Genomic DNA, 111,664 nt, shown 5'->3' on the forward strand with positions numbered 1-111,664 from the left:
TCGAGTGGAGCCGGGTCCTCGGCTCGGTCTTCATCTCCTGCACGCCCTTTCGAAGAGGTCGGCGAGTTCGCGCGCGTGCGCGTCGAGGTCGTGGTCGGGATATGTGGCCCAGTAGCCGAACATGCTGTCCAGCGCGGCCGACACCGAGATGGACATGACGCGCAGGTCGAAGTCCCTGAACTCGCCGGTGCGCTGCCCGAGACGGAAGATCATCTCCAGTGCCCGGTAGATCTCCTCGCTGGTGTGCACGCCGTAGCGGGGCTTGCCGTCGGCGGTGCGCAGGTTGTTGAAGATCTCGCCGAGAGCCAGGATCTTCGAGCGGTGCTTGCGCATGTGCGCGGCGTTGGCGACGAAGTACGTCCGCAGCAGCGCGCCGGCCCCCTCCACGCCCTCCATCGCGGCCATCACGTGATCGGCGGCCTCCGTGTAGGCGCGGGTGACCACCTCCTCCATCAGTTCGTCCTTGCCGGCGAAGTGGTAGGAGATGACGCCCTTGCTGATGCCCGCGTGCTTGGCGATGCGCGCAAGGGACGCCTGGGCGAACCCGACGTCGGCGATCACCTCCACGGCCGACGCCACGATCTGCGCGCGCCTGGCCTCCTCGATGAACGACCGCCGCTTCTGGCCGTCCGGCTCAATTTCTGACCGCATGGCCAAAATCTAACACAGACGGCCAGAAGCGGCGATGCCCCGGGCTTCGCGCCTCAGCTCAACCGGGACCGGTAGACCGCCCTGGCCTGCTCCAGCAGGGACACGTGGTCGCCGAACTGATAGGCGCCGGCCAGGCGGCCGTGCTGCCTGATCAGGTCCTCCAGCAGGTCGAGCCACTCCAGGCACCACTCGACGTCCTCCCGCCGGGCGACCCGCCGCCCGTCCACCTCCACGTAGACGGGGCTGGTCAGTGCGTACCCGGTGGAGGTCAGGGTGCGGGGGTGCTGGTCGCACAGGACCTCGGCCACCACGTACGTGGAGGCGTCCACCGTGAGGTCGGCCGTCGCGGTCAGCGGCTCGTCGAGGGCCCGCCCGGGTTCGTTCGTCAGCCGCGCGGCCCCTGCCCGCACGCCCTCCGCCGTGCGGATGCGCACCGCCGCGGCCTCCGGGCCGACAGCGGTGGCCGTGACGCGGATGCGCTGCCCCTTGCGGGCCTGGATCACGTGGCCCGGGCCGTGGCCGGCCACCGACAGCTCCAGCCAGGGGCCGGTGGTGGCGAACGTCCGGCCCGCGCGTACGGCCGCCGCGAACGACCTCGCGGTCAGCTGGCCCTCGACCTGGGCGTAGACGCGAGCCCAGCCGGGCGGGTTCGACTGGATGTCGGAGCGGGTGAAGGAGATCATCGCGTCCGTGCCCGCGGTCACGGCGAGCCGGTTGCCCGCGCCGATCAGCCGCCGGTACACCGCCGCCGTGGACGGGATCGAGGCGTGCGTGAGCACGTCGAGGCTGTCCACGAGCCCGAGCGCGACGTCGGCGACCAGCTCGCGGGCGGCGCAGTTGCGCCACACGGGCGACACGATGCCCTTGGGCGGGTCGCCGTCGGCGATCGGCGTGCGGAAGGGGTGGCTGTAGCCGACCAGCGCGCCGAGCCCGCGCAGCTCCCGCAGCCCGTCGGCGTTGGGCGGCCAGTCGGCGTCGCCCGCGAACCCGGTGTGGTAGCGGCCGGGCGCGGCCCGCGGCGCGAACGCGTAGATGTGGCCGAGCAGGTCGTTGCGGTATTCGACGCCCATCCTGGCCACGTGCGTGGCGTCGGACCACGGCAGGTCCACGTCCGTCCAGTGCTCCAGCGCCTCGCGGTCGTAGACGCGCCTGCCGGAGACGTTGCCGGCCAGGAGGTTGAGCACGTGCAGGTCCTCGCCGTGCTGCGCGGCGGCGGCGTCGGCGGGCGCGCCGACGAGGTCTCCCGCCCAGTTGAGGTGTACGTGCATGTCGGCGCCGTACCAGCCGCGCGCGGCCGCGTCGTAGATGCGCCGCGGGGCGAGCTCGACCAGGCGCTCCTCGCCCGGCTGCGGTACGAGCTCCAGCCTGGCCTCGCCGTACTCCATGCCCCTGGCGGCCTTGATCGTCAGGGGCATGGAGGGCACCTCCAGGACGATGTCGTCGCCGTGGAAGTAGGGGCGGCCGTGGTAGTCGTACCGGTTGGGGGTGTCGGACGGGAACCAGCCGCTGCCGTCCTCGCTCGTCACGCTCCACCGGCACGGCATGCCCGCCACCAGCCGCAGCCTGGCCGCCCGGGTGGGGCGCAGGAGGGTGTCCAGCTCGATCCGCACTCCGTCCACCATGACCGAGCTGTCGTGGTTCACCTCCACCAGCCATGCGCCGCCGGGGTCGAGCCGCCGCTGCGTCTCGTCCACGCTGACCAGGCAGGCCTCGTCCCGCCTCGAGTCGATGAGCAGTGACATCCGCTCCTCGCCGCGGCCGGGTGGCGGCGGCTCGGCGGACGGGACGAACGGCAGCTTGCGCGTCCACCGCCGGCCGTTCCGCGCGCGCCGGTTCGGGCGCGACGGGAGCAGCACCATCCGTGGCGTCCCTTCGAGCCGCACCCCCTCGGGCCCGACCCGCACGGCGGCGAGGTGCCGGGGCAGCTCGCCGCCGAGGGTGTCGCGCAGCACCCTGTCGTAGTCGGGCTCGGCCAGGTGGGCCCCGAGCCGGTCGTGCGGCTCGCCCGGACGGCTCTCGGCGACCGCCTCGACGACCAGCCGCCAGAACCGGTCGAACAGCCCGGATGGCAGCACCCTGCGCCTGGCGAAGAACTTCACGTAATGGATCTCCGGCTCACCCCAGGTGATGCCGTGCTCGGCCAGCAGCCGTCCGTACTCCTCCAACGCGCCCGCCACGCTTCCGGGCAGCATCGGCTCAGCACTCATACCCGCCCTCCCCATGTCGCTTGCGCGTCATCGTGACATGGATCACGAAAAGCAAGCCGCTGAGGCGAGCGGCAGGGGTCGGAAACCTTGTCCTGAGGAGGAGATCTGTACTCCTGAGTGTGCCCCTAGGTGTGCCATCTCAGGACGTTGGCGCCCAGGGCGCGGCATGCGGCCGATCGTGGTGCGCGGGCGGCGTCTGTGGCGACGCCGTGCATGCGCCGGCCGCCGCCCTGCGGGATGCGTCCGAGCTTCTTGACGTCGACGTGGATCAGGTCGCCGACCCGGTCGTGCTCGTAGCGGATGACCTGGCGCAGCTGCTCGCCGGTCGGCGGGTCGAGGTCACGGAGCCGGTTGAGTCCTCGCCTCACCGGGATGCGGTGGGCGGTCGCCGGCGCGACGGCGATGCCGTGCAGCCGCTGGAGGTCGGTGGCGAGCCGCGCGGGCCCATGCTTGGTCTGCCGCCGCAATGCCTCCGCCAGGTCAGCGATGTCCTCGGGGGTGCGGGCGGGGCTCGTGGCGGGGCGGGAGGAGTGGTCGAGCAGGCCGTTCTCGCCGTGTGCGCGCCAGCGGCGTACCACTTGGCCAGGCAGCGGTGCGTTCCGATGCCCCCTGCTGGTGGCGCTCCTGGACTTGGCGGACGCGTTCATCGGGAGCCCTGGGATCTCAGGGCTCCCGCGTGAGCGGCTGTGCTTGGCGTCAACGTGCGAACTTTTCGATGGCCGCCGGGGTGACGGGGGTGAAGAAGTTGACGAGGTTGCCGTCGGGGTCGCGCAGCAGCAGCGACCGGTTGCCCCAGGGCATCGTGGTGGGCTCGGTGACGAAGTCGGTGACGAAGCCGGTCAGATCCTGGTGAACGCGGTCCACGTCGTCGACGAGGAACTCGGTGATCACGCTGTGGTTGTCCGCCGGGCGGGCAGAGCCCGGGGCGAACAGCGGGACGGTGCGGGTGCCGGCGATCGCGAGGGTGGCGCCCGCGGTCTTGAGTTCGGCGAAGTCCTCGGTGGCCCACGTCGCCCGCGCCCCTGTGGCTTGCTCGTAGAACTCGACCAGGCGCGCTACGTCGCTGGTGATGATGCGGATCGAGACGAAGTCCATGGAAATCTCCTTGGCTGTGCTTGAGGCGTGCACGTCGCAGACTAGGAGAAATAGTGGACAGAATCGGTCCTGTATTCGCGTTAGGCTGCGAACATGCCTCGACCCACCGGCCGCGTGCTGACACTCCTGGAGCTGCTGCAGTCGGGCGGCACCCGGACGGTGGCCGAACTCGCCGACCGGCTCGGCGTCGAAGGGCGCACCGTGCGGCGATATGTGGACCAGCTGATCGACCTGGACGTGCCCGTGGAATCGGTGCGCGGCCGCTACGGCGGGTACCGGCTCGCCCCCGGGTACCGCCTGCCTCCGCTCATGCTCAGCGACGACGAGGCGCTGGCCGTGCTGCTCGGCCTGGTCGCCGGCCGCCGAGCAGGGTTGACGACGACGGAGCACACGGCAAGCGAGACGGCATCGGCGAAGATCCGGCGGGTGCTGCCCAAGCACATCGCCCGTCGGCTCGACACGCTCCTGGAAGCTCTCGCCTTCACGGATCAGCCCGGCGAGTTCGACACCCCGGACGCCGAGGTCCTGCTCACCATCGCCGATGCGGTGCGCCACCGCCGACCGGTCTCGATCCGCTACACCGACCGCGACGGACGGCGCAGCGAACGCACGCTGCACGCGTACGGGATCGTCGCCCATTCGGGCCGATGGTACGTCACGGGCGAGGACGCCCAGATCGGCGAGGACCGAACCTTCCGGCTCGATCGCATCGCAGACGCGAGGACCCTGTCCGGCTCATTCGAAGCGCCCGTGGGTTCCGGTCCGGCACAGCGGGTGTTGTCAGCGTTCGCCACGGCCGAGTACCGGCATGAGGTGACCTTGCGGATCCACGGGACAGTTGAGCAGATTCGCGCCCGCCTTCCCGCCGGCGTCGCGAGCCTGGAGGAGCACGAGTCCGTGGCAGGCGAGGACCGGGCGACCGAGCGCTGGCTGCGCGTCGAGCTGCGGGTGGAGCGGCTCGACTGGTTGCCTCCGGTACTCGCCTCACTCGACCGGCCGTTCGTCATCGAGCGCCCCGATGAACTGCGCGACCTCGTCATCGCGCTCGCCGATCGCCTCGCGTCCCACGCCCGCCAAGCCTGACAGCGAGGAACCAATGTCATGAGATGGCAAACCCAGGCGTACTGAACCGCCCTCTATGACGTCCGGTGACGTTTTGTGATCGCCTATCCAGATCTGAGGGTCGACGAAGATGCCCCGTCAGCCGCCGGCGCGATGGCCGCGGGGCGGGACGGTGGCGACCATGGCCGAGGTGCGCACCTCCCACACGCCGCAGGCACACCGCAGGTAGGAGACCGTGCCCTCGGAGGTGCGGTGGGAGGAGACGACGGCCAGGGCCAGGGGGTCGTGCAGGTGTCCGGAGTGCATGTTTCCAATCTGCTGTAATGGCCTTATGCATTTCAACGCTTACGGCGGCAACGGGGCGGCCCTCGCGGCGGCGCTGGTGAACGCGACCGACTTCAGCCCCGAGTCGGTCCAGGCGATGCTGGCCGAGCACCGCCTGCTTCGCACCGTCGTCACGGCCGAGCAGGCCGAGGAGTTGCGGGTGTGGGCGGGGCGGCTGTCACCGGTGTTCGGGGAGCGGGACCAGGACACGCAGATCAAGCTGATCAACGATCTGCTCGACGTCACCGCGTCCAAGCCGTACGTCAGCGCGCACGACGGGCGCGAGCCGCACCTGCACTTCTTCGATCCCAGCGCGGACGTCGTGTCCAGGGCGAAGGACACGACGGCCGGCGGGCTGGCCATGGCCATGTCGTTCGCGGGCAGGCACCGGCTGGGGCGGTGCGACCGCGACGGGTGCGAGATCGTCTTCGTCGACACCTCCCGCAACGGGCGGCGCCGGTTCTGCTCTCCCGCCTGCGCGAACAGGGTCAACGTCGCGGCGCATCGGGCGCGTGGCCTTGCGCGATGATCGACGCTTCGCATACTCTTTGGACGTCTTATCGCCGAGCCCTGGGGGCAGTTGACGTGAGGATCTGAGGTCGCGGGCACCGCGCCGTTCCGCCCTGTCTTGGGCATGCGCGCACACCTGGACCTCCTGGCGATCCTCTTTCGCCCCGGATCCTTTGCTTGTGCTGCGCGCGTTAGCGGTGATTCCCGCCAAGTCACGAAATTTCGATCTTTGTGACGGGAGCCGCCTTATGTCTTTTTCCATTGTTGTAGACCACGTGTCCTTCGGCTGGCCGGACGGCACCAAGGTGCTCGACGGGCTCGACGCCGCGTTCCCGGCGGGGCGCACCGGGCTCATCGGGACCAACGGGTCGGGCAAGTCCACCCTGCTGAAGATCATCGCGGGGGAGCTGGCCCCTCGGCCCGGATCCGTGTCCGTCTCCGGGGAGATCGGGTACCTGCCGCAGAACGTCCCGCTCGGCGCCCGCCGTACCGTGTCGGACCTGCTGGAGATCAGCGCGACGCGGGCCGCGCTGCACGCCATCGAGAGCGGGGACGTGGCCGAGGAGCACTTCGCGGCCGTCGGCGACGACTGGGACGTCGAGGAACGCGCCCGCGCGGAGCTCGACCGGCTCGGGCTGGACCACGTCGGGTTGGACCGCACGGTCGGCACGCTGTCCGGCGGCGAGACCATCATGGTCGCGCTCGCCGCCCAGCTGCTGAAACGGCCCGAGGTGCTGCTGCTCGACGAGCCCACCAACAACCTCGACCTCGACGCGCGGGAGCGGCTCTACGCCGCGGTCGCCGCCTGGTCGGGGGTGCTGGTGGTGGTCAGCCACGACCGCGCGCTGCTGGAGCTGGTGGACCAGATCGCCGAGCTTCGCGACGGCGCCGTGCGCATGTACGGGGGCAACCTGAGCGCCTATGAGGAGCAGGTCGCCGCCGAGCAGGAGGCCGTCCAGCGGATGGTACGGACCGCCGAAGGCGAGGTCCGCCGGCAGCAGCGCGAGCTCATCGAGGCCCGCACCCGGATCGACCGGAGCGCGCGGGCCGGCAGGAAGGCGTTCGAGAACAACAAAGCGCCGAAGATCGTCGCCAACGCGCTCAAGCGGAAGGCCCAGGTGACGGCGGGCAAGCAGCGCAACCTGGCCATCGAGAAGCTGGAGGAGGCGCGGGGGCGGCTGACGGAGGCGGAACAGGCGGTGCGGGACGACGCGGAGATCCGCATCGAGCTGCCGGGCACCGAGGTGCCGGCGGGCCGCACGGTCCTGACCCTCTCCGTCGCCTCGCCCCCAGGCCACGCCCCGCAGGCCGGCGGTGCGTCGGAGGCGAGCACCGCGCAGGAAGCGGACAGGGATGATGTGCCCCGCGTTGTGCTGGAGACGCTGGTGGTGCGGGGTCCGGAGCGGATCGCGTTGCTGGGGCCCAACGGCTCGGGCAAGACCACGCTGCTCAAGCGGATCGTCGAGCACGGCGCCCACGTCCCGGTGCGGTACCTGCCGCAGCGCCTCGACCTCCTGGACGACGCGCTGAGCGTGGTGGACAACGTGCGGGCCGTGGCCCCGTCCGCCTCCGTGAACGAGGTCCGGGCCCGCCTGGCGCGCTTCCTGTTCAGAGGGGAGCGGGTCAACCAGGCCGTCGGCACGCTGTCGGGAGGCGAGCGCTTCCGGGCGACGCTGGCCGCGCTCCTGTCGGCCGAGCCGCCGCCCCAGCTGCTCCTGCTCGACGAGCCGACGAACAACCTGGACCTGGCCAGCGTCCGCCAGCTCTCCCAGGCGCTGAACGCGTACCGGGGGGCGCTCGTCGTGGCCAGCCACGACGTGCCGTTCCTGGAGACGATCGGGATCACCCGGTGGCTGCGACAAGATCGCAATGCCGGTCTGTCCGAATCCTGATTGACGGGCAGGGATCAACCGGACGATAGTGTGACAGGTGGCTGGACCCCGGTTGATCTCCTGCGTTCTCGCCCTGGCAACCCTCACGCTCGGCGCGTGCTCCTCGGCGTTACCGTCACCGACCGGAGGCGAGCCGAAGGTCAGCGGTGTGGCCGGCGGCAACGGCGGCGGCGTGCCCGCCGGCGGCGGCACGGCGGCGGGCACCCCCAGCCCGACCGCGCTCACGGCCGAGGCCTACAAGGGCGAGCTCCAGAGCAGGCACAAGTCGATGGCCGACGCCATCAGCGCCCTGGTCGGCGCGCGCGGGGTCAAGGCCCTGGACCAGCGCGTCGGCCGCGCTGAGGAGGCGCTGAGCGGGGCGGCGGACGCGCTGGCCGCCATCACCCCACCCGACGCCGTACGGGCCCAGCACGACGCGTACGTGGCCAGCCTGCGTGACTTCTCCGGCGAGCTGGGCTCCACGGCGGGCAAGGTCGGCGCGCGGAACCTGTGCACGTCCTCGGCCGTCCTCATCGACCTCGACGACAAGCTGGCCGCGCTCGACAAGGCGGGCGCGGCCCTGCAGAGCGCCGGTGACTACCCGGCCGACGTCGTGAGCGTGAAGGCGGGCAAGAAGCAGACCAGGCGGCTGAAGAACGGCTCGTTCATCAAGAGGGCCACCTTCAACGGCCGCAGCTCGCTGGAGATCGACAACGGCGGCACCCGCGACGCCGTGGTGACCATCATGAAGGGCGGGAGCAAGTCGTTCAGCGTGTACGTGCGCAAGAACGCCAAGTTCAAGGTCAAGGGCGTGCGCGACGGCAGCTACAAGGTCTACTTCACGCACGGCGTGGACTGGGACGGCAAGAGCAAGTCGTTCACGCGCAACTGCAGCTTCGAGAGGTTCCAGAAGTCGGTGAAGTTCAAGACGACGTTCACCGCCACGCAGATCCGCTGGCACGACTGGCGGATCACGCTGCACGCGATCGCGGGCGGCAACGCCCGCACCTCTCCCGTGGACCCCGACGACTTCCCGGGCTGACCGAAACCCCGCCGAACGGCGCGAAGGCCGCGCACCCCACCGGTGCGCGGCCTTCGTCGCGGTCAGGTCGAGAACAGCATGCCCACCCAGCTGCGCTGCCTGTGGTGGTGGCCGCCGTAGTGGCCGCCGCCGTGCGGGGCGCCCCAGGCCGGGCCGGGGGCGGGGGGCGGCGGGGGAGACGTGTGGTACTGAGACTCCATCCGCGTCAGCGTCTCGAGCTCGCCGTAGTCGAGGAAGATCCCGCGGCAGTTGTCACACTGCTCGATGTGAACGCCGTTGCGCTCATAGGTCCGCATGTTGCCGCGGCACTTTGGGCACTGCATCTAGGTCGCTCTCCTTGGCTTCGAGGTCTCAGGGTTGAAACCTACCGCGCGCAACCCCGTCACGCTCGGACGATTCTGTTGCACGATTCGACCAACGAATGTTCGACCTCGTCCAGTTCCCGGCCGTCGCGCTCGGCGTTGACCACGGCCACCGCGGCGAGCTGGACGGTCAGCGCCCTGGCGGGCACGTCGAGCCGCCGCCACGGGTCGTCGCCCCGGCCGAGCGCGGGCCCGCCGGAGGCGAGGTAGGCCCCCAGGAACCGCTCCCAGACGGCCGGGTCGAGCAGCCCGGCGGCGTACCAGGCGGCCGGCCTGGCCAGGTCCCACGCCGGGTCGCCGACGCCCAGGTCGTCGACGTCGATGAGCAGCCAGTGGTCGCGGCGGACGAGCTGGCCCAGATGCCAGTCGCCGTGCGTGAGCAGGCCGGGCAGCGGGTCGGGCTCGGGCAGCTCCTTGAAGGCCCGCCTGATGAGCTGCTCCACCGGGCCGTCGCCGCTCATCCGGCCCACCGCCCTGGCGGCCCGTGCGGGCCCGCCGGCGGCGGGAAGGCCGGGCAGCAGGGTCAGGGGGACGGCGTGCAGCCTGGCCAGCAACCTGGCGCCCTCCTCCCAGGGCGCGGAGTCCGGATCCTCCTGCGCGACCGGCCGGCCGGCGGGCCAGACCGTCACCGCGCGGCCCGCGACCGACAGCACCTGGGGGTCGAGCGGGGCCAGCATCACGCCGGTCACCGCGGCCGACGCCGCGCCCCGCAACCTGATCCGCAACGACTCCACGTCATCGCGCCGCGAGTGGGCCTTGACCACGACCTCGCCCCTGCGTAACACCACGACGTCCGTACGCGTCGGATGCAGCACGGGCTCGCCCGTCCCTCCGTACGCCCCGGCGATCCCCGCCAGCTCCTCCTCCAGACCCACTCATACAGACTAGGGGGCATGAGGATCGGTTTCGCAGTGCCCCAGTCAGGCCCATGGGCGACCCCGGAGAACATGCGCCGCGTCGCCAGAAGGGCGGAGGAGCTCGGCTACCACGAGCTGTGGACGTTCCAGCGGCTGCTGTACCCGGTCGGGCACCCGATGGGGCCGACGTACCGCAGCGTGCACGACCCGCTGATCACGCTGGCCCACCTCGCGGGCGTGACGGAGCGGATCCGGCTCGGCGTGGCCGTCGTCAACGCGTACGTGCAGCCGGTCGTGCTGGCCAAGCAGCTGGCCACGCTCCAGACGGTGTCCGGCGGGCGGCTCACGGCGGGGCTCGGGCTGGGCTGGCTGCCGGAGGAGTTCGAGGCGGCGGGGGCCGGCATGGACCGGCGGGGGCGCAGGGGCGAGGAGTTCGTCGAGGTGCTGCGCAAGGCCTGGGCCGACGACGTGGTCGAGCACCACGGCGAGTTCTACCGGGTGCCGCCGTCCCACATCGACCCCAAGCCCGTGCCGGGGCCGCCGCCGATCCTGCTGGGCGGCACCGCGGAGGTCGCGCTGCGCCGCGCCGCCCGGCTGGCCGACGGGTGGGTGAGCTCCAGCAGGGAGGATCTGGCCGCCATCGCCGGCCGGGTGGAGCTGATCAAGGAGACGCTGGCGGAGTCGGGGCGCGACGCCGCCGCGTTCCGCTTCGTCTGCCGCGGCGTCACGCAGGTCCGGGCGGCCGGCGACCGCCCCTTGACGGGCCCGTACGACAAGATCAGGGGCGACGTGGACGCGCTGGCCGCCGGCGGCGTGACGGACGTCTTCCACGACCTCAACTTCGACCGCGAGTTCGTCACGCTCGACGCCAAGGAGGCGATGCGCCGGGCCGAGGAGGCGCTGGAGGCGCTGGCCCCCTAGCCCCAGCCGCCGTAGGGGACCGTGATGATCTCCAGGTTGTGGCCGTTGGGGTCGGACCAGTAGAGGCCGCGGCCGCCGTCGTGGGTGTTGATCCGCTCCGGCTGCGTGTGGTGCGGATCGGCCCAGTACGTCAGGCCGCGGCTCTTGATCCGGTCCCAGATCTGGTCGAACTCCTCCTCGCCGACCAGGAACGCGTAATGCTGCGGCACCACGTCCCCACCCGCCTGGACGACGTCGAGCGAGACGTCGTTGCCGAGCGAGACGACGCGGAACGGCCCGTACACGGGCGCGGGCTCCAGGCCGAGGACGTCCACGAGGAACGCGGCGGTCTCGTCCCTGTCCTTCGCCTGCACGATGGTGTGGTTCAGCTGGACGGACATACCTGCAGGCTATGTCAGGGGCTGGAGCTCGCGCAGTCGCAGCGCCTCCCCGGCCACCGCGTGGCGCAGCTCGCGGATGCCGTCCCGCCCGCGTACGGGGTGGACGGCGTTCGTCAGCAGCACCACGGTCAGCCCGCGGGCCGGATCGACCACCAGCGAGGTGCCGGTGAAGCCGGAATGCCCGAAGGCCCCGCTCAGGGGCCCCACGATGGCCGGGTCGCCGATCCGCACACCCAGCCCGTGCCGGAAGGCGGCCCCCTCTGCGCCCTGGTCGCGCAGCATCTCGGCCACGCTCTCCCGGCGCAGCACGCCGCCGCCGCCCTGCCGCAGCGCCTCGCCGAAGGCCAGCAGGTCCCCGGCCGTGGCGAACAGCCCCGCGTGCCCCGCCACGCCGCCCAGCGCGTACGCCGTCTCGTCGTGGACTTCCCCGCGCACGCAGCCGGGCCCGGGCCGCTCCGGTTTCCACTCGGTGGCGGCGACCCGCGCGAGCAAGGCGGCCCGCGCGAGCGCGGCGGGCCGGTAGCCGGTGTCGGGCAGGCCGAGCACGTCCGTGACCCGGGCGCGGACCAGCGCGTCCAGCGGCGCGCCGCCGGCCAGCTCGGCGACCCGGCCGGCGATGACCAGGCCGACGTCGCTGTAGAGGTACGGGCCGCCGACCGGATGGGCGATCGGCGTGCGCAGCATGGCCTCCATGCGTTCGGAGGCGTCCGCGCCCGGCAGTTCCAGGTCGATGCGGCGGGTCGGGGGCAGGCCCGCCGTGTGCGTGAGCAGGCGGCGCGGCGTGACCCTCGGGTCGTGCCCCGGTATCCAGGCGGCCACCGGCTCGTCCAGGCCGATCGCGCCCTCCTCGGCCAGCGAGAGCAGCACGGCCGTGGTGAAGAGCTTGCTGATCGAGGCCAGATCGAAGATCGAGTCGTGGCCGGCGGGCGGGCGCTCCGCGGCCAGGGTCCCCTCGGCGCCGGCGTAGCGTACGAGCTCGCCGGTGGCGGCCGTGGCGGCCACGGAGCCGTCCACGGCGATCAGCGCGACCGCGGCCGGGCACACGCGCGGCACCGCGCCCGCCAGGACCGCCCCCAGCCGGTCGGTCATCCCCGTTCCCCTCAGCCGCTCAGCGCGTCGCTGAGGCGCTCCCCGTGCGACTCCAGCAGCGCTCGTGCCCCCTCCGCGTCGAGCCCGTGCTGGATCATCAGCACGGCGATCTTCGCCTGCCCGCCGGCCGCGTCCAGCGCGGTCTCGGCCGTCTCCAGATCGGCGCCGGTGATGTCGCTGACCATGCGCAGCGCGCGCCCGGCCAGCTTGTTGTTCATCGCCGACATCTCGATCATCTTGTTGCCGTAGGTACGGCCGAGCTTGACCATCGAGATCGTGGAGATCATGTTGAGCACGAGCTTCTGGGCCGTGCCCGCCTTGAGCCGGGTCGAGCCGGTCACCACCTCGGGTCCCACGACCACCTCGATCGCGTGCTCGGCGGCGGCCGACAGCGGCGCGCCGTCGTTGCACGACAGGCCGACGGTGAGCGCGCCCCGGGAGGCCGCCTCAGCCAGCGCGCCCAGGACGAAAGGAGCCCGGCCGCTGGCGGACACGCCCACCACCGAGTCGAGCGGTCCCACCTCCAGGTCCTTCAACGCGGCGGCGCCCGCCTCGGCATCGTCCTCCGCTCCCTCGACCGACCGGGTGAGCGCGTCCGGCCCGCCGGCGATGACGCCCTGCACCAGCGACGGATCGGTGCCGAACGTGGGCGGGCACTCGCTGGCGTCGAGCACGGCCAGCCGGCCCGATGTGCCGGCCCCGACGTACAGCAGCCGGCCGCCCTCTGCCATCCTGGCGGAGATCGCGTCGATGGCGGCCGAGATCGCCGGGATGGCCACCGCGACGGCGGCGGGCACGGCGGCGTCGGCCTGGTTCATGAGCCGGGCGATCTGGTCGGTCGGCAGCCGGTCGATCTGGCTGTAGCGGGGATCGCTCTGCTCGGTGGACAGCTCGGGTAGCGGATCAATCATGACGCTAATTTCCACCCTCTCCTTCACACTTGTAAATATCTTTCAGACAATGGCTTTCATGCCACACGTACGCACCGGAGCCGAACGGCTGGCCGTGGATACCGCACTCGCGGGCGGAACCCGCCTCGGCCTGATCACGAACCCCACCGGAGTCCTGCCCGATCTCACTCCCACCGCGGACGCGCTGCTGGCCGCAGGCGTGAACCTGACGGCCCTGTTCGGCCCCGAGCACGGCATGCGCGGCACCGCCCAGGCGGCCGGCAGCGAGGCCGACACGGTGGACGAGAAGACCGGGCTGCCGGTCTTCGACACGCACAAGCTCGAGGGCGAGGCGCTCGACCGGACGATCGCGGGGTCGGGCGTGGACACGCTGGTGTTCGACATCGCCGACGTGGGCACGCGCTTCTACACCTACGTCTGGACGATGTACGACCTGATGGCGTCGGCCGCCCGGCTCGGGCTGAGGTTCGTGGTCCTGGACCGGCCCAACCCGCTGGGCGGGACCGTCCAGGAGGGGCCGGAGCTCGACCCGGCGTTCGCGAGCTTCGTGGGCCGCTTCCCGCTGCCGGTCCGGCACGGCAGGACGGCGGGGGAGCTGGCCACGCTGTTCGGCTTCGACGTGGACCTGCGCGTGATCGAGATGGAGGGCTGGCGGCGCGACATGACGTTCGCCGAGACGGGGCTGCCCTGGGTGATGCCCTCGGTCAACATGCCGACCCCCGACACCGCCCTGGTCTACCCGGGCACGGGCCTCTTCGAGGGGACCGACTTCTCCGAGGGGCGCGGCACGACCAGGCCGTTCGAGCTGATCGGCGCCCCCTACGCGGACGCGCGGTTCGCCCCGGCGCTGGCCGCGCTGGACCTGCCGGGCGTGCGGTTCAGGGAGACGTGGTTCATGCCCACCTTCCACAAGCACGCGGGCGTCGCCGTGCGCGGCGTCCAGCTCCACGTGCACGACCGCGAGGCGTTCAGGCCCGTCCTGACGGGTCTGTCCATGCTGTACGTGGCCCGCACCCTCTACGCGGACGACCTGCGCTGGTGGGGCCCCGACCTGTTCATGGACCACCTGTGGGGCTCCGACACCCTGACCCGCTGCCTGGACGCCGGCGAGGACCCCCGGGGCCTCTGCCCGCCGCCGGGAAAGCCTGAAGGACGACTCATCTACGACTGACATCACACCAGATCGCGCCGGTAGAGCCAGAAGACGCGTTCCGCTCGCGCGCCCACGGCGTGCGAGTAGAACCGCAACGGCCCCACCCACCCGATCTGGGCGCTGGACTGTCCAGCGGCCCGCTGGTCGGCCAGGCACCTGCGCAGCAGCACCCGCCCGACGCCGAGCCCGCGGGCGTCCGGGGAGGTCCCCATGGGCCCGAACCAGCCCGGCCGGGCGCCCCAGGCGGCGAAGCCCAGGACGCGACCGTCGCGCTCGGCGTAGTGCAGGCCGGCCGCGTGGGCGGCCTCCCAGGCCCAGCGCTCGTTCCACTGCTCCCGGACGAACGCGGCGACGTGCGCGCGGGCCGGGTGGTCCGCGGTGTCGCCGGCCGCGTGCACGCGCACGCCGGACCGCTCCAGCCGCGGCAGGTCGTCCTCCACCGACAGGTCGGTGCTCAGGTCTGCCGTCATGTTCCAGGCCACGTCGTAGCGCTCGTAGCCGAGGCTCTCGGCCAGGCAGGCGGCCGCGGTGTAGCGTACGTCGATGCCCGGCCAGACGTAGCACGGCGGGTTGCCGGCGAAGCGCGCCTGCCGCGCGCCCTGGCTCCTCAGCCATTCCTCGGCGGCCCCCACCAGCGCGCGCCCGCGCCCCTGCCCCTGGGCTGAGGGGTGCACGGCCAGCAGGTCGATGTGCCCGACCTCCGGATCCGTGGCCGACAGGGACGCCATCACCACGCCGCCGTCGGTGGCCAGCGCGCTCCAGCGCCGCTCCGCGGGCGGGCGTGACAGGTAGCCGACCAGGTCGGCGGCCTCCGCGGCGTCCAGCGTCAGCGCGGCGGCGGCGACCTCGGCCGCCTCGGCGATCCCGGACCCGCTGACGGATCCGGCGACGGAACCTGAGGAAGACCCTGAGGAGGACCCTGCGGCGGACATGAAGGCCCGCACGGCGTGGGACATCACACCTCGCTCATCGGGCGGGCGATCACGCTGCGGCGCTCGGGGTAGAAGCACGCGTGCTCCTGCGGCACCCCTTCGGTCAGCTGCAGCAGCGGCCGCTCGCTCGTGCACCGCTCGCCCCTGAACGGGCAGCGGCGGGCGAACAGGCAGCCCTCGTCCGCCTGGCTCTCGTCCAGCGACTCCAGCGGCGTCACCGGCTGCTCGCCGGGCTGCTCCAGCCCATGGAGCACCGGGATCGCCGACAGCAGCGACTGCGTGTACGGGTGCACGGGGTCGGCGATGACCGTGTCCACCGCGCCGCGTTCGACGACCTGGCCGCGGTAGATGACGTACAGCTCGCCGTCGTCGCCGATGTAGCGGGCCGTGGCCACGTCGTGCGTGATGAACAGCACGCTCACGCCGAGCCGCTCGCGCAGGTCCTTCAGCAGGGCCAGGATGCCGAGCCGCAGCGACACGTCGATCATCGAGACGGCCTCGTCGGCGACGAGCATCTCCGGGTCGACGGTCAGCGCGCGGGCGATGACCACGCGCTGCCGCATGCCGCCGGACAGCTGGTGCGGGTAGCGCGACAGCACCGTGCCCGGGTCGAGGCCCACCAGCGACAGCACCTCGGCCGACCGCTCCTCGATCCACGACCGCGACCGCCCGGTCTGCCCGGCCCGCAGCGACAGCGGGGCGAACAGGGTCTGGTGGATGGTCCTGGTCGGGTTCAGGGCCGAGTACGGGTCCTGGTGGATCATCTGGATCTTGCGGAAGTGCGGCTGGCGCTGCTTCGGCTTGAGCGGCGACATGGAGACGCCGTCGATCAGGATCTCGCCCTCGTCGTACGCCTCGAGCCCGGCGATGATCCGGCCCAGCGTGGTCTTGCCGCACCCGGACTCGCCGATGAACGAGGCCGCGCCGCCCTTCGGGATCGCGAAGTCCACGCCGCGCAGCGCGCGCACCTCGCGGGCGCCGAGCACCTTGCCCCGCTGCTTGAACGTCTTGACGACGCCGGTCCCAGTGATCATGCGTGCTCCTTCACGTTCGCGGTCACGGCGTGGCAGGCCACGACCCTCGACCCGTCGGCGGCCGCCAGAGGATCGACGGTGTCGCACACGTCCATGCGCAGCGAGCAGCGCTCCCTGAACACGCACCCCTCCTTCGGCACGGTCGCCAGCGTCGGCGGCCGGCCGGGCAGCGCCCTGGCCTCGTCGATGTCGCCGACGAGCCGGGGGATGGCCTGGATCAGGCCCCTGGTGTACGGGTGCCGCGGCGAGCCGAGCACCTCCCTGGTGGGGCCCTGCTCGACCAGCCGCCCGCCGTACATGACGGCCAGCCGGTCGGCGACCTCGGCCACCACGCCGATGTCGTGCGTGATGACGAGCGTGGTGAGGCCGCGTTCGGCGTGCACCTCGCGGACGATCTTCAGGATGTTCGCCTGAGTGATCATGTCGAGGGCGGTCGTCGGCTCGTCCAGCACCACCAGGTGGGCGTTGAGGACCAGCGCCAGCATGATGCCGACCCGCTGGCGCATGCCGCCGGACAGCTCGTGCTGGTGCGAGTCGAGCACCCGAGCCCCGTCGAGGCCCATCCGGCCCAGCAGCTCCTTGGCCTCGCGCACCAGGCCGCGCAGGTCGTCGACGCCGTGCGAGCGGCCCAGGTCGAGCAGCTGCTTGCCGACCGTCTTGAGCGGGTTCAGGGAGTTCTGGGCGGCCTGGAACACGTACCCGATGTGCTTGCCCCTGGCCTTGCGCAGGTGCTCGCCCTTCATCCCGACCACGTCGCCGAGCCCGTCGATCTCGACGCTGCCCGCCGCGATCCTGCCCGGCGGCTGGACGGCGTTGAGCAGCGACAGGGCCATCGTCGACTTGCCCGAACCGGACTCGCCGACGATGCCGGTGATCGAGCCCGGCTCCAGGGTCAGGTTGACGTCCCTGACGGCGGGCAACTCGCCCGCGGGGGTCTTGTAGACGACCGTGAGGCCGTCGATGCGCACTCCCGGCGCTGTCTGAGCCATTGACTACTCCTCACGCAGCCGGGGGTTGAAGATCTCGTCCATGGCGTCCACCACGAGCACGATGGCCAGCGTCAGCAACAGGATCGCCAGCAGCGGCCCGATGAGGAAGCCCAGCGCGCTCGGCACCTGGAGCGCGCCGGAACGGAACACGGCCGTGTTGAGCATCTGCCCCCAGTTGTTCGACTCGTACGGCAGCACGCCCAGGAAGAACAGGCCGACCTGCGCGTAGACACCGCCGGTGACCGCGATGAGCATGTTCATCGCGATGTACGGCGCCATGCTCGGCAGCAGCTCCTTGCCCACGATGTGCGTGGTGGGCAGGCCGAGCCCGCGCGCCGCCTCGATGAAGCCCCGCTCGCGCAGCGACAGCGTCTGCGAGCGCACCGCCCGCGCCACGCCGCCCCAGCCGAGCAGCCCCAGCACCAGGCCCATCTGGATCGCGCTGCTGAACTTCCACACCGTGGACAGCACCAGCAGCAGCGGCAGGCCGGGGATGGTCAGCTTCATGTCGGTGAGCCGCATGAGGACGTTGTCCCAGCGGCCCCGCTTGAAGCCGGAGAACAGCCCGATGCCGGTGCCCACGACCACGGTGATGACCGCGGTCACCAGGGCGGCCAGCAGCACGTACCGCGACCCGGTGACCACCAGGGCGACCACGTCCCTGCCCTGGTCGTCGGTGCCGAGCCAGTGCTGCCAGCTCGGCGGCCTGGTGATCTGGGTCGGGTCGAGGGGCAGCTGCGCGGGATAGAACATCGGCCCGAACACGCCCATGAACACGAACCCGAGCACGAGCGCCACACCCACCATGCGGCTGGGCTTGCGCTTCATCACCCGCCAGACGCCCGCCCAGAAGTTGCGGCGCATGGCGGCGCTGGTCGAAGAGGTCTCGAGCAGGACACTCATGACGACACCTCCTCCCCGCTGCGGACCCGCGGGTCGATCGCGGAGTAGAACAGGTCGGCGAGGATGTTCGCCACGATGATGGACACCGTGATGAGCAGGAACGCCCCGCCCATCAGCGCGTAGTCACGCATGGTGATGCTGTCGAGCAGCAGCAGCCCGAGTCCCGGGTAGTTGAAGATCCGCTCGATGAACACCGCGCCGCCGAGCAGCAGCCCGAGCGACAGCGCGAGGATCGTGAACAGCGGCAGGATCGCGTTGCGCGCGATGTAGCGGAAGATGATCGACCGCTTCATCCCGCGCAGCTCCGCCGCCAGGATGAAGTCGTCGCCGAGCACCGTCACCACGCTCGACTTCATCGCCAGGATCCATCCGCCGTAGGCCGCCAGCGCGTACGTCAGCACCGGCAGCACCGCGTGCTGGGCCAGCGAGCCGATGTAGCCGGCGTTGAACCCGGGCTCGAACAGGATGTCCACGGGCCCGTCGGCCGGCAGGATCGGGATCAGCGTCGCGAAGACGGCGCTGAGCAGCAGCCCCAGCACGTACTGCGGGACGCCGTGCAGCAGCGACCCCGAGACGGCCAGGATGTCGCCGAGCTTGCCGGAGCGCTTGATGGCCGCGTAGACGCCCATCACGATGCCGACCAGGAAGCTGAGCAGCGTTCCCGCCAGCACCGGTAGAACGGTCCACTTGGCCGCCTCGCCCAGCACCTGGGTGACCGGCGCGCCCGCGTGGGTGACCGACTGGCCCAGGTCGAAGCGGAGCAGGCCCGACATGTACTGGGTGTACTGCTCCCACAGCGAACCCCTGGGCTGGAACCCGTACAGCACGCGCGTCGCCTGCTCGGCTGTCTGCGGATCCATGCCCTGCTGGATCAGCTTCTGGACGTTCGCGGCCACCGGGTCGCCGGGGATGCTCCTGACGATGAAGAAGCTGATCGTGGCTACGACGAGGATCATGACGACCCCGCGGGCCAGGTGGCCCGCGAGTCGCCGTGCGATTACTACCATAGGCTCTTTCTCTACTGCTTCGCCTTGATGAGACCCAGCTGGATCCAGACGCCGGCGTTCAGGCGGAGCAGGTCACTGTCCTGCTCCGGCCAGCCGGTGAAGCGGCTGGTGTTGGTGAACTGCGTGTTCACGTAGTCCCAGAGCTGGATGGCCGGCAGGTCCTGGTTGGCCGTCTTGGCGAGCTGCGCCATGATCGGCTTGGCCTGCTCGGGAGTGGCCGCGTTCAGCTTGGCCGTGAGCTCACCCGGATTGACCTTGCCCACGCCCTCGACGTCGATCTCCTCCGCGCTGCCCATCCAGTTGCCGCCCTTGCCGGGCGCGCTGTGCGCGACCTTGCCGGCGACGTTGGTCCAGCCGTTGGAGACGCCGTAGAGGCGCTGGAAGATGTCGTACGGCGCCGGGCCGAGCGCCATCAGCCACAGGCCGATGTCGTACTTGCCCGCCGAGAGCTCCTCCAGGTAGACGGGGTAGTCGGCGACGGTCACGACCTCGGCGTCCACGCCGCCCGCGATGAGCTGGCTCTTGATGTTCTCCTCGGCGGAGATCCAGTCGGAGAACGGCGCGGGCGCGTGCATGGTGAGCTTCCACGGCTTGCCGTCGGCCAGCGTCCACTTGCCGCCCGTCTTCTTCAGACCGGCCGCCTTGAACTCCTCCTCCGCCTTGGCCACGTCGTGCTTGTACGGGTTCAGGCTGGCCAGCTCGGAGCCGATCCACTCCTGGGCCGGCTTCTGGTGGATGCCGGAGGTGGTCACGGCGGGCGTGCCGCCCTCGGGCGAGGCCACCTTGGTCACCTGGTCACGGTCGATCAGGTAGGCCAGGCCGCGCCGCACGTGCACGTTGTCGTACGGCTTCTTCGACTGGTTGAAGCCCATGCCGACGGCCACCGGGGAGAAGCCCCTGATGACGCTGGAGCCCGGAGCGTTCTTGATCCGGGTCATGACGTCGGTGGGCATGGCCGTGAAGCCGGCCTGGTCGAGCTTGCCGGCGCTCAGGTAGTTCCAGATCTGCTCGTTGCCGTTGTAGTTGAGGAGCTTCACCTGGGCCGGCGCGACGTTCGCGGCGTTGTAGAAGTTCTTGTTCTTGACCAGCAGGGCCTCGCCCGGGTTCACCCGCTCCAGCGTGAACGGGCCGGCGGAGACGTCCTTCGGCGGCGCGAAGGCGAGCACCTTCTGGCCGATGGCGAGGACCTCCTCGCGGGCCTTGTCGGCGTCGGCGCCGGTTTCCCTGGCGGCCTTCAGCTTGTCCCAGAAGTCGGCCGGCAGCAGGCTGCTCCAGACGTGCGCGGGCACGACCCAGTTGTCCATGATGCCGCGGGCGAACTTCATGCTCGGGTTCTTCATGTCCTGGGAGACCTTGACGGTCTTGTCGTCGACCACCTGGACGTCGGACGCCACGCCCGCCGCGCCCGGCGTGACCGCGAACGCGGTGCTGCCGGTGGTGGAGGCCAGCCCGAGAGAGAGCTTGACGTCCTCGGCCGTCACCGGCTTGCCGTCGGACCACTTGGCGTTCGGCTGGATGTGGACGGTGATCGAGGAGTTGTCGGGAGCGATCTCCCAACTGGCGGCGATACCTGGGTAGAACTGGTTGGGATCGGTCAGGTGGTTCTTGACCCAGCCCAGCTTCATCGCGTTGTAGCCCAGGAAAGAGTTGCCCTTGGGCGCCCATGGGTTGGCCGGGCCGCTCGCGTCGAGGCCGGGCTTGAGCACGTCGACCGTGGTGAAGAGCCCGCCCCCGCCGCCCGAGCCGCCGGAACTGTTCGTGGATCCACCGCTGCACGCCGCTGTCGCGGTGGCAAGGCCCAGCAACGCCACTACCGCTGCCAGTCGTTTCATTTGCCGCTCCGGGGAGATGTCGGACCTGTCGAAGATCTCTGTAGGGATTGACCGGACACTACGATCGCGCCTCACCCGCGTCAATAATCTCCAGAGGTTGTGAGGCTAATGTAACTTTCCTTCATCAGTGTGCGGAGTGGAGCTAAGCGCCGTCAAGTAAAACGTCATTCCATTACCAAGACGGCAGCCCCTCTGACCTGGTCGTTCGCCAGATCGGTGAGCGCCTGTGCAGCCTCTCCGAACGGGTAGAGGCTCGTCGCCACGCGTGGCGGGTGTGCCAGCGCCAGCTCCAGATAGGCGCGCCCATCGGCCCTGGTGTTGGCCGTGACGCTGCGGAGTGTGCGCTCCTGGAAGAGGTGCCTGTCGTAGTTCAGGACGGGCACGTCAGTCAGGTGGATGCCGGCGATGGCCAGCGTGCCGCCACGGTCGAGCGCTTCGAGCGCTGCTGGGACCAGGGTACCTACCGGCGCAAATAGGATGGCCGCGTCCAGTGGCTCGGGCGGTTCGTCCCCGGCGGAGGCGGCTCCCAGCTCCAGCGCGAGCGCCCTGGAGGCCGCGGATCTGGTCACCGCGTGCACGACGGCGCCCTGGGCGATGGCGGCCTGCACGGTCAGGTGCGCCGAGGCGCCGAACCCGTAGATCCCCAGCCGCCCTCCCGGCGGGAGATCGCAGCGCAGCAGCGCCCGGTAGCCGATGATCCCGGCGCACAGCAGCGGCGCCAGTCGCTCGGCGGGCACGTCGGCGGGCAGCGGATAGACGTAGTCACGGGGCGCGGTGAGGTATTCGGCGTACCCGCCGTCGGCGTCCCACCCCGTATAGGCCGAGGAGGGGCAGAGGTTCTCCATTCCCCTCAGGCAGTATTTGCACGTGCCGCAGGTGGAGCGCAGCCAGGCCACGCCCACCCGCTCGCCCGTGCCCTCGACGCGCCCGACGACCTGATGACCGGGCGTGGTTCGCGGCCGGCGCGGCAGGAGGTCGCCCTCCGCCAGGTGCAGGTCGGTACGGCACACGCCGCACGCCTCGACCCGCACCAGCACCTCGCCCGGGTCCGGCTCGGGCACGTCCCGCTCGACGGGCTCCAGCGGCCGCGTCGCCATCGGCCCCGGCTCGGCCACGACCCACGCCCGCATGGTCACGACAGCCTGGCGTGGGCGAGCGTGGCGTAGAGCGCGGCGCCGTCGGCCAGCACGGCGTCGTCGAAGACCGCCTCGGGGGAGTGGTTGTAGGGCGCCGTGGCCGGGTCGCGGTCGGCCGGGCAGGCCCCCAGGAACACGAACGCGCCCGGCACCTCCTCCAGCACGTACGAGAAGTCCTCGGAACCCATCACGGGCTGCGGCGACACGAAATACCGCCCAGGGCCGAACAGCTCGTCGGCCGTCTTGCCCACGAACGCCGCCTCGCTGTCGTCGTTCACCGTCACCGGGTAGCCCATCCCGAACGACGCCTCGACCTCCAGCCCGTGCGCCGCCGCGATGCCCTGCACGACCTCCACCAGCCTGCGCTTGATCTTCGTCCGGTTGTCCTTGCTGAACGTGCGCACCGTGGCCTCGAACCTGGCCTCGTCGGGGATCACGTTGTCCGCCGACCCGCCGTGGAAGCTGCCCACCGTCACCACGACCGGGTCGAACACGTCGAACCCCCTGGTCACCATGGTCTGCAGCGCCGTCACCATCTCGCAGCCCGCCGCGATCGGGTCCAGCGACCGGTGCGGGCTGGAGCCGTGCCCGCCGCGCCCCTTGACCGTCACGAGGAACGTGTCCGCCGCCGCCATGATCGGCCCCGGCCGCGACGCGAACAGCCCCGGCGGCAACATCGCCGACACCACGTGCATCCCGTACGCCGCCACGGGCCGCGCGCCGGCCGCGTCGAGCACCCCCTCGGCGATCATGTGCTTGGCGCCCTCGTAACCCTCCTCGCCCGGCTGGAACATGAAGATGACGTCACCCGCCAGCTCCTCCCGCCGAGCGCTCAGCAGCCGCGCCGCCCCCGCCAGCATCGCGGTGTGCAGGTCGTGGCCGCACGCGTGCATCTGACCGGGGAGCTGGGAGACGTACGGCAGGTCGTTCTTCTCGGCCACGGGAAGCGCGTCCATGTCCCCGCGCAGCAGCACGGCCGGGCCCGGCCTGCCGCCCCTCAGCACGGCGGTGACGGAGCTGAGCGAGGTGCCCGTCTTCACCTCCAGCGGCAGCCCGTCCAACGCGGCCAAAACCTTCTCCTGCGTGCGCGGCAGGTGCAGGCCGAGCTCGGGGGTGGTGTGCAACGAGTGCCTGAGCTGGATGAGTTCGTCCCGCATGTCACGGGCGGATTCAGTGAAGGACATGAGGAACATTGTTCATCCGCCGGGCGGGAAGTCGATAAGGCGCGCTCGGTACGATGTGCGTGTGACTCAGCGTAAACGGATCGACTCCTGGTTGTCCGACATGGACGGCGTTCTCGTCCACGAGGGTCGTCCGATCCCCGGTGCGGACGAATTCATCAAGCGGCTCAGAGAATCGGACAAGAAGTTCAGGGTGCTGACGAACAACTCGATCTACACCCAGCGCGACCTGTCGGCGCGCCTGGCCGGTGCGGGCCTCGAGGTGCCCCCCGAGTCCATCTGGACCTCGGCGCTGGCCACCGCCCAGTTCCTCGACGACCAGCGCGCGGGCGGCTCGGCGTACGTCATCGGCGAGGCGGGCCTGACGACGGCGCTGCACGAGGTCGGCTACGTGCTCACCGACCTCGACCCCGACTACGTCGTGCTCGGCGAGACGCGCACCTACAGCTTCACGCAGATCACCCGGGCCATCCGGCTCATCGAGGGCGGCGCCCGCTTCATCGCCACCAACCCCGACCCCATCGGCCCCTCCACCGAGGGCTCCCTGCCGGCCTGCGGCGCCGTGGCCGCCCTCATCACCAAGGCCACCGGCGTCGCCCCCTACTTCGTCGGCAAGCCCAACCCCCGCATGATGCGCAGCGCGCTCAACGAGATCGAGGGCCACAGCGAGACCACCGCCATGATCGGCGACCGCATGGACACCGACATCGTGTCGGGCATGGAGGCGGGCCTGTTCACGATCCTGGTCCTCACGGGCGTGACCCAGCGCGACGAGATCGACCGCTTCCCCTACCGTCCCTCGCTGGTGGTCGACTCGGTCGCCGACCTCATCGACCTCATCTGAACCTGACCCCTTCTGACAGGTACGGGTGGCACCCTTGGGTGCCATGACCCGCGTTTACCTGGAGATCGGCCCGAAGAAGGTGTTCGCCTGCTCGCTCGACTGGCCCGGCTGGTGCCGGGTCGCCAAGGGCGAGGAGGCGGCCCTCGACCTGCTCATGGACTACGTCCCCCGCTACGGCGCGGTGGCCGCGCGGGCCGGGCTGGAGTTCTCGCCGGGTGACCCGGTGGTCGTGGCCCGGATCCCGGGCAGCGACATCACGGACTTCGGCGCCCCGTACGCGGTTCCCGACCTGGACCAGGAGCCCCTGCCGGCGTCCGAGGCGGCCCGCGGCGTCGCCCTCCTCCGGGCGGCCTGGGCCATGTTCGACGAGACCGCCGCCACCTCGCCCGAGGACCTGCGCAAGGGCCCGCGCGGAGGCGGCCGCGACCTGTCGGGCGTCGTCCGGCACGTGGAGGAGGCCGAGCGCGCCTTCGCCAGGAAGGTGGACGTGCGGTACAAGCCGTACAAGGAGCCCGGGGACCGGGACGCCATGCGGGCGGAACTGGCCGACGTGCTGTCGCGCGCCTGGGAGCCGCCCCAGACGACCGGCTGGCCGCCCCGCTACGCGCTGCGCCGCGTCGCCTGGCACGTCATCGACCACCTCTGGGAGATCGAGGACCGCCGCTAGCCTCTTGACTCCGCCCGGCAAAGAATCGGCCCCGATTTCGTCGAGGTCTGGCCAAAATCACTCACCGGCTGCAACCATGTGGTGACCAAACGCGGTCGTCGAGGGGGACGGGCCGCACCATCAGCAAGCGCAAAGGTAAAACGCGTGGACGTACAGGCGGAGATTCGCGACTTGAAGCTCCGTGTCGACGGGCTCGAGGCGTGCGACCGGCTCGGCGACGCCACGCCGGGGGGCGGCGGGGAGCTGGAGCTGCTCCGTGAGATCAACGACCGCGCCAAGCGCCTGGAGACCCAGCTCGCCGCAATGAAGGCCGAGACGGCGATGGCCCGCACCGAGACGATCGAGCAGTTCGCGGCCGTCGACGTCGAGATCGCGGGCATCCGGCGGGAGATCAACGCCCACCTCGCCGTGCTCCCCGGGGACGGCGAGGACTACATCCCGACGCAGATCGCCGACGAGTTCGCGAGCGTCCGGGCCGAGATCGCGCAGGAGTTCAACGCCATCCGGTCGGAGCTGCTCGACGTGGGCATCAAGCTCGATCGCCTGCTCAAGAAGGACTACATGTGACGGTCGGCGCGGCCGGTGGTCCCGCTCCCGGGCGACCCCGGGCGCGCCGCTAACCGGCGGTGAGGCCGTCGGCGCGGTCCAGGAGGGCGCGCCGTTCGGCTCCGGGGGCGAGGAGGTCGGCCGCCTGGCGGAACAGCGCGGCGGCGTGGTCGCGGTGACCGAGGCGGGCCGTGAGGTCGGCCTGCGCGGCGACGGCCAGCGGATAGTCCTTCAGCGCGCCGGTGGCGAGCACCTGGTCGATCAGGGCCAGCCCGGCCGCCGGGCCGTGCGCGTAGCCGTGGGCCACAGCGCGATTGAGGGCGATCACCGGTGAGGGGTGGAGCGCCACGAGCTCGTCGTACCAGCGGGCGATGGCCTGCCAGTCCGTCGCGTCGGAGTCAGGCGCGGTCGCGTGACAGGCGGCGATGCGCGCCTGCAGGACGTAGGGGCCGTCGGCCGGCGCCGCCGCCAGCGTCTCCAGCCCTTCGCGGATCGCCGCGCGGTCCCAGCGGGCGCGGTCCTGCTTGTCCAGCGTGAGCAGGTCGCCCCGGCCGTCGCGGCGGGCCTCGCGCCGGGAGTGCTGGAACAGGAACAGCGCCAGCAGGCCGGCGACCTCGGACTGGTCCGGGAGCAGCCGGTGGAGCAGGCGTGCCAGCCGGACCGCCTCGTCGGCGAAGCCGGGCTCGCCGTCGGGGTCGTAGCCGCGGGTGAAGAGCACGTACAGGACCGCCAGCACGCCGGGCAGGCGCTCGGCCAGCGCCGGGCCGCTCGGGACGAGGTACGGGATCCGCGCGTCCGCGATCTTCGTCTTGGCCCGGGTCAGCCGCCGGGTCATGGTCGCGTGGGAGACCAGGAACGCCCGCGCGATGTCGGGGGTCGGCACCCCGCAGACGGTCCTCAGCGTGAGCGCCACCCGTGACTCCAGGGCCAGCGCGGGGTGGCAGCAGGTGAAGATCAGCCGCAGGCGGTCGTCCACGACCTCCTCCTCCGGGTCGTCCATGGCCGGGGCGGTGAGCGTGAGCTCCGCCAGCTCGTGCAGCTTGCGGCGCTCGACGGACGCGCGGCGCAGCACGTCGGTGGCGCGGTTGCGGGCCACGGTCATGAGCCAGCCGCCGGGGTTGTCCGGCACGCCGTCCCGCGGCCACCTCTCCAGGGCCTGCGCGAGCGCCTCCTGGGCGCTGTCCTCGGCGAGCGTCCAGTCGCCGGTGACGCGGATCAGGGTGGCGACGATCCGGGTGTAGGCGTCGGCGCCGACCGCCGCGACGGCCTCCGCGACGGTCCCGGCCCCGTCTCCTGCGCCGGTCCCTGCGATGGCCTCCGCGCCGGTCCCGCCGGTGGGCTCCGCGCCGGTCCCCGCGGCGGGCTCTGCCGCCGCGGGGGGCCGCGCTGCGCGTCGCGTCGTCACTGGCCGGCGAACGGACGCAGCTCAAGCCGCCCGTACCGGGCCATCGGGTGCGCCCGCGCCACCTCGATCGCCTCGTCGAGATGGGCGCACTCGAGGATGTCGTAGCCCACGATCACCTCCCGGGTCTCGGCGAACGGCCCGTCGGAGACCAGCAGCTCGCCGTTGCGGACGCGGACCGTCGTGGCGGCCGACACCGGCCCCAGCACGTCGCCGTCCAGCCGCCGGCCCCGGCTGTCATTGTCGGCCACCCACTTGTCGATGTCCTCGCTGCCGGTCGAGCCCGTGTCCGGTTCGGCGTCGGTGCAGACGAACATCATGTACTTCATCGATCGCTCCTTGCGTGTCGTGCTGTCACCAGCATGACGAACGGGCTCCCCGGATCCGGACACCACCCGGAGCATCCCTCTCAATCCGGACTCTCTACCCAAAGCCGACCCTAAACCCGGTAACCACCTCCATATCGCCAACGCAGGACCAATGAAATCTTGCGCGACAACAAGGGATTCCAGCCCGCGACGTTCTCGATTTCCGCGTGGCGCACGGCTACGCTCAAGGCTTCGTTGGGCGATTGTTCGCGTATTCCGTAGGAAAAACCTTGCTACGCAAATATGGTGCTGCAAATTGCCCGAAGGGAGACTATTAGCTTTTTGGGGGGATTAGATCGACTATTTCGAGGTCGATCCAGTCAAACTAGCTTATTTCCGGAGAAGTAGTGGCTGTTAGCGTTGGGGGCCACCGCTGGGTCAGGCGGTGGGGAAGGCAGCAGAGGTCAAGGCTCTGGAAGGCTGTCCAACCACTTGGCCTGATCTGTATCGATCTGATGTGCATGGCGTTCGCCGCGGCCAACGCCGGTCAGGCGGTGCCGCGCATCGTGCTTGCGGGAATCCTGGTCGTCGCGGTCGGCGGCCTCGGCCGCGTGTACGCGCCGCGCGTCCTGCCGTCCAGTCTGGACCGGGGCTTCTGGCTCGCCGGGGCGGGATTCGTGGGCGCGCTCGCCGCTTTCCGGGAGACCGCGTCGCTCATCGTGGTCGTCCTGGTCGCGCTGCTCTTCACCTTTCTCGCCGTGTGCGGCAGAAGCGTCCTTTACTTCCTGATCCGCAGGGCACGCCGGCGCGGAAGGGCCGTGCCCGCCCTGGTGGTCGGCGCGGGGGCGCACGGTCATCGGCTGGCGCGGGACCTGCTCGCCTACCCCGAGTACGGCCTGCTCCCGCTGGGCTTCCTGGACGAGACGCCGGGCGAGGACCCGTGCGTCCCCGTGCTCGGCGGGCCCGGAGACGTCGTCCGCGTCGTCCAGGCCCACGGGGTGCGCGCGGTGGTCATCGCCGGGCAGGGCCAGCAGTCGATCGCGAGAACGGCGAGGTCGCTCGGCTGCGACGTCTACCTCGCACCCGACCTGGGCGAGCTCATCATCGACTTCGTGACGCTGCGCGAGCACGTACGCAGCTTCCCGCTCGTGCGGATGCGCCCGGAGGCGCAGCGCGGCCTGTCCTGGCCGCTGAAGCGGGCACTGGACATCGCGGTCGCACTGACCGGCCTCCTCGTCAGCGCGCCGATCCTCGCGGTCTGCGCGGTGCTGATCCGGGTGGAGACCGGCCCCGGGGTGCTGTTCCGGCAGCGGCGCGTGGGCTACCGGGGCGAGCCGCTCGAACTGATCAAGCTCCGGACGCTGAAGCCCGCGGACACGCACGAGTCCGAGACCCTGTGGAGCATCGCCCACGACAGCCGGATCGGGCCGGTGGGCAGGCTGCTGCGCAAGGCCTCCTTCGACGAGCTTCCCCAGCTCTGGAACGTTCTCAAAGGGGACATGAGCATCGTCGGCCCGCGGCCCGAACGCCCGCACTTCGTCAAGAAGTTCTCCCGGACGATCCCGGGCTACGGCCTGCGCCACCGGATGCCGGTCGGCATCACCGGCTGGGCCCAGATCCACGGGCTGCGCGGTGACACCTCGATCGAGGATCGCGCCCGGTTCGACAACCACTACATCGACGGATGGACCCTGCGAGCCGATCTCAAGATCATGCTGCAGACGGTCTGGTCCCTGCTCCGGCCGGGCGGGGGCTAGACATGCGCGCCCTCTGCCGGCGGCCCAGTCTGGCGGCCGCCGCCACCGTGCTCCTGACCTGCCTTCCGGCGGGCCGCCAGGACCTGTCCTCGGGCGTCCAGGTGACGGCCGCCGACCTGGCCTCGCTCCTGCTGGTCGCCATCGCGGCGGCCCTCGTGCTGGCGAGCCGGCCGACGCGCCCGCTGCCCGGCCGTGCCGTGCCGCCCGTCCGCGCCCTGGCGGTCGTCTCCGCCGTGGTGCCCGCGCGGGCCCTGGTGCTCGCTCCCGTCGCGGGCGCGGCCGGGATCGCGATGCTGGCCTCTCCCGACGTCCTGGCGAGCCTGCCGGGCTACGTCAGGTACCTCCAGGTGTTCGTGCTGGTCCCGCTGGCGGTCCTGGTGGCGGTCCGGGACCGTACGGACACCCTGATCGTGGGCGGGGCGCTCGTCGGGGCGGCCGCGCTGCAGGGCCTGGTCGGCTGCGTCCAGGCGCTCACCGGCACCGGCGCGTCGTACGCGGGGGAGCGGGTACGGGCGGTCGGCACCTTCGGCGCGCTCGACGTCATGGGCATGGCGAGCGTGGTCAGCTACGGCGCGATCATCCTGCTGGCGGCCGGCCTGGCCTGGCGGGGCGGGCGCCGGGCCGCCGCGCTCGGAGGCGCCGCCCTGCTCTGCGTGCCGCTCGCCCTGTCGCTCAGCCGCGGCGCGTGGCTCGCCCTGCTGGGCGCGTCGCTGGTCGTGCTCTTCGTGCACAGCCGGGCGCTGGCGGCCAGGGTGATCCTGCTCGGCGCCGTGGCGGCGACCGTGCTGGCCCTCGGTCCGGGCGCGGGCTCGGACCTGCTGGGACGGCGGCTGGCCTCCATCACCTCCGCCGTCTCCCAGCCCGACCAGTCCGTGAGCGACCGCTACAGCCTGTGGCTCACCGCCACGAGGATCTGGCTGGATCATCCGCTGACCGGCGCCGGGCCGCGCAGGTTCGCGGAGCTGCGCGACGCCTACGCGCCGATCGAGCTGTCCTCCGGCAGCGACACCGACGACCCGGTGAACGGCTTCCAGCGCCTGCCGCTGCTCTCCCCGCACAACATGTACCTGCTGACGCTCAGCGAGCAGGGCCTGCTCGGGCTCGCCGCGATGTGCGCGTGCTTCGGGTCCATGGCCTGGTGGGCCGTGCGGGCGGCCGTGCCGGCCGCGGCCGGGCTGCTGGCCTGGCAGGGCATCGACTTCCTCTACGGCGACATCGGCGGGCCTTCGACCGTGGTCACGTCCGTCGTCCTGGGGCTGGTCCTGTCGCTCGTCGCCCGGCCGCCGGCCACGGCGGGCGGGGCTCCGGTCGCGCTGGGCGTGGCACGATGACCCCGTCCACATCACAGGCCACCTCGCCCATCGCTCGGGCCGTCGGCGTCACCGCCCTGCTGACCGGTCTGGGCTCGCTGCTCGGCTTCGTCCGCGACCTGCTGATGGGCCGGTTCTTCGGCGCCGACGCCGGCACCGACGCCTTCCTCGTCGCCTGGACGATCCCGGAGACCGCCGCGCCCCTGCTGATCGAAGGGGCGATGGCGTTCGTGCTGGTCCCGCTGTTCAGCCGGGCCATGGAGGCGGGCGACGACCTGAGGGCCCTGGTGTCGTCGACGCTGCCGTACCTGTGTCTCGGGCTGGCCGCGCTGACCGCGCTGACCGCCGCGGGCGCGCCGTGGCTGGTCGGCGTGCTCGCCCCCGGGATCCGGCGGCCCGACCTCGCCGTGGACTGCATGCGCGTGGCCTCGGTGACGATCCTGACGTTCGGGCTGGCGGGGTATTTGAGCGCGGCGTTGCGGGCGCACCAGGCGTTCGCGCCGCCGGCCGCCATCTACGTGGCCTACAACCTGGGGATCGTCACCTGCGTGTGGGCCCTGCGCGACCAGGGCGCGTACGCGGCGGCGATCGGGGTGGCCGCGGGCGGGGCGGGCATGGTGCTGGCCCAGGTCCCGGCGTTCGTCCGGCGCTTCGGGGCGCCCCTGCGGCCCACGCGCGGCGTGCCGCTGCCGATCAGCGCCTTCCTGCCGATCGCGGTCTTCACGCTCGCCCGCCAGAGCCAGGTCTTCGTCGAGAGGTTCGTGGGCTCGAATCTGGCCGAAGGATCGATCTCGCACCTCAACTACGCGCAGAAGATCGCCCAGGTGCCGATGGTCCTGTCGCTGATCGTGGCGACGGTGAGCTTCCCGCAGCTCGCCCGCGCCCTCGCCGCGGGCGAGACCGCGCGGGCGCGGCGCAGGCTCGCCGACGACCTGGTCTCCGCCTCGGCGATCGTGCTGCTCGCCACCGCGGCGCTGCTCGTCTGCGCTCCGGACGTCGTGGCCCTCCTGCTGCAGTACGGCGCGTTCACCGAGGCCGACACCGCCGCCACCGCGCAGATCATGCGGGTGTACGCGCTGGGGCTGCTCGGCCAGGCCGTGGTCGGGGTCGCCTGCCGCGTCTACTTCTGCGGCGCCCGCGCGTCCTGGTATCCGGCCCTCGCCATGGGCGCGGGGCTGGCCGCGACGGTCGTGCTGGCCCGCCCCGAGTGGGGCGTGACGGGGATCGCCGCGGCGAACGCGGCCGGGATCACGCTGACCGCCGCCCTGCTGCTCGCGGGACTGCGGAGACAGGGCGTCGCCCTGCCCGTCCACATGGCGCCGGCCCCGCTCGGCGGCCTGCTGCTGGCCGCCGCGGCCGCCACCGGCGCGGGCTGGGGCACGCGGACGCTGCTGGCGGGACTGCCGCCGCCGATCGCCCTGGCGTCGACCGGCGCCGCGATCGCCGTCACCTTCTGTGTCGTCGCGGCCCTCTCGGGAGCCACGGCCACGCTCACCAACACCACCAAGATCACCCAATTGATCAGGATGCGAGGTCGCTCATGACCGCGATGCCGCTGGTGCTCATGTACCACTCCGTGGACAAATACGACAGCGACCCGCTTCACGTCACGGTCTCGCCCGACCGCTTCGCCCGGCAGATGCGCTGGCTCGCCCGGCGCGGCCTGTCCGGGGTCTCGATGCTGGAGCTCACGCGCGCCCGCAGCACGCGCGGCCTGGTCGGGCTCACCTTCGACGACGGGTACGGCGACTTCCTCAGCGAGGTCGTGCCCGTCCTGCGCAAACACGGGTTCACGGCCACGGTCTTCGTGGTCACCGGCCTGATCGGCGAGCACAACGCCTGGGACGCCGGCTCCCCGCGCAAGCGGCTCATGGACGCCGAGGGCCTGCGCTGGGCCGCGCGGCAGGGCATGGAGATCGGCTCGCACTCGGCCGGTCACTACTCGCTGTCCGGGCTGCGCGACGACGAGCTCCACCAGGAGGTGGCCGGCAGCAAGGCGGCGCTGGAGGACCTGCTGGGCCGCCAGGTGAACGGGTTCTGCTACCCGTACGGGCACGTCAACGCCCGCGAGCTGGACGCCGTCCGCGAGGCGGGCTACTCCTACGCCTGCGCCATCTGGAAGTCCGAGCTCACCGGGACGCACGCGCTGCCGCGCACGTACGTGGGCGAGCGGGACGGCGCGCTGCGGCTGCACGCCAAGCGGGCGCGTCACCGGGTCCGGTGGGGCTGGTGAAGGTCCTGCACGTCATCACCGGCCTGGCCGCGGGCGGCGCGGAGCAGCAGCTGCGGTCCCTGCTGCCGTACCTGCGGGCCCGGTGCGAGGTGGCGGTGCTCACCGGGCACGGGGTGGTCGCGGACGCCATCGAGCGCTCCGGCGTGCCCGTCCACCACGTCGGCATGCGCGGAAACAGGGACCTGCGCGCCGTCGGCCGGCTGGCCCGGCTCATGCGCGGGCGCCGCTACGACGTGGTGCACACCCATCTGTACCGCGCCTGCGTGTACGGCAGGCTGGCGGCGTGGCTGGCGAACGTGCCGGCGATCGTGGCGACCGAGCATTCGATCGGGCGCGAGCACGTCGAGGGACGCCGCCTGACCCGCTCGATCAGGGCGCTGTACCTGGCCAGCGAGCTGCTCGGGCACCTGACCGTGGCCGTCTCGCCCACCGTGGCCGACCGGCTGTCGAGATGGGGCGTCCCCCGCTCGCGCATCGTGGTGGTCCCGAACGGCGTCGACGGCGCGGCGTTCGGCTTCGACGCCGCCCTGCGCCGGAGCACCCGGGAGCGGCTCGGCCTGCCCGAGAACGCGTTCGTGATCGGCGGCGTCGGCCGCCTGGAGCCGAGCAAGCGCTTCGACGCGCTGATCGGGGCGCTGCCGCCGCTCGAACACGCGGTCCTGCTCCTGGTCGGCTCCGGCTCCTGCGAGCCGCGGCTGCGGGAGCTGGCCCGCGAGGCCGGGGTCGAGCACAGGGTGATCTTCGCGGGAGAGTCGCCCGACGTGGGGGCCCTGATGTCGGCGATGGACGTGCTGGCCGCGCCCTCGGTGGAGGAGACGTTCGGCGTGGCCGTCGTCGAGGCGCTCGCGTCCGGCCTGCCCGTCCTGTACGACACCTGCCCGGCCGTCGAGGACCTGCCGCCCGGCTCGGCCCCGGGAGCACGACGCGTCCCGCCGGACCGGCTCGCCGTGGAGCTGTCCGGGCTCGCCGCCCGCCCGCCACTCAGGCTGCCTCCGCCCGAAGCCGTCCGGCTCTACGACGTCCGCCGCCAGGCGGACCAGCTGGAGCGGCTCTACCTGCGCCTGCTGGGCGCCGCACCCACCGAGGAGTGACGATGACATGGACCTGGGTCCGCATCACGGGCCTGCTCGTGCGATGGTGGCTTCCGCTGTCCCTGGCGCTCGGGGCGCTGGGCGGGGCCGTCTACGTGCTGGCCCGCGAGGCCGTCTACGCCGCCGAGGCCTACGTCGTGGTGGCCGGCGGCGACCCGGCGCAGGCGGCCGGCTTCGCCGCCGCCTATGCCCGGATCTCCAGTCATCCCGGATTCCTCATCGGCGCCGCGGACGAGCCGGACAGCCTGCGGGCGGCGGCCTCGCCCGACGCCCCGCTGGTGCGGCTCACCTCCGTGGCGACCGGCGCGCGGGAGGCCGCCGACCGCGTCAACCGGGCCGCCGCCGGGCTGGTCGCGTACGCCAACGCCCATACCGCCGACACCCGCGTACGGCTGGTCCCCTTCGCCACCGCGGTGCCTCCGCTCCGCCCCTCGTCCCCGCTGCCGCTGCTCAGCGTGGCCATCGGCGCCTGCGGGGCGGCCCTGGCGGCCGGCCTCGTACGGCTGGCCGCGCCGCAGGCCCGCCCCCAGGCGCGGCCGGAACCGGCGGCGCTGACCGGAGCGCCGGCGTGAGGGCCGCCCGGCCGGGGACCTCGCGCGCGGGGCTCACGCTGCGGGTCGTCAAGGAGGGCGCGGAGCTGGCCGCGTTGTCGGCGGAATGGGCGGATCTGTACGCGCGCAGCTCGGCCGCCACGCCGTTCCAGTCGTACGCCTGGCTCAGCTCCTGGTGGCGGGTCTACGGCACCCCGGGGCGGCTGCGGGTGTTCCTGGCGCACCGGGACGGACGCCTGGTCGCGGCGGCGCCGCTCAGGCTTGAGCACCGGTTCGGCTGGCGGGTGCTGACCCCCGTCGGGGGAGCGCAGTCCGACTTCACCGACATCGTGGTGGACGACTCCGAAGGCGACGCGGGCCTGCGCGAGCTGCGCGCCGGACTGCTCGCCCAGCCGGGCTGGGACGTCATCGACCTGCCCGAGGCGCGGCCCGGCGCGGCGATCCGCCGTCTGGCGGAGATCTGGGACGGCAGAGCCTGGACCCTGCCCGCCTCCACCTGCCTCCAGCTGCCCGGACAACCCATCGAACAGGTCCTCGCCGGGCTCCAGAGCCGCAGGGCCCAGCATGTGCGAGCCGCGCTGCGCAAGCTCGATGCGCTGAACGTGTCGGTGACCTCGGTCGAGGCGGACCGGGTCAGGGCGGCGATGGCCGAGCTGCTGCGATTGCACACCATGCAGTGGCAGAGCCGGGCGATCAACGCCCAGCACACGCAGCCGCGCTTCCTCGACCATCTGGCCGGGGCCGCGCAGGCGCTGGTGGCGGAGAACCACGCGGCGCTGTGGGAGTACCGGGTGGACGGGCGGCTGCTGGCCTGCGACTTCTCGTTGATCGGCAAGGACTTCGTGGGCGGCTACCTGTACGGGGTCCACCCGGACCTGCGGGCCCGGGCCGACCTGATCACGATGCTGCTGCGTACCAACCTGGCGTTGACGCACCGGCTGGGCAAGCCCGTGCTCAGCATGCTGCGGGGCGCCGAGCCGCACAAGGCCAGGTGGGAGGCCGAAGCGGTGGTCAACCAGCGGGTGCTGCTCGGGCGCGGCACCCGCGCGGCCGCCTACGCCGCGATGGCGGGCATGCGCAGGGCGGGCGGGGAGCTGCTGAAGAGGCGCTGCCCGCGCCTGGCGCGGAGGATCTCGGCATGGCGCTGACGCCGGGCGTCCTGCACGTCACGCAGCCGGTGGACGGCGGCGTGGGGGCGTACGTGGCCATGGCCGCCGCCGACCAGGCACGGCGGGGCTGGCGGGTCGCGGTCGCCTGCCCACCGCCTGATCTACTCGCCGGCCCGCTGGCCGGCGAGCTGGACCGGCTGGGCGTGCCCCGGCTGGACTGGACCGCCGGCCGCGCGCCCGGGCTCGGCGACGTCGTCCAGGCGGCCCGGTTGCGGCGGATCGTCCGCGAGTTCGGCCCCGACGCGGTGCACCTGCACTCGTCCAAGGCCGGGCTGGCGGGCAGGGCCGCGCTCAGGGGCCGGGTGCCCACGCTCTTCCAGCCGCACGGCTGGTCCTGGCTGGCCGCCCGGGGCGCCGTCGCCACCGCGGCGCTGACCTGGGAACGGCTGGCCGCGCGCTGGGCCGACCGGGTGATCTGCGTGGGGGAGGGCGAGGCGGCGCTGGCCAGACGGCACGGCGTGGCCGGCGACCTCGTGGTGGTGCGCAACGGCGTGGACCTGCGCCGCTTCAGGCCCGCCGGGCCGAGGGAGCGGGCCGAGGCGCGCGCCCGCCACGGCATCGCCGAGGACACGCCGCTGGCGGTCTGCGTGGGCAGGGTCACCCGCCAGAAGGGCCAGGACCTGCTGCTGTCGGCCTGGCAGCGCGTCGCCGCACGCGACGGGCGGGCCCGGCTGGCCATCGTCGGCGACGGCCCGCTGCTCCACACGCTGCGGTCGCGGGCCGTGCCCGGCGTTCACTTCGCCGGCGGCGTGGCCGACCCCCGGCCCTGGTACGCCGCCGCCGACGTGGTGGTGCTGCCCTCGCGCTGGGAAGGCCTGCCGCTCACCGCGCTGGAGGCCCTGGCCACGGGCAGGCCCGTGGTCGCCTGCGCGGTGCCCGGGCTCACCGAGGTGGTGACCGGGGGAGTCGGCGCGCTCGTTCAGCCAGAGGACGGCGCGGGGCTGGCCGAGGCGCTGCTGGTCAGGCTCGGGCAACCCGCGCTGGCCGGCGCCGAGGGGGTGGCGGCCGCCACGCTGGCGGCCGGGTTCGGCGTGGACGGCGCGCTGGACGGGCTCGCCGCGCACACGCTGGGCGTGATGGAGGGGGAGGCGTGCTCCAGCAGCCGCCTGCGGAAGGCCTCCGACGAGCCGGGGTTCGACGAACACTGCCAGACGCCGTGGGGACAGTAATCGGAGATCGAGTGATAGACCACGTTGTGAGTGCTGATCCAGTCGAGCATCCCCTCGACGAAGGCGGGACGGTCGCCGTTGCCGAACAGGCCCCACTCGGGGAACGAGATGGGCTTGCCGTGCTGCGCGGCGAAGTCGGCGTGGGCCCGCAGGCCGTACGGCTGGTCGACGTAGTCCGCGAACTCGCGCCCGGGCCCCTGGTCGTAGCTGTCCATGCCGATGATGTCGACCACGTCGTCACCCGGGTAGCACTGCGTCCAGGGGATCGCGTCCTGCCCGCGGCTGGGGGCGAAGTCGAAGCGGAACCGCTGGCCGGGCGTCTCGCGCATGGTCGTGACGATGCGCCGCCAGTACTGCTTCCACGTCTCCGGGTCGGGTCCGCACCTGCTGGAGTAGGTGGTGCCGTTCATCTCCCAGCCGAGCACGATGATCGTGTCGGCGGCGCCGGAGGAGACCAGCTTCCCGGCGAGTTTCCTGAAGCGGCCGTCGTGGGCGCCGTGCGCTCCCCTCGCCAGCCGCCGCGCCACGACGCGGTCGGACATCTTGGACTCGTTCGGAGTGATCATCGGCACGTTCAGCGCCAGGACGCGGCCCGGCTCGGCGGCCCGCCAGCGCGTCCAGGTGTCGAGGATCTCGGAGTCGCCCCCCTCGACGGACTTCCAGCGCTCGCCGGGGAGATAGGTGCGCCCGACCGCCACCTTGAGCCCCAGCCACGCCTCGAAGCCCGTCAGGAGCTGAGTGCCGCGCGCGTCGGAGGCGAGGAAGACGCCCAGCGCCGCGGGGCCGGTGGACGGGGTGGGCGTCGGCGTGCCCAGGCCCACCGATGCCACCGCCGCACCCGTGATTATCGCGAGCGAAAAGTACAGATATCTCTTTCCTGCCACGAACGCACATCCCCGATTCTTGCCTCTCCTTCCTTCTCCATACCCCATGTTTCGGCAATCCGGATATCCGACTCGCGATTTGCCTGATTTATAGCTTTCGCGAAGGAGAAGGAACATGCTCGATTGCACTGTCCCGGCGCTTGTGCTGCGATTCGATCCTAATAACTTTCACCATGGGACCCTCGGCGCCATTCGCTCCCTCGGCCGGGCGGGCGTGGAGGTGCACGGGCTCGTCGGGGAGGCGGACTCGCCGACCTCCCGCTCCAAGTACCTCGCGCGCGGGCATGCGTGGCCACGCGACGGGGACGTCGTGCGGACGCTCACGCAGGTCGCCCAGGTCATCGGCCGCCCGGCCGTGCTGCTGGCGCTGGACGACGCGGGCGCCATCGCCGTCGCGGAGCACGCGGCCGAGCTGCGCCCGCACTACCTCATCCCCGACCAGGTGCCCGGACTGCCGCGCACCCTCGCCGACAAGCGCCTGCTGGCGCAGCTGTGCTCCGCGCTCGGGGTCGTCCAGCCGGAGACCCGGCTGATCACCGGCGAACGCGACGCCGCGGCGGCCGTCACCGACTTCGGGCTGCCGCTGGTCGCCAAATGGGCGCAGCCGTGGCTCCTGCCCGCCGGCATCGGGCTGCGCAACACCAGCCTGGTGCGGCGGGCCAACCAGGTGCCCCGGCTGCTCCAGCACGTGGAGGGCCGCGACCTGCTGTTCCAGCGCTTCGTGCCCGGCGGGCCGCACTCGGACTGGTTCTTCCACGGCTACTTCGACGAGAACTCGCACTGCCTGTACGGCGGCGCGGGACGCAAGGAGCGCGCCTATCCCAAGGGCGCCGGGCTCACCACCTACGGGCGGTGGCTGCCCAATCCCGTCGTGGAGGGCACGGCCCGCGAGCTGGCGGCGAAGCTGGGCTACCGCGGCGTGCTGGACATCGACTTCCGCCACGACTCCAGCAGGGACGCCTACCACCTGCTGGACTTCAACCCCCGGCTCGGCGCCCAGTTCCGGCTGTTCAGCGACAGCAGCGGCCTGGACCTGGTACGGGCCGCGCACCTGCACCTGTCCGGCCGGCGCACGGTCCGAGGGAGGGCCGGTCACGGCCGGACCTACGCGGTGGAGAACTACGACCTCCTCACCGCCGGCCCGAGGAGCCTGCGCGCCCTGTGCTCGGCCGACGAGCTGGCCTGGCTCTCCGCCGACGACCCCCGGCCCTTCGTGGCCATGGCCAGGCAGGCGATGAAACGCGGATTCACCCGGCTGGCCCGGCAGCGGGCCTAGCGAATGGAGGAGAATGTGCCGGTCATCGACGTGGCGATCGTGGGCGCGGGACCGTACGGGCTGTCCGTGGCGGCGCACGCCCTGCACGCCGGGCTGGACGCGCGGGTGTTCGGTGAGCCGATGCGGGCCTGGGAACGTCACATGCCCAGAGGAATGCTGCTGAAGTCCGAGCCGGACGCGTCCCATCTCGGCGACCCGGATGGCAGGCACGGCCTCGACGCCTTCCATCGGTACTCCTACGGGGAGCCGGTGCCGGTGGAGAGGTTCGTCGCCTACGGCAAGTGGTTCCGCGAGCGGGCGGTCGGCCGGGCGCTGGAGGAGGCGCAGGTGACGGCCGTCGGCGTCGAGGGCGGGCTGTTCACGATCTCCCTGTCGTCGGGGGCGTCCGTGCCGGCCAGGACCGTCGTGCTGGCCCTGGGGTTCCTGCCGTTCGCCCACCGGCCCCCCGCCCTGGCGGCGCTGCCGCCCGAGGTGGCCACGCACAGCTCCGACCACCACGATCTGAGCGGGTTCGCGGGCCGGGACGTGACCGTGCTCGGAGCCGGGCAGTCGGCGCTGGAGACCGCGACGCTGCTGGCCGAGGCGGGGGCGGCCGTCCGGCTCGTCGCCCGGACCGGCGCCCTGGCCTGGAACGACGTGCCCGTCGAGTGGCGCCCGGTCATGTCGCGCGTGCTGGCGCCCCGTTCCCCGCTCGGGAGCGGCTGGCCCTCCGTGGTCTGGTCGCGGATGCCGTACGCGGTCAGGCACCTGCCGAGGGCGGCCCGCGCCCACATCGTGCGCACCACCCTCGGACCGGCCGGGTCCTGGTGGCTCAAGGAGCGCTTCGACGGCACCGTGCCGGTGACCCTGGGGACGCGGCTGGCGGCCTCCGAGTACCGCGACGGGGTCCGGCTGCGGCTGCGGGACGACGCGGGAGCGGTCACCACGCTGGAGACCGAGCACGTCATCGCGGCGACCGGCTACCGGGTGGACGTGGCCAGGATCGGGATCCTCCACGAGGACCTGCGGCGCGCGGTGGCGGTGCCCGGCCCGGCGCCGCGGCTCGGCCCCGCGTTCGAGACGTCCGTCGCGGGGCTGCACCTGGTCGGGCTCGCGGCGGCGGGGACGTTCGGACCGGCCATGCGGTTCGTGTGCGGCTGCGACTTCGCCGCCCGCCGCGTGACCAGAGGGCTGATGAGCCGCCTGCGCGGATCGCGGAGGGCCTGATCGTGCGTCCGGGCAAAGCTGTTTCGGGAGGAGCAAGAATGGTTTTCCATGCGGTGCCGGCGTGCGTGGTCACGGTGCTCGCCGGCGTCCCGGGGGTCGTCGCCGCCGACGCGCCGTCGTCCTTCACCAACTCGCCGGCGACGGCCTCGGGCCGGACGCCGTCCGGCGTGACGGTGACCGTGAGCAAGACGATGATCGGGGAGACGCGCGTGGCCTCCGCCGAGGTGCTGCCCGCGAGCACGTGGGCGCCCGCCGACGAATTCCTCGTACCGGCCGACGCCAAGATGACGGCGGGATTCCTGGACCTGTACGAGGACTTCGCGGACCGGCCCGGCCGCTGGAGCGACGTGGCCACGCTGACGTTCACGTTCTCCCGGCCGGTACGCGACCCGCACCTGCACGTGTTCGGCACGGGCGGGCTGTCGCGCGATCCCGGGGTCGGCCGCGACGACTACTGGCCCGCCATCGACCTGGTCGGCGGGACCCCGGCCAGGCCCGCCTTCTCCGCGGCGGCCGGTTTCCCCGGCTACCGCGTCACGGCGGACTCGATCGAGCCGGAAGAGGTCCGTCCCGTCGAGTCCACCACCTGCGGGGTCGTCTACACCTGCGGCACGGCCAAGGTGAACGGCACCGTCACCGCGTTCACGATCCGGCTGAGCGCTCGTGGCGTGCGCTACGGGCGCGGGGGCCCGGGCCCGCAGCTGTGGGCCGCGTTCAAGCTCACGCTGGCCGAGGACGACTCCGACGCGCCCGCCTCGTACGGAGCGGCCTCCCACGCGATCACCGACTCCTTCCTGGGAGCTTCCGTGACCGCCGACCATCCGGACGCGGTGAGCCTGACGCCGCGCGTGGTGAGCGCCGACGAGGACGACGCCGTGACCGGCTCCCCGGCGAAGATCACCGTCCAGGGTCAGGCCGGCACGCTGTCGGTGCCCGTACGGGCCGGGTCGCCGGCGTACGTCACCGGCTGGATCGACGCCGACCACGACGGCCGCTTCGACACGGACGAGCGGGCCACCGCGAAGGTCGCCAAGGACGCCACCTCCGTGGAGCTGCGCTGGAGCCTGCCGAAGACGCTCCGCACCGGCCCCACCTGGATGCGGCTGCGCCTGGCCGCCCAGGCGACGGCCCTGCCCGCGGGATGGGCCGACAGCGGCGAGGTGGAGGACCACCGGATCCAGCTCGTCCGCGCGGCGGAGGGCACGAGCTGAGGCGGGTCAGAGCGAGAGCGCGGGCTCCATGACCTCGGAGGGGCAGAGCTGGCCGATCACCGCGCGCACCTGGGCGCGCAGGGCGGGATCCGTGAGATGGCCGTCCTTGTCGAAGTGGGGGCAGGCCGGGGAGATCACCAGCTCGGCCCCCATCACGACGGCGCCCGCCGCCTGAAGGTGCTTGTACAGCTCAGCCTGCGCCCACATCGCGCCGCACGCCCGCGCGCTCGCGCTCATCACCGCCACGTGCTTGCCCGACAGCCCGTTGCGGGCCGACATCCAGTCCAGCGCGTACGTCAGCTCCTCCGGCAGCAGGCTGTGCTCGGGAGCGGTCAGCAGCACCGCGTCTGACGCGGCGACCAGCCCGATGAGCTCGCGCGCCATGACCGGCACCGGCCCGTGCGCGTACGGCGGGATCTCGCCCAGCCCCGGCCACACCGCGAAGTCGACGCCCACGGGCAGCTCGCCACCCGCCGCATCCAGCAATTTGTTGATAAACGACCCCGCGTGGAGACTGGCGGCGATCCCGATGATTTTCACCCTCTGCTCCCAAGCGGTTCCGAAGTTTCCAGGAACCTGCCCGATGCCTCGGATGTCCAAGACCAGCTCCGGGTCAAGACACGGCTGGGGCCCGTTCGCGGCCTATCGTCGCGCTGGGTGATCGTCCGAGGCGCGCGGGCGGCGGAAGATCAGGGCCAGGACGCGCAGCACCAGGATGGCGGCGATGACCAGCAGGTTGTAGCCGATGAGCTGGAACAGCGAGGTGTTCGCCAGCGCCGGCGGGCCGCCGGCCGTACCGAGGAGGATGACCGCCATCACCCCGGCCGTGGCGCCGAGCACCGTCAGCAGCACCTGGTGGAGCAGGCCCGTCACGTAGCGGCGGTCGCGGTCGTCGGCGAGCAGCCGCACGTTCATGGTGAACCGGCCGTGCTCCGCGGCGCTCGCGATGCGCTCGACGCGGCGCGGCAGGCGGCGCAGCATCGGCAGCAGCGCGACCAGTTCCTGCGTGGCGGACTCCTTGATCGTCTCCGGGGTGATCCGCTCGGCGAGATGGCGGCCGGCGAACGACCGCGCCTCGCCGATGAGGTCGAACCCGGGGGAGAGGCGGACGAGCGTGCCCTCCAGCGTGGCCAGCGCGCGGAAGACGGCGGCCACCTCGGGCGGGATCGACAGCCCGTACGCCGAGACGATCCTGAACAGGTCGGTGAACATCTGCGCGCTGTCCATGCCGGCCGTCACGTGCCTGGCCATGAACTGGCCGAGCGCCCGTTCGAGCGCGGCCTCGTCGATGTCCTCCGGCCTGGGCACGACCTCCAGCAGCGCGTCGGTGACGCCCAGCGGGTCCTGGCGGTTCATGGCGAGCAGGAAGCGCCGCAGCGCCGAGCGCACGGAGTCGTCGAGCCGCCCGACCGCGCCGAAGTCGAGCAGCCCCAGCGTGCCGTCGTCGAGCAGCATGAGGTTGCCGGGATGCGGGTCGGCGTGGAAGACGCCTTCGACCAGGATCTGCCTGAGCAGGCAGTCGAGCAGGTCGCGGGCCAGCCGCGGGCCCTGCTCGGAGGCGGCGGCGGTGACGGGCCGGCCGGACAGGCGCCGCATGACGAGCACGCGTTCGGTGCACATGGCGCTGATCGGGGCGGGGTACGTGACACCGCCGCCACCGGAGGCCGTGACGGCCGCCATGTTGGCCGCCTCCACCCGGAAGTCGAGCTCCTCGCGGATCGCCGTCGCGAACCCCTCGGCCAGGTCGCGCAGACCGAGCGAGCGGCCCCAGCGGGTCCTGGACTCCAGCGTGGCCGCCAGCCGCCGGACGATGTCGAGGTCCTTCGAGACCACCGGCCAGATGCCCGGCCGCAGCACCTTGACCACGACGCTCTCGCCCGAGTGCAGGCGCGCGGCGTGGACCTGCCCGATGGAGGCGGCGGCCAGCGGCGTCCGGTCGAACTCGGCGAACGCCTCGTCCACCGGCCCGCCCAGCTCGGCGGCGAGCACCGGCTCGATCTCCGGCCACGGCGCCGGGGCGACCTGGTCCTGCAGCCGGCCCAGCTCCTCGACGAACTCGGCGGGCAGCAGGTCGCGCCGGGTGGACAGGACCTGGCCGAGCTTGACGAACGTGACGCCGCCCTCGTCGAGGGCCTCGCGCAGCGACCTGGCCAGACGCACCTTCCCCGGGCGGTCGTCGAGCCGCTCGCCCCGTCCGCGCAGGTACGGGCCGAGGCCGTGCTTGATGGCGATCCTGGTGATCTGCGAGTAGCGCCTGGCCCGGGAGAGGCGGCCGCGTACGGACCTGACGAGCTCCAGCGGCCCCGGCACCGAGCCCGGCGGCACCAGCGCCTCGGCGATCACCAGGATGACCATGGGGATCAGCACCACGCTCATGACGATGAGCAGCAGGATCCCCAGCGCCGGCGCGGCAGGCGGGTTCTCGCGGCCGACGGGGCCGAGCGAGGACAGGATCGGCTCCAGCATCGGCTGCGCCAGCGCGAAGGCGACCAGCGCAGCCAGGAAGGTGCGCAGCCTGCCGAACCTGACGTCCAGCAGGCGCTGCGCCACCGTGGCCAGGCCGATGATCATCAGGAGCGTGAAGACGCTGAGGAGCAGCTGGGTGGGGAGATCCATAGCGCAGGATCATTCCACGGCGACACTCCTGGCCAGACGTCAGCGTGCCCTGGCGGCGGGACCCCGTGTGGGGTGCGGGTTCGTCAGCGGGCGGCGGCGCGTGCCCGGCGCTCCTCGCGGCGCTCGACGAACCTGGCGGCCGTGATCTCGGTCTTGGCCAGGAACTCGGACAGTTGCTCGCGGGCCTGCTCGCCCTCGGCGTCCAGCCCGGTCTTGTCGAACACCGACCACTGCCGCAGCACCGGCATCAGCACGTCGTCCAGGTGGAGGCGCAGGTCGTAGATGCCCTCGTTCGCGATGATCATGGCCTTGCGGGCGAACCCGTCGATGCCCGAGCCCGGCATCTGGAACGTGGTGACGACGTCGGTCACCGCGCGCATGGTCTGGTTGGGGTCCAGCTCGAAGGCGGCCTTGAGCAGGTTGCGGTAGAAGAGCATGTGCAGGTTCTCGTCGGCGGCGATCCTGGCGAGCAGGCGCTCGCAGCCCTCGTCGCCGGAGGCCATGCCGGTGTTGCGGTGCGCGATGCGGGTGGCCAGCTCCTGGAAGGAGACGTAGGCGAGCTGCTGGAGCATGGTGCCGTACTCGGTGGTGAAGCCGTTCTCCATGTGGTGCATGCGGGCGCGCTCGAGCGCCACGGGATCGACGGCGCGGGTGACCGTGAGGTAGTCGCGGAGCGCAGTGCCGTGGCGGTCCTCCTCGGCCGTCCAGCGGTGCACCCAGGTGCCCCAGGCGCCGTCGCGGCCGAACGTGCTGGCGATCTCGTGGTGGTAGCTGGGGAGGTTGTCCTCCGTCAGGAGATTGACGATGAGCGAGACGCGGGCCGCCTCGGGGATCTTCGAGTGGCCTTCCTGCCACGCCTCGCCCCCGTAGATGCCGTCGAAGTCGCGGCCCTCGCTCCACGGGATGTACTCGTGCGGGAACCACTCCTTGGCCATCTTGTGATGGCGGTCGAGCTCCACGGCCACCACAGGCTCCAGCTCGTGCAGCAGCTCCGTCTGAGTCATCGCCATAAAAGATCTTCTCCTTCAGGTTACGGTACCGTAGGTTAGGCTACCGGAAGGACATACCGGTCAAATAGGGTGTCCCTATGCGACCCAGTGTCCGCGGTGTCCTGCTCGACCATGACGAACGGCTGGTGCTCTTCCGCCGTACGGTTCCGGGGCGCGACGTCTATTGGAGCATCCCCGGAGGGCATGTCGAACCGGGGGACGACACGCTGGAGCACACCCTGCACAGGGAACTGCTCGAGGAGCTGGGCGCGACCGTCTCGGCGGTGACGCCCCTGGTCACGCTGTCATACCCGTGGCAGGGCGAGCTCAAGACGCAGCACGTCTACGGCTGCCGCCTGGTGTCGATGGATCCGGGGCTGCGCCACGGGCCCGAGTTCGACGACCCGTCGCGGGGTCTGTACGAGGTGGAGCGGGTACGGCTGAACCGCTCGGAGATCACGTCCCGGCACCTGGTCCCCGAGCCGGTGGCGGACTACCTGTCGACCACCATCACCACCCTGCCCCACCTGATCGGCCAGGGGCAGGGTTTGCCGCCCCGCTAGGGCTCGCGGCGCAGGCGCTTCAGGTCGGAGCGCTGCTTCTTCGCGGCGATGCGGCGCTCGACGGCGCCGCGGCTGGGCTTGGTCGGGCGGCGGCGCTTCGGCGGCGGGGCGATGGCCTCGCGCAGGCGCTGGGCCAGGCGGTGCGCCGCGGCCTCCCGGTTGCGCAGCTGGGAGCGGTATTCGGAGGCGGCGATCGTGATCGTCGGGGAGCCCAGCCGGTCGAGCGCCCTGGCCTTCAGCGCGGGCGGCAGCGCGGTGCTGGCGGCCACGTCGAAGACGAGCTCCACGCGGCTGTCGGTGGTGTTGACGCCCTGGCCACCGGGGCCCGACGAACGTGAGAAACGCCAGACGAGCTCGACGTCGGGAATGACGATCGAGTCGTTGACGATCAGCGGGCCGGGCATGTGCGGGACTCCTGTTCTCTCACCAGCACTAACAGTAAATGGGCGGAGATATGCCGCGCGCAACGGCATTTCCCTGTCTTCTCGATGGCGGACTGCAAGTGACGTGTGCCACCATCGCGCGTGGAGATCACGGGTGGGGAGGCATGGTGACCGCGATCGTCGGCGTGCACGGGATCGGCAAGTACAACTACTACCTCGAGGCCGGGCGGTCCGCGACCGGGGCGGCCGAGGCCATGCGGGCCAAGTGGGACCGCTACCTGCAGGTGGCGCTCGGGGGCGAGGCGCAGGCCTACTTCAGCGAGGTCGCCTACTTCTCGCACCACCTGCACAACGGCAAGGGCGGCGACGAGGCGAAGCCCTCCGCGGCGACGGAGGGCCAGATCCAGCAGGTCCTCGTCGGCTGGGCTCGAAACCTGGGCGTGGGCGAGCACGTGACGGGGGCGCTCAAGTCGTTCACCGGCTGGCTGCTCGACCGGCTGGACGGCAGGTCGGCGGCGTTCGCCAAGCTGTTCGCGCCGGAGGTGGCGGCGTACCTCACGGACGAGGGCAAGCGCGAGCAGTGCCGGCGGGTCGTGGCCGACGCGATCAGGCGCAACCGGCCCAAGGTGGTGATCGCCCACTCGCTCGGCAGCGTGGTCGCGTACGAGACGCTCTGGGGCGACCCCGGCCTCCGGATCGACCTCCTGATCACCCTGGGCAGCCCGCTCGGCATGCGCAACGTCGTCTTCGAGCGACTCCTGCCCACCCCCATCAACGGCCGCGGCGAACGCCCCCCGGGCGTCAAGCGCTGGGTGAACATCGCCGACAAGGACGACATCGCCGCGATCCCGCCCAACCTGGCCGTCAGCTTCACCGGCATAGACGCCGAAGAGCTGGTCAACCTGGACTGGATCGACTTTCACACCGCCGAGAAGTATCTAGGTTGCCCGGCGCTGGACCCGCATCTGCGACCATTCCTGGCATGACGTGGATTGTGTTCGACTACGGCGGCGTCCTCTGCCTGCCCCAGCTCGATTCCGACAACGAGGCCATGGCGCGGGCGGTGGGCGCGGACCCGGAGGCGTTCAGGCACGGCTACTGGGAGCACCGCCTGGAGTTCGACCGGGGGAGCCTGAGCCCGCTGGGCTACTGGTCGGCCGTGCTGGGCCGGCCCGTCACCCAGTCCGAGGTCGCCCGCCTGGTCGCCATGGACGTCGCGAGCTGGGCGTACCCGAACGAGGACATGGTCGCCCTGCTCGGCGAGCTGATCGGGGCCGGGCGTGACGTGGCGGTGCTGTCCAACATGCCCGTCTGCATCGGCGACGGCCTGGACGAATTGCCCTGGATCGCCGAGGTCGGCCGTCGCTTCTACAGCGGCAGGATGGGCCTGGTCAAGCCCGAGCGCGAGATCTACGACGAGATGGCCCGCGCGCTGGGCGCCGAGCCGTCCGAGGTCGTCTTCATCGACGACCGCGCGGAGAACGTCGAGGGCGCCGAGCGCGCGGGCATGACCGGCGTGCACTTCACGGACGCATCCACGCTCCGCGGAACGCTGTCTGGCGTTCACGGAGCCATCGGATGAACGCTCAGTGAGGTCGACCGCCAGGGCGAAACCTCGCGAACAGGACGACTGATGCTGTTCACCCGCGCTTGACTCGGCTGTCACGGCCGGGTCAGCGCGGGCGGACATACCTGTGAACGTGGACCGCAGAGCCTTCCTGACAGCGGCGACAGCCGGACTCCTCCTCCCCCAGACCGCCACTCCGGCGGCAGCGGCCAGAACCCTCAGATCCGACCCGTTCACGCTGGGCGTGGCCTCCGGCGACCCCTCGGCCGACGGCTTCGTCCTGTGGACCAGGCTGGCCCTCGACCCGCTGGCCGGCGACGGCCGCGGCGGCATGCCCGGCCGTGACGTGGACGTGGACTGGCAGGTCGCGGCCGACGAGCGCTTCTCCAAGATCGTCAGGTCCGGTACGGCCACCGCCAGGTCGCGCGACGCCCACAGCGTCCACGTCGAGCTGGACGGGCTGGAGCCGGGGCGCGAGTACTTCTACCGCTTCAGAAGCGAGGGCAGGCTCTCCCCGGCGGCCCGCACCAGGACGACCCCCGCCGGGGAGACGCCGCTCAACTTCGCGGTCGCGGCGTGCGCGCACTACGAGCACGGCTACTACACGGCTTACCGCCGCCTGGCCGAGCAGGAGCCCGAGCTGGTGGTGTTCCTCGGCGACTACATGTACGAGTACGGCCCCAGCGGCTACACGGCGCTGGCCGGCCGCGTACGCACCCACACGCCCGGCAAGTGCGAGACGCTCGCCGACTACCGGCTGCGGCACGCGCAGTACAAGAGCGACCACGACCTGCAGGCCGCGCACGCGGTGGCGCCGTGGCTGGTGGCGTTCGACGACCACGAGGTGGAGAACAACTGGGCCGGGCCCGTCTCCAGCACGAACGCGCCCGGCTTCACCTCGCGCAGGGCGCAGGCGTTCCGGGCGTACTACGAGAACATGCCGCTGCGCCGCGCCAGCGTCCAGGGGGCGGTGCTCAGGGTGAACCGGCGGATCTCCTGGGGGACGCTGGCCCGCTTCCACCTGCTGGACACGCGGCAGTTCCGCGACGACCAGGCGTGCCTGGACGGCGTGCGGGCCGGGTGCGACGACCGGCTGGCGTCGGGGCGGACGCTGCTCGGGTCCGACCAGTGGCGCTGGCTGGAGAGCGGCCTGCGCGGCTCGACCACCCGCTGGAACCTGCTGGGGCAGCAGATCATGATGGCGCAGCGCGACTACAAGGTCGGTCCCGGGCGCGAGGTGAACCTGGACTCCTGGGACGGGTACGCCGCCGAGCGGACCCGGCTGCTGGGGTCGCTGGCCGGGACCGAGAACCCGGTGGTGCTGACGGGCGACGCGCACATGCACCACCTGGCCGAGCTCAAGACCGACTTCGACGACCCGGACTCGCCGGTGGTGGCCAGGGAGCTGATCGCCTCGTCGATCGCGAGCGACGGGGACGGCTACCGGGACCGGACGTGGATCGCGGAGGCGCTGCAGGAGAACCCGCACATCTCCTTCATCGACCAGCGGCGGGGGTACCTGATGGCGCGGCTGACCCGGGATGAGCTTTCCGTCGATTTCCGGACATTGGACTACATCTCCCGTCGGGGCGCCAAGGCCAGGACCGCCCACCGCCTCACCATCCCGGCGGCCACCGGCCCCGCGGCCGCCGGCCGAGCGGCCGCACCCCGCGTCGGCTGAACGTTCGCTGGGAGCAACCTGAAAATCCGCTCAACCACACGCACGCCTACGACGCCCCACCCTGGGCGCCGGATCGCGCCTGCCCGGCACACCCGCCGCGCCCACCCGCGCGCGTCGGCCGTGCCCCCGGAGGCTGGACACAGGCGCGTTCGCCGCACCCACCGGAGGCGCCGGGTGACGCCTCCGGTAGGCGCGCCGGGCCGGGGCGGCACGCGCCACGTGCGGCCCTGCCCGGGACCCGGCGGGAGAGGAGGTGCCGGGCCGGTCTCGGGGGATCAGGCGCCGGGCCAGCCCGCGTCCGGGAACTCGCCGTTCGTGGCGCCCGACATGACCACTTCGTCGCTCTCCTGCAGCCCTGACGTCACCTCCACGTACTGGTCACCGCGGACACCTGTCCGCACCACCTTCGCCGAGTCACGCCCGCCCGTGCGGACCGTGACCACCTGCGTGCCGTCCGACCTGCTGCGGACCGCGGCGGCGGGCACGTAGATCGCGTCCGCGGCCGCGTCCGTGGTGACCGTGACCGAGGCGGTCTGCCCGAGCATGAGCCCGGCGGGCGGCTCGTCGAAGGCGAGGGTGACCGAGTAGCGGACGAGCTGGCCGCTCACCGTCGCGGTCGGCGCGATGGCGGTGACCGTCCCCTCGTACCGCGCGCCGTTCCGGGTGGCCAGGGTGATCTTGGCCTTCTGGCCGAGCTTGAGCCGGTTCACGTCCGACTCGGTGACCATGGCCTGGACCTGCAGCTCGTTGAGGTCGCCGAGGCTGACGAAGGTGCCGGTGCCCGCCTGGTCGCCGACCGCGCCCGCCAGCGACAGCACCGTGCCCGCCGCCGGGGCCACGATGCGGGTCGCCCGTACGGCGTCGGCGGCCTGCTCGAGCGCCGCCTCCGCGCGGTCCACGTTCGAGCCGGCCTGCTCCTCGCTGACCCCGCCCTGCCCCTGCCCCTGCCCCTGGCTCTGGCCCTGACCTTGGCCCGCCGAGCCCGTGCCGCGGCTGCAGGAGGACTGCGAGTTCGGCCGGGCGGCGCTGCCCGTCGGCCTGGTGCTCGGTCGCGCCGACGGCTTGCCGCCGGCTGTGGGACGGCCGCTCGCCGACGGCTTCGCACCGGTGGACGGCTTGCCGGAGCTCGTGGCGGACGGGGTCGGGCGGCTTCCGGAGTGGTCGGAGCCCCCGCCCGGGTTGCCGCCCTGGGAAGCGCCGCCGGTCGGGGTGGCGGTGACGGTCGTGGTGACGGTGGCCGTCACCGTGGCCGTCACGGTGACGGTGACCGTGGGCTGCGGCTCGGGCCCGGGATCGGTGGGGCCGGGGTCCGTGGGTACGGAGGTCGGCGTGCCGGTGGGGCGCGGGGTGGAGCTGGTGGCCGGGCTCCCGGTTTTCACGGACACGCCCTGAGTTGGGGGAGCCGTCGGCCCCAGCGCGCCGTTCGCCCCGCCGACCGCGCCGCCGCTCGGCCGGCCAGTGGGCGTGGCCGTGGGGGTCGCGCCTCTGGTGGGTGTCGCCGAGCCCGATGGGGTCCCCCTGCCGGTGGGCGTCGTCCTGCCGGTGGGCGTCGCCGCGCCGGTGCCGGACGTGGCAGGCGTGGCGCCGTTCCCGGACGGCGTGCAGGTCGCGGGGCCGGCGGCGCTGGTCGTCGGGGACGCCGCCTTCTCCTGAGCCTCCTCCAGGGCTTCCTCGGCTGCGGCGAGATCGGCCTTGGCCGCCGTGTACGCCTCCCGCGCCGACCGCCCGTCGATCCTGGCCAGCACCTGCCCCTTCGTCACCTTGGTCCCGACTTTGACGTACACCTTGGTCAGCGTCCCCGAAGAGCCGAACGCCAGGTCCCTGCGCGAGCCGTCCACGGTGTTGCCCGCCGCGCTGACCGTGGCCGTGACCTGGCCGCGCTGCGCGGCGGCGAGCCGTACCTGGACGGTGGGCGGGGTGTCGTCGCGCAGCGCCAGCGCCAGGCCGGACCCGGCCACGAGCACGGCGAGGGCGAGCCCGCCCAGCGCGAAAGTCGGTCTCATGGCGGCCCATCCTGGCGGAGCCGGCTCGCGCCAGGCTGCGAGCCGCCTAAGAGTTACCTGTGTGCCTGGGGGGACCCCCAGGTTGTCAGCGAACGTTCAGCTCGCTCGCGGCTCCGGCGCAGCCTGGTGTGCAAGGGTCACCGCCTGTGAAGGTGTCGACAAGGCGCAGAGCGCTGATGACCAACGGAGCGCTGGTGGTGCTCCTGCTGGGCGGTGCCGCGCTCGCGTACGCCCAGCTCGGCACGGGACAGGCGGCGGGCCAGACGGCCGTCAGGACCGTGACCGCGAGCCGCGGCTCCGTGGTGGCCTCGGTGTCCGCGTCGGGCGCGGTCGAGAGCTCCAAGTCCAGGGCTCTCTCGTTCGGTACGACGGGGACGGTCGAGAAGGTCTACGTCAAGGCCGGCGACAAGGTGAGCAAGGGCGACATCCTGGCCAGGCTCGACGACGACGCCGCGCAGGAGAGCCTGTCGGCGGCCAAGGCCACGTACGACGAAGCCGTCGACGACGGGACCTCGACGGCCCAGCTCTACGCCTCCTACATCAAGGCCCGCAACGCCTACCGGGAGGCCCAGCGCACGGTCGCGGCCACCGTGCTGAAGGCGCCGTTCAAGGGCACGGTCACGGCGGTGAACGGCTCGGTCGGCGGCAGCAGCTCGGGATCGGGCTCCGGGTCGGGTTCGAGCGCGGGTTCCGGCCAGAGCACGGGCCAGTCCTCGGGCTCAAGCGGCGCTCAGAGCTCCGGCGGCTTCGTCGAGCTCGCCGACACCGGCAAGCTGCAGCTCGTGGGCACCTTCACCGAGTCCGACGTCGGCAAGCTCAAGAACGGCCAGGAGGCCACGGTCACGTTCGACGCCCTGCCGGGGGTGACCGCGACAGGCAAGGTCACCCAGATCCAGCCGGTCGCCTCCACCAGCAACAATGTCGTGCAATATCCGGTCACGGTGACGTTCACGAAGGTCCCGGGCCAGGTGCGGCTGGGCCAGACGGCCACGGTCGAGGTCGTGGTCGGCCAGGCCGACAACGTCGTCACCGTACCCTCGACGGCGGTCTCCACCAGCGGCGGCCAGACCACCGTCACCCTGCTCAGGAACGGCACGCAGACCAGGACCCCGGTGGAGGTCGGCGTGCAGGGCACGACGCTGACCGAGATCAAGTCGGGCGTGTCCGAGGGTGACCAGCTCGTGCCCCCGGCGACCACGACGACGGGCACCACGGGCGGCAACCTGCGCTTCGGCGGTGGCGGCGGCTTCCCCGGCGGCGGCGGGGTGCCCGGTGGCGGCGGCGCGCCGGGAGGCGGGCGATGACGGCCCCGGAGGTCCCCCCTGTCCTGCGGGTGCAGGACCTGGTCAAGGAGTACGGCGAGGGCGACGCGAAGGTCCGCGCCCTGCGCGGCATCAGCGTGGACGTCGAGCGCGGCGACTACGTCGCCATCATGGGCGCCTCCGGCTCCGGCAAGTCCACGCTCATGAACATCCTCGGCTGCCTCGACATCCCCACCTCCGGCACGTACCTGATCGACGGTGCCGACGTGGGACAGCTGGACGAGCGCCAGCTCGCCATCCTGCGCAACCGCAGGGTCGGGTTCGTGTTCCAGTCGTTCAACCTGATCCCGCGCATGAGCGCGCTGGCCAACGTCGAGCTGCCGCTGGTGTACGGCGGCATCGGCCTGGCCGAGCGGCGCAGGCGCGCCCTGTCGGCGCTGGACCAGGTCGGGCTGACCGACCGCGTGCACCACGAGCCGAACCAGCTCTCCGGCGGCCAGCAGCAACGCGTGGCCGTCGCCAGAGCCCTGGTCACCGCGCCCGCGCTGCTGCTGGCCGACGAGCCGACCGGCAACCTCGACACCGCCTCCACGAACGACGTCCTGGAGATCCTCGACCGGCTCAGCGAGTCGGGTCGCACGATCGTGCTCATCACCCACGAGAACGACGTGGCCGCGCACGCCAAGCGGGTGATCAGGCTGGTGGACGGCGAGATCGTGGAGGACCGCCGCCAGGGCCCGGTCGACGGCCCGCCGCCCCGGATGGCGGGAGTGGCCCGGTGAACCAGCTCGAGATCCTCCGCTTCGCGCTGCGCGGCCTGCTGGCCAACAAGATGCGCAGCTCGCTGACCACGCTCGGCATCCTCATCGGCGTCGCCGCGGTCATCATGCTGGTCGCCGTCGGCGAGGGCTCCTCGCAGAGCATCCAGCGCAACATCCAGCGCCTCGGCGCCAACACCCTGACGATCTCCCCGCAGTTCTCGGGGGGCGGCGGCGGTGGTGGCGGTGGCATGCGGGCGTCCGGCGGCGGCGCGAACACCGGCCCCCGCACCCAGGCCAGGCAGCTCAGCCTCGCCGACGCCAAGGCGCTGACCGACAGGACCCTGGCGCCCTCCGTCAGGAGCGTCTCGCCGGTCGTGACCGCCTCCTCCTCGACCGCCACGTACGGGGCCGCCAGCCACGCGATCTCGCAGTTCGTCGGCACGTACCCCAGCTACTTCGAGGCCGTCAACAAGCCGGTCGCGAAGGGCACGTACTTCTTCAACGACGACGTGCTGGCCGCCAGGAAGGTCGTGGTTCTCGGCCAGACCGTCGTGGAGGAGCTGTTCGGCACCGTCGACCCCATCGGCAAGCAGGTCAGCGTGTCCGGCGTGCCGTTCACGGTCGTCGGGGTGCTGAAGGAGACCGGGTCCACCGGCATGCAGGACGCCGACGACGTGGCCATCGCGCCGCTGCCCGCCGTACAGCAGAGCCTGAGCGGGTTCGGCTCGCTCAACTCGATCGTCGTGCAGGCGTCCGGGGCGGACACCACGACGGCGGCGCAGGCCGAGGTCACGGCCATCCTCAACCAGCGGCACGGCATCAAGAACGACAACGCCGACTACCGCATCCTCAACCAGGCCACCTTGCAGGAGACCGTCAGCGCGGCGACCGGCACCTTCACCGTGCTGCTGGGCGCCGTGGCCGCGATCTCGCTGCTGGTGGGCGGCATCGGCATCACCAACATCATGCTGGTGACCGTCACGGAGCGCACGCGCGAGATCGGCATCCGCAAGGCGATCGGCGCGCCCAGGAGCGCGATCCTGGGCCAGTTCCTGCTGGAGGCCACGCTGCTGAGCCTGGTCGGCGGGCTGTCCGGGGTGCTGGTGGCGTTCATCGGGACCAGGTTCACCGTGGCCGGCATCGAGCCGGTCCTCGTGCCGTCGTCGGTGGCGCTCGCGCTCGGCGTGTCGGTGGGGATCGGGCTGTTCTTCGGCAGTTATCCCGCCAACCGGGCGGCCAAGCTGAGGCCGATCCAGGCCCTGCGCCACGAGTAAGGAGAATGACATGGCCCAGCTCGACTCCTCGCCGTACCCCGACGACCTGAAGGAGGAGCTCGCCGTCCAGCCGCGGAAGGGCACCTCCAAGCTCACGCTGGCGTTGGCCGCCGGCGTCGTGCTGGTGGCCGGTATCCTCATCGGCATTCAGGCCGCCAACCTGTTCGGCTCGCCGGCCGCCTCTGCCGCCGGGGCGCAGCAGCGTCCCACGGGCGGCGGGTACGGGCAGCAGCAGGGGAACGCTCCGCAAGGGGGTTTCGGCCAGCAGCGCGGCGGATTCGGACAGCCGCCCGGTTACGGTGGAGGCCAGCGAATGGGCGGCGGCGGGGGAGGCACCATCGGCACCGTCGAGAAGGTCGAGGGCGGCAAGGTCTACGTGAAGACCATGGACGGCTCCACCGTCACGGTCACCACCGACGACCGGACCACCGTCCAGATCTCCAAGCCCGGGAAGGTGTCCGACCTCCAGACCGGCACCTCGGTGGTCGTACGCGGCCAGCAGGGCGGCGACGGCTCGGTGACCGCGACGTCGATCACGCAGGGGAACCTCGGAGGAGGCCCGCGATGACGCGCGAGCCCGAAGCCCGGCTGCTGGTGGTCGACGACGAGCCCAACATCAGGGAGCTGTTCTCGGCCAGCCTGCGCATGGCCGGCTTCGAGGTGCTGACCGCGGCCGACGGCATGGAGGCGCTGCGGGTGGCCGAGGAGAGCTCACCTGACCTGGTGATGCTCGACGTCATGCTGCCCGACCTGGACGGCCTGGCGGTCGCGGGCAGGCTGCGGTCCCGCGGCCGCCGGGTCCCGGTGCTGTTCGTGACCGCGAAGGACACGCCGGAGGACCGCATCGCGGGGCTGGGCCTGGGCGAGGACTACGTGACCAAGCCGTTCAGCCTGGAGGAGGTCATCGCCAGGATCCGGGCGGTGCTGCGCAGGACCCGGCGCAGCGTGCCGCCGCCCAACCGGATGCGGGTGGCCGACCTGGAGCTGGACGAGGAGAGCCACGAGGTGTGGCGCGACGGCATCCCGGTGAAGCTGTCGCCGACGGAGTTCAGGCTGCTGCGGTACTTCATGCTCAACGTGGGCCGGGTGCTGTCGAAGACGCAGATCCTCGACCACGTCTGGAACGGCGACTGGCGCACCGACGTCGGGCTGGTCGAGTCGTACGTCTCCTACCTGCGGCGGAAGGTGGACACGGGGGAGCGCAAATACCTGCACACGCTGCGCGGGGTGGGCTACATCCTGCGCCCGCCCCGCATATGAGCGGCGCCGTCTCTCCTGCTCAGCACCTCCGCGCGAAGGGCGCGGCGGTGCGCAAACACCTGGCCAGGTCCCCGCTGTGGCTGCGGCTGGTGTCGGCGACCCTCCTGCTGGTCACCCTTGCCATCACCGTGACCGGCCTGTTCGCCGTACGCCTGATGCGTGGCTACCTCGTCGAGCGCGTGGACCAGCAGCTGCTCGCGGCCACCCGCCCGCTGCGCGAGCCGCCCCCGCCGCCCGCCGACCAGCCCCGTCCCGGCACCCGCCCGCAGCGTTTCTTCGGCCTGTTCTACGCGGTGATCCTCGACTCCGCCGGCACCCCGATCAGGACGATCAGCGAGTCCACCGAGGATCACACGCCCGCCCTGCCCAAGCTCGACCTCTCCACGGTCCTGGCGCTCCACGGCCGCCCCTTCACCGTCGAGTCGCGCGCCGCCGGGGGGCCGAGCTGGCGCGTCGCCGCCGTGCCGGTCCGGGACGGCGAGACCCGGGTGATCGCCGTCAACCTGGGCGACGTGGACGCCACGGTCTCCCAGCTCGCCCTGATCGTGGGGGTCGCCGGCGGCGGCACGCTGGTGGTGCTCGGGTTCGCCTGCTACTGGCTGGTACGCCGCAGCCTGCGCCCGCTCCGCGAGATCGCGCGTACGGCCAACGACATCGCGGGCGGCGACCTGTCGCGCCGCGTGCCCATGTGGGCGGGCACCACCGAGGTCGGCAAGCTCGGCCGTTCGCTCAACAGCATGCTCGCGCAGATCGAGTCGGCGGCGCGCGAGCGCGAGGCGGCCGCCGAGTCGGCCCGCCAGTCCGCCACGGCCGCCCGGCGCTCCGAGGAGCTGATGCGCAGGTTCATGGCCGACGCCTCCCACGAGTTGCGCACGCCGCTGACGTCGATCAGGGGGTTCGCCGAGCTGTACCGGCTGGGGGAGGAGAAGGACCTGGCCGAGGCCGTACGGCTGCTGAGCCGCATCGAGGGGCAGGCGGCCCGGATGGGGCTGCTGGTGGAGGACATGCTCCTGCTGGCCCGCCTCGACCAGCGGCGGGAGCTGGCCCGGCGGCCCGTCGACCTGCTCAGCCTGGCCGCCACCACCGTCATCGACGCCCAGACGCTGGCGCCGGACCGCAGGATCGAGCTCGTGCGGCTGTACGGGGGCGAGGGGGACGTGATCGTGACGGGGGACGAGTCGCGGCTCGGGCAGGTCCTCAACAACCTCGTCACCAACGCCCTCACCCACACGCCGCCCGGCACGCCCTTCCAGGTGCGGGTGGGTCTGGACGGCGACCAGGCCGTGGTCGAGGTGGCCGACGAGGGCCCCGGCTTCCCTCCCGAGGTGGCCGAGCGCGTCTTCGAGCGCTTCTACCGTGCGGACCCGGCCCGGAGCGCGGGCGGCTCGGGGCTGGGGCTGTCGATCGCGGCGACGCTGGTGGAGGCGCACGGGGGCATCGTGATGGCGGAAGGCTCACCCGGCAAGGGCGCCCTCTTCCGCATAATCCTCCCCACCACCCCCACCTGAGGACGCCGCCCACGCCTTAGGACCCCGGCCGAAGTGCGGCGGGGGAGCGGCTCAGCCGAAGGTGTACCCGTACAGCCCCGTGCCCTTGCTGAGCCGCCGCACCTTGCCCAGCTTCAGCCCCGCCTTCCGGGCCCCGGGAGCGTACATGACCAGCCCCTGGTCCGGCGCCGCCACCACGAGCCCGTACACCGGCCGCCGCGCCCCCAGCGCCCGATAGCGCTCGCTCAGCGGCAGAGCGGCCAGAGCGGCGCCGAAGTCCCGCCCCTCGCCCTTGATCAGCAGGTTCCCCACCCGCGTGAGCCCGCCGGAGGCCCGCCCCGCCAGCACCTGGACCGCCTTCTCCCCGGGCACGCCGACGGCCAGCTCGTCGTGCCCGTCCCCGTTGAAGTCCCCAGCGGCCAGCGACGCCCCGAACCGGTCGTAGTACCGGGGCCGCCCCTTGAGCGTGTTCTGCGACCACGCCTCGCTCTTGCGGGTGGTCAGCCCGCCGCGCGACCCGTACAGGACGTCCACGGTGCCGTCGCCGTAGTCCATGGCCCGCTGGTTCGCGCTGAGCCCCTCACCCGGCACCCCGACGGCCAGGTCGGCCCGCCCGTCCCCGTTGAAGTCGCCCGTGGCCAGCGAGGCCCCGAACGCGTCCCACTTCTCTGAGGCCCCCTTGATGCCGGGGCTGCTCTGGGTGAGCAGCCGCGCCCGCTTCGCCCGTACGTCGACGACGGTCACCGACCCCTGCCCGTCCAGCGTGACGCTGTCGGCGGGCGCGCCCACGACCAGCTCGTCCTTGCCGTCCCCGTCGAAGTCCCCGGTCGCGAGCGCGGCGCCCCACTGGTCGGTCACGGTCGCCGCCTGCCGTACCCACGACGTCTTCTGAGTGATCTGGTACGGCTTGCGCCCCTTCATCCAGTACACCGTCACCGCCCCGCCCGACCGTTGGCTGGGCGCGCCGACGACGAGTTCGTCCTTGCCGTCCCCGTCGAGGTCCCCGGCGGCCAGCGCCGCCCCGAACCGGTCGCTCGACGGCTTGGCCGGCGCCAGCTCCTTGCCCGGGACCAGCCCGTCGACCGTGCCGTTGAAGATCTGGACGACCCCGTTCCCGTCCCCGCCCGGCACCCGCGCCCCCACGAACTCCTCCGACACCCCGACGGCCAGGTCGGCGCACTTGTCCCCGTTGAAGTCGCCCACGGCCAGCGCCGATCCGAACGAGTCACCGGGTTCGGCGCCGTTCTGGGTGAGCTTCACCTTCTTTCCGGACCCGTACATCACGGTCACCGACCCGGCCCGGGAGCCGTCGTAGGGCGCGGCCACGGCGAGGTCGGGCCGTCCGTCGCCGTCGAAGTCGAGAGGGTGCCCGCCGCACGACCGAGCCGCGGCGGGAGTCGTACCGGAGGCGAGAGGGAGAACCAGGCAGGCGGCGAGGAGAAGGTTCATAACGGAAGTAATGTCCACACAGGTCGAACCGTGCCTGAACAGCGCGAGAACGGCCCAGGAGAGCCGGATGCACATCGCTTGGCGATCCACGGCGTGGTGGGAACGTGCCAGGATAGACGCGTGGACATCGATCTGGCGGATCTGGATTTCTGGCGCAAGCCGCTGAAAGAGCGTAACGAGGCGTTCGCCCGGCTCCGGCAGCTGGAGCACCCGGTGTTCTTCCCCGAGAAGAAGGTGCCGTTCCTCCGCTCGGGCAAGGGGTTCTACGCCCTCGTACGGCACGCGGACGTGGTCGAGGCCAGCCGCAACGCCAAGATCTTCTCCAGCGAGCCCGCCGTCACCAACCCGGAGCCGCCCGGCTGGGTGAAGCAGGTGTTCGGGGAGTCGATGGTCAACATGGACGACCCGCGCCATGCCCGCCTGCGCCGGATCGTCACCCGCTCGTTCAGCCCGAAGATGCTCGCCGGCCTGCAGAGCGACATCGAGGCCGCCTGCGCCCGCATCGTCGACGACGTCGTCAGGGACGGGCCGCGCGACTTCGTCACCCAGGTGGCCGCCCGGCTGCCCATCCACGTCATCTGCGACATGCTGGACATCCCGCAGGAGCTGCGCGAGAAGGTCCACCAGCACGTCGACATCTCCACCGCCTACACCGGCGTGCGCCCCAGCCTGGCCCGCAGCGTCCAGATGGCCGGCCAGAACATGCTGGCCCTGCTCGCCCTGCAGCGCATGGTCATCAAGCTCGGCCACGAGCGCGTCGCCGACCCCAAGGGCGACCTGGTGTCCCTGCTGGTCAACGCCAACCCTGACGGGGAGAAGCTGACCGACAAGGAGCTCGGCTCGTTCTTCTCGCTGCTGCTGGTCGCGGGCAACGAGACGGCCCGCAACACGATGGCCCACGGCATCAAGCTCCTCACCGACAACCCGGCGCAGCGCGACCTGCTGATGGGCGACTTCGACACGCACATCAACGGCGCGATCGAGGAGATGGTCCGGTACGTGTCGCCGATCATGCAGTTCAGGCGCACGGTCACCGAGGACTGCTCGCTGCGTGGGCTGGAGCTGAAGCAGGGCGACAAGGTCGTCCTGTTCTACGGGTCGGCCAACCGGGACGAGTCGGTCTTCCCCGACGCCGACACGTTCGACATCACCCGCGAGACCAAGCCGCACGTCGGCTTCGGCGGCCCCGGTCCGCACTTCTGCCTCGGCGCCAACCTGGCCAGGCAGGAGATGCGTACGATGTTCCGCGAGCTGCTGACCAGGCTGCCCGACATCCGCTCGGTCGGCGAGCCCGACCTGCTGCTGTCGAACTTCGACAACAGCGTCCGCGCCCAGCCGTTCACCTTCTGACGCGGGGGTCCCCCGCTGTCACGGGTGCTCAGCCTGGCTCGTCGTCCTCGACCGCCAGCACGTTCGTCCTGATCGTGAAGAACGTGATCAGCGCCGCCACGACCATCATCCCGGCGCTGACCAGCATCGCCAGACGGAACCCGGCGTCGAACACCGGCGGGTTCCTGAACGCGTCGCCCACCAGCCCGACCAGCGGCGGCACGGCCGCCACGGCGAGCAGGCTCCCGGTGCGGGCCACGGCGTTGTTGACGCCGCTGGCGGTGCCGGCGTGCCGTTCCTCGGCCGTGGCCAGCACGGTCGAGGTCAGCGGCGCGACCGCCGCCGAAAGCCCCAGCCCGAAGAGGGTCGCCGCGGGCAGCACCTGCAGCGCGTAGGAGGCGCCCGGCCCGATCGTGCTCATCGCGAGGAACCCGCCGGCCCCGAGCAGGATCCCGGCCGTCATCGGCCAGCGCGGCCCGATGCGCTTGGCGACCTCTCCGGCCCGGGGCGACAGCAGCAGCATCAGGATCGTCGTCGGCAGCATCGCCAGCCCCGCCGCGATGGGCCCGAAACCGGACACCACCTGGAGCTGGACCACGAGCAGGAAGAACACCACGCCCATGGCCGCGTACATGATCAGCGTCACCACGTTCACGGCGGTGAAGACGGGGTTGCGGAAGATCTCCACCGGCACGAGCGCGTCGGGCGACCTGCGGATCTCGGTCACCACGAAGATCGCGCCCAGCGCCAGCCCCGCGAGCAGCGGCACCGGCGCGCCCTTCTCGATCAGCCCGTACGTGATCCCGGCCAGCGCCAGCGCCGCCAGCACCGCCCCCAGCACGTCGAACCGCCCCACCGCCTGCTCGTCCTTGCTCTCCGGCACGTGCCGCAGGGTCACCAGCACGATCAGCACCGCGAACGGCAGGTTGATCAGGAACGCCCAGCGCCACCCCACGCTCTGCACCAGCCAGCCGCCCAGCAGCGGCCCGATCGCGCTGGCCACACCGCCCAGCCCGGACCACACCCCCACCGCCCGGGGCCGGTCGTGCCGCACGAACGACGCCTGAATGATCGCCAGCGAACCCGGCGTGAGCAACGCCCCGCCGATGCCCTGCAGGGCCCGGGCCGCGATCAGGAACTCGATGTTCGGCGACAGCCCGCACAGCGCCGAGGCCACGGCGAACCACACGGTCCCGATCATGAAGATCTTCCGCCGCCCGTACCGGTCGCCGAGGGACCCGCCCAGCAGGATCAGCCCGGCGAGGGTGAGCGTGTACGCGTTGATCGTCCACTGCAGGCCGTCCATGCCCGCGTCGAGCTCTTTGCCCAGGAACGGAAGGGCGACGTTGACCACGGTGCTGTCGAGCAACGCCAGCCCGGAGCCGAGCACGGTCGCCGCCAGGATCCAGCGGCCGCGGGCGGACCCCAGCTGGACATGGCCGTTCACGGGCGCCGTCCCCGCGCCGTCGGTCATACCGCTCACGCGAGTCCGCCGATGGCCCGCAGCACGAACTCCGACACCAGCTCCCCGGCCCGGTCCACCGTCACGCTCCCGCTGATCAGCGGAACCCGCTCGGCGCCGACGACGGCGAGGATCATGCGAGCCGTGGCCTGCACGTCGAGCACCCGGAACTCCCCGGACTCGACCCCGCTCTCGAGGATCTCCACCAGAATGCGCTGCATGGGCGCGACATGCTCGGCCAGCTGCTGGTAGGCGTCAGGCCCGAGCGCGGCACTCAGATCGGCGGCACCCGGGTGCGGATGGGCGAGCAGCCCGGCCAGCTGCAGCCGCACGAACGCCCGCAGCCGATCGGCCGGCGAAGCGCCCCCCGGCAGCTCCTGCTCGTAGCTGTCGATGAAGTATTGGGTCACCCGCTCGGTGAACGCCAGCAACAGAGCCGCCTTGTCGGGGAAGTAGTTGTACAGGACGGTCCTGGTGATCCCCGCCTCGCCGGCCACGTCCGTCATCGAGATCGCGTCGATACCGTGCACCCTGGACAGCCGGGAGACGGCCTGCAGGATCCGGTCCCGCGTCTGCGTTCGATGCTCGCCGATCGTGGCGGCGGAGATCCGAGGCATACGCCCATCGTAGGCGGGGACCGCAAGGAGCCAACGCCCACTCCCCTCATTCATGGTCGCGAGGATGCGTCGATCGCGCGGGGGGAGCTGTGACTGCGTGGTGAGGTCGGTTGTTAGACCGTGGGTCCTGGTGGCGGGCCGCTGGTGGTTGGGCGGTGGTCGCGATGATGCGTCGGTCGCGCGGGGGGAGCTGTGACTGCGTGGTGAGGTCGGTTGTTAGACCGTGGGTCCTGGCGGTGGGCCGCTGGTGGTTGGGGGATGGTCGCGATGATGCGTCGGTCGCGCGGGGGGAGCTGTGACTGCGTGGTGAGGTCGGTTGTTAGACCGTGGGTCCTGGTGGCGGGCCGCTGGTGGTTGGGGGATGGTCGCGATGATGCGTCGATCGCGCGGGGCAGCTGCGACTGCGTGGTGAGGTCGGTCGTTAGACGGTGCGTCCTGACGACGGGCCACTGGTGGTTGGGCGGTGGTCGCGGGGGCGCGTCGGTCGTGCGGGGGCAGTTGTGACTGCGTGGTGACGTCGGGCGGCGGGCGTCAGGCTGGAGTCGTGACGGCGGGGTGCTGGTGGTTAGGCGGCCGTCTTGACGACGTGGAGGAGTTCGGCCAGCACCTCGGTGTTGAGCTGGTACGCCAGCTTGACCTCGCGGATCATGCGCTGCCGCTCCCGGTCGTCCAGCTCGAGTTTGTCCAGCCGCGCACGGTACTCGTTCTTGAACCTCGGCAGGCTGCCCAGCCCGTCGAAGATGTAGAAGTCGACGCCTCCGCCACTGCCGTACCCGTAGATCTTCTGCAGCTCCATTCGGATGAACTGGCCACCGGAGAGATCGCCCAGGTAGCGCGTGTAGTGGTGGGCGATGTAGCCGCTCGGCCAATCGGCCACCTGCTGGATGCGCGCGACCAGCGTGCGGGTGGCCTTGGACGGCACGATCCGGCTCCGCCAGCTCGGACCGTAGATCGTCGCCAGGTCCCGCTCCAGCGCCCGCTCCCGATAAAGCTCAGGAAAGACGAACCGGCCCGCCACCGGATGGTCGGCGAGCTGGCGTGACACGCCGTCAAGTGCGATGTACGCGAAGTAGTGCTGAGCTACCATTTCGCCGTATTCGTGCTCGCTCAGTCGGCCACCCATGAGCTCCGCGAGATAGCTCTCGCCTTCGGCGGACTCGTGGTCGGTCCAGGTGGCGTTCTTCAGGGTTTCGGAGAACGGCGTGGTCACGGCCTACCTCAACTCGCACGGACGTTTCATGACGAAGTGTCACAAACAATGGCATCCGGCGTCAAGCTGATGACGACACCATGTCATCAAAATCCGGCTTTCCTCTCTCGTACCCAGGAAACGCCACGTCAAGAGGTCACCTCGCCCGCGCGGCCGAGAGCGATGAGGGCCAGGTTACGCAGTGATGGGGTCCCGGGGGTGAAGTAGTCGCTGTGGCCGCCCGAGCCGACAGCGAAGACACGGGCCCCGAACGAAGGGCTCATGGGGTCGGCGCCGAAGCCCACGGGCCCGAGCTTGACCTTCGGCACGAACCTGACCCAGTCGTTCTTCCCCAGCCCCGCCCAGACCCGCAGCGGCGCCACCGCCGCACCCGTCGCACCGCCCTCAGCACCCTGCACGTCTGCCGTGCTTCGGGTGTCGTCTTGCGGACCTGGCGTGACATGGGTTTTCGGCGAGCCTGCTGTGCCTGGGCCGTCGTTCTGCGGACCTGGCGTGACTTGGGCGTCCGGCGAGCCTGCCGTGCTTAGGGTGTCGTCGTGCGGACCTGGCGTGACTTGGGTGTCCGGCGAGCCTGCTGTGCCTGGGCCGTCGTTCTGCGGACCTGGCATGGTTGGGGTGTCCGGCGACCCTGCTGTGCTTCGGGTGTCGTCTTGCGGACCTGGAGTGGCTCGGGTGTCCGGCGAGCCTGCTGTCCCTCCGACGTCCTGCGGACCTGGCATGCTCCGAGCGTCCCGCAGGCTTGCCGTGCCTCGGGCATCCGGCGGCGGGGCCTGGGTGCCCGGCAAGGCTGCTGTGCCCCCGGCGCCATGCAGGTCTGCTGTGAGCCAGGTGTCCTGTAGGCCTGCCGTGCGCTGGGCGTTCGGCGGGTCCGCCGTGCCCTGCACGCTTGTCGCGCGACGGGAGCCCTGCGCGCCCGTCGCGTCCTGAGCGCTTACCGAGTTTCCGGCCTTCTGGACGTCGCCCCAGCCTGCCGGGTCATGATCGTCCTGCACGTCGGTCGTGCCGCGCGTGTCCTGCGGGCCTGTTGCACCTTGAGCGTCCTGTCCGCCTGTCATGTCTTGCGGTGTGTCTGGGGTCGGCGCGCTGACGGTGGCTGTGGTGGTCGCCGGGGCGTGGGTCGGGTGGGTCAGGGCGGTGGCAGAGGGGGTGTCGAGGCCGGGGCTGCCGAAGACGGCGAGGTCGGCCACGCGTAAGCCGGGGACGGCTTTGGCGCACAGGACCGAGCCGTAGCTGTGGCACAGCAGTGCGATCGGGGCGGGGGTGCGCGCCTGGAGGTCTGTGATGGTGCGGCGCAGTGCCTGGGCGCCTTTGACCGCCGCGTCGCTGGTGATCACGCCCAGGCTCAGCGTCGGTGGGGAGTCGTAGCCCAGCCATGCCACCACCGCCAGTCGCTCGCCCGGGGCGAGCCGCGCGGCCTCCGCCAGCAGGGTCCTCGCCGCGCCTCCGGGTCGCTTTGTGCCGTCGTCGAACGTGGCGACCGTCGTGTCGGCGCCGGGCACGATGACTGCCACCCGGTCGGCTGTGGTCAGGTCGCCGTAGACGCGCACCAGCCGGCCGCTCGGCTGCCCCGGCCACACCACGAGCGCCCCCACCGTCACGAGCCCGGCGAGGAGAAGGTTTCTGAGCATGCCGGGAACGTTACGGAGAGTGGCCTGTCGTCCGCGTCACCGCAGGGTTTGACCTTTTCCGTAGTACCGGAGGGGGAGATGGGATCACGGTGGGTGGTGTGCGTGGTGCCGGGCGGCGTAACGGCCGTCGTTCGCCTTGAACGGGCTCTGGCCCCAGGTGCAGGGCCGAGCGGCGGGTCGTGGAGGTCCTCGCCGGGGTCAGCGGGTGTAACGGTGCTTGGCGCCCGGGGGGAAGTATTCGGGGTCGCCGGACTCCCGGAGCCGGATGAACGGCACCTGCTGCGGGACGGGCACATAGTTGGCGAACTCGCTGTTCAGCCGTCGCAGCTGGACCAGGATCGACTCACTTACGGCCTGGGCGATCTCGTCGGTCGGCTTCTCGCCGGGCATCAGCTCCACCGTGATCGTCAGGTGCCGGTCCCGGTTGGCGTCCTCCACCGCCTCCATCACGAACTTTCCGGTGACCGTGCCGCTGACCTCCGGCTGCTCCAGCCCGACCGCGATGTTCTCCGGGTAGACGTTCGCGCCGTAGTAGGACACGGTGAAGTGGCTGCGGCCGAAGACGTACACGAACGGCCGCTGCGGCCCCTCGGCCTCCGGTTCGAAGCCGTGCCGCCGGACGAAGCCCAGCATGTCCTCGTACGGCACCACGCCGCCCTCGTCGGCGATGTGGTAGCGGATGAGCGGGATGCCGTTGTCGCCGGAGAAGAGCAGGGTGCCCTCGTGCTCCTCGAAGAAACGGACACCCGGGTCGTACTGGACGAGCGTCGGAAGCCTGGACTCGCCGAACAGCTCTCTGGCCGTGTCCGGGCGCGTGGACAGGAAGCGCCGGATCTCGACGGACAGCGGGGTCTCGTTGCCCAGGACGCCCGCGTCGGCGGTGCCGTACAGGGAGGCGATGCCCCTGATGGGGTCCGCGATTCCCGCCCTTCGCGCGACCAGCGTGCGCCACTCCTCGCTGAACACCTCTCCGGCCGTGACGAGCTTGAGGTTCCAGTCGGCCCAGGGGAGGTCCTCGGTGTCGATGACGTTCTTGAGGAACGGCGGGTAGCCCAGGAGCACGACCTGGTCGAAGTGGGGCGCCAGCTCGGGGATGACCCGCAGGATCTCCCGCCGGTCGGTGCCGGGGGCGACCACGGTGATCGGATAGCCGCGTTCGGCCAGGTGGCGGCAGCAGTTGACGGTGAACAGCCCGCCGACCCAGGTGCCCAGGGCGAAGCAGACGACGGCGAGGGTACGGCGCTCGCGGGCGTCGAAGGAGTCCCTGAAGACCTCCTCGAAACGGGCGGCGATCACTCGCTCATCCACCGCCGAGCGCGGCCAGAAGGACGGGACGCCGGTCGAGCCGGAGGACACGGCGATGATGTCCCCGATCACGCCGTTCCTGCACAGGTCGGGGAGGGGGTGGCGGTGGGTGTAGTTCTCCTTGGACGTCATCGGCAGCCCGACGAAATCCTGAAATGTCGTGACCTGCTCGGGGTTGATGTCGTTCTCCGCCAGAAAGGCCCTGTAGGCGGGAACGTTCGCCGCCACCTGATGGAAGAGCTCAACCGGGTCCATCAGCCGACTGTACGGCGGCGGCCCGTGAAGGGGAACGGGGCCGCGCAGGGGAGGGGACGCCAGGCCGGTGCGGGGTTACTCGCCAGGACGCACCCGGGCCGGTGCGGGGTTACGAGCCGGGACGCACCCGGCAGATGCGGCACTACTCGCCGGGGCGGACCAGGCCGGTCTCGTAGGCGAAGACGATCGCCTGGGCGCGGTCGCGCAGGCCGAGCTTCATCAGCACCCGCCCGACATGCGTCTTGACCGTCTGCTCCGCCACGAACAGCTTCTCCGCGATCTCCTGGTTGGACAGCGCCTGCGCGACCAGTGTCAGCACCTCCGTCTCGCGCTCGGTCAGCTCGGCCGGCCGCTTGCCCGTCACCGGTCGCGGCGCGCCCAGCTTGGCGAACTCGTGGATCAGCCGCTTGGTGATCGCCGGGGCGATGAGCGCCTCCCCGCCCGCGACCACCCGCACCGCCTCCGCGAGCTGGGCGGCGGAGGCGTCCTTGAGCAGGAACCCGCTGGCCCCGGCCCGCAGCGCCTCGTAGACGTAGTCGTCGAGGTCGAACGTCGTCAGGATGAGCACCTTCGGCGCCCCGCCCCTGGACAGGAGCTCCCTGGTCGCCTCCAGGCCGTTCATGACCGGCATGCGCACGTCCATGAGCACCACGTCGGGGCGCAGCGCCGAGGCCCGCTCCACTGCCTCCCGCCCGTTGGCCGCCTCGCCCACGACCTCGATGTCGGGCTGGCCGCTCAGGAACACGGTGAACCCCGTGCGGACCATCCCCTGGTCATCGGCGATCAGAACCCGGATCAAGCCCTCTCCCTCTCAGTTGTGATGAATCGCCGCGGGTGCTCATGGGGCGATGGCCTCCTCGCCGGCGTCGGCGACGGGCAGCGTGGCGTGTACCTCGAAGCCCCCATCCGCCCCGGGACCGGCGTCGAGCGCGCCGCCGAGCAGCGTCGCGCGTTCGCGCATGCCCACCAGCCCCTGACCCGAGCCGGGCCCCGCGCCGGGCGCGGCGCTCGGCCCGTTGGCGATGCGCAGCCGCAGCTCAGCCCGTCGGTGCGCGATGTCCAGCGCCACCGTCGAGCCGGGCGCGTGCCGCATCGCGTTGCTGAGCGACTCCTGCACGATCCGGTACGCCGACAGCCCCACGGCCGGAGGCAGCCGGTCGAGCGGGCCTGAGCGCTTGACGAGCACGGCCAACCCGGCGGCGCGGGCGTTGGAGACCAGCTCGTCGAGCCGGTCGAGCCCGGGCTGAGGGGCCGTGTCGACGCGCCCGTCCTGATCGCGCAGCACGCCGAGGACCTGGCGCAGCTCGGCGATCGCCTCCAGCGACAGCCCGCGGATCTCCGCCAGCCCCGCCTCCAGCTGCGCGGCGTCGCCCCTGGCCTTGAGCGGCACCGCCTCCGCCTGGATCGCGATCACAGACATGTGGTGCGCGACCACGTCGTGCAGCTCCCTGGCGATGCGGGCCCGCTCCGCCAGCACCGCCTGCGCGCTCTCGGCCTCCCGGGTGCGCCGCTCCTCCGTCTTCAGCCTGGCCGTGGCGGAACGGCGGACCCGCACGTTGTAGCCGAACAGCACCGCCACCGACACGACGACCATGACGGCGGGCATCGAGTTGGGGTCGATGATCCACGTCGCCAGGAAGGTGACGATCCAGACGGCCACCGTGATCCGCCGGTCGCAGCGCACGGCCACGGAGTAGAGGACCAGCAGGTAGGAGACGCCCAGCCACTGCGTGTACGGCATCTCGCCGGGAGAGGACCCGATCGTCCTGGTCACCCCGACGGCCACGGGCATCAGCACGATCGACACCCGCCAGGCCGCCAGCGGCCACCGGTCGCGCAGGGCGATGGGCAGCGCGACCGCCACGGCGGTGAGGTAGACGAAGCCGTCCCAGATCGGCCCAGGGCGCGGCGGGCCGGAGTTCCACGACCACACCCTGCTCTGCGTCTCCGTGTAGAGCATCAGCGCCAGGATCAGCTCTGCCACCTGGACGAGGCTGATCGTGGTGATCGGGACGAGCAACCTGAGCCACTGCGGCGCCCCGAACGCCAGCCGCCGCACCTTCGGCGGCGGATCGGCGTCACCCTGGAAGAAGGCGCGCCCGAACGGCTCCGCAGCGGCCCGCACCCATGCCCCGAGCCGCCCCAGGAGCACCCGCCCGCCGTCCGCGCGACGGCGGCGGCTGAGGAAACGGACGCGGGGCACGGAGATCACCTGGTCAAGGTTACGGCCGCGCGCCCCGCCAGGCGTCACACCAGGGTTTGATCCCGCACGTCCCCCTCAGGTATCGCTTACACAATTACGATCGCCGTGAGCGAACATCGGCAAGAGAGGGAACAACGAAGGGCTCCAATGAATTGAGTCGGTATAACTCAACCCTTTGGAGTTCGCATGAGTGAGAGCTTGATCCTTCCGGTCCTGCCTCTGGACGACGAGGTCGTCCTGCCGGGCATGGTGGTTCCGCTGGACCTGTCCGACTCAGAGGTGCGGGCTGCCATCGACGCGGCCCGTGCATCCGGTGGCAACAAGCCGCGGATCCTCCTCGTTCCCAGGATCGACGGCCGTTACGGCGCCATCGGCGTTCAGGCCGTTGTCGAGCAGGTCGGGAGGCTGCCCGGCGGCGAGCCCGCCGCCGTGGTCCGGGGCGTCAACCGCGTCCGCGTGGGCACCGGCACGACGGGCCCGGGTGCCGCGCTGTGGGTCGAGGCCGACACGATCGACACCGTCGCCGCCGGCGAGCGCGCTCAGGAGCTGGCCAAGGAGTACAAGGCCCTGGCCACCACGATCCTCCAGAAGCGCGGCGCCTGGCAGGTGGTCGACCAGGTAAACCAGATCGACGACCCCTCGGTGCTGGCCGACAGCTCCGGCTACACCCCCTGGCTGACCACGGCGCAGAAGGTCGAGCTGCTCGAGGCCGCCGACCCCGCCGAACGGCTGGCCAAGCTGATCGAGTGGTCCCGCGAGCACCTCGCCGAGCTCGACGTCGCCGAGACGATCCGCAAGGACGTCCAGGAGGGCATGGAGAAGCAGCAGCGCGAGTTCCTGCTGCGCCAGCAGCTCGCCGCCGTGCGCAAGGAGCTCAAGGAGCTCAACGGCGACACCGAGACCGAGGAAGAGGACTACCGCGCCCGCGTCGAGGCCGCCGACCTGCCGGAGAAGGTGCGCGAGGCCGCGCTCAAGGAGGTCGACAAGCTGGAGCGGACCTCCGACCAGTCCCCTGAGACCGGCTGGATCCGCACCTGGCTGGACACGGTGCTCGACATCCCCTGGAACGACCGTACCGAGGACAACTACGACATCACCGGCGCGCGGGCCGTGCTCGACGCCGACCACACGGGCCTGTCCGACGTGAAGGACCGCATCCTCGAGCACCTGGCCGTGCGCAAGCGCCGCCAGGACAAGGGCCTCGGCGTGGTGGGCGGCCGCCGCAGCGGCGCCGTGCTCGCCCTCGCCGGTCCTCCCGGAGTCGGCAAGACGTCTCTGGGCGAGTCCGTGGCCCGCGCGATGGGCCGCAAGTTCGTACGCGTCGCGCTCGGCGGCGTACGCGACGAGGCCGAGATCCGCGGCCACCGGCGCACCTACGTCGGCGCGCTGCCCGGCCGCATCGTCCGCGCCATCCGCGAGGCCGGCTCGATGAACCCGGTCGTCCTGCTCGACGAGGTCGACAAGGTCGGCGCCGACTACCGCGGTGACCCGACGGCGGCCCTGCTCGAGGTGCTCGACCCGGCCCAGAACCACACGTTCCGCGACCACTACCTCGAGGTCGAGCTGGACCTGTCCGACGTGCTGTTCCTGGCCACGGCCAACGTGCTCGAGGCCATCCCCGGGCCGCTGCTCGACCGGATGGAGATCGTCACGCTCGACGGCTACACCGAGGACGAGAAGGTCGCGATCGCCCGCGACCACCTGCTGCCCAGGCAGCTGGAGCTGGCCGGGCTGAGCGCCGAGGAGGTCAAGGTCGAGGACGACGCGCTGCGCAAGCTGGCCGCCGAGTACACCCGCGAGGCGGGCGTCCGGTCGCTGGAGCGCTCGGTCGCCAGGATCCTGCGCAAGGTGGCGGCCAAGGACGAGCTGCCCGTCACGGTCGGCGAGGGCGACCTCGTGGGATACCTCGGACGGCCGAGGTTCGTGCCGGAGTCGTCGCTGCCCGAGTCCACCCAGCGCACCTCGGTGCCGGGCGTGGCCACGGGCCTGGCGGTCACCGGAGCGGGCGGCGACGTCCTGTACGTCGAGGCGTCCATGGCCGACCCGGAGACCGGCGAGACCGGCCTCACGCTGACCGGCCAGCTGGGCGACGTGATGAAGGAGTCGGCCAGGATCGCGCTGTCCTACCTCCGCTCGCACGGGGCGGAGCTGGAGCTGCCGGTCACCGCGCTGAAGGACCGCTCGGTCCACGTCCACTTCCCGGCGGGCGCCGTGCCCAAGGACGGCCCCTCGGCCGGTGTGACGCTGACGACCGCGCTGGCCTCCCTCCTGTCGGGCCGTCTCGTACGCGGTGACGTGGCCATGACCGGCGAGATCTCCCTGACCGGGCGGGTCCTGCCGATCGGCGGCGTCAAGCAGAAGCTCCTGGCCGCGCACCGGGCGGGCATCACGACCGTCCTCATCCCGGCCCGCAACGAGCCGGACCTGGACGACGTGCCCGAGGAGGTCCGCAACGAGCTGACCATTCACGCGGTGAGCGACGTGCGCGAGGTTCTGGACATCGCGCTGACCCCGGCGCAGGTGGCCGCCACGGCGGCGGCCTAATTGGGGCATAAATGGGCGAATCATTCAGTCGTTTGACTGGATGATTCGCCCATGCTGTTATGGGAGCATGTTGTACGAGACCCCGGCGCTGGAGCCCGTGGACAAAGCAGTCCTCGAGGAGATCGAGGAGATGCGGCGCGACCTGAAGTACCGGCTCGCCGAGACGCATCGGTGGGACGGGCAGCTGCGCAGGCAGTTGCAGGCGCGGGCGATCCAGGGCTCGAACTCGATCGAGGGCTACCAGGCCAGCGTCGAGGACATCCAGTCCATCATGGCTGGGGAGGAGCCGCTGGAGACGTCCGCGCCGGTGGCGCGGGAGATCGCGGGATACCAGCAGGCGTTGACCTTCATCCAGCTGCTGTCTCGCGCACAGGTATTCCGATTCGACGCGGGGCTGCTCAACTCGCTCAATTTCATGATGATCGGCCATCATCGCGACAAGACCCCCGGTGTGGTGCGACCGGGCGGCATCTATGTGCGCAACTCCGCGACCGGAGAGGTCGTCTACGAGGGCCCGGATGCCGAGCTGGTGCCCGGCCTGATGGACCAGCTTGTCGAATGGCTGAACGGCGGGGATCACGACGCGCCGAGCTATGTGCGCGGTGCGATGGCGCATTTCAACCTCGTCTCGATCCATCCCTGGCGTGACGGCAACGGCAGGATGTCGCGCGCTCTGCAGACGTTGGTCCTCGGCAGGGATCAGATTCTCACCCCCGAGTTCTCCTCCATCGAGGAGTGGCTCGGCTTGGGTGAGAACACGATCGACTACTACCGCGCGCTTCGCGAGACTCAGCAGGGCGCATGGCGGCCGCATGGTGAGATGCTCGGGTGGGTGCGGTTCTGCTTGAGGGCGCATCACATGCAGGCCCAGCGGGTCCGCCAGCGGCTGGCCGAAGCCGGAGAGATCTGGATGCTGCTGGAGGAGCAGGTCGACGCCGACGGGCTCAACAGCCGTACCGTCTCCGCCCTCTACGAGGTGTTCGTGAACAGGCGGCTGCGCAGGAGCCGCTACCAGTCCGACGAGGGCCTCAGCCAGGGGCAGGCCGCGCGTGACCTGCGCGATCTGGCCGCCAAGGGCTGGCTTCGGCCGTACGGCGAGACCAAGGGCCGCTTCTACGCCCCGGGGCCGCGCATGGAGCGGATCAAGGACGACTTCGCCGAACGCGTCACCCCGCTGCGCGACCCGTACCGCTAGCGGAGTTGTTCGAGCAGGTCGGCGGCCACCGCCAGGATGCGGCACTCGGCGGGGGTGAGCCTGGCGGCCATCGCCTCGGCCAGCCACAGATCCGTGGTGCCGACCTGCTGGGTGAGCGCCGCCGTGCCGCGCTCCGTGAGGACGATGTGGTGCCTGCGGCGGTCGGTCTCGCCGCGCGAGCGGCGGATCAGGCCCTGCTCCTCCAGCGAGGCGAGCACGCGGGTGACCGACTGGGGCTGGAGGTGTTCGGCGGCGGCCAGCTCTCCCGCCGTCATCGCGCCATGCCGGTGCAGGTGGCCGAGCAGGGAGAGCGCCAGGCGGCCGAGGCCGTGCGCGGGGCGCTCGTCGCGCAGGCGCCGGGCCAGGCCGATGGTCGCCCGGCGGAGTGCCACGGCTGTGGCCCGCAGCTCCTCGTCGTCCATGATTATTACGATAGCACTTACTAATTCGGTGATATATCCCAATCAAAGAGCGCTGACTTACTACGCAGTGCGTAGGAAATGGGGGTAGGCTCCCGCGTCGGGAGGTGCCGCGTGCGGATCGAGCTGCGACACATGGTCGCCGCCGGGCTGGGGCTCGGCGGGCCGGTCGCGTGCGGAGTCGCCTCGGGGTGGCCCGCGCTCGGCGCCCTGGCCGCCATCGGAGCCCTCGCCGTGAGCGGCCTGTCCACAGGGCCGGGCCTTCGCCACCTCCTGGTCCATGGAGCCGCCGCGGTGGCGGGCACGGCTGTGGCAGGGCTCGCCGGAGTCGTGGTCGCGGAGCGCGGGTGGCCCACCGCCGTCGCCGTCGTGCTGATCGCGGGCCTGCTCGCGGTGGCCGGCGGGATCAGCCGTCCCCTGGCCGAGCACAGCACCCGCTTCATCGTCTTCATGGTCATCAGCACCGGCGTGGCGAAGGGCGTCGAGCCGGTCGCCGCCGCCGTGCTGTTCGCCGCAGGGGCGGCCTGGGGCCTGCTGGTCACCGCGCTCTGCCTCCACGCCCGGAAGGGGCCCGCCGAGCCGGGAGACGTCGCCCGCCCGGCTCCCCCGGCGAGAGCGCTGCTGCGGCGCTGGTGGAGGACGCTGGGGAGCGTGTCCGGATGGCAGTACCCCGTCCGCCTGACCGCCTGCCTCGCCGCCGCCGAGGTCGTCGGGCTCCTGTGGCCGCAGCCGACCGCGTCGTGGATCGCCGTCACCGTGGTGATCGTCGTCCGGCGCCGCCTGGACGGCGCGGTGCGGCGGTCGGTCGAGCGGGCCGCAGGCACCGCCGCCGGAGTGGCCGCCGGATCCGCCGTGCTGCTGTGGGTGCCGCCGTCGTGGCTGTTCGTGCTGCTCGTCGCCGCGCTGTCCGCGGTCAGGCCGGTGCTCAAAGAGCGCAACCACACCCTGTACGCGACCGTCATGACCCCGCTCGTCCTGCTGCTCATGGAGGGCGGCGCACGTGTAGCACCCGCCACGATCGGGTACCGGCTGGCGGACACGGTCATCGGCTGCGTACTGGCCCTGGGGCTCGGGTATCTGCCCTGGGTGGTACGCCGGGAAAGGAGCGTTCGTGCCGTCGTGGGCTGAACACGCGATCTGGTGGCACGTCTACCCGCTCGGCTTCACCGGAGCCCCCGCCACCGCGGAGCAGGCAGGCGGCGTGCGGCACCGGCTGCGTCATCTCGAGTCGTGGCTGGACTACGCGGTCGAGCTGGGCTGTTCGGGCCTCCAGCTCGGCCCGATCTTCGCCGCCGAGTCCCACGGGTACGACACCGTCGACCACTTCAGGATCGACCCGCGCCTCGGCGACGATCGCGACTTCGACTCCCTCGTCGCCAAGGCACGCGACCGCGGGCTGCGGATCGTCCTCGACGGCGTGTTCAACCACGTGGGCCGCTCCTTCGCGGCCGGCGAGCGGTGGTTCAAGCGGGGCCCGGACGGCTACGAGGTCTTCGAGGGCCACCACGGGCTCGTCACCCTCGACCACGCCGAACCCGCCGTGCAGCAGCACGTGGCCGGCGTGCTCGACCACTGGCTCCGCCGCGGCGCCTCGGGGTGGCGGCTCGACGCCGCCTACGCCGTACCTGCGTGGTTCTGGCGGAAGGTCCTGCCGGAAGTACGCCAACGGCACCCCGAGGCGTGGTTCGGCGGCGAGGTGATCCACGGCGATTACGCCGGTTACGTCAGAGAGTCGGGGCTCGACTCGGTCACCCAGTACGAGCTGTGGAAGGCCGTCTGGAGCTCGCTCAACGACCGCAACCTCTTCGAGCTCGCCTGGGCCCTCGACCGCCACGACAAGCTGCTCGACACGTTCGTGCCGCTCACGTTCGTCGGGAACCACGACGTCACCAGGCTCGCCACCCGGCTCGACGACCCCCGCCACCTGGGCCACGCGCTGGCCGTGCTGTTCACCGTCGCGGGCCTGCCCAGCGTCTACTACGGGGACGAGCAGGCGTACCAGGGGCTGAAGGAGGAGCGGGTGGGCGGCGACGACGCGATCAGGCCGGCGTTCCCCGCGGAGCCCGGCGGACTCTACGGAGCCGAGGTGTACCGGCTTCACCAGCGGCTCATCGGCTTCCGCAGGCGTCACCCGTGGCTGCACAGAGCCCGGACCACCGCCGAACAGCTCACCAACACGACCGTCGCGCTCCGCAGCCGCCCGCCCGCCGACGATGGGCGACGCGGCGAGGAGGTCGTCACGCTGCTGAACCTCGGCGACCAGCCGCACCGCTTCCTCCTCGACGACGCGCGGGCCGCCTTCCAGGACGACCGGGAGGACTCGGCCGTGGTCCCGGCCCACGGCTGGCGCATCGTGACTCAGGTCACCAAAGAAGTAGGGAATAAGGGGAGTCAAGGGATCTGTTGAATCGGGCGTGAACGAGGCATACGCGTACGACATGAGCGCCCACCGGGACGGCTCGTGTTGTCGTATGGGGCGAATGCCGAGCTGAAGCAGAGAACCGCCCGTTCCTCCGCGAAGGTCATCATGATCGCACCTTGTTTCGTGCTGCGCAGGCTGAGCCACCTGCCCTTCCACCCCGGCACGCGCTGACGTCGCTCCCCTTTTCTTCCTTCATGTGATGTACGTTTCCGCGGCCCGCCGACGGGCCGCTCTCAGTCGTGGGGATATTCCGTGATCCAGGCTTCAGGCCTGCGCAAGCAGTACGGGGACACCGTCGCGCTGGACGGCGTCGACCTGCACGTGCGCGAAGGCGAGATCTACGGCGTGCTCGGCCAGAGCGGCGCCGGCAAGAGCACGCTCCTGCGCTGCGTCAACCTGCTCGAACGCCCCACCGCGGGCACCGTCACCGTCGCGGGGCAGGACCTGACCGCGCTGCGCAGCGTCGAGCTCAACCGCGCCCGCCAGCGCATCGGCATGATCCACCAGCACTTCGCGCTGCTGAACTCGCGCACGGTCGCGGGCAACGTCGCCTTCCCCCTGGAGATCATGGGCGTGCCCAGGGCCGAGCGCGACCGCCGCGTGGCCGAGCTGCTGGAGCTCGTCGGGCTCGCGGGCCGCGGCAAGGACCGCCCGAACCAGCTCTCCGGCGGCCAGAAGCAGCGCGTCGGCATCGCCAGGGCGCTCGCGGGCAACCCGTCCGTGCTGCTGTCGGACGAGGCCACCTCCGCGCTCGACCCGGCCACCACCCAGTCGATCCTCGCGCTGCTCAAGCGGCTCAACGCCGAGCTGGGCCTGACGATCCTGCTCATCACCCACGAGATGAACGTCGTCAAGAGCGTCTGCGACTCGGTCGCCATCATGGCGAACGGGCGCATCGAGGAGTCGGGCGCCATCGCGGACCTCATCCGTACCCCCGGATCCCGCTTGACCAGGGAGATCTTCCCGCTGCCCGAGCCCGCCCCGGCCGGCTCGGTGACGCTGACATTCACCGGCGACCCGCGGCAGCCGGTGGTGTCGGAGGTGGTCAGGAAGTTCTCCGTGGACCTGAGCATCCTGGGCGGCTCGATCGAGGACCTCGCCGGCGGCTCGGTGGGCCGCCTGCGGGTCGCGCTCGACGGCGCCGAGTCCGCCGCGGCGCTGGCGTACCTGCGTGACGCGGGCCTGATCGTAGAGGTGGAAAGATCATGACCTGGGACGAGATCCTGCCGCTGCTGGGTCCGGCGACGCTGGAGACGGCGCAGATGGTCGGCTGGTCGACGCTGTTCACGGCGCTGCTCGGGCTGCCGCTCGGCGTGGCGCTGGTGGTGTTCGACCGGAACGGGCTGCGGCCGGCGCCGGCGCTCAAGTCGGGCCTCGGGTTCGTGGTCAACATCGGGCGGTCGCTGCCGTTCATCGTGCTGATGATCGCGATCATCCCGTTCACCCGGCTCGTCGTCGGCACGACCATCGGGACGGCCGCGTTCGTCGTGCCGCTCACCGTCGGCGCGGTGCCGTTCTTCGCCCGGCTCGTCGAGACCGCGCTCAGGGAGGTCGGCCCGGACGTGGTGCAGGCCGCGCAGGCCATGGGCGCGAGCCGGGCCACCATCGTGCGCAAGGTCCTGCTGCCCGAGGCGCTGCCCGGGCTGGTCGCGGGCCTGACCGTGACCGTCGTCGCGCTCATCGGCTACAGCGCCATGGCGGGCACGCTCGGCGGCGGCGGGCTGGGCGACCTGGCGGTCCGGTACGGCTACCAGCGGTTCGAGACGCTGCTGATGATCGTGACCGTCGTCCTGCTCCTCGTGATCGTGCAACTTCTGCAAAGCCTGGGCGACTGGGTCGCTCGGCGCCTATCTCACAAATAAAGGAAAAATCATGAAATTTCGTTATATAGCGGGTGCTGTTGCGCTGGCCTTGTCGCTCACCGCATGTGGAACGTCGCAGTCCGCGACGAAGACGGCCGAGACGGCCGACACCGTGCTGAAGGTGGGCGCGAGCCCGGTGCCGCACGCGGAGATCCTCAACTTCGTCAAGCAGAACCTGGCCCCGGCCGCCGGGCTCAAGCTCGAGGTCGTGGAGTTCACCGACTACGTGCAGCCGAACGTGCAGCTTGACGAGGGCCAGCTGAGCGCGAACTTCTTCCAGCACAAGCCGTACCTGGACGACTTCAACGCCTCCAAGGGCACCAAGTTGACGTTCGTCACGCCGGTGCACCTGGAGCCGCTGGGTCTCTACTCCAAGAAGATCACCTCCGTGTCCGCGCTGGCCGGCGGCGCCACCGTGGCCGTGCCGAACGACGCCACCAACCTGGGCCGCGCGCTCAAGCTGCTCGCCGACAACGGCCTGGTCAAGCTCAAGGACGGCGTCGGCACCGCCGCCACCGAGCGCGACGTGGTGGACAACCCGAAGAAGCTGCAGTTCAAGCCGCTCGAAGCCGCTCAGCTCCCGCGCTCGCTCGAGGACGTGGACGCCGCCGTCATCAACGGCAACTACGCCATCGAGGCGGGGCTCAAGCCCGCTTCGCAGGCGCTGGTGCTGGAGAAGACCGAAGGCAACCCGTACGTGAACGGCCTCGTCGTCAAGGCCGGCCACGAGAAGGACGCCAACATCGTCACGCTCGGGAAGCTGCTGCAGGACCAGAAGGTCAAGGACTTCATCAAGCAGAAGTACGAGGGCTCTGTGATCCCCGCCGAGTGACCTCGGAGGGCGGCGGGCCTCCTCCCGCCGCCCTCCCCGGGCGGGGGTGCTGGCGTGGGGGCGGTGGACCGAATAGTGTTCGGTCATGTATCCGGGAGCCATCGCAGCAGTCACCCCTGACAAGCCCGCTGTGATCATGGCGGGCTCCGGACGGATCATCACCTACCGCGAGCTGGACGAAGAGTCGAACCGGCTGGCCCACCTGTTCCGTGCCGCCGGGCTGCGTCCCGGTGACCACATCGCGTTCATGCTCGCCAACCACCCGCTCTTCCTGGCCGTCGCCTGGGCCGCGCAGCGCTCGGGGCTGTACTACACGCCGATCAGCTCCCGCCTGCAGACCGACGAACTGGCCTACATCGTCAACAACTGCGGCGCCAGGGCGTTCATCTCCAGCGCCGATCTAGCAGGCGTCGCCACGTCGATCACCGCCGCCACGCCCAAGGTCGAGGTGCGGCTCATGCTGGACGGCACGGCCGAGGGCTTCGAGTCGTACGAGGAGGCGGTCGCCGAGCAGCCGGCCACCCCGATCGACGACGAGTGCATGGGCGTGGACATGCTCTACTCCTCGGGGACGACGGGACGGCCGAAAGGCGTCAAGATCCCGTCGGCGCACGGCCCGCTCACCGAGCCCGGCACGCTGCTGCAGCTCATCCAGGCGCTGTTCGCGCCGTCGGCGGACAGCGTCTACCTCTCGCCGGCCCCGCTCTACCACGCCGCCCCGCTGCGCTACAGCCTGACGTTCCAGCGGCTCGGGGCCACGGTGGTGGTGATGGAGCGCTTCGACCCCGAGCAGTTCCTGGCGCTGGTGGAGCGGTACGGGGTGACGCACGCCCAGCTGGTGCCCACCATGTTCATCAAGATGCTCAAACTGCCCGAGGAAACCCGGACAAAATACGATATTTCCTCGCTCGCCTACGCGATCCACGCCGCCGCCCCCTGCCCCGTCCCCGTCAAGGAGCAGATGATCGACTGGTGGGGCCCGATCATCCACGAGTACTACGCGGGCACCGAGGGCAACGGTTTCCTCTACGTCAACTCCCAGGACTGGCTCCGGCACAAGGGCACGGTCGGCCGCTCCCTGCTCGGCATCGTGCACGTCTGCGACGAGGACGGCAACGACCTGCCCCCGGGCGAGCACGGCACGATCTACTTCGAGAAGGGCGGCCGGTTCGAGTACCACGACGACCCGGACAAGACCCGCTCCGCGGAGGACCCCCGGGGCAGGGGCTGGACCACGCTCGGCGACATCGGCCGCCTGGACGCCGACGGCTTCCTCTACCTCACCGACCGCCGCTCGTACATGATCATCTCCGGCGGCGTGAACATCTACCCGCAGGAGGCCGAGAACGTCCTGTCGGTGCATCCGAAGGTGGCCGACGTGGCGGTGTTCGGGGTGCCGGACGAGGAGATGGGCGAGCAGGTCAAGGCCGTGGTCGAGCCGGTCTCCATGGCCGAGGCCGGCCCGGGGCTGGAGGCGGAGCTGATCGCGTACTGCCGCGAGCGGCTGGCACACTACAAGTGCCCGAAGTCGGTGGACTTCCGCGAGCAACTGCCCCGCCACCCGACGGGCAAGCTCTACAAGCGCCTGCTCAGGGACGAGTACTGGCCGTCTTCCGGGTAAATTTTCCGCATTTTCTCCGGGCGGTCGCCGGTGGTCCCACCTTGGCGGATAAGGCTTCCGTTCAGTCTTCTCATAAAGCTCTGATCAGCGGCTTAACCAGCTCTTACGCGCCTCTTGGCACCCTTGAGTCATCGGTACTCGAGGGAGATGACAGATGAACGCGAACGAGCCTCACGAGCAGGGGACCGGCGGGTGGAGCCAGTTCGGCAGCACCCCACCGGCCGCCGGGGGCTTTCCCCGGCGAGACACACAGATCATGCAGCAGCCGGCCCCGCCTTCCTCGCCACCGAAGAAGCTCGGCTTCGTCGCAGGCCGCAAGGCCGTCGCCGGGCTCGCCCTGGCGGCCACGGCCATCGGCGGCGGCGTCGTGGGGGCCGTCGTCGCCAACGCGTTCCAGCCGACGCAGCTGGCCAGCAGCGCCACGCCGAGCCCCGTGTTCAAGTCGGCCTCCAACCAGCTCACCGTCGCCCAGGTGGCCGCCAAGGTGCAGCCGACCGTCGTGATGATCCAGGGTCAGAGCGGCGAGGGCTCCGGCGTCGTACTGTCGGAGGACGGGCTCATCCTCACCAACAACCACGTGGTCGTGGGCGCCGGCCAGGGCGGCGGGCAGATGACCGTCAAGTTCAACGACGGCAAGACCGCCAAGGCCAGCGTCGTCGGCACCGACCCCTCCACGGACCTGGCCGTCATCAGGGCGGAAGGCGTGTCGGGGCTGACCAAGGCCACGCTCGGCGACAGCGACATCGTCAAGGTCGGCGACCCCGTACTGGCCATCGGAAGCCCGCTCGGCCTCGACGGATCCGTCACCGCGGGCATCGTCAGCGCGCTCGACCGCACGCTCACCGTCGGCGGCGAGCAGCGCCAGCAGATCCCGCCCGGCTGGGGCTGGGGCCAGCAGCAGGACCAGGGGAGCGGGACCACCACGATCGGCGGCGCGATCCAGACCGACGCCTCCATCAACCCCGGCAACTCCGGCGGCGCGCTGGTGAACGCCGCGGGCGAGCTGATCGGCATCAACACCGCGATCGCCTCGGACGCCGCGGGCGGCGGCGTCGGCTTCGCCATCCCGGTCAACACCGCCAAGCAGGTCTCCGAGCAGCTCATCAGCAACGGCAAGGTCAGCCACGCGTTCCTCGGCGTCAGCGTCACCGACGCCACCGGCGACGTGCCGGGAGCCCTCGTCAGGCAGGTCACCGACGGGAGCCCGGCGGCCAAGGCGGGACTGCAACAGGGCGACTTGATCACGAAGATCGGTGACAAGGCGGTTGACGGGGGAGATACTGTAGTTGGGCAGGTCAGAGGTTTTAAACCGGGCCAACAGGTCAAGATCACATACGTGAGGGACGGCAAGACGTCCGACGTCACCGTGACCCTCGAAGAGAAGAAGTAAACAAGGACCCCCTCCCGGACGGGTGTGCCGTTGAGATCGCTGCGGACTCGGCGGCACACCCCCCATTTCAGGAGAAGCGTCTGCCCTCGTCGCGGCGGTAGGCCCAGCCCGCGGCGAGGGCGAGGACGACCGTCCAGGCGGCCAGCATGACGACGGCGACCACGTTCGGGGCGCGGTCCGCGGTCACCGCCCAGAGCAGCTCCGCCGCACCCCGGGCCGGCGTGTACGGCGAGACGGCCTCGATGAAGCCGGGCAGGACCTGCGGCGGCAGCAGCAGCCCGCCCAGCACCGCGAGCGGGAAGAACAGGATCTGCGACACCGCGATCGCGCCCTTCGAGCTCAGCAGGAAGCCGATGAGTAGGGCGAGCAGCATGAACGGGATCCCGCTGACGACCAGCACGGCCAGCCCGAGCAGCAGCTTCCCCGGCGTGATGGTGGCCTTCGTGAAGAACGCCGCCACCAGCAGCACGGGGATCACCGAGACCAGCATGACGGCCACCGTCGTCAGGATCCGCCCGGCGAAGCGGGGGAACGGGCCCGCCGGGAGCGTGCGCAGATAGGGATTCCAGGGCTGCTCGCGGTCCTGGGCGACGGTGATGCTGAGCCCGATCAACGCCCCCGACATGGCCCCGAAGAACATCAGCGACGCCGTCGCCATCGTGGCCCCCTGCGGATCCTGTCCCGCGAACGGCACCACGAACGCCAGCATCGACACGGCCGGGAAGAACGCGCTCGCCAGGAGGCTGATGGGCACCCGCAGCTGCTCCAGCATGAGGTAGCGGGTGTGCGCGAGGACCAGGCTAGACATGTGCCGTCTCCTTCGAGGTGATGGTGAGGAAGGCCTCCTCCAGGGTGGTCGGCCTGATCTCGAGGCCGGAGAACGGCGTGCCGCTGCGCACCAGCTCGACGACCAGCCGGTCGGGGTCGGCGGTCATCAGGTGGATCCGGCCGTCCTCGTGTTCGGTGCCGATCACGCCGGGCAGCTCGGGCAGGTTCTCGGCGGCGAGCGAGACGCGCCGCACGCCCACCATCTCGCGTATGGCCCGCACGGTGTCGTCGGCCAGCACGCGGCCGTGGCCCACCACCACGACCCGCTCGGCCAGGGCCTCGATCTCCTCCAGGTAGTGGCTGGTCAGCAGGACGGTGCCGCCGCCCTCGTGGAAGGATCTGATGCCCTCCCACAGCGAGCGCCTGGCCTCGACGTCCAGGCCGGTCGTGGGCTCGTCCAGGAAGACCAGCCGCGGCTCGCCCGCGAAGGCCAGCGCCACGGCCAGCCGCCGCTTCTGCCCGCCGGATAAGCCGCCGATCTGCCGCTTGACCAGGTCGTCGAGGCCGAAGCGCGCCAGCAGCTCCCCTTTATCGGCTTTTTTCGGGAAATGTGAGGAGACGAAGTCGACGATCTCGCCGACGCGTAACGACTCGGGCAGCCCGGTCTCCTGTGGCGTCACGCCGATGCCGCGGCGCATGACCGGGTCCCCCGGGGAGCCGCCGAGCAGCTCGACCGTGCCGGAGGTGGGCCGCCGCAGCCCCACGAACAGGTTGATCAGGGTGGACTTGCCCGCGCCGTTCGGGCCGAGCAGTCCGACGAGCTCGCCCGCCCGGATGTCGAGCGAGACGCGGTCGAGCGCGAGCACGTCGCCGTAGCGGCGGGTGGCCTCGATCGCTCTGGCGAGGATGGTCATGGCATCACTCCAGCGTTGTCCCAGCGTTGTCCAGCAAGGCGCGGATCGCCTTGGTGTAGTCGTCGAAAGCCAGCCGCCCCCGTTTGGTGAGCGCCACGAACGTGACCGGCGTGCGGCCCTTGTGCGTCTTGGTGATCTGGACGTATCCGGCGTCCTCCAGCTTGCTGAGGTGCACCGACAGGTTGCCCGCGGTCATGCCCAGCAGATCCTTCAGTGCGGGGAAGGCCATCTCGTTCCCCTCGCCGAGCACGTTCAGCGCGGCCACCACCCGGAGCCTGGCCTGCGCGTGGATCACCGGGTCGAGCTCCGGCGGGGCACTGTCCGCGCTCACCGGCAGCGCCTGAGCCACAGGCCGGCGACGATGAAGCCGCCTCCCAGCAGCACCGCCGTCAGCAGCGCGTGCCAGCCGGCGCCGAGCAGCACGCCCACGGCGTCGACGCCCGCGACCCACGCCCCGATGAAGAACATCGGCCAGTTGAGCCAGATCGCGCCCCCGGCCATGTGCATTACCGCGACGATCATGAGTGACGCGCCTCCCCAGACGAGGCCGCTCTCGCTGGGTGGCAGGAGGTCGCTCACCCTGGTGGCGATGACGACCACGAGCATCATCCCGGCGAACCACGCGTAGCCGTACATCGTGCCTCTGGCCGTGTGGTCGCCGCGGATGCCCTTGTTCATCCGCACGATCCCGAACGCGGCCACCGCCCCCGCCACGATCTGCGCGCCCATCAGCACCGCCAGCGCCTGCATCTGGGAGATCGGCGCGTACGGGCGGCCGTCGAGGCCGTAGTGCAGGAAGAACGCGGTGAAGCCGAGCAGCCAGGCGACGCCCCAGGGGACGTAGAGCAGGACCGGATCGCCGTGCAGCCACCTCGCGGTGGCGACCCGCTGCTCCTCGATGAGGCGCAGCATCTCCTCGGGGCTCGTCACCTGCTCGTCGTCGCTCGTCACCGTAAACTCCTCGATCCCTCAAACTGGTTTGTACTTTAAACCAGATTGCCACGCCAACTCAATCCCCTTGTCCGTCGGGGATTCAGCGCCTGGTCAGGACCTCGGACTCCCACAGATCGCGGTAGTAGCCGGGCACGGAGACGAGCTCGTCATGCCGTCCCCGCTGGATGACTCGCCCCTCTTCGAGCACGACGACCTCGTCCACGCTCTCCAGCCCCTTGAGCCGGTGCGTCACGAGGAGCGTGGTGCGGTCGCGGGTGACGTCGAGCAGGTCGCCCATCAGCCGGTCGGCCGTCTCCTCGTCGAGCGCCTCGGCGGGCTCGTCGAGCAGCAGCACCGGCGGGTCGTACAGCAGGGCCCTGGCCAGGGCCAGACGCTGCAGCTGCCCGCCGGACACGGTCCTGCCGTCCTCGCCCAGCTCCGCGTCCCATCCGGTCCGCTCGACCCAGCCGTCGAGCCTGGCGTCGCGTACGGCCCGCTCGAGCTCCTCCTCGCCCGCCTCCGGGCCCGCGAGGCGCAGGTTGTCCTTCAGGCTGGCGCGGAAGATGTACGGGTCCTGGGTGAGGCCGGTCATGAGCGTCCGCACGTCGTCGCCGGCGAGGTCGCGCACGTCCACGCCGTTGACGCGGATGCTGCCCGACTCCGGCTCGACCAGGCGCATCAGGGCGGCCAGCAGCGTGCTCTTCCCCGCCCCGCTGGGGCCCACGATCGCCACCCGCTTGCCGGGCGTGAGCGTCAGCGACACCCCGTCCAGGGCGGCCCGCGATCCGGCGGACGCGTCCGGCGTGGCGGCGGGGTGGCGGACCACCAGGTCGTCGATCTCGACGGTCAGCGGGGCCTCGGGCCGGGGCTTGGCCCGGGCCGGCTCCGCGACGGCCGGGGTGGCGGAGCGGACCTCGCGCAGGCGGCGCAGCGCCGCCGTGATCCCGGCCAGGCGCTCGCCCGCCGCCGCCAGCGGCAGCACCGGCTCGAACGCCACCAGGGCGGTCAGCGCGAGCACCGCGGTCGCGACCGAGCCGGCGCCCGCGCCCTGCGCGAGCAGGACGACGGCCGCCACCGTCAGGCCCTGTACGAGGGTGCCCCCGGCCAGGGCGGCGGCGTGGACGCGGGCCTGGCGGCGTTCGAGCGCGGCCAGGGACTCGTCGGCGGCCAGCGCCTTGGTCAGGGCCTCCTCGTCGGCGCCGTAGGCGGCCAGGTCGGCGGAGCCGTGCACCAGGTCGGCCACCCGGCCCGCCAGCGCCGCCCTGGCCGGGGCGATCCTGGCCGACCAGCGGCGGGCCGCGGCGGCCGTACCGGCGGGCAGCGCCACCCCGGCCAGCACGAGCCCGGCCACCAGCACGAGCGCCGTCACCGGCAGGAGGGTCAGCCCGATGACGACGGCCGCCAGCCCCGCCAGCGCCGCCGCCGTGGCGGGGAGCAGGCAGCGCACGAGCAGGTCCTGTACGGCCTCGGTGTCGTCGACCATGCGGCTGAGCAGGTCGGCGCCGCCGTGCCTGGGCTGCTGGGGCGGGATGAGGGCCCGGTAGAGCTCCTCGCGGGTGCCCGCCTGGGCGCGGAGCGCGACGTCGTGGCCGGTGAGGCGTTCCGCGTAGCGGAAGACGCCCTTGCTCGTGGCGAACGCCCTGGTCGCGACGATGGCCACGCTCAGGGCGGCCAGGCCCGGCTGCTGCGCGGCCCTGGTGATCAGCCACGCGGCGGCGGCGATGAGCCCGAGCCCCGCCAGGTCCGCCGCCGCGCCCGCCAGCACGGCCCAGAGGAGCCGTGTCCCCATGCGCCGGTTCACCGCCCGCTCCCTTCGCCCCGCCGCATCGCGGGCTCGGCCTCATGGTGCACGCGGGTGGTGTCGGAGACGACGCGGCCCTCGTGCACGCGGATGACGCGGTCGGCCAGGTCGATCATGGCCGGGCGGTGCGCGACGATGACGGCCGTGCGGCCCTGGGCCAGGTCCGCGGTGGCCGCCACCACGGCCGCCTCGCTGCGCCCGTCCAGGCGGGCCGTGGGCTCGTCGAGCAGCAGCACCGAGGCCGCGGGCCGGCAGAAGGCCCGCGCCAGCGCGATCCGCTGCCGCTGACCGGCGGACAGGTTGGCGCCGCGCTCGCCCACCACCGTGTCGAACCCCTGCGGCAACGCCTCCACGAAGTCGGCGTGCGCGGCGGCCGCGGCCCTGCGGACCTCGTCGAGGGAGGCCGCGGGAGCCCCGAGCCGGATGTTGCCGGCCACGGAGGTGGCGAACAGGTGGGGCCGCTGCGCGACGAAGGCCAGCCGCGCCCGCCAGCTGCCGAGGTCGAGCTCGCGAAGGTCGGTGCCGTCGACGAGCACCCGGCCCTGCGACGGCTGGACGAACCCGAGGACGAGATGGAGCAGGGTGCTCTTGCCCCCGCCGCTCTCGCCGACCAGCGCCACGCGTTCTCCGGGGCTGATCGTGAGCGAGACGTCCTCCAGGGCCGCGACGTCACGACCGGGGTAGCGCACGGTCACGTTCTCCAGGCGGATCTCCGGCGCTCCGGACGGCGGCGCCTCGTGCCCGGCCGTGCGTACCGGCTCGGGCTCGTCCGCGCCGTCCAGCACGGCGAAGGCCGCGTCGGCCGCCGCCACCCCCTCCATCGAGGCGTGGAAGCGCGTCCCCATCGCCCGCAGCGGCAGGTACGCCTCCGGCGCCAGCAGCAGCACCAGCAGCGCCGTCGTCAGATCCAGCGACCCCCCGAGCAGCCGCAGCCCGATCGGCACCGCCACCAGTGCCAGCGACAGCGACGCGCACAGCTCCAGCACCAGCGACGACAGGAACGCCACCCGCAACGTCCGCATCGTCGCGCTCCGGTGGGCGTCCGCGACCTGCTGGATGACGCCCGCCTGGTAGCGGGCCCGGCCGAAGGCCCGCAGCGTGGGCAGCCCGCGCACCACGTCGAGGAAGTGGCCGCCGAGCCGCGACAGGGCCAGGAACTGGCGCTCGGTGACGGCCTTGGTGGTCATGCCCACCAGCGCGCCGAAGACGGGGATCAGGGGCAGCGTGACCAGGACGATGAGCGCGCTCGCCAGGTCGGCGGCGAACAGCCGTACCAGCACCGCGAGCGGCACCACCCCGGCCACCGCGATCGACGGCAGGTAGCCGGTCAGGTAGGCGTCGAGCCCGTCCAGGCCGCGCCCCGCGAGGGTGACCAGCTCGCCCGAGCGGTGCTGCGTGAGCCGCCCGGGGCCCAGGTCGCGCAGCCGGGCCAGCAGCCGGTGGCGCAGCGCCGACTTCACGCCGGTGGCGGTGCGCCCGGCGAAGACGCCCTGCGTCCAGGCCAGCAGCGCCCGCACGCCCACCACCGCCGCCAGCCCCGCCAGGGCGACGGCGGTGAACCTGCCGGACAGCACCCCGGCCAGCAACTCGGCCTGCACCAGCACGAGCAGCCCCGCCAGCACCGCCGCGGCCATGGTCACGGCCAGGTGGCGGCGGACCGACCGCTCGGCCCGCATGAGCCGTAGGAGATCCTTGTGCACGAGCCCTCAGAAGCCCTCAGAAGAACGACGGAAGCAGGACAGCGTCCTTCCCTGGGCGGAAAGTGCGCCACACCCATACTTGCGCGCCCAGCATGATGGGTGCGACCGGCAGCACCATGACACTGAGCACATTCAACGTGGCCGCCGGCGCGGTGTGCGCCAGCAGGTACGGCATGGCGCCCAGGAGCACGCCCACCGCCGGGACCGCCGCCACGACCCCCGACACCACCAGGGCCCGCCCCGACCTGGACGCCCCGAAGACCCCGGGCGCCCGCCACGCCAGGAACGTCCACCCGTGGAAGGCGAACAGCAGCGTCACGACCGCCCCCAGCATCACCCCCACGGGGTGCACCGGCGAGGCCGCGAACCCCGTGGCCGTCGCGTAGATCGCCATGCCCCACCCGAAGGACAGCCCCAGGGACCCGAACGCGATCATCGCGTCCCAGAACCCCCGCCACCTGAACCCGTCCAGCCTGCGCCGGAACCACAGCCCCGCGTCCCGCACGATCCAGCTCAGCAGCATGGCCACCACCAGCGGGTACAGCTTGAACAGCACCTCGCCCTCCAGCAGCGGATAGACGCCGAACAGCGTCCCGGCCACCGCCACCAGCCACACCTCGTTGGCCAGCACGTACGGCGCCATCGCGGCCACCATGCGGTCGCGGCCCTCGCGGGTCCTGCCCAGCAGCGGCAGCAGCAGCCCCACCCCCAGGTCGAACCCCTCAAGGGCGAAATATCCGGCCAGCAGCACGGCGAAGAGAACGAACCAGATCACTTCCATGTCGGCACTCCTCAGTAGCTCAGCGCGGGGGAGCGGGTCTCACCGGCGGGGACGGCCCCCAGGGCCAGGTCGCGCGGCCCGCGCCGGACGATCCTGGCGATGAGCACGTAGTCGACGACCGCCAGCAGCCCCAGCACGCCCGCGAACCCCGCGAGCGAGGCCGTGACCATGCCCGAGGTCAGTCCGGGGGACATGGCGTCGGCCACGGTGAGCTTCTCCCAGATCATCCACGGCTGCCGGCCGACCTCCCGCGCCAGCCAGCCCATGATCGCCAGGATGAACGGCAGCGGCGTCATCACCATGAGCAGCGGATGCGTCCACCGCCACCGCGGCAGCACGCCGATCATCGGCAGCATCACGAACAGCACGACCAGCGCGAGCAGCTGCCCGAACTCGACCATCAACCCGAGGGGCAGCGCCGCGCCCACGTTGCCGTCGAACTTCCCGTCCTGGATCCCGGCGAACTGCGCGTACCCGAACCCGATCGTGACGAAGATCCCGAGCGCCGCCGCGACCACGCCGGTCCGCAGCGACCTGGTGAAGAACTCCACGTGCTCGGTACGGCGGCGCAGCTGGTACGCGCTCGCCCCCACCATCACCATGGCCCCCGTGAACAGGCCGGCCCCGATGACGTGCGGGAAGGAGAAGACCAGGCTCTTGTTCGTGAGCAGGGCGCCGAAGTCGACCAGCTCCAGGCGGTCGCCGCGGGTGACGGAGCCGACCGGGTTCTGCAGGAACGAGTTGGCGAGCATGATGTAGAAGGCGCTCGCGTACGCGGTCAGCGTCACGAGCCAGATGCAGGCCAGGTGCGCCCACTTGGGCAGCCGTCCCCAGCCGAAGATCCACAGGCCCAGGAACGTGGACTCAAGGAAGAAGGCCACCAGGGTCTCCATGGCCAGCGGCGCGCCGAACACGTCGCCGGCGTAATGGGACAGGCCGCTCCAGGACAGGCCGAACTGGAACTCCATCACCAGCCCGGTCACGATGCCCAGCGCGTAGTTGACGACGTAGATCTGCCCCCAGAAGCGGGTCATGGCCTCGTGGAGCGGTTTGCCCGAGATCGCCCAGCGCGTGTTCATGATCGCCACCAGGGGCGCCAGGCCCAGGGTGAGCACGACGAACAGGAAGTGGAGGCTTCCTGTCACGGCGAACTGTGTCCGGGCCAGTTCGAGTACATCCATCGCGAACTCCGTTGTTGTGTCTACCTACATATAGACAGCCTACATGTAGACTGCCTACATGAGTGCACGCGTCCGTACTTCGGCCGGGATCCTTCGGGGAGAGGGGGAGGGGCGGGGCGTCCCGCCGCCTCGGGCCGGGGTGCCTCGGGGAGCGCGGTGGGCGGGGCATGCCAGGTCGCCTGTGCGGTGTCTAGGATCGGAATCATGAATCCGGACGCGCTGCGCGGGCACATGGACGCGCTCCTGCTCTCCGTGCTGGAGCGGGAGCCGCTGCACGGCTACGCCATCATCGAGGCGCTGCTGGAGCGCAGCGGCGGCGCGCTGAACGTGCCCACGGGCACCGTCTACCCGGCCCTGCGCAGGCTGGAGCGCATCGGCTACCTGTCCAGCGAGTGGGCCACGGTGGGCGGGCGCAAGCGCCGTACCTACCGGCTGACGGATTCGGGCAGGAAGCAGCTCGAAGGGGAGCGCTCGGCGTGGCAGGAGTTCGCCACCGTGATCGGCAGCGTGCTGCGCGCCGAAGCCGTCGAGGTCAGCGCCGTGCGAGCCGCGAACGGCTGACGCGCAGGCAGCGCGTGGCGCCGTAGATCTGCAGGCCCCAGAAGGTAGACGTCACCATGTTGGCGAGCAGGGAGGGCAGGGCGTCCAGATGGCTCCCGCCCGTCGCGCCCAAGGTCAACGCCAAGCTCAGCGCTCCGGTGACCGGCAGCATGATCCACACGAGCAGGCCCAGCGACCTGGTCACCAGCCGGGGCCGGTGGATCCACCGGGCGCCCCGGCTCAGGGCGAACAGCGCGAGCCCGCCGTACAGCCCGACGCAGAGCTGGAGGATGTCGAGGAGTCGCGAGACCACCGGGAACCAGGCGGGCGCGTGCCGCCAGGCGTCCGCGTCGCCGGGATAGACGCGCCACATCATCGACCACATCAGAGTGGTGATCGGCACGCTGATGAACAGCAGGGTGCCCAGCCGGCGCCCCGCCACGGCGGTCAGCTCGGACTGGTAGCCGGGGGCGATCTCCGCGACCTCCCCGAACTCCGCCACGGCGACCCGCTCCGCCTCCGCTCGTTCGAGCCCCTCGGCCTCCAGCGCGTCGGCGGTGTCGGTCAGGCTGTCGCGCGCCTCGACGACCAGATCGCGCTTCGCCCCATGCGGGCCCGCCAGGGCGCGGTCGAGCTCTGCCACGTAGTCGTCGATACGCATGGACCCCAGTCTACGGAGAACGATCTCGGTCTCCCATCGGGGAATTCCCCGATATTCCGGGGGTCGACTTGATGTGTAGGAAAATTCCTACGTATAGTGTTCGACATGCCGATATCCCAGATCCTCACCATCACCGTGCCCGTCGCCGACCAGGAGCGGGCGCTGGCCTTCTACACCGGCGTCCTCGACTTCGAGGTGCGCACCGACAACCCGTTCCCGATGGGCCGCTGGCTCACCGTCGCCCCCAAGGGGTCCGGCACCGCGCTGCTGCTGGCCTCCTGGTTCCCCGGCATGGCCCCGATCGGCGGCCTGGTGGTGGCCGCGCCCGACCTCGACGCCCTGGCCGAGCGGCTGCGCGAGCACGGCGTCTCGTTCGAAGGGCCGAGCGACGAGCCGTGGGGGCGTCAGCTGCTGTTCCAGGATCCGTTCGGCAACGGGTTCGTGGTCAGCCAGGCATGACGGCCGACCACGTGTTCACCGCGCTGGCCAGCCCGGCCAGGCGGGAGCTGCTGCGCCTGCTGCTCGACGAGGGCGCCCAGCCCGCCGGCCGGCTGGCCGAGCGCTTCGACATGAGCAGGCCCAGCGTGTCGGAGCACCTCAAGGTGCTCAGGGACGCCGGGCTGGTGGCCGAGACCCGCAAGGGGCGGGAACGGCACTACCGGCTGGAGGCGACGCCGCTCATGGAGATCCGTGACTGGCTCACCCCGTACGAACGGTTCTGGCGGGAGAAGCTGGCCGACCTCACGACCCTGCTCGACGAGATGGAGGACGACGACCATGCCCCGTGACACGGCGGCTGAAGACCTGCGCGCGATCAGGATCGACCAGTTCATCGCGCATCCCCCGAGGAAGGTGTGGCGGGCGCTCACCGAGCCCGAGCTGGTCGCCCGCTGGCTCATGCCCAACGACTTCAAGGCGGAGGTGGGGCACCGGTTCACGTTCACCACGGAGCCCAAGCCGCAGGTGGGCTTCGACGGGATCGTCTACTGTGAGGTGCTGGAGCTGGAGCCGGAGAAACTGCTCAAGATCAGCTGGAGCGACCACAAGCGGGCCGACTGGACGGTCACCTGGCGGCTGGAGCCCGAGGGCAGGGGCACCAGGCTGTTCCTCGACCACGAGGGCTTCGACCCGGACGACGAGCTGCAGCAGCTCTCCCGCCGCATCATGGGCGGCGGCTGGCGCTCGCGCCACTTCAGCGCCATCGCCGCCGTCGTGGAGGAGCTGGACGACTAAGGGTTCAGGGCCGGGCTGGGCGGCTCCGCCTGGCGTTCGGCGTGCGAGGTGGACGTCCACATCACGGCGGCCGTGGTGATCGCCAGCAGCAGCGCGAACCAGCCGGCCGCCCGCCCCATGCGCATGCCGTACCCGCACAGGAGCCAGGAGACCGACAGCCACCAGCGGTGACCGGCCTGGCGCCGCATCTCCATGGCCGCGAACGCGAAGTCGGCCGAGGTGGCGCGGTCGCTGGGCTGCAGCCCGGCGTAGAGGTCGGCCAGCCGGTCCGGTGTGGCGCCGGGGTCGCCCGGCGCCGCCCAGCCGCGCATGGTGTGCTCGTCGGCCAGCGCGCGCCGGCGGGAGAACCAGCGCAGCATCGGCCAGCGCAGGCTCACCCGCAGGCCGCGCGGGGTCAGCGCGAACGTGCAGTCCTTGACCCGCACCCCCGACGGATGGGCCAGGCCGGCGAACCTGCACGCCGACAGGTCCAGCCCGTACAGTGCCAGGTCGCTCGCGTCCACCTGCCGCAGCGACGTCAGCACGGACCTGCCCCGGCCGGTCACGGTGGCGGGGCCGCGCAGCACCGCGCCCTCCAGGTCGGCCTGGGAGTCGGTCAGCCGCAGCGTCGTCGTGCCCGCCACCTCGACGCCGCGCAGGTCCACGCCGCACCGGGACACGGCCACGTCCAGGAGCCCGTCGGCGCGGGACCTGGCCGCCGACAGCCTGCCGGTGGCCGAGAGGTACGCGTCGGCGGCGAAGTGCGCGGCCTCGAACCCGGCGTGCCCGCTGACCTTGCGGAAGGACAGGGTACGGCCGAAGCGCGCCCCTCTGAAGGCGGCCCCGTCGCCCAGCCTGGCCCCGTCGAAGGTGGCGTACCCGTCGAACCTGGCCCGCTCGCACGACAGGCCGTGGCCGAAGACGGCCTGGCTGAACAGCGCGTCGCGGGACATCACGGCCCGGTCGAGGCAGACGTGCCCGCGCACGGTGACGCCGTGGAAGGACAGCTCGCGGGTGAACCTGGCGCCGGCCAGCGACACGTTGCCCTCGAAGCGGGCGCCGAAGAACGAGGCCAGCCGCTCGAACCTGGCGCCGTCGAGCGACACGTCGCCCGCGAACGTCACGCCGGACAGCCGGACGTCGCCGGTGAACCTGACCCGGTCGAGCCGGGCCCTGCCGGGCCTGCCGCCGGTGGCTTCGAGCACCCGGGACAGCAGCTCGCCGCTGACGGTGGTGCCGCGCAGGTCGAGCAGGCGGCCGGGGGACATCTCGTCGAGGGCCTGGGAGAGGTCGTCGGGTGCGAGGTGTGCGAGGCAGAAGCCGGTCGTCCGGCCGGCGATTCCGGTGCAGGCAGCCGAATACGCGCAGGTGACCCAGTCCATGCAGAGGTCATACCCGCCGGGGACGGTGTCAAGGTTCGATGTTTTAATGTTCTATCCACTTTTATGTGGAAATATGCGCTCTAAATAGGCTCTAAAGTGCCGGGCATGCGCGCTTTATCCCGAGCATCCCTCGCTGCCCTAGTTGTGGTGGCCCTCTCCGCCTCGCCCGCCGCGGCGGATCCCGCATCCCCCTGCGACACCCCTGCCACGCATCGCATCGCCCAGGTGCAGGGCAGCGGGGACGCGACCCCGCTGCCCGGCCAGACCGTACGGGTCGAGGGCGTCGTCACCGGCGACTTCCAGCGGACCGACCAGCTCAGCGGCTTCTTCCTGCAGGATCCGCGGCCGGACTCCGACCCCGCGACCTCGGAGGGGCTGTTCGCGTTCGCCCGGGAGTCGTTCAAGGACGTCAAGGTCGGCGACCGGGTGCTGGTCACCGGCCGGGCGACCGAGTTCAACGGCTGGACGGAGCTGTCGCCGGTCACCGCCGTGGACGTGTGCGGCACGGGGAACGTGGCGGCGCAGTCGTACAAGCTGCCCACCGAGACCGCGGGCGGCCTGGAGCAGGTCGAGAACATGCTGCTCACGTTCCCGCAGCCGCTGACCGTCAGCGAGCACTACAACCTGGGCCGCTTCGGCGAGGTCACGCTGTCCTCGCAGGGCCGGCTGTTCCAGCCGACCGACCGGCCGGGCGTCGACCCGGCGCTGGGCGTCCGCCGCTCGCTGCTCATCGACGACGGCTCCACCAGGGAGAACCCGGCCACCCTGCCGCCCATCGTGCGCACCGGCGACGTCGCGTTCGGCGTCACGGGCGTGCTCGGGTACGGCTTCGGCAAGTACCGGCTGCAGCCGACCAAGCCGATCGACTACAAGAACGCCAACCCGCGCCTGCCCAAGCCGTTCCCCGTGATCGGGAACGTCAAGGTGGCCTCGTTCAACACCCTCAACTGGTTCACCACGCTCGGCTCGCGCGGCGCCACCAACGCCGTGGAGCAGCAGCGCCAGCTCGCCAAGCTGGTGGCCGCGCTCAAGGGCCTCAACGCCGACGCGGTCGCGCTCATGGAGGTCGAGAACAACGGCCAGACCGCGCTGCAGACGCTGGTGGACGCCCTGAACGCCGAGGTGGGCGCCGGTACGTACGCCGCGCTCACGCACCCCTACCCCGGTACGGACGCCATCCAGGTCGCGCTGATCTACAAGCCCGGCCGGCTGACCCCGGTCGGCGAGCCGAAGGCGTCGCAGGACCCGGTGTTCAGCCGCCCGCCGCTGATCCAGACGTTCCGCCGCAAGGGCGGCGGCCAGCCGTTCACGATGCTGGTCAACCACCTCAAGTCCAAGGGCACCTGCCCGGCCGACGGCCCCGACGCCGACCAGGGCGACGGGCAGAGCTGCTGGAACGCCACCCGCGTCAAGCAGGCCCAGGCACTGCTGGGCATCGTCGCGGACCAGGACCTGCCCAACCCGATCGTGCTCGGCGACCTCAACGCCTACGGCGAGGAGGACCCGATCGACACCCTCGAGGCGGGCGGCCTGACCAGCGTCACCAAGCGGTTCGTGCCCGCGCCGCTGCGCTACAGCTACCTGTTCGACGGGCTGGCCGGTGAACTCGACCACGCCATGGTCGGGCGGCAGTTGCTCAAGCGGGTGACGAGCGCGACGATCTGGCACATCAACTCCGACGAGCCGCGCATCCGCGACTACAACACGGAGTACAACCCGCCCGGCCTCTACCAGCCGGACGCGTACCGCTCCTCCGACCACGACCCGCTGGTCGTCGGCCTGACCCTGCCGGGAGGCAACGGGTAAGCACGAGAAGAGGGGGCGGTTTCGCGATATTTCGTAAACTGCCCCCTCTTTTCTCGTTGTGAGATCGGCCGTAATCTCGACTTCAAGGGGACTTGCTTACTTGAAGAGGGGCCGATGGACGGTAATGCGTTCAATCGCCTCACGAGTGCGCTCACCACGAATCTCTCTCCCGCGACGGCCCGCCATTTACTGCGGACGGCGTTAGGGGGTCTGGCCGGCGATCAGGAGCAGCGGAAATCGGTGGCCCGGCGCTCGTACGCGCACCCGAACGGGTTCGACCGCATATCGCTTTACTCCGAGTCCGGAGGCGTGGAAGTCCGCGTGCATCTCTGGCGGATCGGCGTCGTTTCCGACGAGACCGTGCACAACCACGCCTGGGACTTCAGTTCGCTCGTGCTGTGCGGATCGCTGCGTTTCCAGCTCCTGCAGAACTGCCCCGACGGCGAGTCCTACGACCGTTACGACTCCACGATGCCGCCCGGCGGCGTGCCGGGCGACTACGGCTTCGCGCTGACCGGCCACGTCTCGCTCGAGGTCGCCGTCGACGCGGAGGTGCCCGCGGGCTCCTTCTACCGCATGCACCGCGACACCTACCACCGCGTGCTGGCCGCCCCGCAAGGGGCGCCGATGACCGCCACCATCGTGATCAGGGGGCCGGTGCGCCGGAGCTTCTCGCACGTGCTGGTGCCCTCGGGGACGCCCATGGCGCGCACGCGGTCCATGCGGCCCCTGGAGGAGGACGAGATCATGGACAAGCTCGGCTCGCTCCTCGGCGTGCTCGCGTGAGCGTCAGTCGGCCTCGAAGACCTGCTCCTGCGCGGGCTGCCAGGGCGGGGTGGAGGCCAGCAGCATCCTGAGCCCGTGGCCCTCGTAGGTGAACTTCGAGCCCTTGGGGATGGTGACGAGGTCGCCCGCGCGGCAGTGCTCGTGGCGGTCCTCGATGTGGAACGTGCCACGACCCTCGATCACGTAATAGACGAAATCGCACTCACGCTGGCGCAGCCAGGCGGGGACCCGGCCGTTGATCTCGATGATGAGGTGACTGCTGCTCGTCAGCTGGCCGCTCGATCCGAAAAGCTTGCCCCGATGCCCCAGCTTCTCGAAGCTCCATTCAAGCGGCTCGACGAACACGTGGGTGGTCATCGTCACCTTCCCGGTTTCGTGGAGAGCTGTCTAGAGCCTAGGCCGTGGTGTGCCCGCCCGTGGTGGAAATTGTGGTCGGGGTATTGGTTTTTTCTATGATCGCACCTTCTGGCTTGATCTTCAATTGCCGCTCACGGCCGATTCTTCTGCGCCTTGCCGATCCGTTTTCCGGCCCAGGCCAGGGCGAGCGTGAGTAAGAGCCAAATGAGAGAGCTAATCAGGTTCGTCCATATTCCTGGAATGTCGATCTTGAGGCCGGCGAGGGCCGCGGCCAGTACCGGCCGGATGAATTCCCAGGTTTGGGCCACCAGTAAGGCTCCGAAAGCCAGGTAAAGGAACGACTCGCGGGCCCAGGAAGCCGCTCTTCCCAACACCCTGGTCAGATCGCTTTCCAACGTTCCAATCGGTTGTGTGGGGCGGATCTCCTGCCACTTGGCCAGGGCGACCATGATCTGCGTGGTGCACCAGACGAACTCGGTGGGGTCGTACTCCTCGAAGAGCCACGCGCCGGACGTCCGCTGGCGGCCGAGCAGGTAGCGCACGGCCCGCTCCGCGGCCTCCTGGCAGCGTGGGTCGGACGGGAAGTCGGTGAGGGCCAGCAGCGCCCATCCCGTGCCGTAGTGCACGCACCGGGACGGCGTGCCCTCCAGTTCGGCGGTGAACCATTCGTCGTAGCTGTTCTCCCAGGACCCGTCGGCCTTCTGGCGGCCGAGCAGGTACGTCACGCCGTCCCTGACCCAGTCGACCTCCTCGGGCACGCCCGCCAGCCGTACCGCGTGCAGGACCTGCGCGGTCGTGGCCGCGTTCGGGGTCGCGCCGACCTTGATGCCCCAGCCCTTGCTCTCGGGCTCCTGCATCAGCCGCAGCCGGGTCGTGATCAGGCCGCGGATGTCGTCGAGGCCCTCCTGGAGGGACAGCGCCCAGAGGGTGAGAGCTGTGGGCAGGGTCCGCGGGCTGCCGATGTCCCTGCTCGTGGTGGCCGCGGCGCCCTGGTCGTCCACGCACGCGCGCAGGTATTCGACGGCCCGCTCCACGTGCGGGTCGTTGCCGCGGTGCCAGCCCATGTCGCGCAGCGCGATGACGACCCAGGCGGTGGCCTCGGCGGGGGAGTACTTCATCTCCCTGGACGGGAAGCCCCCGTCGGGATTCTGCCGGCCGCGCAGCCAGCCGGCGGCGCCGACCAGCATCTCGCAGTTGGGCTCGGCCTTCACCGCCATCATGCCGCGGATGCCGTCGAGGGTGCCGCCCCACTCCGTCGGGTCCTCGTCGACGTGGTGACCCCAGCCGGACCCGGTGGGCGCGGACTTGTAGCACGCCCGAAGCCACTCCTCCGCCCGGCGGAGCGCGCCCTTGACGTCAGGCTGATCCTGGCGAGCCGATCCTGCCATGTTCCCCCCTCACTCTCCTATCGGAACGCGGTGATGAACGTCACAAAACCCGGGGACCCAGGTCTCGTTCGGGGCGGACCGCAAATAGGATGGATCTTCCGATACCGTCCTGATTCCGGGATGGCGTCGGGCTGAACCCCCTGGGAGAAGGTGAGCGTGCAATGGCGCACGTTGATCGATCCCGGACGCGTGCGCTGCGCGTCGGGACCTGGAACGTCCACGAAGGCCGGCACGACGGTGGCGATCAATCCGGCACGCACGAGGTGGTGCGGCTGATCAGGGAGCTGGACCTCGACGTGCTGGCCCTGCAGGAGGTCGTCTTCGACGGCAACCGCTCCCCGATGCTCGACGCGATCGCCGGGCGGACGGAGCTGCGGCACGTCGAGGGTCATCCGCTGTCACCCGCGATGTGCGGGACCGGGTCCGCCGGCATCGCGCTGGCCGCCAGAACCCCCCTGGAAGACGTCAGGCGCGCCGTCCTGCCCAACCCCTGCCTGGTGAAGGGCGACTGGCACTCCTACGACAAGGGGCTCATGACCGCGCGGCTGGCGTACAGTGGGCGCATGATCGCGGTCGGATGCCTGCACATGGTGCCCTTCCACCGGTTCGGGCGCGTCGCGGAGGACCCCGACTTCGGCCACATCTGGGAGCAGGCGGCCAAGGAGATCGCCTACGCCCTGCTGCCTCTCACGTTCGTGGGCGGCGACTTCAACACCGACCGGCGTGACCTGCTGGACCTGCCCCTGGTCGCGGCCCACCGGGACGGCGTGGACACCATCCTGCACAGCCCGCCGGCCCCCAGCCGGCCGCCGGACTCCATCCCGACCTTCTCCGACCATCCGTGCCGGGTGGCGGAGTTCGCGCTGGCATAGACACTGGAATGCAGGCGAGAGGGTAGGGGTTCATAACCATGGACAATTTTCAGCGAGGGACGAGGAGCCACTTGTGGCGACCATCGAAGTAACAGAGCAGAACTTCAACGACATCGCCGACAAGGGGATCGTGCTGCTCGACTTCTGGGCGGAGTGGTGCCCGCCGTGCAAGAAGTTCGGTCCGATCTTCGAGAAGGCGTCCGACCTGCACGGGGACATCACGTTCGGCAAGATCGACACCGACGCCGAGCAGGGGCTCGCACAGGGTTTCGACATCACCTCGATCCCGACGCTGATGGCCATCCGCGACGGCATCGTGGTCTTCGCCCAGGCCGGCGCCATCCCGGCGCCCGCACTCGAGGACCTGATCAGGCAGGTGCGGGCGCTCGACATGGACGCCATCCGGGCCGAACTCGCCGAGGAGATGAAGCAGAACTGACCCTTCCCAGGGGTCTCAGGGCTTTCGGGCGACCCCGACGTACCCGAACGTGATCCCGTTCCCGGGCGCGTCCGGGTCGTCGGGCCGCCAGCCGTTCGGGTATGTCAGCCCGGGCTCCTCCAGTTCGTAACCCTCGAAGAAGCGCAGGATCTCCTCGCGCGTCCGCAGGCTCAGCGCGGCCGTGGCCCGCCGGTAGATCTCGACGGCCTGCGGGGTGGTGTCCGGCGTGGTGTCGATGGCATGGCTGAGCACCAACCGACTGCCGGGCGCGCTCGCCGCACGCAGCTTGGCCACCATGTCGTACGCGACGTAATCCGGGATGAAGTGCAGGATCGCCAGCATCAGGAACGCCACCGGCCGGTCGAAGTCGACCATGTCGCCCAGCTTGTCCAGCAGCGTGTCGGTCTCGCGTACGTCCGCCTGCAGGAAGTCCACGTTCTCGGTCCTGGCCAGCAGGGCCCTGCCGTGCACACAGACCACGGCGTCGTTGTCGACGTAGACGACCCGCGCCTCAGGGGCGATCTCGTGCGTGTTCCCCTGAGTCGGCAGCCCCGCGCCGAGGTCGACGATCTGCCGTACGCCCGAATCGACCAGGTGCCGCACGGCGCGGCGCAGGAACGCCCTGTTCGCGCGGGCGCCCTCCTTGGTGTTGGGGAACGTCTGCAGGATCTGCTCGGCGGCTGCCCGATCGGCGGCGAAGTTGTCCTTTCCGTCGAGGAAGTAGTCGTACATCCGTGCGACGTTGGGGACGTTAGGGTCCACCCCCTCGGGGGCACTGTCCACGATTTCTCCTGAAATATCGCCCTTTTTGCGGGCGATCATAGCCGTGGATTCCCCGGTTTCCCCGGAATTTGGTTCTACTCGCGGCACCAGTGAGACGTACATCACCCACCCCCATCACCCCCTGCCCCCCACCCCTCGCACGCCGTGACCCTCGACCCCTGAAAACCGCCCGCCACCGGTGCCCCCGGCGCCTTCGCCTCCCGCCCGATCGCACGGCGCGGACGGGCGTCGCGGGCGGGCCGCTGTTATCGGGCGGGCGCTGTTGCGGGGAGGCGTCCGGAGCCGGGGTGCGGTCTTCGGCGGGGGTGGTGGGCGGCACGCCGAAGTGGGCCGGGTGTCGGAAGCGGGTGGGCAGCAGAAAGGGGACGCGCGCTTGGAAGGCGGGCGCGTCCCCTCAGGTGCGGGTGAGGTCAGCCGCGGTAGAGCTCGGCGACGCGGAAGGCGAGGTCGAGGGACTGGCTGCGGTTGAGCCGCGGGTCGCAGGCCGTCTCGTAGCGGGTCGCGAGGTCGTCCTCGGCGATCTCGTGCCCGCCGCCCACGCACTCCGTCACGTCGTCACCGGTGAACTCGATGTGGATCCCGCCGGGATGCGTGCCCAGCGACCGGTGCACCTCGAAGAAGCCCGCCACCTCGTCCAGCACGTCGTCGAGCCGGCGGGTCTTGTGCCCGCTGGGCGCCTCGAAGGTGTTGCCGTGCATCGGGTCGCAGATCCAGGCGACCCGCGCCCCCGTGGCCGTGACCTCCTTGACCAGGGCCGGCAGGTGCTCGCGGATCTTGGAGGCGCCCATCCGGGTGATGAACGTGAGCCGCCCCGCCTCGTTGCCCGGGTTGAGCTTCTCGATGAGCGCCACGGCCTCGTCGGGCGTCGTGGTGGGCCCGAGCTTGACGCCGATCGGGTTGCGGATGCGGGCGAAGAAGTCGACGTGCGCCCCGTCGAGCTGGCGGGTGCGCTCGCCGATCCAGACCATGTGCGCCGACACGTCGTACGGCAGCCCCGTACGCGAGTCGATGCGCGTGAGCGCACGGTCGTAGTCGAGGATGAGCGCCTCGTGCGAGGAGTAGAACTCCACGGTGTGGAACTCCTCGGGATCGGCCCCGCAGGCCCGCATGAACGCGAGCGCCTGGTCGATCTCCCTGGCCAGCTGCTCGTAGCGGCGCCCGGCGGGCGACTCGGCCACGAAGTCCTGGTTCCACGCGTGCACCTGGCGCAGGTCGGCGTAGCCGCCCTTGGTGAAGGCGCGGGCGAGGTTGAGGGTCACGGCCGAGGAGTGGTAGGCCTTGAGCAGCCGCCATGGATCGGGCCGGCGCGCCTCGGCGGTGAAGTCGAACCCGTTGACCATGTCGCCCCGGTAGGCGGGCAGCTCGATCCCGTCACGGACCTCGCTGCCCTTGGAGCGCGGCTTGGCGAACTGGCCCGCGACCCGGCCGATCTTCACGACCGGCACCTTGCCCGCGTACGTCAGCACGATCGCCATCTGCAGCAGCGTCTTGAGCTTGTTGCGCACGTTGTCGGCGGTCGCGCCGGAGAAGGTCTCCGCGCAGTCGCCGCCCTGCAGGACGAAGGCCTCACCCCGGGCGACGGCGGCCAGCTGCTCCTTGAGCTGGTCGCACTCGCCGGCGAAGACCAGTGGGGGCAGGCCGCCGAGCTCGGCGACGACCTTGTCGAGCTCGCCGCGGTCGGGCCAGTCAGGTTGCTGCGCCGCGGGGAGGGCTCGCCAGGAATCGAGATCCACGAGATTGCTGCTCACGAGATACGAGGGTAATCCACTGGCTCCGGGCCCACGGACCTCGATGTCCACGTTGTGAGAATGCAGTTATACCCCTGAGGACTCGGAGGCAGTCAAAGTTCCTTTACGGACACATGCTCGGGCCGTACCCCCAGCCCGATGAAGCGCCGGGCCACCCGGTTGAGCAGGGGGATCCGCGTGAGGTCGCGGGGCATCCTGGACGGGTCGAGCCTGTTGCTGAGGGCCCGCTTGATCACCAGATTCTGGACCACCCGCTGGACCGCCTGCGTGACGCGGGTGGGCGGCATCCGCCGCTTCTGCACCAGGCCCAGGGTGGACTCGGGGATCGGCGCGCCGGACCTGAGCGACCCGGCCAGCAGGTTGGCGGTGGCGACCGCGTCCTGGACGGCCAGGTTGATCCCCACCCCGAACACCGGCGACATGGCGTGCGCGGCGTCCCCGATGCACAGGAATCCAGGCCGGTGCCAGCGGCGCAGCCGGTTGAGGACGACGGTGAGCACGCTGACGTCGTCATAGCTCCCGATCTGCCCGATCCGGTCGGCCAGCCACGGCAGCAGCGCCGCGACCGGCTCGCGGAGCGCGTCGATCCCGGCGCGCACCAGCTCGTCGAATCCGCCCTTGGGGATCACGTACGCGAGTTGCCAATAACTTTGCCTGTTGATGGACACCATCATGCGTCCGCCGGAGATCCGCAGGAACGTGTCGTCACGGTCGGACGGGTGCCGGGGCAGCCGGAACCACACCACGTCCATCGGCGCGCCGAGCTCCTCCGGCACGAGCCCGGCGCGCTCGCGCAGGGTCGAGTGCCGCCCGTCGGCGGCGACGGTCAGGTCGGCCCTGATCTCGTGCTCGCCCGACTCGTCCCGGTAACGCAGGCCGCGCACGGTCTGGCCCTCGCGGATCAGGTCGTACGCCTCCGCGTTCATCAGCAGCCGGAAACCCGGATACCGGGCGGCGGCCGACGTGACGAGGTTGAGGAAGTCCCATTGCGGTACGAACGCGATGTAGTCGTACTTGCCGGGCAGCCCGCGCAGGCCCGCCAGCCTGGTGTCGCCGCGGTCGGTCACCAAGCTGATCCCGTACGCCTTGCGATGGGGGATCTTCAGGAACTCCTCGGCCAGCCCCAGCTCGTCGAGCACCTGCAGCGTGGACGGATGGATCGTGTCGCCGCGGAAGTCACGCAGGAAGTCGCCGTGCTTCTCCAGCAGCGTGACCTCGACCCCTGCCCTGGCCAGCAGCAGCGCCAGCATCGCGCCGGCCGGCCCGCCACCTGCTATTACACAGCTCATAATTCATCACCCGATGAGATTGTCCCACGCCGTGAGAAAAGAGCAAGCCCCGCAGCCATCCGACATGCCCGAGTCGCCGAAGTACATGCGTGAGCCGCCTCTCACAAAGGGAGTGGATGATGACGGACGGACTCCACACCCTCTCGGGCGCCTACGCCGTGCACGCACTGCCGTACGCCGAGTGGGTGCTGTTCGAGGAGCACCTGCTGGCGTGCCCGGCCTGCTGGGTGGAGGTCCGGCGGCTGCGCGAGACCGCGGCCAGGCTCGCCGAGGCGGTCGCCGAGCCGCCGCCCGCCACGCTCCGGCAACGCCTGCTCGACGCCGCCCACAAGCTGCGGCGCCCCGAGGAACGGCCGCAGCGGGTGCCAGGAGCGGTGCCCGACGACAGCCCGACCATCTGGCGGCCCCCGGCCTCACGCACGCCCGCAGCCCCGCCTGTGGCCCCGCCCGTGCCCCCAGCCGTCGTGCCCCTCAGGCGCCGCCGGTCCAAAGTGATGGCGGGCCTGGCGGCCGTGTCCGCGGCGGCCGCGGTCGCGCTCGGCGCCGTCGCCCTGGACGCCCGCCGCGACCTGAGCGACCTGACCGCCAGGAACGACGAGGTGATCGCCGTGCTGGCCGCGCCCGACGCCGAGACGGTACGCCGGCCCGCCACCTCAGGAGGCACCGGCACGGTCGTGATCTCCCGCGCCAGGGGACGCATGGTGTTCGCCTCGTCCGGCCTGGCCGAGCTGCCCGGCTCCAAGGGGTACGAGCTGTGGCTGATGGGCCCGGACGGCCCCCGCCCCGCCGGGATGCTCGACCGGGCCGAGGGCGGCCTGACCACACCCCTGCTGATCACGCCGGAGCGGGGGGACGACCGCGTGGCGCTCACGGTCGAGCCGGCGGCCGGTTCCGGCAAGCCCACGACCCAGCCGATCCTGCTGGCCGAGCTCCCCGAGGCCTGACACGCAGTTAGGGGCTTGGTCACGCGCGTTTGATCGTAGATAGTGCAGGGCATGCGTATCTTCGCGGCCCTGGTGCTGGCCGCCGCACTGTTACCCGTGTTACCCGTGCCCGCGGCGGCCGCCGAGGCGGGTGCGGCCACCGTGGTGCCCGTCCAGGTCACGGGCTCCCCGGCCAGGCGATTCAACCTGATCATCATGGGGGACGGCTACACCGAGCCGGAACAGGCCAAGTTCCGCGCCGACGTGGACCGGCACCTCAACGTGATGTGGTCGATCGAGCCGTTCAAGACGTACCGCAACTACATCAACGTCTACCGCGTCGACATCGTCTCCGGAGAGTCGGGCATCAGCTGCGACCCCGGACTGGACTCGCCGAAGAAGACCACCCCGCTCGGCATGGGCTTCTGGGGCCGCTGCAACCCCGGCAGCGTCCAGCGCCTGATCACCATGGACAACGCCGCCGCCACCCGCTACGCCGACCTGGTCACCGGCACCACGTCCGGCAACCGGCAGATCCTCGCGCTCGGCAACAGCGGCACGTACGGCGGCGCGGGCGGCTCGTACGCCACCGCCTCGGGCAGCAACAGCATGTCCGCCCTGATCAGCCCGCACGAGCTGGGCCACTCCCTGGGCGGCCTGCAGGACGAGTACGACTACTACCAGCGCGGCGTCCCCGGCGGCGCCTACCCCGGATCCGAGCCGTCCAGCGCCCACCACACCCTGCTGGCCGAGCAGCAGCTGAGGGACCAGCAGAAGAAATGGTGGCGCTGGCTGGGCGAGCCCAGCGAGTCCGGCGGCCCCATCGGCCGCTACGAGGGCGGCCTCTACTACACGACCGGCGTCTGGCGGCCCAGCCGGCACTCGATGATGAAGACCCTCGGCTACTACTACGACCAGGTCAGCCGCGAGGTCATGGTCCAGCGCATCACCGCCAAGACCATGGTCATCCAGGACGCCACGCCCAACCAGCAGCCCGTCGGCGCCGACCGGGTGCTGTGGGTCGAGCCGATGCGCCCCGTCGGTCACTCGCTGACGACCACCTGGAACGTGGACGGCAAGGACCTCGCGAGCCACGACGACGCCCTCGACCTGCGCACGCTCGGCCTCACCCCGGGCACGCACACCGTCACGGCCACCGTCTCGGACCCGACCGGGTTCGTCAGGGACCCGGCGATCAGGTCGGCCCTCACCAAGTCCCGCACCTGGACGGTGGACACGTCGCTGACCACCCCGCCGGACGGCGCCGAGGCCGCGTTCGTCTCCTCCACCCCCACCGACCGGCCGCTCGGCCGCGCCGACGTCGTGTACGTGGAGACCATCCATCCGGCCGCGGCCGTACCCGAGGTGACGTGGACCGTGGACGGCCGCCCGGCGGGCACCGGCACCGACCTCGACCTCGGCAGGCTGAACCTGCAACCGGGCGGGCACACCCTCACCGCCGCCCTCGGCGGTCAGACCCTCAACTGGCAGATCGACGCGAGCCTGCCCGCCACCCGCTACGAGCTGTCCGAGCCGCTCGCCGCGGCCGGCGACGCCTACGTCTACAACGGCCCCTTCTCCATGCGCCTGACGGGCGAGGACGACCGCGGCGGCTACGTGGTCTCGGAGTCCAGGGTGGACGGCGACGGCTGGTTCAACTACTTCGGCTGGCCCACCTCCTCGGAGCTGCCGTGGACGTTCAGCGAGGACGGCACGGTCATCGACTCCCTCGTGTACGGGAAGCTGCCGCGCGGCCGGCACACGATCGAATACCGCTCGATCGACGCCGCGGGCAACCAGGGCACGCCGAAGAGCTTCACCGTCACCACGATCGCCCCGCCGCCCGCCTGCGCCCGCACGGTCACCGGCGTCTACCAGGGCGCCCTCGTCGTCGACGGTGGCGTCACCTGCCTCGACGGCGCCCAGGTCAGCGGGCCCATCACGGTGAAGCCCGGAGCCTCGCTCGTGGTCAAGGGCGGCCGGATCGCCGGCACGCTGACCGCGGCGCAGCCCGCCGCCGTGCACCTGCTCAGGGCCTCCCTCACCGGCGCCCTCAACGTCAGCGGCGCCAAGGCGCTGACCATCGTGGGCGCCGACCTGCGCGGCGCCGTCCTGCTGACCGGCAACACGGCGCCGATCCTGTCGGGCAGCACGATCAGCGGCGCGCTGCTGTGCACGGGTGACAAGCCCGTCGACCTCGGCGTGCCCAACAAGGGCGCGAGAACGTGCGTACGGCTAGCCCCGGCCGCCAGAGGAGGCGCCTACGAGGCGGTCGAGCACCGCGGTAAGTGAGCCGAACGCGGCCTCGCGGAGCCTGGCGTACTCCTCCTCCGGGTACTGCCGGGGTCCGTTCTCCACCAGCAGGATCAGGTAGAGGTAGGCGCGGTAGAGGTCGATGCGGGTGCGCGCCGCCGGGGTGAGCTCCAGCGGCGTCACCTCGCGGTAGCCCGCCAGCAGCGGGTCTTCCTCCGCCAGCTCGCCGAAGATCGTCGGCGTGACGAACTCGGCGAGCGGGTCGCCCCAGAAGGCCCGTTCGTGGTCGATGATGGCCTGGATCCGGGGCGGGCCGCTGACGTCGAGGAAGACGTTGCCCGGCCAGATGTCGAAGTGCACCAGCCGCGGCGTCGTCACCTCGTCCAGCACCGGCGAGGCGGCCTCGATCACCGCCATGATCTCCCCGGGGGAGCGCGGCAGCGGCGTCGGGTAGCGCTCGGTGTCGCCGACCAGCGCCGCCATCATCGCCAGGAACGCCTGCCGCCAGGTGGCGCCGACGATCCCGGCGTGCGGGTAGCCGAAGACCTCGCCGCTCACCGCGTTGAACCTGGCCAGGTGGCGGCCCAGCTCCCGGCGCAGCGCCTGCTCGCCCTCCGGCTTGACGTCGTTCCACGAGACGCCGTCGAGCGCGTCGAGCAGCAGATAGTCGCCGCCCAGCACCGGGTCGTCGAACCCGGCGCGCAGCAGCGTGGCCACCGGCACGCCCGCCTGCGCCGCCAGCTCGTACGCGGCGGCCTCCATGCGCAGCAGGTTGCGCTCGTAGCTGAGCTGGTCGAGGTCGGGCGGCGGGGACAGCTTGAGCACCACCTCGCGCCCGTCGTCCAGCTTCAGCCGCCAGACGGCGTTGGCGTAGCCGTCGGTCAGCTCGGTGACGGCCACGACGCCCGTGCCCAGCGCGCGGCGGAGCAGGGCGTCGAGCTCGGCGTCGGATAAACGGCGCTTGGTTCTACTGTCCACGGGAGCTTTTCACGCTGACTGCCGGCGTACGAGGTGGGTGTCGAGGATCACGACGGGCTGGCGCAGCTCCTCGCCGTTGATGCGGGCCACCAGCAGCTGCGCCATCTGCCGGCCCATCTGCTCGGTCGGCTGGTGGACGGTGGTCAGCGGCGGGTCGGCGTGCAGCGCGGCCTTGGAGTCGTCGAACCCGATCACCGCCACGTCCTCCGGGATCGCCCGCCCCGCCGCCTTGAGCACGCGCATCGCGCCCAGGGCCATCGGGTCGGACGCGGCGAAGACCGCGTCGAGATCGGGATGGCTCGCCAGCAGCTGGGTCATCGCCGCCGAGCCGCTCTCCTCCGAGAAGTCGCCGTAGACCACCAGCTCCGGCAGCCCGGCGGGCAACAGCGCGTCGCGATAGCCGGCCAGACGGTCGACGCCCACGCCCATGTCCTGGTGACCGGCGATGGTGGCGATGCGCGTGCGGCCGAGACCCAGCAGGTGTTTGACCGCCTGCCGGGCCCCTGCCCTGTTGTCCATGTCGACGTAGCTGTAGGGGTCGAGCCCGACGGGGCGGCCGCCGAGCACGGTCGGCACGCCCATCTCCTCGAGCCGCCCCGGCAGCGGGTCGGCGCCGTGCAGCGACAGCAGCAGCACGCCGTCGACGTGCTGCCCGGTCAGGTAGTGCTCCAGCCGGTCATATTCCTCGGTGGTGCGGGCCATCGCCAGGATGAGCTGCAGCCCTGTCTCTGACAGCGCCGAGCCGATGCCGCGGATGGTGCCCGCGAAGAACGGGTCGTCGAACACCCGCAGCTGCGACTCGGACACCACCAGGGCCACCGCGTCGGTGCGGCGTGTCACCAGGGCGCGCGCCGCACGGTTGGGCACGTAGCCCAGCTCGCGGATGGCCAGCTCCACGGCCTCCCGGGCCTTGGCGCTGACGTTCGGCGAGCCGTTGATGACTCTAGACACCGTGCCCCGGCCCACCCCGGCCCGAGCCGCGACTGCCTCAAGAGTCGGTCGGTTCATGGCGCCTATTCTGCCGGATGATCTCCGAGTACCAGAGCGCGCTGTCCTTCATCAGCCGTTCCTGGGTCTCGAAGTCCACGCGCACGAGGCCGAACCGCTTGCCGTAGCCCCAGGCCCACTCGAAGTTGTCCATCAGTGACCAGGCGAAATAGCCCTCCAGGGGCACGCCGGCCTCGATGGCCTGCTTGCAGGCGCCGAGGTGCGCCTCCACGTACGCCCGCCGCTCGGTGTCGTGGATCCGGCCGTCCTCGAGCACGTCGTCGAAGGCGGCGCCGTTCTCGGAGACCACCATCGGGATCGGCGGGTACTCCCGCGCCACCCTCGTGAGGACCTCGACCAGGCCGCCCTCGTCGATCTCCCAGCCCATGGCCGTCACCGGCTGGCCGCCGCTGACGAACGACACGTGCTCGCTGCCCACCCACGGCGAACCCGTGTCCGTGGGGGCCGCCGCCGCCGACTGCCTGCCGCCTGGTGCTCCCGAGACCGTGAAGCGGCTGTAGTAGTTGACGAGCAGCACGTCGATGGGGGCGTTGATGATCTTCATGTCGCCCGGCTGGATGAAGTCGATCTCGCCCGGCACGTCCTCCAGCACGTCCTCCGGGTAGCGGCCCAGCAGCAGCGCGTCCAGGAAGAACCGGTTCTGCAGCCCGTCGATGCGCCGGGCCGCGTCCAGGTCCTCCACGCTGTCGGTGGCGGGCGTGATCGCGTACAGGTTCACGCAGCCGCCGACCCGCCGGGCGTCCATCGCCTGCACCGCCAGCCCGTGCGCCAGATTGAGGTGGTGCGCGCCCCTGATCGCGTTCTCCGGCTCGCGCCGGCCCGGGGCGTGCTCGCCCGAGGCGTAGCCGAGGAACGCGGCGCACCATGGCTCGTTGACGGTGCTGAAGGTGTGCACGTGGTCCTTCAGCGCCTCGTGGACCGTCGCCGCGTAGTCCGCGAAGCAGTACGCCACGTCGCGGTTCGGCCAGCCGCCCTTGTCCTCCAGCTCCTGCGGCAGGTCCCAGTGGTAGAGGGTCAGCCACGGGTCGATGCCGTGCCCGCGCAGTTCGTCGGCGAGCCGCTTGTAGAAGTCCAGCCCCTTCTGGTTGACCTTGCCGGAGCCGGTCGGCTGGATGCGGGGCCAGGAGACCGAGAAGCGGTAGGCCGACAGGCCCAGGTCCGCCATGATCCCGACGTCTTCCCGGTATCGGTGGTAGTGGTCGATGGCCACGTCCGCGTTGTGGCCGTTGAGAATCCGGCCCGGCGTCCTGGTGAACGTGTCCCAGATGGAGACGCCGCGCCCGTCCTCGTCGACCGCGCCCTCGATCTGGTACGCCGAGGTCGCCGCGCCCCACGCGAAGCCCGCAGGGAAGCGCAGCCCGGCACGCGTCTGTTCCTCTTGTGTCGTCACGCCTTGACCGCACCTTCCATGAGGCCGCCGACGATCTGGCGGCCGAATGCGACGAATACTGCGATGAGCGGAATGATGGACAACGCCGTTCCCGCGAAGATCAACGTGTAGTTCGTGGAGAACCTGGCGTTGAGCGAGGTGATCGCGATCTGCACGGTCGGGTTGTCCGGGGTCAGCACGATCAGCGGCCACATGAAGTCGTTCCACATGAGCATGAACGTGTTGATGCCGAGCACCGCCATGCCCGGACGTACGGCGGGCAGGACGACGTTCCACCAGATCCGCAGCGTGGCGGCGCCGTCGACCCGGGCGGCCTCGACCAGCTCCATCGGCACGGCCTGGCGAGTGTACTGCGTCATCAGGAACACGCCGAACCCGTTGAGCAGGTACGGCAGGATGACCGCCTTGAGCGTGCCGGTCCACTCCAGGCTCACCATGAGCCGGTACAGGGGCACCACGCCCATCTGCTGCAACGGCACGGCCATCGTCAGCAGAACGAGCACCAGCAGCAGATTCCTGCCCTTGAAGCTGAGGTTCGCGAACGCGAAGCCGGCCAGCGTGGAGATGATCACCACGGAGACGGTGACGATGCTCGACACGATGAAGGAGTTCGTCAGGCCCAGCAGGAACTTGGCGTCCTCGTTGTTGAGCACCGCGACGATGTTGTCGCCCAGGTTCCCGCCCGGCAGGAACGGCGGCGGCACCGCCACCGCGTCGGCGTTCGTACGGGAGGCGATGACGAGCATCCAGTACAGCGGGAACGCCGACAGCAGGACGGCCAGGGCCAGCATGAGCCGGGTGGCGAGGGTCGGGGAGAAGTTGTTCATCTGGTGCCCCCGATCCTGCGCACGAACAGGAAGTTGATCGCCGCTCCTATGAGAATGAGCAGGAACAGCAGCCAGGCGGCCGCCGCGGCGTAGCCGTAGTCGAACTCGCGGAATCCCTGCTTGACGATGAACATGGCCACCGTCTGGAACTGTCCCTGCGAGCCGCCGTCGACGTTGCCGTTGTAGAACGTGGTCGGCTCGGAGAACAGCGTCAGGCCGCCGATCGTGGAGTTGAGCACCACGAAGATCATCGTGGGGCGCAGCATCGGCAGCGTGATCTGCCAGAACTGCCTGCGCCGCGACGCGCCGTCGATCGCGGCGGCCTCGTACAGGTCGCGGGGGATCGTCTGCATGCCGGCCAGGAAGATGATCGCGTTGTAGCCGGTCCAGCGCCAGTCGACCATCGTGGCGATGGCGATCCACGACGGGATGCGCTCGGCCCGCCAGTTCGTGTTGTCCACGCCGAACCAGCTCAGGACCCAGTTGACCAGGCCCCAGTCGCGGGCGTACAGCTGCGTGAACACCACCGCGACCGCGACCACCGACGTGACCAGCGGCAGCAGCACGCTCATGCGGATGGCCAGGCGGAGCTTCAGGCGCTTGTTCAGCGCGTTGGCCAGGAGCAGCGCGAGGATCATCTGGGGGACGGTGGCGAGGAGGAACATGCCCACCGTGTTGACCACGGCGTTCCAGAAGTCCTCGTCCCCGAGCAGGGCGGTGTAGTTGCCCAGCCCGGTCCACTCCACGGTCCCGGCCAGGTCGTAGTCGTAGAGCGAGTAGTACAGGGTGAAGGCCAACGGGAACAGCCCGAAGGCGGCGAACAGCAGGAAATAAGGGGACACCAGGGCGTACGGCATCGCCTTGACGTCGAATTTCGAACGCCAGCGGCGGCCGGGCGGACGGGCGCGGCGATGGTTGTTCCGCGCCGCCCGCGGAAGGGTGTCGAGACTCATAGCAGACCTTTCGGCGGCAACAAGCCCGGCCCGCTGCTCGCGGGCCGGGCGGGGAGACTAGCCCGCGGCCTTCACCGCGTCGTCGACCAGCTGCTGCCAGGCCTTGTCGTACGGGACGGAGCCGTCGTCCATGCCCTGGATGACGGACTCGATGGCGTTCTTGACCTGGGCGTGCTTCACGCCGAGGAAGACCGGCTGCAGGCTCGACGCGGACTTGGCGAAGATCTCACCGATGGGGGCGTCGTTGAAGAACTCGTTCTTCGCGCCCTGCACGGCCGGGTCCTGCTGAGCCTTCGTGTTGCTCGGCATGTTGCCGAAGTCCGCGAAGATGCTCGCCTCGGTCTGCGCGTTGGTCAGGTAGTCGGCGACCATCGCGGCTTCCTTCGGGTGCTTCGACTGCTTCGGCACGGCCAGCCAGGAGCCGCCCCAGTTGCCGCCGCCGCCCGGCACGCTGGCCACGTCCCACTTGCCCTTGCCGCCGTCGCCGGCGTTGCCGCTGACCACGCCGAGCATCCAGGACGGGCAGCCGACCGTGGCGAACGCGCCCTTCTGGGTGCCCGCCGCCCACTCGTCGGTGAAGTTGCGCAGCTTGGCGGTCAGGCCCTGCTGGCTCATCTTCGTGGCGAAGTCGAAGCCCGCCTTCACCGCCGGGTTCTTGTCGACGATGAGGTTGTTGTCCTTGTCGAAGTACGTCACGTTGCCGTTCTTGGCGGCCTCCTGGTAGAGGACGACCTGGTAGAGCGTGTTCGTGCCGTCGGCGAACTTGGTGCCCTTCACCTTCGACTGGAACGTCTTGGCGACGTTCATGAACTCGTCCCACGTCGGCCAGAGCGCGCTGACCTTGTCACGCTCGGTCGGCAGCCCGGCCTTCTTGAACAGGTCCGTGCGGTAGCAGAGGCTCATGCCGCCGATGTCGGTGCCCAGGCCGAACAGCTTGCCGTCGGCCGTGACACCGTTCTCCCACTTCCACGCCGGGAAGTCCGCCTTGCGGGACTCCAGGCCGTGCTCCTTGAGGTCGGCCCACCATTCGGGGTGCGCCTTGGCCAGGCCCATGCCGCCCTCGTCGATGCCGACCACGTCGCCCGCGCCGTTTCCGGCCTGCAGCCACTGGATCATCTGCGGCCAGTACTGCTGCTCGAACTGGTCGGTCAGGTGCTCTTCCTTGATCTGGATGTCCTTGTGCTCGGCGTTCCACTTCGTGATGGCGTTCTTGTAGCCGAAGTTGGTGCCGCCGCCGAAGGTCTGAACGCGGATGGTGACCGGCTCAGCCGCCGCGGAGGAGGCGGGAGCGCTGCTGGACCCCGTTGCGGTGCCGCCGCCGGAGCTGCA

Annotated in this window: 106 protein-coding genes and 1 pseudogene (2 of these 107 running past the window's edge); 50 read left to right on the top strand and 57 right to left on the bottom strand. The window is 71.2% G+C overall.

The window, feature by feature from the left end:
• From ACIBI9_RS04410 to ACIBI9_RS04430, 5 genes are all read right to left on the bottom strand, one after another.
• Positions 1-34 carry the 5' portion of an acyltransferase family protein gene (locus ACIBI9_RS04410; protein ID WP_397220486.1) on the bottom strand. The gene continues 1,040 nt to the left of window position 1, outside the view, so the window shows 34 of its 1,074 coding nt (coding positions 1-34); its start codon is at positions 32-34; its stop codon lies off the left edge, out of view.
• On the bottom strand, positions 31-651 hold the full coding sequence (locus ACIBI9_RS04415) for a TetR/AcrR family transcriptional regulator (protein ID WP_397220488.1): 621 nt from the start codon (positions 649-651) through the stop codon (positions 31-33). Before ACIBI9_RS04415 ends, ACIBI9_RS04410 begins: the two co-directional genes overlap by 4 nt.
• Positions 652-704: 53 nt before the next feature.
• Positions 705-2,858 carry a CehA/McbA family metallohydrolase gene (locus ACIBI9_RS04420; RefSeq protein ID WP_397220489.1) on the bottom strand — a complete coding sequence of 718 codons (2,154 nt, stop codon included), beginning with the start codon at positions 2,856-2,858 and terminating at the stop codon, positions 705-707.
• Between the two features lie 125 nt (positions 2,859-2,983).
• A complete protein-coding gene (locus tag ACIBI9_RS04425; protein WP_397220490.1) occupies positions 2,984-3,505 on the bottom strand; it encodes a helix-turn-helix domain-containing protein in 522 nt (173 codons plus the stop codon).
• 49 nt (positions 3,506-3,554) lie between these two features.
• A complete protein-coding gene (locus ACIBI9_RS04430) occupies positions 3,555-3,953 on the bottom strand; it encodes a VOC family protein (protein WP_397220492.1) in 399 nt (132 codons plus the stop codon).
• A gap of 93 nt (positions 3,954-4,046) precedes the next feature.
• Here ACIBI9_RS04430 and ACIBI9_RS04435 point away from each other — a divergent pair, with 93 nt between their 5' ends.
• Positions 4,047-5,036 (top strand): helix-turn-helix transcriptional regulator, encoded by a 990-nt coding sequence (locus ACIBI9_RS04435; protein WP_397220494.1) that lies wholly within the window; start codon positions 4,047-4,049, stop codon positions 5,034-5,036.
• Positions 5,037-5,153: 117 nt separating this feature from the next.
• On the opposite strand, the gene ACIBI9_RS04440 is transcribed toward ACIBI9_RS04435, so the two are convergent.
• Positions 5,154-5,321 (bottom strand): hypothetical protein, encoded by a 168-nt coding sequence (locus tag ACIBI9_RS04440; protein WP_397220495.1) that lies wholly within the window; start codon positions 5,319-5,321, stop codon positions 5,154-5,156.
• Between the two features lie 25 nt (positions 5,322-5,346).
• Here ACIBI9_RS04440 and ACIBI9_RS04445 point away from each other — a divergent pair, with 25 nt between their 5' ends.
• The 3 genes from ACIBI9_RS04445 to ACIBI9_RS04455 all read left to right on the top strand — a co-directional run bounded on the left by ACIBI9_RS04445 (position 5,347) and on the right by ACIBI9_RS04455 (position 8,762).
• Positions 5,347-5,868 carry a CGNR zinc finger domain-containing protein gene (locus ACIBI9_RS04445; RefSeq protein ID WP_397220497.1) on the top strand — a complete coding sequence of 174 codons (522 nt, stop codon included), beginning with the start codon at positions 5,347-5,349 and terminating at the stop codon, positions 5,866-5,868.
• A gap of 229 nt (positions 5,869-6,097) precedes the next feature.
• The gene (locus ACIBI9_RS04450; RefSeq protein ID WP_397220498.1) at positions 6,098-7,741 is read left to right on the top strand and encodes an ABC-F family ATP-binding cassette domain-containing protein; all 1,644 of its coding nucleotides are present in this window, start codon (positions 6,098-6,100) and stop codon (positions 7,739-7,741) included.
• A gap of 37 nt (positions 7,742-7,778) precedes the next feature.
• Complete coding sequence (locus tag ACIBI9_RS04455; protein WP_397220499.1) at positions 7,779-8,762, top strand: hypothetical protein; 984 nt, start codon at positions 7,779-7,781, stop codon at positions 8,760-8,762.
• Positions 8,763-8,824: 62 nt separating this feature from the next.
• Here ACIBI9_RS04455 and ACIBI9_RS04460 read toward each other — a convergent pair whose 3' ends face one another.
• Entirely contained in the window at positions 8,825-9,085 is a 261-nt protein-coding gene (locus ACIBI9_RS04460) for a zf-TFIIB domain-containing protein (RefSeq protein ID WP_394499926.1), read from the bottom strand.
• A 59-nt stretch (positions 9,086-9,144) separates the two neighbouring features.
• Positions 9,145-9,999, bottom strand: coding sequence for a phosphotransferase (locus ACIBI9_RS04465; protein WP_397220500.1), 855 nt, complete (start codon positions 9,997-9,999; stop codon positions 9,145-9,147).
• Between the two features lie 18 nt (positions 10,000-10,017).
• Here ACIBI9_RS04465 and ACIBI9_RS04470 point away from each other — a divergent pair, with 18 nt between their 5' ends.
• Complete coding sequence (locus ACIBI9_RS04470) at positions 10,018-10,902, top strand: TIGR03619 family F420-dependent LLM class oxidoreductase (RefSeq protein ID WP_397220501.1); 885 nt, start codon at positions 10,018-10,020, stop codon at positions 10,900-10,902.
• On the opposite strand, the gene ACIBI9_RS04475 is transcribed toward ACIBI9_RS04470, so the two are convergent.
• The 3 genes from ACIBI9_RS04475 to murQ are packed head-to-tail and all read right to left on the bottom strand — an operon-like array spanning position 10,899 to position 13,282.
• Positions 10,899-11,282, bottom strand: coding sequence for a VOC family protein (locus ACIBI9_RS04475; protein WP_397220502.1), 384 nt, complete (start codon positions 11,280-11,282; stop codon positions 10,899-10,901). The genes ACIBI9_RS04470 and ACIBI9_RS04475 overlap by 4 nt on opposite strands.
• 9 nt (positions 11,283-11,291) lie before the next feature.
• The gene (locus ACIBI9_RS04480) at positions 11,292-12,371 is read right to left on the bottom strand and encodes a serine hydrolase domain-containing protein (protein ID WP_397220504.1); all 1,080 of its coding nucleotides are present in this window, start codon (positions 12,369-12,371) and stop codon (positions 11,292-11,294) included.
• A gap of 11 nt (positions 12,372-12,382) precedes the next feature.
• Complete coding sequence (gene murQ / locus ACIBI9_RS04485) at positions 12,383-13,282, bottom strand: N-acetylmuramic acid 6-phosphate etherase (protein ID WP_397220505.1); 900 nt, start codon at positions 13,280-13,282, stop codon at positions 12,383-12,385.
• Positions 13,283-13,340: 58 nt separating this feature from the next.
• Between murQ and ACIBI9_RS04490 the strand changes: the two genes are divergently transcribed.
• The gene (locus ACIBI9_RS04490) at positions 13,341-14,453 is read left to right on the top strand and encodes an exo-beta-N-acetylmuramidase NamZ domain-containing protein (protein WP_397220507.1); all 1,113 of its coding nucleotides are present in this window, start codon (positions 13,341-13,343) and stop codon (positions 14,451-14,453) included.
• A gap of 2 nt (positions 14,454-14,455) precedes the next feature.
• Here ACIBI9_RS04490 and ACIBI9_RS04495 read toward each other — a convergent pair whose 3' ends face one another.
• The 8 genes from ACIBI9_RS04495 to ACIBI9_RS04530 form a co-directional block, all read right to left on the bottom strand.
• On the bottom strand, positions 14,456-15,391 hold the full coding sequence (locus ACIBI9_RS04495) for a GNAT family N-acetyltransferase (protein WP_397220508.1): 936 nt from the start codon (positions 15,389-15,391) through the stop codon (positions 14,456-14,458).
• Positions 15,391-16,401, bottom strand: coding sequence for an ABC transporter ATP-binding protein (locus tag ACIBI9_RS04500; protein ID WP_397220509.1), 1,011 nt, complete (start codon positions 16,399-16,401; stop codon positions 15,391-15,393). Before ACIBI9_RS04500 ends, ACIBI9_RS04495 begins: the two co-directional genes overlap by 1 nt.
• Positions 16,398-17,390 carry an ABC transporter ATP-binding protein gene (locus tag ACIBI9_RS04505; protein ID WP_397220511.1) on the bottom strand — a complete coding sequence of 331 codons (993 nt, stop codon included), beginning with the start codon at positions 17,388-17,390 and terminating at the stop codon, positions 16,398-16,400. The genes ACIBI9_RS04500 and ACIBI9_RS04505 overlap by 4 nt, the downstream gene beginning before the upstream one ends.
• 3 nt (positions 17,391-17,393) lie before the next feature.
• A complete protein-coding gene (locus ACIBI9_RS04510) occupies positions 17,394-18,293 on the bottom strand; it encodes an ABC transporter permease (protein ID WP_394499908.1) in 900 nt (299 codons plus the stop codon).
• A complete protein-coding gene (locus ACIBI9_RS04515; protein WP_397220514.1) occupies positions 18,290-19,300 on the bottom strand; it encodes an ABC transporter permease in 1,011 nt (336 codons plus the stop codon). Before ACIBI9_RS04515 ends, ACIBI9_RS04510 begins: the two co-directional genes overlap by 4 nt.
• Positions 19,301-19,311: 11 nt before the next feature.
• On the bottom strand, positions 19,312-21,132 hold the full coding sequence (locus ACIBI9_RS04520) for an ABC transporter substrate-binding protein (RefSeq protein ID WP_397220516.1): 1,821 nt from the start codon (positions 21,130-21,132) through the stop codon (positions 19,312-19,314).
• 164 nt (positions 21,133-21,296) lie between these two features.
• Entirely contained in the window at positions 21,297-22,262 is a 966-nt protein-coding gene (locus ACIBI9_RS04525; protein WP_397220518.1) for a zinc-dependent alcohol dehydrogenase family protein, read from the bottom strand.
• Between the two features lie 2 nt (positions 22,263-22,264).
• Positions 22,265-23,452: a M20 family metallopeptidase gene (locus tag ACIBI9_RS04530; protein ID WP_397220520.1), complete on the bottom strand. Its 1,188-nt coding sequence runs from the start codon at positions 23,450-23,452 to the stop codon at positions 22,265-22,267.
• A 61-nt stretch (positions 23,453-23,513) separates the two neighbouring features.
• Here ACIBI9_RS04530 and ACIBI9_RS04535 point away from each other — a divergent pair, with 61 nt between their 5' ends.
• The 3 genes from ACIBI9_RS04535 to ACIBI9_RS04545 all read left to right on the top strand — a co-directional run bounded on the left by ACIBI9_RS04535 (position 23,514) and on the right by ACIBI9_RS04545 (position 25,527).
• Positions 23,514-24,293, top strand: a complete 780-nt coding sequence (locus tag ACIBI9_RS04535; protein WP_185073261.1) for an HAD-IIA family hydrolase — start codon at positions 23,514-23,516, stop codon at positions 24,291-24,293.
• A gap of 43 nt (positions 24,294-24,336) precedes the next feature.
• Positions 24,337-24,960 carry a hypothetical protein gene (locus ACIBI9_RS04540; protein WP_397220521.1) on the top strand — a complete coding sequence of 208 codons (624 nt, stop codon included), beginning with the start codon at positions 24,337-24,339 and terminating at the stop codon, positions 24,958-24,960.
• Between the two features lie 171 nt (positions 24,961-25,131).
• Complete coding sequence (locus ACIBI9_RS04545; RefSeq protein ID WP_397220522.1) at positions 25,132-25,527, top strand: hypothetical protein; 396 nt, start codon at positions 25,132-25,134, stop codon at positions 25,525-25,527.
• Between the two features lie 49 nt (positions 25,528-25,576).
• On the opposite strand, the gene ACIBI9_RS04550 is transcribed toward ACIBI9_RS04545, so the two are convergent.
• Both ACIBI9_RS04550 and ACIBI9_RS04555 read right to left on the bottom strand, forming a co-directional pair.
• Positions 25,577-26,911 carry an RNA polymerase sigma factor gene (locus ACIBI9_RS04550; protein WP_397220523.1) on the bottom strand — a complete coding sequence of 445 codons (1,335 nt, stop codon included), beginning with the start codon at positions 26,909-26,911 and terminating at the stop codon, positions 25,577-25,579.
• Positions 26,908-27,237 carry a YciI family protein gene (locus ACIBI9_RS04555; RefSeq protein WP_397220524.1) on the bottom strand — a complete coding sequence of 110 codons (330 nt, stop codon included), beginning with the start codon at positions 27,235-27,237 and terminating at the stop codon, positions 26,908-26,910. The genes ACIBI9_RS04550 and ACIBI9_RS04555 overlap by 4 nt, the downstream gene beginning before the upstream one ends.
• Positions 27,238-27,737: 500 nt before the next feature.
• On the opposite strand from ACIBI9_RS04555, the gene ACIBI9_RS04560 reads away from it, so the two are divergent.
• From ACIBI9_RS04560 to ACIBI9_RS04595, 8 genes are read left to right on the top strand one after another with little or no spacing between them, the layout of a single operon-like run.
• Positions 27,738-28,973 carry a sugar transferase gene (locus tag ACIBI9_RS04560; RefSeq protein WP_397220525.1) on the top strand — a complete coding sequence of 412 codons (1,236 nt, stop codon included), beginning with the start codon at positions 27,738-27,740 and terminating at the stop codon, positions 28,971-28,973.
• Between the two features lie 2 nt (positions 28,974-28,975).
• Positions 28,976-30,304 carry an O-antigen ligase family protein gene (locus ACIBI9_RS04565; protein WP_397220526.1) on the top strand — a complete coding sequence of 443 codons (1,329 nt, stop codon included), beginning with the start codon at positions 28,976-28,978 and terminating at the stop codon, positions 30,302-30,304.
• A complete protein-coding gene (locus tag ACIBI9_RS04570) occupies positions 30,301-31,827 on the top strand; it encodes a lipid II flippase MurJ (protein WP_397220527.1) in 1,527 nt (508 codons plus the stop codon). Before ACIBI9_RS04565 ends, ACIBI9_RS04570 begins: the two co-directional genes overlap by 4 nt.
• Positions 31,824-32,516, top strand: coding sequence for a polysaccharide deacetylase family protein (locus tag ACIBI9_RS04575; protein WP_397220528.1), 693 nt, complete (start codon positions 31,824-31,826; stop codon positions 32,514-32,516). The genes ACIBI9_RS04570 and ACIBI9_RS04575 overlap by 4 nt, the downstream gene beginning before the upstream one ends.
• Complete coding sequence (locus tag ACIBI9_RS04580) at positions 32,513-33,607, top strand: glycosyltransferase (RefSeq protein WP_397220529.1); 1,095 nt, start codon at positions 32,513-32,515, stop codon at positions 33,605-33,607. The genes ACIBI9_RS04575 and ACIBI9_RS04580 overlap by 4 nt, the downstream gene beginning before the upstream one ends.
• A 2-nt stretch (positions 33,608-33,609) precedes the next feature.
• Complete coding sequence (locus ACIBI9_RS04585) at positions 33,610-34,179, top strand: hypothetical protein (RefSeq protein WP_397220530.1); 570 nt, start codon at positions 33,610-33,612, stop codon at positions 34,177-34,179.
• Positions 34,176-35,306, top strand: coding sequence for a GNAT family N-acetyltransferase (locus tag ACIBI9_RS04590; RefSeq protein WP_397220531.1), 1,131 nt, complete (start codon positions 34,176-34,178; stop codon positions 35,304-35,306). The genes ACIBI9_RS04585 and ACIBI9_RS04590 overlap by 4 nt, the downstream gene beginning before the upstream one ends.
• Positions 35,297-36,496 carry a glycosyltransferase gene (locus ACIBI9_RS04595; protein ID WP_397220532.1) on the top strand — a complete coding sequence of 400 codons (1,200 nt, stop codon included), beginning with the start codon at positions 35,297-35,299 and terminating at the stop codon, positions 36,494-36,496. Before ACIBI9_RS04590 ends, ACIBI9_RS04595 begins: the two co-directional genes overlap by 10 nt.
• 209 nt (positions 36,497-36,705) lie before the next feature.
• Here ACIBI9_RS04595 and ACIBI9_RS04600 read toward each other — a convergent pair.
• Positions 36,706-37,497 (bottom strand): annotated as a pseudogene (locus ACIBI9_RS04600) (glycosyl hydrolase); the annotation flags it as partial.
• 103 nt (positions 37,498-37,600) lie between these two features.
• Here ACIBI9_RS04600 and ACIBI9_RS04605 point away from each other — a divergent pair.
• Genes ACIBI9_RS04605 through ACIBI9_RS04615 form a run of 3 tightly spaced genes read left to right on the top strand, consistent with a single transcriptional unit; the run spans position 37,601 to position 41,073 of the window.
• The gene (locus tag ACIBI9_RS04605) at positions 37,601-38,656 is read left to right on the top strand and encodes an ATP-grasp domain-containing protein (RefSeq protein WP_397220534.1); all 1,056 of its coding nucleotides are present in this window, start codon (positions 37,601-37,603) and stop codon (positions 38,654-38,656) included.
• Between the two features lie 15 nt (positions 38,657-38,671).
• Positions 38,672-39,862, top strand: a complete 1,191-nt coding sequence (locus tag ACIBI9_RS04610) for an NAD(P)-binding domain-containing protein (protein ID WP_397220535.1) — start codon at positions 38,672-38,674, stop codon at positions 39,860-39,862.
• Between the two features lie 38 nt (positions 39,863-39,900).
• Entirely contained in the window at positions 39,901-41,073 is a 1,173-nt protein-coding gene (locus ACIBI9_RS04615) for a GEVED domain-containing protein (RefSeq protein ID WP_397220536.1), read from the top strand.
• A gap of 6 nt (positions 41,074-41,079) precedes the next feature.
• Here ACIBI9_RS04615 and ACIBI9_RS04620 read toward each other — a convergent pair whose 3' ends face one another.
• From ACIBI9_RS04620 to ACIBI9_RS04630, 3 genes are all read right to left on the bottom strand, one after another.
• Positions 41,080-41,613 carry an NADPH-dependent FMN reductase gene (locus ACIBI9_RS04620; protein WP_397220537.1) on the bottom strand — a complete coding sequence of 178 codons (534 nt, stop codon included), beginning with the start codon at positions 41,611-41,613 and terminating at the stop codon, positions 41,080-41,082.
• Positions 41,614-41,715: 102 nt separating this feature from the next.
• Positions 41,716-43,689, bottom strand: coding sequence for an ABC1 kinase family protein (locus tag ACIBI9_RS04625; protein ID WP_397220538.1), 1,974 nt, complete (start codon positions 43,687-43,689; stop codon positions 41,716-41,718).
• Between the two features lie 83 nt (positions 43,690-43,772).
• Positions 43,773-44,699, bottom strand: coding sequence for an acyl-ACP desaturase (locus ACIBI9_RS04630; RefSeq protein WP_397220539.1), 927 nt, complete (start codon positions 44,697-44,699; stop codon positions 43,773-43,775).
• Between the two features lie 77 nt (positions 44,700-44,776).
• Here ACIBI9_RS04630 and ACIBI9_RS04635 point away from each other — a divergent pair, with 77 nt between their 5' ends.
• Positions 44,777-45,241, top strand: a complete 465-nt coding sequence (locus ACIBI9_RS04635) for an NUDIX domain-containing protein (protein ID WP_397220540.1) — start codon at positions 44,777-44,779, stop codon at positions 45,239-45,241.
• On the opposite strand, the gene arfB is transcribed toward ACIBI9_RS04635, so the two are convergent.
• Positions 45,238-45,645, bottom strand: a complete 408-nt coding sequence (gene arfB / locus ACIBI9_RS04640; RefSeq protein ID WP_185073280.1) for an alternative ribosome rescue aminoacyl-tRNA hydrolase ArfB — start codon at positions 45,643-45,645, stop codon at positions 45,238-45,240. The two genes, ACIBI9_RS04635 and arfB, sit on opposite strands and share 4 nt — an antisense overlap.
• Before the next feature lie 143 nt (positions 45,646-45,788).
• Here arfB and ACIBI9_RS04645 point away from each other — a divergent pair, with 143 nt between their 5' ends.
• The 3 genes from ACIBI9_RS04645 to ACIBI9_RS04655 all read left to right on the top strand — a co-directional run bounded on the left by ACIBI9_RS04645 (position 45,789) and on the right by ACIBI9_RS04655 (position 48,872).
• Complete coding sequence (locus ACIBI9_RS04645; RefSeq protein WP_397220541.1) at positions 45,789-46,610, top strand: hypothetical protein; 822 nt, start codon at positions 45,789-45,791, stop codon at positions 46,608-46,610.
• Positions 46,607-47,206 carry an HAD family hydrolase gene (locus ACIBI9_RS04650; RefSeq protein ID WP_397220542.1) on the top strand — a complete coding sequence of 200 codons (600 nt, stop codon included), beginning with the start codon at positions 46,607-46,609 and terminating at the stop codon, positions 47,204-47,206. The genes ACIBI9_RS04645 and ACIBI9_RS04650 overlap by 4 nt, the downstream gene beginning before the upstream one ends.
• 118 nt (positions 47,207-47,324) lie before the next feature.
• The gene (locus ACIBI9_RS04655; RefSeq protein ID WP_397220543.1) at positions 47,325-48,872 is read left to right on the top strand and encodes an alkaline phosphatase D family protein; all 1,548 of its coding nucleotides are present in this window, start codon (positions 47,325-47,327) and stop codon (positions 48,870-48,872) included.
• Between the two features lie 275 nt (positions 48,873-49,147).
• On the opposite strand, the gene ACIBI9_RS04660 is transcribed toward ACIBI9_RS04655, so the two are convergent.
• Positions 49,148-50,875, bottom strand: coding sequence for an efflux RND transporter periplasmic adaptor subunit (locus ACIBI9_RS04660; protein ID WP_397220544.1), 1,728 nt, complete (start codon positions 50,873-50,875; stop codon positions 49,148-49,150).
• A gap of 176 nt (positions 50,876-51,051) precedes the next feature.
• Between ACIBI9_RS04660 and ACIBI9_RS04665 the strand changes: the two genes are divergently transcribed.
• The 6 genes from ACIBI9_RS04665 to ACIBI9_RS04690 are packed head-to-tail and all read left to right on the top strand — an operon-like array spanning position 51,052 to position 56,940.
• Entirely contained in the window at positions 51,052-52,179 is a 1,128-nt protein-coding gene (locus ACIBI9_RS04665) for an efflux RND transporter periplasmic adaptor subunit (RefSeq protein ID WP_397220545.1), read from the top strand.
• Positions 52,176-52,919, top strand: coding sequence for an ABC transporter ATP-binding protein (locus ACIBI9_RS04670; RefSeq protein ID WP_397220546.1), 744 nt, complete (start codon positions 52,176-52,178; stop codon positions 52,917-52,919). Before ACIBI9_RS04665 ends, ACIBI9_RS04670 begins: the two co-directional genes overlap by 4 nt.
• Positions 52,916-54,172, top strand: coding sequence for an ABC transporter permease (locus ACIBI9_RS04675; protein ID WP_397220547.1), 1,257 nt, complete (start codon positions 52,916-52,918; stop codon positions 54,170-54,172). The genes ACIBI9_RS04670 and ACIBI9_RS04675 overlap by 4 nt, the downstream gene beginning before the upstream one ends.
• A gap of 10 nt (positions 54,173-54,182) precedes the next feature.
• Positions 54,183-54,740 carry a hypothetical protein gene (locus tag ACIBI9_RS04680; RefSeq protein WP_397220548.1) on the top strand — a complete coding sequence of 186 codons (558 nt, stop codon included), beginning with the start codon at positions 54,183-54,185 and terminating at the stop codon, positions 54,738-54,740.
• Positions 54,737-55,432, top strand: coding sequence for a response regulator transcription factor (locus ACIBI9_RS04685; protein ID WP_397220549.1), 696 nt, complete (start codon positions 54,737-54,739; stop codon positions 55,430-55,432). Before ACIBI9_RS04680 ends, ACIBI9_RS04685 begins: the two co-directional genes overlap by 4 nt.
• Before the next feature lie 47 nt (positions 55,433-55,479).
• The gene (locus tag ACIBI9_RS04690) at positions 55,480-56,940 is read left to right on the top strand and encodes a sensor histidine kinase (protein WP_397220550.1); all 1,461 of its coding nucleotides are present in this window, start codon (positions 55,480-55,482) and stop codon (positions 56,938-56,940) included.
• 51 nt (positions 56,941-56,991) lie between these two features.
• On the opposite strand, the gene ACIBI9_RS04695 is transcribed toward ACIBI9_RS04690, so the two are convergent.
• Positions 56,992-58,368, bottom strand: a complete 1,377-nt coding sequence (locus ACIBI9_RS04695) for an FG-GAP and VCBS repeat-containing protein (RefSeq protein WP_397220551.1) — start codon at positions 58,366-58,368, stop codon at positions 56,992-56,994.
• Between the two features lie 120 nt (positions 58,369-58,488).
• Here ACIBI9_RS04695 and ACIBI9_RS04700 point away from each other — a divergent pair, with 120 nt between their 5' ends.
• Positions 58,489-59,718 carry a cytochrome P450 gene (locus ACIBI9_RS04700; protein WP_397220552.1) on the top strand — a complete coding sequence of 410 codons (1,230 nt, stop codon included), beginning with the start codon at positions 58,489-58,491 and terminating at the stop codon, positions 59,716-59,718.
• A gap of 28 nt (positions 59,719-59,746) precedes the next feature.
• On the opposite strand, the gene ACIBI9_RS04705 is transcribed toward ACIBI9_RS04700, so the two are convergent.
• The 7 genes from ACIBI9_RS04705 to ACIBI9_RS04735 form a co-directional block, all read right to left on the bottom strand.
• Positions 59,747-61,171, bottom strand: coding sequence for an MFS transporter (locus ACIBI9_RS04705; protein WP_397220553.1), 1,425 nt, complete (start codon positions 61,169-61,171; stop codon positions 59,747-59,749).
• 5 nt (positions 61,172-61,176) lie between these two features.
• The gene (locus ACIBI9_RS04710; protein ID WP_366328047.1) at positions 61,177-61,776 is read right to left on the bottom strand and encodes a TetR/AcrR family transcriptional regulator; all 600 of its coding nucleotides are present in this window, start codon (positions 61,774-61,776) and stop codon (positions 61,177-61,179) included.
• A gap of 565 nt (positions 61,777-62,341) precedes the next feature.
• The gene (locus tag ACIBI9_RS04715) at positions 62,342-62,986 is read right to left on the bottom strand and encodes a heme oxygenase (biliverdin-producing) (protein ID WP_397220554.1); all 645 of its coding nucleotides are present in this window, start codon (positions 62,984-62,986) and stop codon (positions 62,342-62,344) included.
• 128 nt (positions 62,987-63,114) lie between these two features.
• Positions 63,115-64,614, bottom strand: a complete 1,500-nt coding sequence (locus tag ACIBI9_RS04720; protein WP_397220555.1) for an alpha/beta hydrolase — start codon at positions 64,612-64,614, stop codon at positions 63,115-63,117.
• A gap of 198 nt (positions 64,615-64,812) precedes the next feature.
• On the bottom strand, positions 64,813-66,174 hold the full coding sequence (locus tag ACIBI9_RS04725; protein WP_397220556.1) for a phenylacetate--CoA ligase family protein: 1,362 nt from the start codon (positions 66,172-66,174) through the stop codon (positions 64,813-64,815).
• A gap of 142 nt (positions 66,175-66,316) precedes the next feature.
• Positions 66,317-66,973, bottom strand: coding sequence for a response regulator (locus ACIBI9_RS04730; protein ID WP_397220557.1), 657 nt, complete (start codon positions 66,971-66,973; stop codon positions 66,317-66,319).
• Between the two features lie 39 nt (positions 66,974-67,012).
• Positions 67,013-68,386: a sensor histidine kinase gene (locus ACIBI9_RS04735; protein WP_397220558.1), complete on the bottom strand. Its 1,374-nt coding sequence runs from the start codon at positions 68,384-68,386 to the stop codon at positions 67,013-67,015.
• A gap of 177 nt (positions 68,387-68,563) precedes the next feature.
• Between ACIBI9_RS04735 and lon the strand changes: the two genes are divergently transcribed.
• Positions 68,564-70,921, top strand: coding sequence for an endopeptidase La (gene lon, locus ACIBI9_RS04740; protein ID WP_397220559.1), 2,358 nt, complete (start codon positions 68,564-68,566; stop codon positions 70,919-70,921).
• A 67-nt stretch (positions 70,922-70,988) separates the two neighbouring features.
• Complete coding sequence (locus ACIBI9_RS04745) at positions 70,989-72,116, top strand: Fic family protein (protein WP_397220560.1); 1,128 nt, start codon at positions 70,989-70,991, stop codon at positions 72,114-72,116.
• Here ACIBI9_RS04745 and ACIBI9_RS04750 read toward each other — a convergent pair.
• Positions 72,113-72,538 (bottom strand): MarR family winged helix-turn-helix transcriptional regulator, encoded by a 426-nt coding sequence (locus ACIBI9_RS04750; protein ID WP_397220561.1) that lies wholly within the window; start codon positions 72,536-72,538, stop codon positions 72,113-72,115. The genes ACIBI9_RS04745 and ACIBI9_RS04750 overlap by 4 nt on opposite strands.
• A gap of 111 nt (positions 72,539-72,649) precedes the next feature.
• Here ACIBI9_RS04750 and ACIBI9_RS04755 point away from each other — a divergent pair, with 111 nt between their 5' ends.
• The 7 genes from ACIBI9_RS04755 (at position 72,650) to ACIBI9_RS04785 (ending at position 80,662) form a co-directional block, all read left to right on the top strand.
• Complete coding sequence (locus tag ACIBI9_RS04755) at positions 72,650-73,663, top strand: FUSC family protein (RefSeq protein WP_397220562.1); 1,014 nt, start codon at positions 72,650-72,652, stop codon at positions 73,661-73,663.
• Positions 73,647-74,942 (top strand): alpha-amylase family protein, encoded by a 1,296-nt coding sequence (locus ACIBI9_RS04760; RefSeq protein WP_397220563.1) that lies wholly within the window; start codon positions 73,647-73,649, stop codon positions 74,940-74,942. The genes ACIBI9_RS04755 and ACIBI9_RS04760 overlap by 17 nt, the downstream gene beginning before the upstream one ends.
• A 267-nt stretch (positions 74,943-75,209) precedes the next feature.
• Complete coding sequence (locus ACIBI9_RS04765) at positions 75,210-76,166, top strand: methionine ABC transporter ATP-binding protein (protein WP_397220564.1); 957 nt, start codon at positions 75,210-75,212, stop codon at positions 76,164-76,166.
• Positions 76,163-76,819, top strand: coding sequence for a methionine ABC transporter permease (locus tag ACIBI9_RS04770; RefSeq protein WP_397220565.1), 657 nt, complete (start codon positions 76,163-76,165; stop codon positions 76,817-76,819). The genes ACIBI9_RS04765 and ACIBI9_RS04770 overlap by 4 nt, the downstream gene beginning before the upstream one ends.
• Before the next feature lie 10 nt (positions 76,820-76,829).
• A complete protein-coding gene (locus ACIBI9_RS04775; RefSeq protein ID WP_397220566.1) occupies positions 76,830-77,651 on the top strand; it encodes a MetQ/NlpA family ABC transporter substrate-binding protein in 822 nt (273 codons plus the stop codon).
• A gap of 85 nt (positions 77,652-77,736) precedes the next feature.
• Positions 77,737-79,272 carry an AMP-binding protein gene (locus ACIBI9_RS04780; RefSeq protein WP_397220567.1) on the top strand — a complete coding sequence of 512 codons (1,536 nt, stop codon included), beginning with the start codon at positions 77,737-77,739 and terminating at the stop codon, positions 79,270-79,272.
• A gap of 154 nt (positions 79,273-79,426) precedes the next feature.
• Entirely contained in the window at positions 79,427-80,662 is a 1,236-nt protein-coding gene (locus tag ACIBI9_RS04785; RefSeq protein ID WP_397220568.1) for a S1C family serine protease, read from the top strand.
• Positions 80,663-80,729: 67 nt separating this feature from the next.
• On the opposite strand, the gene ACIBI9_RS04790 is transcribed toward ACIBI9_RS04785, so the two are convergent.
• From ACIBI9_RS04790 to ACIBI9_RS04825, 8 genes are all read right to left on the bottom strand, one after another.
• Positions 80,730-81,470 carry an ABC transporter permease gene (locus ACIBI9_RS04790; RefSeq protein ID WP_397220569.1) on the bottom strand — a complete coding sequence of 247 codons (741 nt, stop codon included), beginning with the start codon at positions 81,468-81,470 and terminating at the stop codon, positions 80,730-80,732.
• Positions 81,463-82,344: an ABC transporter ATP-binding protein gene (locus tag ACIBI9_RS04795; RefSeq protein WP_397220570.1), complete on the bottom strand. Its 882-nt coding sequence runs from the start codon at positions 82,342-82,344 to the stop codon at positions 81,463-81,465. Before ACIBI9_RS04795 ends, ACIBI9_RS04790 begins: the two co-directional genes overlap by 8 nt.
• Before the next feature lie 4 nt (positions 82,345-82,348).
• Positions 82,349-82,675, bottom strand: coding sequence for a transcriptional regulator (locus ACIBI9_RS04800; protein ID WP_397220571.1), 327 nt, complete (start codon positions 82,673-82,675; stop codon positions 82,349-82,351).
• Complete coding sequence (locus ACIBI9_RS04805; RefSeq protein WP_397220572.1) at positions 82,672-83,295, bottom strand: hypothetical protein; 624 nt, start codon at positions 83,293-83,295, stop codon at positions 82,672-82,674. Before ACIBI9_RS04805 ends, ACIBI9_RS04800 begins: the two co-directional genes overlap by 4 nt.
• 82 nt (positions 83,296-83,377) lie before the next feature.
• Positions 83,378-85,078 carry a thiol reductant ABC exporter subunit CydC gene (gene cydC, locus ACIBI9_RS04810; protein WP_397220573.1) on the bottom strand — a complete coding sequence of 567 codons (1,701 nt, stop codon included), beginning with the start codon at positions 85,076-85,078 and terminating at the stop codon, positions 83,378-83,380.
• A complete protein-coding gene (gene cydD / locus ACIBI9_RS04815) occupies positions 85,075-86,778 on the bottom strand; it encodes a thiol reductant ABC exporter subunit CydD (protein WP_397220574.1) in 1,704 nt (567 codons plus the stop codon). The genes cydC and cydD overlap by 4 nt, the downstream gene beginning before the upstream one ends.
• 16 nt (positions 86,779-86,794) lie before the next feature.
• Positions 86,795-87,559 carry a cytochrome d ubiquinol oxidase subunit II gene (locus tag ACIBI9_RS04820; RefSeq protein WP_397220575.1) on the bottom strand — a complete coding sequence of 255 codons (765 nt, stop codon included), beginning with the start codon at positions 87,557-87,559 and terminating at the stop codon, positions 86,795-86,797.
• An 11-nt stretch (positions 87,560-87,570) separates the two neighbouring features.
• Positions 87,571-88,740, bottom strand: a complete 1,170-nt coding sequence (locus ACIBI9_RS04825; protein ID WP_397220576.1) for a cytochrome ubiquinol oxidase subunit I — start codon at positions 88,738-88,740, stop codon at positions 87,571-87,573.
• A 204-nt stretch (positions 88,741-88,944) separates the two neighbouring features.
• On the opposite strand from ACIBI9_RS04825, the gene ACIBI9_RS04830 reads away from it, so the two are divergent.
• Positions 88,945-89,301 carry a PadR family transcriptional regulator gene (locus ACIBI9_RS04830; protein WP_397220577.1) on the top strand — a complete coding sequence of 119 codons (357 nt, stop codon included), beginning with the start codon at positions 88,945-88,947 and terminating at the stop codon, positions 89,299-89,301.
• Here ACIBI9_RS04830 and ACIBI9_RS04835 read toward each other — a convergent pair.
• A complete protein-coding gene (locus tag ACIBI9_RS04835) occupies positions 89,273-89,941 on the bottom strand; it encodes a permease prefix domain 1-containing protein (RefSeq protein WP_397220578.1) in 669 nt (222 codons plus the stop codon). The genes ACIBI9_RS04830 and ACIBI9_RS04835 overlap by 29 nt on opposite strands.
• A gap of 105 nt (positions 89,942-90,046) precedes the next feature.
• Here ACIBI9_RS04835 and ACIBI9_RS04840 point away from each other — a divergent pair, with 105 nt between their 5' ends.
• From ACIBI9_RS04840 to ACIBI9_RS04850, 3 genes are read left to right on the top strand one after another with little or no spacing between them, the layout of a single operon-like run.
• Complete coding sequence (locus tag ACIBI9_RS04840) at positions 90,047-90,400, top strand: VOC family protein (protein WP_397220579.1); 354 nt, start codon at positions 90,047-90,049, stop codon at positions 90,398-90,400.
• Entirely contained in the window at positions 90,397-90,729 is a 333-nt protein-coding gene (locus ACIBI9_RS04845; RefSeq protein ID WP_185073321.1) for a helix-turn-helix transcriptional regulator, read from the top strand. The genes ACIBI9_RS04840 and ACIBI9_RS04845 overlap by 4 nt, the downstream gene beginning before the upstream one ends.
• Positions 90,719-91,174: an SRPBCC domain-containing protein gene (locus tag ACIBI9_RS04850; protein WP_397220580.1), complete on the top strand. Its 456-nt coding sequence runs from the start codon at positions 90,719-90,721 to the stop codon at positions 91,172-91,174. Before ACIBI9_RS04845 ends, ACIBI9_RS04850 begins: the two co-directional genes overlap by 11 nt.
• Here the strand turns inward: ACIBI9_RS04850 and ACIBI9_RS04855 are convergent.
• The gene (locus ACIBI9_RS04855; RefSeq protein WP_397220581.1) at positions 91,171-92,535 is read right to left on the bottom strand and encodes a pentapeptide repeat-containing protein; all 1,365 of its coding nucleotides are present in this window, start codon (positions 92,533-92,535) and stop codon (positions 91,171-91,173) included. The two genes, ACIBI9_RS04850 and ACIBI9_RS04855, sit on opposite strands and share 4 nt — an antisense overlap.
• 147 nt (positions 92,536-92,682) lie before the next feature.
• Between ACIBI9_RS04855 and ACIBI9_RS04860 the strand changes: the two genes are divergently transcribed.
• Both ACIBI9_RS04860 and ACIBI9_RS04865 read left to right on the top strand, forming a co-directional pair.
• Positions 92,683-94,341 carry an ExeM/NucH family extracellular endonuclease gene (locus ACIBI9_RS04860; RefSeq protein ID WP_397220582.1) on the top strand — a complete coding sequence of 553 codons (1,659 nt, stop codon included), beginning with the start codon at positions 92,683-92,685 and terminating at the stop codon, positions 94,339-94,341.
• Between the two features lie 321 nt (positions 94,342-94,662).
• A complete protein-coding gene (locus tag ACIBI9_RS04865) occupies positions 94,663-95,127 on the top strand; it encodes a hypothetical protein (RefSeq protein WP_397220583.1) in 465 nt (154 codons plus the stop codon).
• A gap of 3 nt (positions 95,128-95,130) precedes the next feature.
• Here the strand turns inward: ACIBI9_RS04865 and ACIBI9_RS04870 are convergent, their stop codons facing one another.
• Together ACIBI9_RS04870 and ACIBI9_RS04875 are read right to left on the bottom strand one after the other, a co-directional pair.
• The gene (locus ACIBI9_RS04870) at positions 95,131-95,484 is read right to left on the bottom strand and encodes a cupin domain-containing protein (RefSeq protein ID WP_397220584.1); all 354 of its coding nucleotides are present in this window, start codon (positions 95,482-95,484) and stop codon (positions 95,131-95,133) included.
• Positions 95,485-95,615: 131 nt separating this feature from the next.
• Complete coding sequence (locus tag ACIBI9_RS04875) at positions 95,616-96,872, bottom strand: prenyltransferase/squalene oxidase repeat-containing protein (protein ID WP_397220585.1); 1,257 nt, start codon at positions 96,870-96,872, stop codon at positions 95,616-95,618.
• A 161-nt stretch (positions 96,873-97,033) separates the two neighbouring features.
• Between ACIBI9_RS04875 and ACIBI9_RS04880 the strand changes: the two genes are divergently transcribed.
• Both ACIBI9_RS04880 and ACIBI9_RS04885 read left to right on the top strand, forming a co-directional pair.
• Positions 97,034-97,744 carry an endonuclease/exonuclease/phosphatase family protein gene (locus ACIBI9_RS04880; RefSeq protein ID WP_397220586.1) on the top strand — a complete coding sequence of 237 codons (711 nt, stop codon included), beginning with the start codon at positions 97,034-97,036 and terminating at the stop codon, positions 97,742-97,744.
• A gap of 73 nt (positions 97,745-97,817) precedes the next feature.
• A complete protein-coding gene (locus ACIBI9_RS04885; RefSeq protein ID WP_397220587.1) occupies positions 97,818-98,183 on the top strand; it encodes a thioredoxin family protein in 366 nt (121 codons plus the stop codon).
• A 15-nt stretch (positions 98,184-98,198) separates the two neighbouring features.
• Here the strand turns inward: ACIBI9_RS04885 and ACIBI9_RS04890 are convergent, their stop codons facing one another.
• The 3 genes from ACIBI9_RS04890 to ACIBI9_RS04900 form a co-directional block, all read right to left on the bottom strand.
• Entirely contained in the window at positions 98,199-98,966 is a 768-nt protein-coding gene (locus ACIBI9_RS04890; protein WP_397220588.1) for an SAM-dependent methyltransferase, read from the bottom strand.
• 410 nt (positions 98,967-99,376) lie between these two features.
• Entirely contained in the window at positions 99,377-100,714 is a 1,338-nt protein-coding gene (locus ACIBI9_RS04895; protein WP_397220589.1) for a class II 3-deoxy-7-phosphoheptulonate synthase, read from the bottom strand.
• Between the two features lie 92 nt (positions 100,715-100,806).
• Positions 100,807-102,003 (bottom strand): FAD-dependent oxidoreductase, encoded by a 1,197-nt coding sequence (locus ACIBI9_RS04900; RefSeq protein WP_397220590.1) that lies wholly within the window; start codon positions 102,001-102,003, stop codon positions 100,807-100,809.
• 116 nt (positions 102,004-102,119) lie between these two features.
• On the opposite strand from ACIBI9_RS04900, the gene ACIBI9_RS04905 reads away from it, so the two are divergent.
• Both ACIBI9_RS04905 and ACIBI9_RS04910 read left to right on the top strand, forming a co-directional pair.
• Positions 102,120-102,947: an anti-sigma factor domain-containing protein gene (locus ACIBI9_RS04905; RefSeq protein ID WP_397220591.1), complete on the top strand. Its 828-nt coding sequence runs from the start codon at positions 102,120-102,122 to the stop codon at positions 102,945-102,947.
• 51 nt (positions 102,948-102,998) lie between these two features.
• Positions 102,999-105,218, top strand: coding sequence for a M64 family metallopeptidase (locus ACIBI9_RS04910; protein WP_397220592.1), 2,220 nt, complete (start codon positions 102,999-103,001; stop codon positions 105,216-105,218).
• Here the strand turns inward: ACIBI9_RS04910 and ACIBI9_RS04915 are convergent.
• The 6 genes in view from ACIBI9_RS04915 to ACIBI9_RS04940 are tightly spaced (at most 57 nt apart) and all read right to left on the bottom strand, a layout consistent with a single transcriptional unit that may run on beyond the window.
• The gene (locus ACIBI9_RS04915) at positions 105,162-106,157 is read right to left on the bottom strand and encodes a phosphotransferase family protein (protein ID WP_397220593.1); all 996 of its coding nucleotides are present in this window, start codon (positions 106,155-106,157) and stop codon (positions 105,162-105,164) included. The two genes, ACIBI9_RS04910 and ACIBI9_RS04915, sit on opposite strands and share 57 nt — an antisense overlap.
• A 9-nt stretch (positions 106,158-106,166) precedes the next feature.
• Positions 106,167-107,165, bottom strand: a complete 999-nt coding sequence (locus ACIBI9_RS04920; protein WP_363964229.1) for a LacI family DNA-binding transcriptional regulator — start codon at positions 107,163-107,165, stop codon at positions 106,167-106,169.
• The gene (locus tag ACIBI9_RS04925; RefSeq protein WP_397220594.1) at positions 107,146-108,555 is read right to left on the bottom strand and encodes a GH1 family beta-glucosidase; all 1,410 of its coding nucleotides are present in this window, start codon (positions 108,553-108,555) and stop codon (positions 107,146-107,148) included. The genes ACIBI9_RS04920 and ACIBI9_RS04925 overlap by 20 nt, the downstream gene beginning before the upstream one ends.
• Positions 108,552-109,382, bottom strand: a complete 831-nt coding sequence (locus tag ACIBI9_RS04930) for a carbohydrate ABC transporter permease (protein WP_185073346.1) — start codon at positions 109,380-109,382, stop codon at positions 108,552-108,554. Before ACIBI9_RS04930 ends, ACIBI9_RS04925 begins: the two co-directional genes overlap by 4 nt.
• Positions 109,379-110,335 carry a carbohydrate ABC transporter permease gene (locus ACIBI9_RS04935; RefSeq protein WP_397220595.1) on the bottom strand — a complete coding sequence of 319 codons (957 nt, stop codon included), beginning with the start codon at positions 110,333-110,335 and terminating at the stop codon, positions 109,379-109,381. Before ACIBI9_RS04935 ends, ACIBI9_RS04930 begins: the two co-directional genes overlap by 4 nt.
• A gap of 57 nt (positions 110,336-110,392) precedes the next feature.
• On the bottom strand, positions 110,393-111,664 hold the 3' portion of the coding sequence (locus ACIBI9_RS04940) for an extracellular solute-binding protein (RefSeq protein WP_397220596.1). It continues 75 nt past the right edge of the window; only the last 1,272 of its 1,347 coding nucleotides appear in the window; its start codon lies off the right edge, out of view; its stop codon occupies positions 110,393-110,395.

This window comes from Nonomuraea sp. NPDC050451 (genome assembly GCF_044458585.1).

Excerpts from the sequence above, each read along its gene's own strand:
- ACIBI9_RS04415 (WP_397220488.1), bottom strand. The coding sequence starts at position 651 with ATGCGGTCAGAAATTGAGCCGGACGGCCAGAAGCGGCGGTCGTTCATC.
- ACIBI9_RS04420 (WP_397220489.1), bottom strand. The coding sequence starts at position 2,858 with ATGAGTGCTGAGCCGATGCTGCCCGGAAGCGTGGCGGGCGCGTTGGAG.
- ACIBI9_RS04425 (WP_397220490.1), bottom strand. The coding sequence starts at position 3,505 with ATGAACGCGTCCGCCAAGTCCAGGAGCGCCACCAGCAGGGGGCATCGG.
- ACIBI9_RS04430 (WP_397220492.1), bottom strand. The coding sequence starts at position 3,953 with ATGGACTTCGTCTCGATCCGCATCATCACCAGCGACGTAGCGCGCCTG.
- ACIBI9_RS04435 (WP_397220494.1), top strand. The coding sequence starts at position 4,047 with ATGCCTCGACCCACCGGCCGCGTGCTGACACTCCTGGAGCTGCTGCAG.
- ACIBI9_RS04440 (WP_397220495.1), bottom strand. The coding sequence starts at position 5,321 with ATGCACTCCGGACACCTGCACGACCCCCTGGCCCTGGCCGTCGTCTCC.
- ACIBI9_RS04445 (WP_397220497.1), top strand. The coding sequence starts at position 5,347 with ATGCATTTCAACGCTTACGGCGGCAACGGGGCGGCCCTCGCGGCGGCG.
- ACIBI9_RS04450 (WP_397220498.1), top strand. The coding sequence starts at position 6,098 with ATGTCTTTTTCCATTGTTGTAGACCACGTGTCCTTCGGCTGGCCGGAC.
- ACIBI9_RS04460 (WP_394499926.1), bottom strand. The coding sequence starts at position 9,085 with ATGCAGTGCCCAAAGTGCCGCGGCAACATGCGGACCTATGAGCGCAAC.
- ACIBI9_RS04470 (WP_397220501.1), top strand. The coding sequence starts at position 10,018 with ATGAGGATCGGTTTCGCAGTGCCCCAGTCAGGCCCATGGGCGACCCCG.
- ACIBI9_RS04475 (WP_397220502.1), bottom strand. The coding sequence starts at position 11,282 with ATGTCCGTCCAGCTGAACCACACCATCGTGCAGGCGAAGGACAGGGAC.
- ACIBI9_RS04480 (WP_397220504.1), bottom strand. The coding sequence starts at position 12,371 with ATGACCGACCGGCTGGGGGCGGTCCTGGCGGGCGCGGTGCCGCGCGTG.
- murQ (WP_397220505.1), bottom strand. The coding sequence starts at position 13,282 with ATGATTGATCCGCTACCCGAGCTGTCCACCGAGCAGAGCGATCCCCGC.
- ACIBI9_RS04490 (WP_397220507.1), top strand. The coding sequence starts at position 13,341 with ATGCCACACGTACGCACCGGAGCCGAACGGCTGGCCGTGGATACCGCA.
- ACIBI9_RS04495 (WP_397220508.1), bottom strand. The coding sequence starts at position 15,391 with ATGTCCCACGCCGTGCGGGCCTTCATGTCCGCCGCAGGGTCCTCCTCA.
- ACIBI9_RS04500 (WP_397220509.1), bottom strand. The coding sequence starts at position 16,401 with ATGATCACTGGGACCGGCGTCGTCAAGACGTTCAAGCAGCGGGGCAAG.
- ACIBI9_RS04505 (WP_397220511.1), bottom strand. The coding sequence starts at position 17,390 with ATGGCTCAGACAGCGCCGGGAGTGCGCATCGACGGCCTCACGGTCGTC.
- ACIBI9_RS04510 (WP_394499908.1), bottom strand. The coding sequence starts at position 18,293 with ATGAGTGTCCTGCTCGAGACCTCTTCGACCAGCGCCGCCATGCGCCGC.
- ACIBI9_RS04515 (WP_397220514.1), bottom strand. The coding sequence starts at position 19,300 with ATGGTAGTAATCGCACGGCGACTCGCGGGCCACCTGGCCCGCGGGGTC.
- ACIBI9_RS04520 (WP_397220516.1), bottom strand. The coding sequence starts at position 21,132 with ATGAAACGACTGGCAGCGGTAGTGGCGTTGCTGGGCCTTGCCACCGCG.
- ACIBI9_RS04525 (WP_397220518.1), bottom strand. The coding sequence starts at position 22,262 with ATGCGGGCGTGGGTCGTGGCCGAGCCGGGGCCGATGGCGACGCGGCCG.
- ACIBI9_RS04530 (WP_397220520.1), bottom strand. The coding sequence starts at position 23,452 with ATGTCCTTCACTGAATCCGCCCGTGACATGCGGGACGAACTCATCCAG.
- ACIBI9_RS04540 (WP_397220521.1), top strand. The coding sequence starts at position 24,337 with ATGACCCGCGTTTACCTGGAGATCGGCCCGAAGAAGGTGTTCGCCTGC.
- ACIBI9_RS04555 (WP_397220524.1), bottom strand. The coding sequence starts at position 27,237 with ATGAAGTACATGATGTTCGTCTGCACCGACGCCGAACCGGACACGGGC.
- ACIBI9_RS04560 (WP_397220525.1), top strand. The coding sequence starts at position 27,738 with ATGGCGTTCGCCGCGGCCAACGCCGGTCAGGCGGTGCCGCGCATCGTG.
- ACIBI9_RS04565 (WP_397220526.1), top strand. The coding sequence starts at position 28,976 with ATGCGCGCCCTCTGCCGGCGGCCCAGTCTGGCGGCCGCCGCCACCGTG.
- ACIBI9_RS04570 (WP_397220527.1), top strand. The coding sequence starts at position 30,301 with ATGACCCCGTCCACATCACAGGCCACCTCGCCCATCGCTCGGGCCGTC.
- ACIBI9_RS04575 (WP_397220528.1), top strand. The coding sequence starts at position 31,824 with ATGACCGCGATGCCGCTGGTGCTCATGTACCACTCCGTGGACAAATAC.
- ACIBI9_RS04585 (WP_397220530.1), top strand. The coding sequence starts at position 33,610 with ATGACATGGACCTGGGTCCGCATCACGGGCCTGCTCGTGCGATGGTGG.
- ACIBI9_RS04595 (WP_397220532.1), top strand. The coding sequence starts at position 35,297 with ATGGCGCTGACGCCGGGCGTCCTGCACGTCACGCAGCCGGTGGACGGC.
- ACIBI9_RS04615 (WP_397220536.1), top strand. The coding sequence starts at position 39,901 with ATGGTTTTCCATGCGGTGCCGGCGTGCGTGGTCACGGTGCTCGCCGGC.
- ACIBI9_RS04625 (WP_397220538.1), bottom strand. The coding sequence starts at position 43,689 with ATGGATCTCCCCACCCAGCTGCTCCTCAGCGTCTTCACGCTCCTGATG.
- ACIBI9_RS04630 (WP_397220539.1), bottom strand. The coding sequence starts at position 44,699 with ATGGCGATGACTCAGACGGAGCTGCTGCACGAGCTGGAGCCTGTGGTG.
- ACIBI9_RS04635 (WP_397220540.1), top strand. The coding sequence starts at position 44,777 with ATGCGACCCAGTGTCCGCGGTGTCCTGCTCGACCATGACGAACGGCTG.
- arfB (WP_185073280.1), bottom strand. The coding sequence starts at position 45,645 with ATGCCCGGCCCGCTGATCGTCAACGACTCGATCGTCATTCCCGACGTC.
- ACIBI9_RS04645 (WP_397220541.1), top strand. The coding sequence starts at position 45,789 with ATGGTGACCGCGATCGTCGGCGTGCACGGGATCGGCAAGTACAACTAC.
- ACIBI9_RS04650 (WP_397220542.1), top strand. The coding sequence starts at position 46,607 with ATGACGTGGATTGTGTTCGACTACGGCGGCGTCCTCTGCCTGCCCCAG.
- ACIBI9_RS04660 (WP_397220544.1), bottom strand. The coding sequence starts at position 50,875 with ATGAGACCGACTTTCGCGCTGGGCGGGCTCGCCCTCGCCGTGCTCGTG.
- ACIBI9_RS04665 (WP_397220545.1), top strand. The coding sequence starts at position 51,052 with ATGACCAACGGAGCGCTGGTGGTGCTCCTGCTGGGCGGTGCCGCGCTC.
- ACIBI9_RS04670 (WP_397220546.1), top strand. The coding sequence starts at position 52,176 with ATGACGGCCCCGGAGGTCCCCCCTGTCCTGCGGGTGCAGGACCTGGTC.
- ACIBI9_RS04680 (WP_397220548.1), top strand. The coding sequence starts at position 54,183 with ATGGCCCAGCTCGACTCCTCGCCGTACCCCGACGACCTGAAGGAGGAG.
- ACIBI9_RS04685 (WP_397220549.1), top strand. The coding sequence starts at position 54,737 with ATGACGCGCGAGCCCGAAGCCCGGCTGCTGGTGGTCGACGACGAGCCC.
- ACIBI9_RS04695 (WP_397220551.1), bottom strand. The coding sequence starts at position 58,368 with ATGAACCTTCTCCTCGCCGCCTGCCTGGTTCTCCCTCTCGCCTCCGGT.
- ACIBI9_RS04705 (WP_397220553.1), bottom strand. The coding sequence starts at position 61,171 with ATGACCGACGGCGCGGGGACGGCGCCCGTGAACGGCCATGTCCAGCTG.
- ACIBI9_RS04710 (WP_366328047.1), bottom strand. The coding sequence starts at position 61,776 with ATGCCTCGGATCTCCGCCGCCACGATCGGCGAGCATCGAACGCAGACG.
- ACIBI9_RS04720 (WP_397220555.1), bottom strand. The coding sequence starts at position 64,614 with ATGCTCAGAAACCTTCTCCTCGCCGGGCTCGTGACGGTGGGGGCGCTC.
- ACIBI9_RS04725 (WP_397220556.1), bottom strand. The coding sequence starts at position 66,174 with ATGGACCCGGTTGAGCTCTTCCATCAGGTGGCGGCGAACGTTCCCGCC.
- lon (WP_397220559.1), top strand. The coding sequence starts at position 68,564 with ATGAGTGAGAGCTTGATCCTTCCGGTCCTGCCTCTGGACGACGAGGTC.
- ACIBI9_RS04745 (WP_397220560.1), top strand. The coding sequence starts at position 70,989 with ATGTTGTACGAGACCCCGGCGCTGGAGCCCGTGGACAAAGCAGTCCTC.
- ACIBI9_RS04750 (WP_397220561.1), bottom strand. The coding sequence starts at position 72,538 with ATGGACGACGAGGAGCTGCGGGCCACAGCCGTGGCACTCCGCCGGGCG.
- ACIBI9_RS04770 (WP_397220565.1), top strand. The coding sequence starts at position 76,163 with ATGACCTGGGACGAGATCCTGCCGCTGCTGGGTCCGGCGACGCTGGAG.
- ACIBI9_RS04775 (WP_397220566.1), top strand. The coding sequence starts at position 76,830 with ATGAAATTTCGTTATATAGCGGGTGCTGTTGCGCTGGCCTTGTCGCTC.
- ACIBI9_RS04780 (WP_397220567.1), top strand. The coding sequence starts at position 77,737 with ATGTATCCGGGAGCCATCGCAGCAGTCACCCCTGACAAGCCCGCTGTG.
- ACIBI9_RS04785 (WP_397220568.1), top strand. The coding sequence starts at position 79,427 with ATGAACGCGAACGAGCCTCACGAGCAGGGGACCGGCGGGTGGAGCCAG.
- ACIBI9_RS04790 (WP_397220569.1), bottom strand. The coding sequence starts at position 81,470 with ATGTCTAGCCTGGTCCTCGCGCACACCCGCTACCTCATGCTGGAGCAG.
- ACIBI9_RS04795 (WP_397220570.1), bottom strand. The coding sequence starts at position 82,344 with ATGACCATCCTCGCCAGAGCGATCGAGGCCACCCGCCGCTACGGCGAC.
- ACIBI9_RS04820 (WP_397220575.1), bottom strand. The coding sequence starts at position 87,559 with ATGGAAGTGATCTGGTTCGTTCTCTTCGCCGTGCTGCTGGCCGGATAT.
- ACIBI9_RS04825 (WP_397220576.1), bottom strand. The coding sequence starts at position 88,740 with ATGGATGTACTCGAACTGGCCCGGACACAGTTCGCCGTGACAGGAAGC.
- ACIBI9_RS04830 (WP_397220577.1), top strand. The coding sequence starts at position 88,945 with ATGAATCCGGACGCGCTGCGCGGGCACATGGACGCGCTCCTGCTCTCC.
- ACIBI9_RS04835 (WP_397220578.1), bottom strand. The coding sequence starts at position 89,941 with ATGCGTATCGACGACTACGTGGCAGAGCTCGACCGCGCCCTGGCGGGC.
- ACIBI9_RS04840 (WP_397220579.1), top strand. The coding sequence starts at position 90,047 with ATGCCGATATCCCAGATCCTCACCATCACCGTGCCCGTCGCCGACCAG.
- ACIBI9_RS04845 (WP_185073321.1), top strand. The coding sequence starts at position 90,397 with ATGACGGCCGACCACGTGTTCACCGCGCTGGCCAGCCCGGCCAGGCGG.
- ACIBI9_RS04850 (WP_397220580.1), top strand. The coding sequence starts at position 90,719 with ATGCCCCGTGACACGGCGGCTGAAGACCTGCGCGCGATCAGGATCGAC.
- ACIBI9_RS04855 (WP_397220581.1), bottom strand. The coding sequence starts at position 92,535 with ATGGACTGGGTCACCTGCGCGTATTCGGCTGCCTGCACCGGAATCGCC.
- ACIBI9_RS04870 (WP_397220584.1), bottom strand. The coding sequence starts at position 95,484 with ATGACCACCCACGTGTTCGTCGAGCCGCTTGAATGGAGCTTCGAGAAG.
- ACIBI9_RS04875 (WP_397220585.1), bottom strand. The coding sequence starts at position 96,872 with ATGGCAGGATCGGCTCGCCAGGATCAGCCTGACGTCAAGGGCGCGCTC.
- ACIBI9_RS04880 (WP_397220586.1), top strand. The coding sequence starts at position 97,034 with ATGGCGCACGTTGATCGATCCCGGACGCGTGCGCTGCGCGTCGGGACC.
- ACIBI9_RS04900 (WP_397220590.1), bottom strand. The coding sequence starts at position 102,003 with ATGAGCTGTGTAATAGCAGGTGGCGGGCCGGCCGGCGCGATGCTGGCG.
- ACIBI9_RS04905 (WP_397220591.1), top strand. The coding sequence starts at position 102,120 with ATGATGACGGACGGACTCCACACCCTCTCGGGCGCCTACGCCGTGCAC.
- ACIBI9_RS04910 (WP_397220592.1), top strand. The coding sequence starts at position 102,999 with ATGCGTATCTTCGCGGCCCTGGTGCTGGCCGCCGCACTGTTACCCGTG.
- ACIBI9_RS04920 (WP_363964229.1), bottom strand. The coding sequence starts at position 107,165 with ATGAACCGACCGACTCTTGAGGCAGTCGCGGCTCGGGCCGGGGTGGGC.
- ACIBI9_RS04930 (WP_185073346.1), bottom strand. The coding sequence starts at position 109,382 with ATGAACAACTTCTCCCCGACCCTCGCCACCCGGCTCATGCTGGCCCTG.
- ACIBI9_RS04935 (WP_397220595.1), bottom strand. The coding sequence starts at position 110,335 with ATGAGTCTCGACACCCTTCCGCGGGCGGCGCGGAACAACCATCGCCGC.